The 113,068-nt window shown below is 53.0% G+C and carries 86 protein-coding genes (1 of these 86 running past the window's edge); 40 read left to right on the forward strand and 46 right to left on the reverse strand.

Annotated elements, in window-relative coordinates; translation table 11 throughout:
• On the reverse strand, positions 1-949 hold the 5' portion of the coding sequence (locus FH603_RS13015; protein ID WP_186737958.1) for an AraC family transcriptional regulator. The gene continues 65 nt to the left of window position 1, outside the view; only the first 949 of its 1,014 coding nucleotides appear in the window; its start codon is at positions 947-949; its stop codon lies beyond the left edge, outside the window.
• A 303-nt stretch (positions 950-1,252) separates the two neighbouring features.
• On the opposite strand from FH603_RS13015, the gene FH603_RS13020 reads away from it, so the two are divergent.
• The 3 genes from FH603_RS13020 to FH603_RS13030 all read left to right on the forward strand — a co-directional run bounded on the left by FH603_RS13020 (position 1,253) and on the right by FH603_RS13030 (position 2,927).
• Positions 1,253-1,714, forward strand: a complete 462-nt coding sequence (locus FH603_RS13020; protein ID WP_235985527.1) for a S1/P1 nuclease — start codon at positions 1,253-1,255, stop codon at positions 1,712-1,714.
• Positions 1,715-1,720: 6 nt separating this feature from the next.
• Positions 1,721-1,990 carry a hypothetical protein gene (locus FH603_RS13025; protein ID WP_186737959.1) on the forward strand — a complete coding sequence of 90 codons (270 nt, stop codon included), beginning with the start codon at positions 1,721-1,723 and terminating at the stop codon, positions 1,988-1,990.
• Positions 1,991-2,465: 475 nt separating this feature from the next.
• Complete coding sequence (locus FH603_RS13030; RefSeq protein WP_186737960.1) at positions 2,466-2,927, forward strand: nuclear transport factor 2 family protein; 462 nt, start codon at positions 2,466-2,468, stop codon at positions 2,925-2,927.
• A gap of 187 nt (positions 2,928-3,114) precedes the next feature.
• Here the strand turns inward: FH603_RS13030 and FH603_RS13035 are convergent, their stop codons facing one another.
• Together FH603_RS13035 and FH603_RS13040 are read right to left on the reverse strand one after the other, a co-directional pair.
• A complete protein-coding gene (locus FH603_RS13035; RefSeq protein WP_186737961.1) occupies positions 3,115-4,068 on the reverse strand; it encodes a DUF6624 domain-containing protein in 954 nt (317 codons plus the stop codon).
• A 24-nt stretch (positions 4,069-4,092) separates the two neighbouring features.
• The gene (locus tag FH603_RS13040) at positions 4,093-5,133 is read right to left on the reverse strand and encodes an alpha/beta hydrolase family protein (RefSeq protein WP_186737962.1); all 1,041 of its coding nucleotides are present in this window, start codon (positions 5,131-5,133) and stop codon (positions 4,093-4,095) included.
• 338 nt (positions 5,134-5,471) lie between these two features.
• Between FH603_RS13040 and FH603_RS13045 the strand changes: the two genes are divergently transcribed.
• Positions 5,472-6,443 carry an aldo/keto reductase gene (locus tag FH603_RS13045; protein ID WP_186737963.1) on the forward strand — a complete coding sequence of 324 codons (972 nt, stop codon included), beginning with the start codon at positions 5,472-5,474 and terminating at the stop codon, positions 6,441-6,443.
• On the forward strand, positions 6,444-7,271 hold the full coding sequence (locus FH603_RS13050; RefSeq protein ID WP_186737964.1) for a helix-turn-helix domain-containing protein: 828 nt from the start codon (positions 6,444-6,446) through the stop codon (positions 7,269-7,271).
• A 69-nt stretch (positions 7,272-7,340) separates the two neighbouring features.
• Here FH603_RS13050 and FH603_RS13055 read toward each other — a convergent pair whose 3' ends face one another.
• The 14 genes from FH603_RS13055 to FH603_RS13120 form a co-directional block, all read right to left on the reverse strand.
• A complete protein-coding gene (locus tag FH603_RS13055) occupies positions 7,341-7,853 on the reverse strand; it encodes an RES family NAD+ phosphorylase (RefSeq protein WP_186737965.1) in 513 nt (170 codons plus the stop codon).
• On the reverse strand, positions 7,810-8,223 hold the full coding sequence (locus FH603_RS13060; protein WP_235985526.1) for an antitoxin Xre-like helix-turn-helix domain-containing protein: 414 nt from the start codon (positions 8,221-8,223) through the stop codon (positions 7,810-7,812). The genes FH603_RS13055 and FH603_RS13060 overlap by 44 nt, the downstream gene beginning before the upstream one ends.
• An 847-nt stretch (positions 8,224-9,070) precedes the next feature.
• A complete protein-coding gene (locus FH603_RS13065; RefSeq protein WP_186737966.1) occupies positions 9,071-10,135 on the reverse strand; it encodes a patatin-like phospholipase family protein in 1,065 nt (354 codons plus the stop codon).
• 170 nt (positions 10,136-10,305) lie between these two features.
• Positions 10,306-12,834 (reverse strand): ABC transporter permease, encoded by a 2,529-nt coding sequence (locus FH603_RS13070; RefSeq protein ID WP_186737967.1) that lies wholly within the window; start codon positions 12,832-12,834, stop codon positions 10,306-10,308.
• 304 nt (positions 12,835-13,138) lie between these two features.
• Positions 13,139-16,270 (reverse strand): efflux RND transporter permease subunit, encoded by a 3,132-nt coding sequence (locus FH603_RS13075; protein ID WP_186737968.1) that lies wholly within the window; start codon positions 16,268-16,270, stop codon positions 13,139-13,141.
• Between the two features lie 12 nt (positions 16,271-16,282).
• Positions 16,283-17,338, reverse strand: coding sequence for an efflux RND transporter periplasmic adaptor subunit (locus FH603_RS13080; protein ID WP_186737969.1), 1,056 nt, complete (start codon positions 17,336-17,338; stop codon positions 16,283-16,285).
• Positions 17,339-17,361: 23 nt separating this feature from the next.
• The gene (locus FH603_RS13085; RefSeq protein ID WP_186737970.1) at positions 17,362-18,711 is read right to left on the reverse strand and encodes a TolC family protein; all 1,350 of its coding nucleotides are present in this window, start codon (positions 18,709-18,711) and stop codon (positions 17,362-17,364) included.
• A 55-nt stretch (positions 18,712-18,766) separates the two neighbouring features.
• On the reverse strand, positions 18,767-19,243 hold the full coding sequence (locus FH603_RS13090) for a MarR family winged helix-turn-helix transcriptional regulator (protein WP_235985525.1): 477 nt from the start codon (positions 19,241-19,243) through the stop codon (positions 18,767-18,769).
• A gap of 184 nt (positions 19,244-19,427) precedes the next feature.
• Entirely contained in the window at positions 19,428-21,659 is a 2,232-nt protein-coding gene (locus FH603_RS13095; protein WP_186737971.1) for a xanthine dehydrogenase family protein molybdopterin-binding subunit, read from the reverse strand.
• Positions 21,660-21,745: 86 nt separating this feature from the next.
• Positions 21,746-22,735, reverse strand: a complete 990-nt coding sequence (locus FH603_RS13100) for an FAD binding domain-containing protein (protein ID WP_186737972.1) — start codon at positions 22,733-22,735, stop codon at positions 21,746-21,748.
• On the reverse strand, positions 22,732-23,364 hold the full coding sequence (locus FH603_RS13105; protein WP_186737973.1) for a (2Fe-2S)-binding protein: 633 nt from the start codon (positions 23,362-23,364) through the stop codon (positions 22,732-22,734). The genes FH603_RS13100 and FH603_RS13105 overlap by 4 nt, the downstream gene beginning before the upstream one ends.
• A 118-nt stretch (positions 23,365-23,482) precedes the next feature.
• Positions 23,483-24,478 carry a fasciclin domain-containing protein gene (locus tag FH603_RS13110; protein WP_186737974.1) on the reverse strand — a complete coding sequence of 332 codons (996 nt, stop codon included), beginning with the start codon at positions 24,476-24,478 and terminating at the stop codon, positions 23,483-23,485.
• Positions 24,479-24,555: 77 nt separating this feature from the next.
• A complete protein-coding gene (locus tag FH603_RS13115) occupies positions 24,556-25,242 on the reverse strand; it encodes a DUF421 domain-containing protein (protein WP_186737975.1) in 687 nt (228 codons plus the stop codon).
• An 8-nt stretch (positions 25,243-25,250) separates the two neighbouring features.
• The gene (locus FH603_RS13120; protein WP_186737976.1) at positions 25,251-25,940 is read right to left on the reverse strand and encodes a DUF421 domain-containing protein; all 690 of its coding nucleotides are present in this window, start codon (positions 25,938-25,940) and stop codon (positions 25,251-25,253) included.
• Positions 25,941-26,121: 181 nt separating this feature from the next.
• Here FH603_RS13120 and FH603_RS13125 point away from each other — a divergent pair, with 181 nt between their 5' ends.
• The 6 genes from FH603_RS13125 to FH603_RS13150 all read left to right on the forward strand — a co-directional run bounded on the left by FH603_RS13125 (position 26,122) and on the right by FH603_RS13150 (position 37,890).
• Entirely contained in the window at positions 26,122-27,870 is a 1,749-nt protein-coding gene (locus FH603_RS13125; RefSeq protein ID WP_186737977.1) for an alpha-amylase family protein, read from the forward strand.
• A 149-nt stretch (positions 27,871-28,019) separates the two neighbouring features.
• Entirely contained in the window at positions 28,020-32,057 is a 4,038-nt protein-coding gene (locus FH603_RS13130) for a hybrid sensor histidine kinase/response regulator transcription factor (RefSeq protein WP_186737978.1), read from the forward strand.
• 295 nt (positions 32,058-32,352) lie between these two features.
• A complete protein-coding gene (locus tag FH603_RS13135) occupies positions 32,353-33,522 on the forward strand; it encodes a hypothetical protein (RefSeq protein WP_186737979.1) in 1,170 nt (389 codons plus the stop codon).
• Between the two features lie 356 nt (positions 33,523-33,878).
• Positions 33,879-35,072, forward strand: coding sequence for a serine hydrolase domain-containing protein (locus FH603_RS13140; RefSeq protein WP_317171287.1), 1,194 nt, complete (start codon positions 33,879-33,881; stop codon positions 35,070-35,072).
• Between the two features lie 241 nt (positions 35,073-35,313).
• Positions 35,314-36,534 (forward strand): serine hydrolase domain-containing protein, encoded by a 1,221-nt coding sequence (locus tag FH603_RS13145; protein ID WP_186737981.1) that lies wholly within the window; start codon positions 35,314-35,316, stop codon positions 36,532-36,534.
• Positions 36,535-36,585: 51 nt separating this feature from the next.
• Positions 36,586-37,890, forward strand: a complete 1,305-nt coding sequence (locus tag FH603_RS13150; RefSeq protein ID WP_186737982.1) for a serine hydrolase domain-containing protein — start codon at positions 36,586-36,588, stop codon at positions 37,888-37,890.
• Positions 37,891-37,967: 77 nt separating this feature from the next.
• On the opposite strand, the gene FH603_RS13155 is transcribed toward FH603_RS13150, so the two are convergent.
• The 6 genes from FH603_RS13155 to FH603_RS13180 all read right to left on the reverse strand — a co-directional run bounded on the left by FH603_RS13155 (position 37,968) and on the right by FH603_RS13180 (position 45,739).
• Positions 37,968-40,859, reverse strand: coding sequence for an ATP-binding protein (locus FH603_RS13155; RefSeq protein ID WP_186737983.1), 2,892 nt, complete (start codon positions 40,857-40,859; stop codon positions 37,968-37,970).
• Positions 40,860-41,053: 194 nt separating this feature from the next.
• Entirely contained in the window at positions 41,054-42,136 is a 1,083-nt protein-coding gene (locus FH603_RS13160) for a dipeptidase (protein WP_186737984.1), read from the reverse strand.
• Positions 42,137-42,164: 28 nt separating this feature from the next.
• Complete coding sequence (locus FH603_RS13165) at positions 42,165-43,280, reverse strand: D-TA family PLP-dependent enzyme (RefSeq protein WP_186737985.1); 1,116 nt, start codon at positions 43,278-43,280, stop codon at positions 42,165-42,167.
• Positions 43,280-43,756, reverse strand: a complete 477-nt coding sequence (locus FH603_RS13170; protein WP_186737986.1) for a RidA family protein — start codon at positions 43,754-43,756, stop codon at positions 43,280-43,282. The genes FH603_RS13165 and FH603_RS13170 overlap by 1 nt, the downstream gene beginning before the upstream one ends.
• Positions 43,757-43,772: 16 nt before the next feature.
• Positions 43,773-43,919: a hypothetical protein gene (locus FH603_RS13175; RefSeq protein WP_186737987.1), complete on the reverse strand. Its 147-nt coding sequence runs from the start codon at positions 43,917-43,919 to the stop codon at positions 43,773-43,775.
• A 206-nt stretch (positions 43,920-44,125) separates the two neighbouring features.
• Positions 44,126-45,739, reverse strand: coding sequence for a PAS domain-containing sensor histidine kinase (locus FH603_RS13180; protein WP_186737988.1), 1,614 nt, complete (start codon positions 45,737-45,739; stop codon positions 44,126-44,128).
• Between the two features lie 638 nt (positions 45,740-46,377).
• Here FH603_RS13180 and FH603_RS13185 point away from each other — a divergent pair.
• Positions 46,378-47,484 carry a DmpA family aminopeptidase gene (locus FH603_RS13185; RefSeq protein WP_394366401.1) on the forward strand — a complete coding sequence of 369 codons (1,107 nt, stop codon included), beginning with the start codon at positions 46,378-46,380 and terminating at the stop codon, positions 47,482-47,484.
• A gap of 130 nt (positions 47,485-47,614) precedes the next feature.
• Here FH603_RS13185 and FH603_RS13190 read toward each other — a convergent pair whose 3' ends face one another.
• A complete protein-coding gene (locus tag FH603_RS13190; protein WP_186737990.1) occupies positions 47,615-48,637 on the reverse strand; it encodes an alkaline phosphatase D family protein in 1,023 nt (340 codons plus the stop codon).
• Between the two features lie 220 nt (positions 48,638-48,857).
• Positions 48,858-49,898, reverse strand: coding sequence for a sugar phosphate isomerase/epimerase family protein (locus FH603_RS13195; RefSeq protein WP_186737991.1), 1,041 nt, complete (start codon positions 49,896-49,898; stop codon positions 48,858-48,860).
• Between the two features lie 225 nt (positions 49,899-50,123).
• Between FH603_RS13195 and FH603_RS13200 the strand changes: the two genes are divergently transcribed.
• Positions 50,124-50,723: a Crp/Fnr family transcriptional regulator gene (locus tag FH603_RS13200; protein ID WP_186737992.1), complete on the forward strand. Its 600-nt coding sequence runs from the start codon at positions 50,124-50,126 to the stop codon at positions 50,721-50,723.
• A 171-nt stretch (positions 50,724-50,894) separates the two neighbouring features.
• Positions 50,895-54,134, forward strand: a complete 3,240-nt coding sequence (locus tag FH603_RS13205; RefSeq protein WP_186737993.1) for a TonB-dependent receptor — start codon at positions 50,895-50,897, stop codon at positions 54,132-54,134.
• Positions 54,135-54,244: 110 nt separating this feature from the next.
• On the opposite strand, the gene FH603_RS13210 is transcribed toward FH603_RS13205, so the two are convergent.
• The 5 genes from FH603_RS13210 to FH603_RS13230 form a co-directional block, all read right to left on the reverse strand.
• Entirely contained in the window at positions 54,245-54,826 is a 582-nt protein-coding gene (locus FH603_RS13210) for a chemotaxis protein CheB (protein ID WP_186737994.1), read from the reverse strand.
• Complete coding sequence (locus tag FH603_RS13215; RefSeq protein ID WP_186737995.1) at positions 54,808-55,617, reverse strand: CheR family methyltransferase; 810 nt, start codon at positions 55,615-55,617, stop codon at positions 54,808-54,810. Before FH603_RS13215 ends, FH603_RS13210 begins: the two co-directional genes overlap by 19 nt.
• Positions 55,618-55,627: 10 nt before the next feature.
• Complete coding sequence (locus tag FH603_RS13220; protein ID WP_186737996.1) at positions 55,628-55,993, reverse strand: response regulator; 366 nt, start codon at positions 55,991-55,993, stop codon at positions 55,628-55,630.
• Between the two features lie 108 nt (positions 55,994-56,101).
• Positions 56,102-59,740, reverse strand: coding sequence for a response regulator (locus FH603_RS13225; RefSeq protein ID WP_186737997.1), 3,639 nt, complete (start codon positions 59,738-59,740; stop codon positions 56,102-56,104).
• An 18-nt stretch (positions 59,741-59,758) separates the two neighbouring features.
• Positions 59,759-61,351: a response regulator gene (locus FH603_RS13230; protein WP_186737998.1), complete on the reverse strand. Its 1,593-nt coding sequence runs from the start codon at positions 61,349-61,351 to the stop codon at positions 59,759-59,761.
• A gap of 343 nt (positions 61,352-61,694) precedes the next feature.
• On the opposite strand from FH603_RS13230, the gene FH603_RS13235 reads away from it, so the two are divergent.
• From FH603_RS13235 to FH603_RS13245, 3 genes are all read left to right on the forward strand, one after another.
• Positions 61,695-63,038 (forward strand): Gfo/Idh/MocA family protein, encoded by a 1,344-nt coding sequence (locus FH603_RS13235; RefSeq protein WP_186737999.1) that lies wholly within the window; start codon positions 61,695-61,697, stop codon positions 63,036-63,038.
• A gap of 311 nt (positions 63,039-63,349) precedes the next feature.
• Positions 63,350-64,681, forward strand: coding sequence for a xylose isomerase (gene xylA, locus FH603_RS13240; protein ID WP_186738000.1), 1,332 nt, complete (start codon positions 63,350-63,352; stop codon positions 64,679-64,681).
• Between the two features lie 274 nt (positions 64,682-64,955).
• Positions 64,956-66,359 (forward strand): chloride channel protein, encoded by a 1,404-nt coding sequence (locus tag FH603_RS13245; protein ID WP_186738001.1) that lies wholly within the window; start codon positions 64,956-64,958, stop codon positions 66,357-66,359.
• Positions 66,360-66,386: 27 nt separating this feature from the next.
• Here FH603_RS13245 and FH603_RS13250 read toward each other — a convergent pair whose 3' ends face one another.
• Both FH603_RS13250 and FH603_RS13255 read right to left on the reverse strand, forming a co-directional pair.
• The gene (locus FH603_RS13250; RefSeq protein WP_186738002.1) at positions 66,387-66,626 is read right to left on the reverse strand and encodes a hypothetical protein; all 240 of its coding nucleotides are present in this window, start codon (positions 66,624-66,626) and stop codon (positions 66,387-66,389) included.
• 78 nt (positions 66,627-66,704) lie between these two features.
• Positions 66,705-68,093: a glycoside hydrolase family 140 protein gene (locus FH603_RS13255; protein ID WP_186738003.1), complete on the reverse strand. Its 1,389-nt coding sequence runs from the start codon at positions 68,091-68,093 to the stop codon at positions 66,705-66,707.
• Positions 68,094-68,560: 467 nt separating this feature from the next.
• On the opposite strand from FH603_RS13255, the gene FH603_RS13260 reads away from it, so the two are divergent.
• The 3 genes from FH603_RS13260 to ggt are packed head-to-tail and all read left to right on the forward strand — an operon-like array spanning position 68,561 to position 72,617.
• Entirely contained in the window at positions 68,561-69,100 is a 540-nt protein-coding gene (locus FH603_RS13260; RefSeq protein WP_186738004.1) for a gluconate 2-dehydrogenase subunit 3 family protein, read from the forward strand.
• A gap of 39 nt (positions 69,101-69,139) precedes the next feature.
• Positions 69,140-70,858, forward strand: a complete 1,719-nt coding sequence (locus FH603_RS13265) for a GMC oxidoreductase (protein WP_186738005.1) — start codon at positions 69,140-69,142, stop codon at positions 70,856-70,858.
• A gap of 16 nt (positions 70,859-70,874) precedes the next feature.
• Positions 70,875-72,617 carry a gamma-glutamyltransferase gene (gene ggt, locus FH603_RS13270; RefSeq protein ID WP_186738006.1) on the forward strand — a complete coding sequence of 581 codons (1,743 nt, stop codon included), beginning with the start codon at positions 70,875-70,877 and terminating at the stop codon, positions 72,615-72,617.
• A gap of 255 nt (positions 72,618-72,872) precedes the next feature.
• On the opposite strand, the gene FH603_RS13275 is transcribed toward ggt, so the two are convergent.
• The 6 genes from FH603_RS13275 to FH603_RS13300 form a co-directional block, all read right to left on the reverse strand.
• The gene (locus tag FH603_RS13275; RefSeq protein WP_186738007.1) at positions 72,873-73,388 is read right to left on the reverse strand and encodes a PAS domain-containing protein; all 516 of its coding nucleotides are present in this window, start codon (positions 73,386-73,388) and stop codon (positions 72,873-72,875) included.
• Complete coding sequence (locus FH603_RS29255; protein ID WP_394366399.1) at positions 73,381-73,614, reverse strand: cysteine-rich CWC family protein; 234 nt, start codon at positions 73,612-73,614, stop codon at positions 73,381-73,383. The genes FH603_RS13275 and FH603_RS29255 overlap by 8 nt, the downstream gene beginning before the upstream one ends.
• Before the next feature lie 361 nt (positions 73,615-73,975).
• On the reverse strand, positions 73,976-74,233 hold the full coding sequence (locus tag FH603_RS13285) for a DUF6582 domain-containing protein (RefSeq protein WP_186738009.1): 258 nt from the start codon (positions 74,231-74,233) through the stop codon (positions 73,976-73,978).
• 99 nt (positions 74,234-74,332) lie between these two features.
• Positions 74,333-75,727, reverse strand: coding sequence for a Gfo/Idh/MocA family protein (locus FH603_RS13290; protein ID WP_186738043.1), 1,395 nt, complete (start codon positions 75,725-75,727; stop codon positions 74,333-74,335).
• 189 nt (positions 75,728-75,916) lie between these two features.
• Entirely contained in the window at positions 75,917-76,528 is a 612-nt protein-coding gene (locus FH603_RS13295) for a hypothetical protein (protein ID WP_186738010.1), read from the reverse strand.
• 36 nt (positions 76,529-76,564) lie between these two features.
• A complete protein-coding gene (locus FH603_RS13300; protein ID WP_186738011.1) occupies positions 76,565-77,677 on the reverse strand; it encodes a carboxylate-amine ligase in 1,113 nt (370 codons plus the stop codon).
• Between the two features lie 312 nt (positions 77,678-77,989).
• Here FH603_RS13300 and FH603_RS13305 point away from each other — a divergent pair, with 312 nt between their 5' ends.
• Positions 77,990-78,391 carry an OsmC family protein gene (locus FH603_RS13305; RefSeq protein WP_186738012.1) on the forward strand — a complete coding sequence of 134 codons (402 nt, stop codon included), beginning with the start codon at positions 77,990-77,992 and terminating at the stop codon, positions 78,389-78,391.
• A gap of 30 nt (positions 78,392-78,421) precedes the next feature.
• Here the strand turns inward: FH603_RS13305 and FH603_RS13310 are convergent, their stop codons facing one another.
• A complete protein-coding gene (locus tag FH603_RS13310) occupies positions 78,422-78,793 on the reverse strand; it encodes a VOC family protein (RefSeq protein ID WP_186738013.1) in 372 nt (123 codons plus the stop codon).
• 375 nt (positions 78,794-79,168) lie between these two features.
• Between FH603_RS13310 and FH603_RS13315 the strand changes: the two genes are divergently transcribed.
• Positions 79,169-80,194 carry an N-acetylmuramoyl-L-alanine amidase family protein gene (locus FH603_RS13315; RefSeq protein ID WP_317171288.1) on the forward strand — a complete coding sequence of 342 codons (1,026 nt, stop codon included), beginning with the start codon at positions 79,169-79,171 and terminating at the stop codon, positions 80,192-80,194.
• 34 nt (positions 80,195-80,228) lie between these two features.
• Here the strand turns inward: FH603_RS13315 and FH603_RS13320 are convergent, their stop codons facing one another.
• The gene (locus tag FH603_RS13320) at positions 80,229-80,684 is read right to left on the reverse strand and encodes an RrF2 family transcriptional regulator (RefSeq protein ID WP_186738014.1); all 456 of its coding nucleotides are present in this window, start codon (positions 80,682-80,684) and stop codon (positions 80,229-80,231) included.
• Between the two features lie 369 nt (positions 80,685-81,053).
• On the opposite strand from FH603_RS13320, the gene FH603_RS29110 reads away from it, so the two are divergent.
• The 4 genes from FH603_RS29110 (at position 81,054) to FH603_RS13340 (ending at position 84,268) form a co-directional block, all read left to right on the forward strand.
• Entirely contained in the window at positions 81,054-81,203 is a 150-nt protein-coding gene (locus FH603_RS29110; protein ID WP_186738015.1) for a hypothetical protein, read from the forward strand.
• A gap of 102 nt (positions 81,204-81,305) precedes the next feature.
• A complete protein-coding gene (locus FH603_RS13330) occupies positions 81,306-82,760 on the forward strand; it encodes a phytoene desaturase family protein (protein ID WP_186738016.1) in 1,455 nt (484 codons plus the stop codon).
• Positions 82,761-82,888: 128 nt separating this feature from the next.
• The gene (locus tag FH603_RS13335) at positions 82,889-83,335 is read left to right on the forward strand and encodes a response regulator (RefSeq protein WP_186738017.1); all 447 of its coding nucleotides are present in this window, start codon (positions 82,889-82,891) and stop codon (positions 83,333-83,335) included.
• 465 nt (positions 83,336-83,800) lie between these two features.
• A complete protein-coding gene (locus FH603_RS13340; protein WP_186738018.1) occupies positions 83,801-84,268 on the forward strand; it encodes a hypothetical protein in 468 nt (155 codons plus the stop codon).
• Positions 84,269-84,518: 250 nt separating this feature from the next.
• On the opposite strand, the gene FH603_RS13345 is transcribed toward FH603_RS13340, so the two are convergent.
• Positions 84,519-85,022, reverse strand: a complete 504-nt coding sequence (locus tag FH603_RS13345; RefSeq protein ID WP_186738019.1) for a hypothetical protein — start codon at positions 85,020-85,022, stop codon at positions 84,519-84,521.
• A 512-nt stretch (positions 85,023-85,534) separates the two neighbouring features.
• Here FH603_RS13345 and FH603_RS13350 point away from each other — a divergent pair.
• The 13 genes from FH603_RS13350 to FH603_RS13410 all read left to right on the forward strand — a co-directional run bounded on the left by FH603_RS13350 (position 85,535) and on the right by FH603_RS13410 (position 104,632).
• On the forward strand, positions 85,535-86,332 hold the full coding sequence (locus FH603_RS13350) for a polysaccharide deacetylase family protein (protein WP_186738020.1): 798 nt from the start codon (positions 85,535-85,537) through the stop codon (positions 86,330-86,332).
• Positions 86,292-88,511 (forward strand): glycoside hydrolase family 20 zincin-like fold domain-containing protein, encoded by a 2,220-nt coding sequence (locus FH603_RS13355; protein ID WP_394366400.1) that lies wholly within the window; start codon positions 86,292-86,294, stop codon positions 88,509-88,511. Before FH603_RS13350 ends, FH603_RS13355 begins: the two co-directional genes overlap by 41 nt.
• A 96-nt stretch (positions 88,512-88,607) precedes the next feature.
• Entirely contained in the window at positions 88,608-89,027 is a 420-nt protein-coding gene (locus tag FH603_RS13360; protein ID WP_186738021.1) for a hypothetical protein, read from the forward strand.
• Between the two features lie 351 nt (positions 89,028-89,378).
• Complete coding sequence (locus FH603_RS13365) at positions 89,379-90,056, forward strand: response regulator transcription factor (RefSeq protein WP_186738022.1); 678 nt, start codon at positions 89,379-89,381, stop codon at positions 90,054-90,056.
• A 2-nt stretch (positions 90,057-90,058) separates the two neighbouring features.
• Positions 90,059-91,441, forward strand: a complete 1,383-nt coding sequence (locus FH603_RS13370; RefSeq protein WP_186738023.1) for a sensor histidine kinase — start codon at positions 90,059-90,061, stop codon at positions 91,439-91,441.
• A 75-nt stretch (positions 91,442-91,516) separates the two neighbouring features.
• The gene (locus FH603_RS13375; RefSeq protein ID WP_186738024.1) at positions 91,517-92,467 is read left to right on the forward strand and encodes a hypothetical protein; all 951 of its coding nucleotides are present in this window, start codon (positions 91,517-91,519) and stop codon (positions 92,465-92,467) included.
• Between the two features lie 46 nt (positions 92,468-92,513).
• Positions 92,514-93,683 (forward strand): endonuclease/exonuclease/phosphatase family protein, encoded by a 1,170-nt coding sequence (locus tag FH603_RS13380; RefSeq protein ID WP_186738025.1) that lies wholly within the window; start codon positions 92,514-92,516, stop codon positions 93,681-93,683.
• 459 nt (positions 93,684-94,142) lie between these two features.
• Positions 94,143-96,485 carry a GAF domain-containing protein gene (locus FH603_RS13385; RefSeq protein WP_186738026.1) on the forward strand — a complete coding sequence of 781 codons (2,343 nt, stop codon included), beginning with the start codon at positions 94,143-94,145 and terminating at the stop codon, positions 96,483-96,485.
• Positions 96,482-100,201: a BamA/TamA family outer membrane protein gene (locus FH603_RS13390; protein ID WP_186738027.1), complete on the forward strand. Its 3,720-nt coding sequence runs from the start codon at positions 96,482-96,484 to the stop codon at positions 100,199-100,201. The genes FH603_RS13385 and FH603_RS13390 overlap by 4 nt, the downstream gene beginning before the upstream one ends.
• 16 nt (positions 100,202-100,217) lie before the next feature.
• Complete coding sequence (locus FH603_RS13395; protein ID WP_186738028.1) at positions 100,218-101,447, forward strand: Pycsar system effector family protein; 1,230 nt, start codon at positions 100,218-100,220, stop codon at positions 101,445-101,447.
• A gap of 83 nt (positions 101,448-101,530) precedes the next feature.
• Positions 101,531-102,370 carry a phosphatase PAP2 family protein gene (locus FH603_RS13400; protein ID WP_186738029.1) on the forward strand — a complete coding sequence of 280 codons (840 nt, stop codon included), beginning with the start codon at positions 101,531-101,533 and terminating at the stop codon, positions 102,368-102,370.
• A gap of 201 nt (positions 102,371-102,571) precedes the next feature.
• On the forward strand, positions 102,572-102,961 hold the full coding sequence (locus FH603_RS13405) for a DoxX family protein (protein WP_186738030.1): 390 nt from the start codon (positions 102,572-102,574) through the stop codon (positions 102,959-102,961).
• Between the two features lie 309 nt (positions 102,962-103,270).
• On the forward strand, positions 103,271-104,632 hold the full coding sequence (locus tag FH603_RS13410; RefSeq protein ID WP_186738031.1) for an NAD(P)/FAD-dependent oxidoreductase: 1,362 nt from the start codon (positions 103,271-103,273) through the stop codon (positions 104,630-104,632).
• A 69-nt stretch (positions 104,633-104,701) separates the two neighbouring features.
• On the opposite strand, the gene FH603_RS13415 is transcribed toward FH603_RS13410, so the two are convergent.
• Positions 104,702-108,316 (reverse strand): alpha-L-rhamnosidase, encoded by a 3,615-nt coding sequence (locus FH603_RS13415; RefSeq protein WP_186738032.1) that lies wholly within the window; start codon positions 108,314-108,316, stop codon positions 104,702-104,704.
• Between the two features lie 181 nt (positions 108,317-108,497).
• Here FH603_RS13415 and FH603_RS13420 point away from each other — a divergent pair, with 181 nt between their 5' ends.
• A complete protein-coding gene (locus tag FH603_RS13420) occupies positions 108,498-109,229 on the forward strand; it encodes an NUDIX hydrolase (RefSeq protein WP_186738033.1) in 732 nt (243 codons plus the stop codon).
• 131 nt (positions 109,230-109,360) lie between these two features.
• Here FH603_RS13420 and FH603_RS13425 read toward each other — a convergent pair whose 3' ends face one another.
• The 4 genes from FH603_RS13425 to FH603_RS29115 all read right to left on the reverse strand — a co-directional run bounded on the left by FH603_RS13425 (position 109,361) and on the right by FH603_RS29115 (position 112,917).
• Positions 109,361-110,275 (reverse strand): helix-turn-helix domain-containing protein, encoded by a 915-nt coding sequence (locus tag FH603_RS13425; RefSeq protein WP_186738034.1) that lies wholly within the window; start codon positions 110,273-110,275, stop codon positions 109,361-109,363.
• Between the two features lie 156 nt (positions 110,276-110,431).
• A complete protein-coding gene (locus tag FH603_RS13430) occupies positions 110,432-111,295 on the reverse strand; it encodes an SDR family oxidoreductase (protein ID WP_186738035.1) in 864 nt (287 codons plus the stop codon).
• A gap of 50 nt (positions 111,296-111,345) precedes the next feature.
• Entirely contained in the window at positions 111,346-112,230 is an 885-nt protein-coding gene (locus FH603_RS13435; protein ID WP_186738036.1) for an NmrA family NAD(P)-binding protein, read from the reverse strand.
• Positions 112,231-112,332: 102 nt separating this feature from the next.
• On the reverse strand, positions 112,333-112,917 hold the full coding sequence (locus FH603_RS29115; RefSeq protein ID WP_222439552.1) for a helix-turn-helix domain-containing protein: 585 nt from the start codon (positions 112,915-112,917) through the stop codon (positions 112,333-112,335).
• Between the last annotated feature and the right edge of the window lie 151 nt (positions 112,918-113,068).

Raw genomic sequence — 113,068 nt, forward strand, 5'->3', positions numbered from 1 at the left:
ACACACTCGGCTCGGCGAAACCCAGCAGTAACGCGATGTCTTTGATGCTGAGAATGTCGTCGCGCAGGTGGCGCTCAGCCAGCTCACGGCGTACTTCGTCGAGCAGTTGCTGATAGCTGTGGCCGTCCTGACGCAGTTGCAGCTGGAGGGTGCGGGAGCTGAGACTCAGGGCCTCGGCCACAGCTACCAGGGTGGGTTCGGAATGGACCAACAGGCGCAACAACTCGTGACGTACGCGGTCGGGAAGAGCGGGCAGTTCGTGTAGGCGGTCCAGCAGGGCAGCGGCATGCGGCTCGAGCAGCGCCAGTAGTTGCGGGTCGGCGGTAGGGATGGGTAGCGCTAACACGGTAGCGGGCAGGCGCAGGGCCGAATAGGGGGTGCCAAACTGCACTAGGGCAGGCGCGAAAACACGGAAGTGCTCGCGGGTATCGGCCGGAGCGGGGTAGGCCAGGTGTACCACTTCGGGGGAGAGGGACTGGCCACTAAGCAGCCGTAGCATGTGCAGGTAAATGGATAGCTCGGAGTTGAGCACAAAGTGTGGGTACACGATAGCGGGACTGGTTATTTCGACGACCAGTTCCACGCTTTCTCCCAGGTGGCGCAGGCTGATGCGCGTACCGTTACAAACGATGTCCCCATAGCGGCACAACTTATGGATGGCCTCGCCCAGTGTGGGGCTATGCATGAGTACGTAGGCCAGCACCCCATAGCTGCTGTGGTGGACGTGCTCGGCTATATGCAGGTCGAGGTGCGGATCGGCGGTAACCTGGACTGCCATTGCCCACAGGCGTTGCATTGCCGCCATGGGCACCCGGCCGTCGGGATCTTCCAACTGGGCAATATCCAACGCAGCTGCCTGGATCAAAGGCTGGGCATCGGCCCCGTACTGCGTGACGGCGTAGAGCAGCCCTTTTACTGAAGCGGAAGAAATAGTAGAATCGGTAAACATTCGTAGTAATGAATTTGTCTAAGCCCGTAGAATAGGGTAACCGGTTAGTTAACGTTTAAGCAACAGCTCCTTCCGCGTTTGGCTTAGTTTGCGTTTAAAAAGTCTTCCCGGCTGATTGTCTTTATGATCAACTTTTGCTCCAGGGCGTGCCACTTTAATAGGTTACGTCGCGTTTTCTTTACGCAACTTAACTGATTTATGAGGGTTTTCGTAATAGCCCTGTTAGTTGATCGGTTGCATTGAAAATAGGAGCCCCTTACCTTTCGGCCTTTATCAACGTTACGCTATGAGCCGCCCCAGCACTTGGTTACTCCTTTTTTAACTGTTTCTTACAACCTGCCTGCCAACCCAAACCTACGCCTGGAACCGAGCTACGCATATGGCGACCGGGGCGGCAACCTGTTCAAGATCAAAGTGATGATGAGCAGCCAGACGATCAACCTGCACTCCTTCTGGGATGGAATGCTGCTGGGCTCCGATGATTTTCAGTCGACTCGTAACCTGGCTGTTCAGATCCGACAGGCCGAGTCAAGGGATCAGCTGCCTCAGTTGGGTAAGACGAGCATTACCGACTGGTCGAAAGAGAGTTTTCAACTGGCGCAGGATACCGCCTACCGAAACAATACGCTCCAGTCCGGTACCGATCAGGAGGGTGCGGTGTTACCTGCTGATTACGTGGCCACGGTGAAACCCATTGCTCAGCGGCAGGTGGCACTGGCGGGTTACCGGCTGGCCGATGAACTGATGGCAGATTTAGGCAAGTAAACGTGTATGGTTACTCGTCGACTGTTGCTGGTTTTATTCGTAGTGCTTACTGGTTGGTTGCCCATCGACGCGCAGACCGTTAGAGGACGCTATACCGACAAAGCCAAACGCCCGGCTCCGCGTACGGTGTACGTATCCATCTGCGAGAGCCGCAGCGCGTATGCCTATCACAACGGTATGTGCCGGGGGCTGGCCCGGTGTACGCATGAGGTTAGTCAGGTGTCGGAAGCTCAAGCCCGGAATAGAGGCTACAAACCGTGTAAGATCTGCTATTAAGACAGTGGTTCAACCTGACCAGCGTAGCACAAAAAAAGCCCTGATAGCTGAACTACCAGGGCTTTGCAAGCTTGATGATTAGTAAACGCCTGTTACCTCCCTTTTATTGTGCATACTGAAACAAGATGGGCTCTATTTAGCACTTTATCTTCTAAAGTCTAGCTGCTGAGTTCCTTCTCGGCTCCATCGGTTGACTCGCTCTCTTTTCCTAACATCCCTTTCCCACCCTCTTCAGGTAGTTCTACGGAAAAGTATTGTACGGACACGGTACGCCGTCGTGCCTAGAATTCGCTGTTTGCACCAGCCGTGTACAAAGCAGTCTCAAGCAAAGGAGCGATTTGTGAGATAGGGCAAAGACCGACCGCCTATTCTCAGGATAAATTCCTTGGGTACTTCCTGGCAAAGCCGAAAATTGATGATAAATTTCTTTACCTTACTATTGTAAAACAGCCCTCATTCACTTTATACCAACCCTATGAAAGCAGGCTTACTACTAATACTGTTGGGAAACGCCTTTGTGGGTTCACTTTATGGACAAAATACGGCTGATGAAACGAAAATTAAGCAGGTTATTCAGGGATTTTTTCAGGCATTCTCTGATGAGGATATACCCAAGCTGAGAAGTTACTGTCAAGCTGACTTTACCCTATTAGAGAATGGGGAAATTTGGTCATTAGATACCTTGGAAGCCAAACTGAAACCTAATTTTGGCAAGGGTATGCGTCGTATCAACACGATCTATTTTAGCAGAATCCAAGTAAAGCGGGCAACTGCATGGGTGGCTTATAGCAATCAAGCGGCTATAGCGATGAAGGGAAGAAAGGCAACCATTCACTGGCTAGAAAGTGCGGTATTAGAAAAAAGCAAAGGGGCGTGGAAGCTAAGTATGCTTCATTCAACTAAACTACCCCCTAAAAAGCTAGAGGGGCAGCCCTGATTGGTTTACCAATGCTTGGGATTGGCCGATTCGACACTACGTCAGGAGTCGGTTAGGTTTGCCGTTTCACCCTATAAGCAGGATAGGATAGTACGCACTACGAACGCTCCCTTAGAAAAGCAAACACATCAGAACTTCTTCGTTTCAAGCAAGATCGTTTATGAGAATATCAATTGAAGACTAGTTGCTAGTTGCCGGTAGGCTTGTACTCAAAACCAAACTGTTTGGCGTACTCTTCTAAGGAACCTAATCCGACCTCAGCCCGGCGTTTGTTTACATTTTTCTCATCTTCAATCGGATCAAAGGACTTCTGGCCCGAAGAATCAATATTGACCTGGGTACCGTAGAGTTGTTTCTGCCCTTTATACACTCGAATCCGATCAATTAATAGAGCCATATTTGTTTTTGACATCTCCCCCTGATTAGCGGCTTGTTCAATAAGGGAAAAATATTTCTCCTGAATTGCTACCGGTGAATGCTGAATGATTAACCAAGCAGTATTGGCTAGTTTGGCCCCCACTAGACGCCGTCCAGGATATCCGTATTGCTGGATAATCTGCTCGATCTTAATCAAGTTGATGGAATCTTCCCGGTGGATAGACTGCCAGAGTTGCTGCATTTGGGGGGAGTTCTGCCCGTAGACACGTATGAGGGAATCGATACGTGATCGTGGCTGTTGATCTGTGGTATAAATCGCCTGTAATTGTGCTTTCAAAGACTGATTAATCCCCAACTGGGCATCTTTTTTCACAAATATGTCCTGCACTAAATCCTTCAAAGAGGAAGCACGAAAAGGGTTAAACTCAGGGGCGGACTGATAGTCGATCCAAGTATCCTCGGCAATCGGGTAATCGATGTCAACAGCTTGCTGAATGTAGGTTTTGGCCAACGCGGGCTGCTGACACTGATAGGCACAAAGTGCCGCTCTCATCGTACTAAGGGCACTTTTCTGTGCGATTTTGAAGGCCTTTTGATAGGCATCTAAACATGGCTGACACTGCCCTTTTTCAAGATGGCCTAATGCTTGTTCGACCGCTTGGATATACGCCGTGTCCGCAGTAGCATACCGGGTTTGGCCAAATAGAGTGGTAAGCCCCGACCCATAAAAAGTAGCCGTTACGAGCAGGAAAATTGTTTTCATAAAATGATTAGGTAAGCGATCCGCTTAATGCTCATTTAACCATTGAAAATAATATTTTTCAACGGCTACCCCGTTGTAAACTTTGCTGATGATCTTGCCTTTATCGTCAAAAGTTAACTTATAAAAGGTATGATCGTGATTGGGGTAAGCTTTGATAGCTAAGTTTTTCTTACCCCGCCTTGCAAATTCAAGCGGTAAAGCATCATTTGAGATAGCCCCTATATCTGCCGTACCATAGATAATTAAAATGGGTATCTTCAATGCCAGCAGATAACCTCTAAAGTCAATTGAGAACGAATAATGCGTCCGATTTGGATCCCCTACTTTAGCCGATGTGTTTAACGAGTCAGCACAAATCTGGCTCCACTGCTGTTGTAATCCTTCTACACTTTGTTGCGCCTGCTCCTGGGTATATTCGCCCGTGTAACCTTTCATCCGTTCCTCCCGTATAATGCCTTGTTGGCGACCATCCAGAAAGCCTGAAAAAGCAATCAAATGAGTCACTTTAGGGTTGGAATAAGCGGTCTTAATGGCCACGCCGTACCCTTCCGAACCACCCGCCAACACCACTCGTTTAGCATCGGCCCAAGGTTGCTGAAGCACAAATTTCAGGACTGCGTTCGTCTGACGTACATAGTAGTCCAGATAATTATGAGCCTGATACTTGGGTGGATACATAGCCGGTTTAGGGTTGTTTCGAGTAGTAAATAACGTATCCAAGTAGGCATCATTCTCAATGATTGGAACACCGGGCTTAGCAATCATGATGCTATAGTATTCCGCTTCATGATCGTAGCAACTAATGGGCAACTCCGTAAACGAAGGCCGATTATTTTTGGGATTGATGGTGAATAGGGGAATTGGAAGTGAGCCTTGACGAAACAAAAAAACAGGCTTCTTGACTTTTAGCTCGCCAGGCTTAGTAACGACGGCAAATGTGACCGAATCGCCCTCGAACGGAATGGTAAAGACGGTATAGCCCCCAACCGCTCGTGGCGTATGTTGGGCATACAGGCTGTTAATTGCCGAGAAAATTAGGTAAGCAGAAATCAGGAAGAACTTCACAAGCTCAGACGGTCTCAGTGGTCAGCAAAGGTGGACGGCCAAGCTTTTGCCTCCAAGTTAAGATTTGTTAAATACGGGCAAGTGAGTATTAACTGTCTTACTAAACGCCCCATTTAAGGAGCAGATGCATGATGGTTGTATCGTCTCACTTTGGGGAGGGTTTTGTGAGACGATCGCTAGTAGACATAAGCAATTTTTAGGTCTCAGTAACCTTATTCCTGTGGTTGTATTCCACAACATCATTTTTTACCACGGCTCAACTTTAAATGAGCCGTACAGACAAAATAGTTGAGCCGTAGAGGAAACTAAGGCGTGTGTTGGCGTTCGATCTTTGTAGCATGAAAAACATCACAAAAATTCAGTTGGGTCAAAACGGCCCCTTCGTCTCCAAACTTGGTTTAGGCTGTATGCGTATGTCTTCGATCTGGGGCGGGGCTACGCCTGATGAAACCGAAAGCATCGCTACGATCCATGAAGCTTTGGATAGGGGTATCAATTTTTTGAACACCGGAGACTTTTACGGGGCCGGTCATAATGAAATGCTGGTAGGCAAAGCCATTAAGGGAAGGCGCGACGATGCCTTCATCAGCGTAAAATTCGGGGCTATCTTTCACAACGGTCAGCCCATAGGCATGGATCTGCGTCCCATCGCGATCAAGAATTTTATCAACTACTCGCTGACCCGTTTAGGTATTGAAACAATTGACCTCTACCAGCCTAGCCGAATGGATAACAGCGTGCCGGTGGAGGACATCATTGGAACAGTCGTCGACCTGATTCAAGAAGGTAAAGTGCGTACCATTGGCGTGTCGGAAATTACGGCTGACCAACTTCGTAAAGCCAACGACATTCACCCTATAAGCGCGCTGGAGATCGGTTACTCGCTGGCCGACCGTCAGATAGAAAGCGAACTGCTGCCAACAGCAAAGGAATTAGGCATTGGCATAGTGGCCTTCGCCACTACGGCTGAAGGCTTGTTAACCGGTGAACTGAAAGCGCCACTCGCCGATAACGATTACAGGAACCATTTCTCTCGTTTTCAAGGTAAAAACTTACTGGAAAACCTGGAAAAAGTCGACGTCTTAACGCAAGTAGCCAGCAACAAAGGTTACACCCCAACTCAGGTGGCAATCGCCTGGGTGAACGAGCAAGGCGATCATATTATGCCATTAGTCAGCATGAGTCGTCGGTCGCGCTTACCCGAAAACACGGCAGCGATGACTATTGAATTTACACCGGAAGAGATGAATACCTTGAATACTACGTTTGCAATGGGCGCCATTCTTGGTGGCACTTACTTACAACGTTAAATGACCAGTCCAGCCGAAATTCTTCCGGGAGTGATTTTCTACTCTTACCTCTCCACTGAGCGGAAGGAGAAAGTATGTTTCTGGAACCACCATACCTTGATATTGCAGGTTTCAGGACAGCTTACCTTAGAGACCTCCGGGCAAACCATTTCGATGACTGGAGGAGAAATGCTGCTGATCGGCAAAAACCAGTTGGGTACGCTCACCAAAACACCGCTGCCTGGCGGGAACTATGAAACAATCGTGATATCCCTGCAGGAGGACCTGTTGCGTAAGATTGTATTAGAGGAAAAGCTCGAAGCGGACCGGAAATACATTGGCCCGCCCAATCTCTTGATTCCTGCCAACGAATTTCTGCAGGGCTATTTTCAATCTGTCGTTCCCTACGCCCGAAGTTCAGGAGCGACCATGACCGACGAAATGGGCATTCTGAAAGTGAAGGAAGGCGTTAAATTGCTATTACTGGCCCTACCGGGACTTGGCAACTTCTTATTCAACTTTTCAGCACCTTACAAGATAAACCTGGAAAATTTCATGCTCAGTAACTTTCATTTCAACGTTCCCGTTGAAAAATTCGCGCAGCTTACCGGCCGCAGCTTGGCCGCCTTCAAACGCGATTTCCTGAAAACATTCGGTGTTCCGCCCCGTCATTGGCTACAGGACAAACGGCTGACTGAAGCAAAGCACCTCATCGAAACCAAACATCAAAGACCCTCGGCAATTTACCTTGACCTGGGATTTGAAAGCCTGTCACACTTCTCCCATTCCTTCAAGAAAAAGTTCGGCGTAGCGCCTACTGCACTGAATTATGGTCTTTCTCCAAAGTGATTTACTAGTTTCATAAAACGGCCTTTTTTCAAGTTTGCCTATAGCCACTGACCTATCATTAAAAAGGTGTCACCCAACATGCACAGCTCTATAGGCTAATGCCGCTGTTGGTAAGCGTGGATCAATCGGGTAAGATTGAATCGAGAGGACGCGGCACTCGCTGCGCTGAGCATGTAAGGGATCTATCAATACATTCCGGGAAGGTGACAGGGGAAAAATAGCTGAAGGTAAGGCCAAACAGAAGCACTTGTGGCGCTCGAACTGCTGTTCAGCAAAAAGCGGTAAGCCTACAGGGGTAGCATAGGGATTATCCCAGCCAAGAGGCAGCTCTTCTAGGCGAACAAAGCGTATGGAGTGATCGGATACGGCAATTTCACATAGAATCAGCGGAGGCAGGTCCGCTAAAGGCGTGCCATCCAGATGCACCATGTACTCCAGCAAACATAGCTCGGGGGTAGTGACCGTGTAGACCATAGACCGCCCTTGGGCATTCCACAGCCCACCCCATAACTTAGCTCCTGTACCCTCCAGGATGCTGTCACGGTGCGCGTCGGTTTGGATACGATACAGCGTGATGGCCATTAGCTGAAGACACCGTATTCAATCCGCCCCAAGATATCTCGATTAACTGGACACCGGTGGGACTATCCAGCAGATCTAAGGAGGTACGATCCCCTAACAGACGTAAAGGTCGACGCAGCCAGCGGTTGAACATGCCTTGATTCTGAAAAATGGTTGTTCCACAGCCAGCCAATCGACCCAGTAGCAGAAGCTTTTCGGAGGTAGAGGCATCGAGTCGCGCAGCCTTTGCGTGTCGGTGGAAGGTAGCTGTCGATTGATTAAGCAGCCGAACCATCTCCTTATCGGTAACCCCCAGTAGTCCGGCGATGCGTCCAGCCTCGGTGCCCAACAGCCCTTGGCGGGAGCGGTCAATGAGTTGAAGAGCCGTCATTGGCTGAGAATAGGGTTTATGTTCGCTACTGTAAGCAGTAGCTTGGGTTGCCATATTGTGCCATCAAATAGGGCGTGCAGCCTCATTTGATAGCATTGTAACTATGCTTTTGATACTTCCGGTTCAGGTATGAACTGGAAGTATCAAAAAGCTGGGTAACTGGAGTTTTACGGTGACTACGGCGGAAACCAAACTCAAGCGATGGTATGAACAAGTGAATCCGGTAAACAAACCAGTTGTTTCCATTAATTAAATTGGAACAGTACTAGTCACAACCGCAAAAACAATACATAGTGGCGGCCCCTGGTCTTAACTCATGAGTTGTCACAGCCGTGCCAGTAGGATAGCTGATCGTTAAGGTTTGCCCATCGCCTGAAAGTTTGCCGTTTACGATGATCGGCTGACCGGCGAAACCGGCTCCGGTAAAGGTGAAGTACTCCGCTTTGACGGAAAATTGTTGGTGTCTATCAAGCTTCATTTGGGGCAAAATGATATACTCACAACACATCCCACTCAGACGAAACCCCTGTGAATCGGGCGCTAACTGGATGCAGCCCTGTGACCAGGTATCCAAAGGCAGCGGGTCTTTGGGATTGCAGCTCAGCAGAGATACCCATAGTACAAAGAGTAACGTCGAACTTGATTTAGCGGCCATCGTATAGTAGATCTACGGCGGGCAAGCAAGCCCGGCACTAGCTGGACCCCGATACTCTGGTTCTGGTTGGAAAGCAGTTCAAAAGCGCGAAGCATGGCGTAGTGCTTTTCTCATAGCTTCCTGAATACGAATAAGCACGTGAAGTAGACTGACTTGCCGAGCGCCCATCTTTACAGACTTATTAAACAATCATTAATTAACTTGCGTAGCTATCAAGGTTACTTTTTTATTGGAAATCAGTACATCGACCAGTCGATCCAGCTCGTCATTGCAATCAATTGCTGTCCGTTTACCTACCTCCAGGAGAGCCCGTAAATTCTTGGGTTTTGCATTGTCCATGGCCATATCAGCATCGCCAAGATCGGCAGGCTGAAACCGGATATACTGATTTTCCCTTTTCACGGCTGAGTACATCTTGGTAAGATGGTAATCCGTTACTTCAGCGGCTCCTGACATCATGATATCAATGACGGGTCGTACCCAGGCAATCGACCCCCAATTCCGCGCTTCGTTGTACGAGTATGATTCATTCTCGCTACCAGTACCCAGCGAAACGATTAGCATGTCGGCGGCTTTCAGCTTGGGATTCATATTGCGCACTTCCGAGTAAGCGCACAAGGCTGGATTGTTGGCAAAGACACCTCCATCAATCAATGGATACGTAACTTCATCCAGCGAACAGGTAAGTGCCGTTTCAAAGTAAGTGGGTGCAGCTGACGTTGCCCGGCAAACATCCCGAAGCAGGTAATCATGGGAGTTACCAAATGTCTCTGCATCGACCTGATTGAAGAAGTGAGTCCTTCGTCGGCGAATGTCATAGGAAGTAATCAGGCAGGGTCTCAATAGCTCACTAAGCTTTGTATTGCCCAAATACCGCTTCAAAACTCGTTCAAGTTGTGTAGCATCATGTTTTTCATCCCCCACCCCATCGGCTGAAGCGATCTTTTTCCAGATAGATACGTCAAAAATATCGTCGCCCTGTTCCAGGTAAAGATTTAGTGCGTCCTGCGCTGAGAAACGGGGGCGGCCCGGATTTTTGGAGTCTGGACACAGGTAGAGGGTCGTTAAAATGCCACCCGTTGAGGTCCCGGCAAAAAAGTCAAAGAAATCAGATAGCCTAACCGCATCGGTGTAGTGGGCGGCTAACTCCGGAGTCTGCAAAACCCTGGCGGCTAGTTTAGCTTCCAGGGTTACCATGACCTGACCCGGGATGATTCCCCGGATACCACCACCATCAATAGATAGAATCGTATACATATGCACTGTCAATTAGGTCCGGGAGGAAGTCGTGTTAATTCTATAAATCTATACATGTAGTGGTAATCAGAAGACGGGAAAAACACCCTTTTTAGAGTAAGGTCATGCTTACCTATACTGCCTGAATACGTCAATACCTGTTTTCTCAGAAAAGATAATCAGTAAGCCCCCTACTGACTCTTCAGGACTTGCGCCGGATTACTCTTCGCGGCCTTCATTGTCTGCGACCCGATCATAATGAATGCGATCAGCATTACCGCCAGCACGCCAACCAGCAACTCGGCGACCTGTACGGGTGTGTGATACGGAAAATTGGTGAGCACAACGTTTTCGAAGAAGAGGTACGTTACGGGCAGGGCAATGAGCGCCGATAGCGACAGGAGCGCCAAAAACCCGCGACTCAGCAAGTAGACAAGGCTGCCCGAGCTGGCCCCCATAACCTTTCGGATGCTGATTTCTTTTAACCTTGTCTCCGTTGTGAATACCACCATTCCAAATAATCCCATCGATGCAATAGAAATAGCAAGAAAGGAAAGGAAGCCGATGACCTTGATCATGGTGGAAAATTCGCTGTAAGCTTCTTCTATCTCCTCGTCAAAAAATTTAGCCTCGAAGGGATGAACAGGATCTATCTTTTTCCATTCGGATTCTATGCTGGCCATGGACGCCAGCATGTCGGCGCTTTGTATTTTGGCATTGATAATTGCCCCGTTTTCCGGTGTCCAGGGCATGAAGGCTACCGGCTCGATCAGGTTGTCGACCTTGCCATAGTGAAAGTCTTTTATTACCCCAACAATGGTCATTTTTCGGTTAGCGCCCTGAGCATTACTGAAAGTGATCGTCTCTCCGATTGCTTTTTCGGGATTGCCGTTACCGATGTTAAACCGTTTCAGGACGCGCTGGTTAACGATCACTTCCGTGGCCGCTACGATCGTCGTAGGTCGTGTTTTGAAATTACCCCCGGCAAGGAGCTTGTATTCATGCAGCGCCAGGTAGTTCTCGTCGACGTGGTTAGTCAGGACCAGGGCAGAGTCGCGCGAATCGTTGTAGCGCATGAATCCACCCCACGCGTTCCCAACGCTGGTGACTATCAACGACCGGGACAGGGCGGTTACTTCCGGCATCTCACTCAGTTTTTTCAAAAGCACATCGGGTTTATTACCCTGCATCTTGATATTCAGAATGTTTGCTGTGTTGAATCCCAGATCGAAGGCAAGGATGTTTTTATACTGCACATACCCAACGGCAGTTGCTGTTATAAAAATTAGGGTAACCGTGTATTGGACCACCACCAGAGCGCGTCTAAGTAGTACGTGTTTGAACGCTTTTACCAACCGGTACGCCGGTGAAGCGGCCGGGCCACGCTGGGCATTCCCAGCGGACACATTCCTGAGCGCATGGATCGCGCTGACTTTCGAAAAGTACAGGGCAGGCATGAAGCCGGCAATAACACCAACGGTGACCGAAAAGACGATGAAGGCCAGGACCATAACCGGAGTAAGCTCAAGCTTCACCATGCGTTGCATCTCCGGAGCCAGGTTTATCAACTGCGGCCGCAATCCGAGGAATAAAAAGAACGAAAGCAGAAGGGCCGCCAGCGAGATCATAACTGCCTCCATGAGGAACTGTTGCCATACCTGACTTCTGTCGGCTCCGATCGCTTTGCGAAGGCCTACTTCTTTAAAACGGCGCATAGCACGCGCCATCGAAAGATTGGTATAATTGAAACAGGCAGACAGGATCACAACGAGTGCCAGCCCGCCGAGTATCCAAAGCACACGGGGAGACAGGTGAGGGCCTACCGACCCAGGGCCTCCTTCAGCGCTACGGAACTCTTCTCCAACCACAGTCTCATATAAAGGCAGAAGTTCGAGTTGGATCTTCGTGTTTTCTTCGGCGAGATTCTCCGTGTTTGCAATGGCGTCGAGCTGCAACTGAATCGACGCGATGGTGGCATTTTCCGGTAGCCGCAGGTACACGTAGTTCGCCCATATACTAGTCCATTTCCCGAAATTTCCGTCGTTTTTGTTAAGTTGCTCGGCTGTCGACAGCGATACCAACGCTTCGAAGTGGATATGCGAAAAGAAGGGAACGTCCTTCATGACACCGGTCACCTGGTAGGCGAGTGTATCGAATTTAATCGCCTTGCCGAGCGCAGATTCATTACCGAATAGCTTTCTGGCTGCCGTCTCCGTAAGAACGATCGAGTAAGGATCGTTCAGCGCCGTGGCGGGATTACCTTCCAGCATCGGAAAGGTAAATAGTCTGAACAGCGACGACTCCGCCCAGAAGCCTTTGATGGGAAGCGTTTTGTCGCCAACCTTCGCGTCCTGCGAAAAGTCGTTACGCATGATAACCACTTCCGCGTCGGCAAACCGGTCAATGCTGGACACTTTCTCCCGGATAAGCTTCCCGGTCTTTATCGATGTGGTCGCAAACTTGCTGCCTGCGGCCCGACCGATCGCGGCCCGACCGCCCGCGGCCCGTCCCTGTTCACGATTGTCGGTCAGTACGCTGGTGATGCGATAGATCCTTTCCCCGTTCTGGTGGAACCTGTCGTATGAGTGCAGGTCGAGCACGAACGCGATCAGCAATAACCCGACCGACATACTGATGGCAAGGCCAATAATATTGATGAACGAGAACAGCTTGTTATGCAACAAGTTGCGTGTCGATGTTTTAAGGTAGCTTCCGATCATGACCCAATTGATAAAAGGTTGACAAAATCTGATCTCCGAACCCTATACTGCTGAAAAGAGATAGGGGCACCGTAGATTCGCTTCGCGCAACGCGTCATGATGGATCGAACATACCGCTCAACCTGTTCGCTTCGAACGCACGAGAAATCTGCTGCAAGAATACCGGGCATTTACAAGCAAAATGAACAAATGGGGTGAATCGGTCAAAAAATGGGACGAAAGTCTGAGGACAAAAACGAAATTTCATACAGCAAAAAAGCCCACTCAAGAGCGGGCTTTTTTGATTACCGACTAACCTCGGCGACTAGCTCATGGCTTTTGCCACTTCCAGTTCCTGGGGTTTTTTCGGCGTTACTTTCTTCTTCGTGAACCGGGCTATGAGCCGGTCAACGACCAGGTATGTCGACGGTACTACCAGCAGGGTCAGGACCAGCGACGAGGTCAACCCGCCGATGATCACCCACGCCATGCCGTTCTTGGTTTCGGCACCGGCACCGCTGGCCAGAGCAATGGGAAGCATACCCAGAATCATGGCCAGTGTCGTCATCAGGATAGGACGCAGACGCTCTTTGCCCGCTTCGATCAGGGCTTCGACAACCTCATGCCCCTCCGCTTTCAGCTGGTTGGTAAAGTCGACGATCAGGATGGCGTTCTTGGCCACCAGACCGAGCAGCATGATCATACCCACAATCGAGAACACCGTCAGGCTTTCCATCGTCAATGCCAGGGCCAGCAGCGCACCGACCAGCGCCACCGGAATGGAGAACAGAACGACGAATGGATATACGACACTTTCGTACAGCGCCACCATGATGAAATACACCAGCAGAATGGCGATCATCAACGCCAGTCCCAGGCTACCAAAGGCGTCGGACTGCTGCTGAAGCTGACCCAGATACTGGATGCTTACGCCTTCCGGCAGCTTCTGCTGCGCCATCTTCGTCTGGATATCGGTACCCACCGTTCCCACCGGGCGACCTACGACCTGCGCATTGATGGTGATGGACGACAGCCGGTCGATCCGTTCCAGTACACTCTCCCCTACCTGCTCCTGTACCGTAGCAAACTGGGACAGTTCAAACATTTTTCCCTGGTTGTTCACGAACGACAGGTGGCTTACGTCCTGCGCCTGCGTCCGGTCGAACTGATCCAGACTCACGAGGATATCGTATTCATTCCCGTTTTGCTTGAACTTCGACAGGTCATTTCCCCGGAAGGCGTTCTGAAGGGCAAGCCCCACATCCGACGCGCTGATTCCCAGCTGCGCCATGCGTTCCCGGTTGAGGTTGACGGTTACTTCCGGCTTTGGATCTTTCACCGAATACTTGACGTCCTGCGTACCCGGTACCGACGCGGTCACCTGCCTCACCAGTGCGGCTGCTTTCCGGATGTCGGCGAGTTTTGTACCCTTTACCGCAATCATGATCGGTGCCTGCGAAGCGCCCACGATACCAACCGGGCTAACCGTCACCTTCACCCCCGGAATCTGGCTTACTTCCTGTTTCAGAACCTGACCAAAGGCTTCGGTCGATAATTTACGCTGCTTCTTGTCGATCAGCTTGATGTTGATATCAGCCAGATTACTGTTCGAGGAGGTGGCCAGACCGTTACTGCTGTAGCCGACGTTGGTAAACACGTTCGTTACCTCGGGGTGCTTCATGATGATCTGCTCCGCTCGCTGGGCAATGGTGTTCGTCTGGTAAATGGATGCCGTGGGCGCCAGTTCAACCTGTACGCTCATTTCGCCCTGATCACTCTGCGGCATGAACGCCCCACCAATGAAGCCGGCAGGCACCAACGCAATCGACCCTACCAGCAAGGCAATGACCCCCAAGAATACATAGCGCTTATGCCCCAGTACCCACACCAGAATGGTGCCATAGGCGTTGGTCAGCCGATCCAGGAACCGCTCGAAACCCAGGTTCAGGCCACCCCACAGGGTTTTCGGATTCAGGACTTCGATCTTGCCGAAGCGGGAAGCCAGCAAGGGCGTCAGCGTAAAGGACACCAGCAAACTCATCAGTGTTGAGAATACCACCACCAGCGCAAACTCCCGCAGGATATTTCCGATCAGACCACCCGTCATGGCCAGCGGCACGAATACCACGACGTCGACCAGGGTGATGGCCAGGGCTGTAAACCCGATCTCACTCCGCCCGTCCAGAGCGGCCTGCCGTTTGTCTTTACCCATTTCCAGATGTCGGTTAATATTTTCCAACACCACAATAGAGTCATCGACCAGAATACCGACCACCAGCGAAAGAGCCATCAGCGTCATCAGGTTCAACGAGAAGCCCATGATATACATGAGCGCAAACGTTGGAATCATGGACGATGGAAGCGCCACCAGTACGAACAGCGCCGACCGGAAACTGTGGAGGAACAGCAGCATCACCAGCGACACGATCAGCACGGCCAGACCCATATCTTCAACGACGGCATGGGCCGATGCCAGGGTGTAAATCGACTGGTCGGATGCGATGTTGAACTTCAGCGCGACCTTGCTATACTGCTTTTCGAGCTGGGCGATCTTGATCTGAGCCCCCTGGCTTACCGACACGGCATTGGCATCGGACTGTTTCTGGATCTGAAGGCCAATGGATGGCCGGGCATTGATGTGGTTGATCGCCGTTGGCTTCGTGGTCGCGTCGACCACTTCGGCCACGTCTTTCAGCAGCACCTGACTCCCATCCGTCCGGCGCGCAACGATCAGATCACGCAGGCGGTTGATCGTCTGAACCGACGCATCGAACCGAATCGAATACTGCGACTGACGCGTTTCCAGCTGACCCGCCGGATAGCTGGTATTGGCAGCATTGATGGCCTGCGACACCTGACCAATGGAGATACCGTAACCTCTCAGTTTTTCGGTGTTGACGTTCACTTGAATTTCGCGCTCATTACCGCCAATGATGTTCACCTGACCAACCCCCGACACGTTCGAAAGCTGCGGTTTTATATCATTGTCAATTAGGTCATAGAGTGCCGATGGCGACATTTCGGCCGTAACCCCCATTCGTAGAACCGGAATTTCGTCGGTCGAGAATTTATTGAGGATAGGCCGGTCGGCTTCGTCGGGCAGCAGGTTGATGATCTGCTCGATTTTACGCTGGGCATCCTGCTGGGCCAGTGTGGTATTTACCCCGTTTTTCAACTGGATAATGACACTCGACGCCCCTTCCTGCGAGGTCGACGTCATCCGGTCCAGCCCTTCCAGCGCCGAGAGAGCCTCTTCTATGCGCTTGGTCACGTTCGTTTCGACCTCGTCGGCCGAAGCACCCCGGTAGGTCGTCACCACACTGATGACGTTGGCCTCAAATTTTGGCAGAAGGTTATAGGACAGCTGCTGATAGCTGAGCGCCCCGAACAGGATCAGGACGGTAAAGATGGTTAATATCAGCAACGGCCGTTTGACGGCTATTTCAGATATAGACATAGTTTCTGTTGATTATTTTGTGATTTGTACCGGCTTGCCATCACTCAGGTTCAACTGACCGGTGGTGACCACCTGGTCGCCCGCTTTCAGGCCACCAAGCACTTCGATCGAGTCGCCAAAATCGCGGCCCACCTGAATCGTGCGTCGGGCCGCTACATTGTTGTTCACGACAAATACATATGGATTCTTGATACTTTCGACAAGCGCCGAACGCGGAATCTGGAGCGCTTTCTGCGCTGACTTCTGCGAGAAATCGACGTTGACGAACGTACCCGCCTTCAAGCTGCTGCCATTATCAATGGTGATCTCTACCGGGTAATTGTGCTCTTCGCTGCCATGGGGAGCTATGTAGCTGATACGGCCCCGGAACGTGCGCCCCGGAAACACATCGGCCGACACGTTGACCGGCTGCCCTTCGCGCAACTGATACACGTCGCTTTCGTTGACGGGCACCTGCACTTTCAGCCGGGCCACGTCCAGCACCCGACCCAGCACTTTACCAACGGTGATATACTCGCCGGGTTCGATATCCTTCTGCACGATGCGGCCCCCGATGGGCGCTTTTACATTGGCGTCGGCAATCTGTTTCCTGATCTGCTCCGCCTGATTGACGGCGTTCTCGTAATTGTACTTGGTGTCGTTCACCTGCAATTCTGTCGTGGCGTTACCGGCCAGCAGTGTGTTGTAGCGCGTTACATCTTTCTTCAACCGGTCGATGGAAAGCTGGGTTGCTTCCAGCGACAGTTCCTTAAGCCGATTGTCGAGTTCGACCAGCGTAGCACCCGGCCGGATGGTCGAGCCCAGGTTGAAATTAACCTTCGTGACCTTGCCCGCAGTGGTAGCAATAATTTCGGCCTCTTTAAAGGGAACCAGATTACCCGTTTTGACGAGTTGCTGACTGACGGTTCCTTCTGCCACCGGCACAACGGTTACGGGGATAGCCACATTTGTTTTAACGACGGGCAGTTTCTGCGCATCGATCTTTTCTTTGTTGGCCGCCAGGCGGAAGCCAATCAAACCGGTAATGGCTAGTAAGGCTACGACGACGATTAGCGTTGTCTTTTTCATGATCTATTAGTCGGTTGTATTACTCAGAGTTGGTTGTAAAAAGAAAGCAGTTTACCCTGCGATTGTTCCAGATCCAGACGGGCCTGATACAGGTTTATCAGCGAATTGATGTAGTTGGTTCGGGCTTCGCGGTAGGAGTTGTCGGCGTTGATCACGTCCGACAGCAGCTTGGTCCCCTGTTTGTATTGAAGGGTAGTAATGTTGTAAACCTCCTGCGCCAGCTTCACGTTGCGGTCGTCGTTCTGGACCGTTGTCTGCGCCCGCTGTATCTGCGACTGGGCGTTGTTGAACTGTAGCCGGTAGGCCGACACGTTCAGTTTTTGCTGTTCCTCCTGCGTCAGCAGCGTAAGCCGCTGCTGCCTGATCTGGGCATCCCGTGAGAAACCGTCGAATATGGGGATGCTCAACCGAAGTCCGAAGCTGCCGAAACCGACGAAGTTGGTGAAGATCCGGTCAATCGTCTGGGCACCCAGGTTAACCGTACCGTAATTGGCGGTCAGACTTAGCGTTGGCAGATAACCGGCCTTGATCCGTTGCAGTTGCAGTTCCTGTAAGGCAATATTGGTTTGGGCCTGTTGAAACGAAACCAGACTCCCCGCTTCAAACTGACCCGGCTCCAGGGTAGGCAGCTGCGTCAGCAGGGCTGAATCGGACAGCACCAGATTCTGCTCCTGCGACATCCCCATCTGGTACTTCAACCGGTTCAGCGCCAGGTTAAGGTCGTTCTCGGCCAGCGTCAACTGCGACTGGGTACTATTGTAGCTTACCTCCGTCCGGGTGTAGTCGACGGGCTGGATGACCCCGTTGTCGCGCTGGAGTTTCAGGATGTTGAGTACCTGCTGCGTCCGCTCCAGATTATCGCGTAGCAGACCGATCTGCTGCTGGGACACAAATACCTGGTAGTAGTTACTGGCAATATTATAGATAACATCTTCCTGTGTCTGGCGGGTATTGAGCGCGGCTAACTGCTGATTGGGTTTGTTGGCTTTAATACCGATCAGTAGCGATTTGTCGAAGAGTGTCTGGCTGGCCTGAGCCGTTATGTTGGTCTGGTATTTCTGGCCAATGATGAACACCTGCGGTTCGGGTCCGAACACGCCCGCCGGTATGACACTCTGCTGCAGTTTAATATTGTTAACGCTGGTACCGGTCACGTTTACCTGGGGCAGGTACTGACTCAATGCCAGCCGGGCCTGCTGGTCGGCGTTCTGAAGCTGGTACTGGGCAATTTTGACACTGCCAAAATTTTTCAGACCGTAGTCGATACAGTCCTTCAACCGGAACGTTGCCGGGGCTAGGGCCTGCGCTTGTGACCATCCGCTAAGCGGCAACGCCAGGAAAAAAGCTAAGCCAAGTGCAATTAATCGTTTCATAAATCCAATCGTTGATCCGTCTACTGTAGATATATCAACTAATAAAATAAAAAAATTACTTTTCTAAGAGTATCGCAATCTTGCGGGTTGTCTTCAGGAACGTATCCCGTTCCTCGGCGGTCAGCTGGCTCATCACCTCCTCATCAATTGTTTCCGTGGTTTTAATGGCCTGTTCAATGATCATCTTACCGGCGGGTGTCAACCGGATCAGGTTTTTACGCCGATCTTCGCTATCCGCAACGACCCGTAAGTACCCGTCCCGTTCCAATGTGCGCACAGAGCGCTGTATCCCTGATTTGTCTTTTTGCAGGAAATTGGCAATGTCCTGCTGCGACAGTAGATCATCGCCCGAAAAGTAGACAATGAACAGAACCGGAAACTGCTCGATCTGTAAGGTAAAGCCCAACCGCGCCAGTTCACGATTAGCCTTTCGTGCCATTAAATGGCCAACATGGCTGATCAGGAAGATGGACTGGGTGCCCATCCGCTCGGTAAATCTGGCCTGTATATCCATTTCTTTTAAAACAGTCATGGGGCAAAGGTAAAGTAGGTTGCTATATCAACCAAATTGTCGGGAAAAGGGTTTCTAATTTCAATGTAAATACATTAATCGGTCATTTTTTCTAAGCCATCCTGACGTAAACAGGTAGCACAAAAAAAGCGCAGGCTACTCGCCCGCGCTCAAATTCCTGATTTTCTGTCTGTTTTTGGCCCCGTTACCGGTAGTCCAGCACTTTTTCGAGGGTGATGGGTAAATCACGAATGCGCTTGCCGGTAGCGTGGTAAACAGCATTGGCAATAGCCGAAACAGAGCCAACGACGCCAATCTCGCCGATGCCTTTAACGCCTGCCGGGTTGACGGTCTCATCCTTTTCTTCAATGAAAAAGCCATCGATCTCTTCGATATCGGCATTGACCGGTACGTGGTACTCGGCCAGGTTCGGGTTCATGACCCGACCCGTTCGCGGATCGATCAGGGTGTCTTCGAGCAACGCCATACTCACCCCCCAGATCATCCCGCCCAGTATCTGACTACGGGCTGTTTTTGCGTTCAATATCCGGCCGGCCGCAAACGTGCCGATCATACGGCTAACCCGTATCCGGCCCAGGGCTTCATCGATACGTACCTCGGCAAAAATGGACCCGAACGCATTCAGTGAATAATTATCCTTTTCGTCAGCCGATTTCGACAGCATCTTGGCTTCGAGCGGTTTGGAGCCGTTCCGCTTCAGCAGACTGACGAAGGTTTCACCCTGCCGCGGGTCCGACTTCGTCTGGAGTCGACCGTTCTCAGCTACAATTTCCGCTTCGGCCACATTGAACAGAGGGGACCGCTTGTCTTTATACGCCAGTTGCTTGGCTTGTTTGAGAACGGCCTGAGCCGCCTGTGTCACTGCCGATCCTGTGCTGGCGGTCGTCCGCGAACCGCCCGATGTGGTCGACTCGGGAAATCTCGTATCGCCCGCACTCAGTGTCACATCGTCCGGCGACAACCCCAGCACGTCGGCCGCAACCTGCGTCATGACGGTATACGTGCCGGTACCGATGTCCTGCGTACCCGTTTCTACCTGAACCTTGCCGTCGGGCTTGATGCGCACTAAAGCTGTTGACTCCGCCCGGTTTACGGGGTAAATGCTGGAAGCCATACCCATACCGATGAGTTCGTTTCCTTCCCGCATGCTCCTCGGTTCGGGCGTTCGTTTGGCCCAGCCGAAGCGCTCGGCCCCCTGCTGGTAGCACTCCCGGAGGGATTTACTCGAGAAAGGCAGGTTTTTGTGTGGATCTGTCTCCGCGTAGTTTTTCAGCCGCAAAGCGATGGGGTCCATGTTGATCGCATAAGCCACCTCATCGACCACACTTTCCAGCGCAAACACGCCGGGTGCCTCACCGGGCGCGCGCATGGCCGAAGGCGTACCGATGTTAGCCCGAATAAGGCGGTGCGTGGATTCCATATTGGGGCTGGCATACATCATGCGGGAGATGGTACCGGCGGGTTCGGCGAACTCATCGAAGGCCGATGTCTGGGAAATGGTATCATGACTGAGGGCGGTAAACTCACCGTCTTTTTTAGTGCCGACGACCATTTTCTGGACCGTCGACGACCGCCACCCGACCATCCCGAACATGTGTTCGCGCATAAGCACCAGCTTAACCGGTTTCCCCACCAGTTTGGCCGCCATGGGAGCCAGCATAACATGGGACCAGGTGGCCCCTTTACTACCAAAACCGCCACCCACAAACTGCGCGATCACCCGAACGTTCTCCTTGGGCATACCGAACAGCTCGGAAATCCGTTTCTGCACCCCCGATACGCCCTGCGTTGCATTGTACATCGTTAGTTTCTCCCCCTCCCAATAGGCAATCAGCGCGTGGGGTTCCAGCGCATTATGGGTTTGGGTCGGCGTCGTATACGTTTCAGTAACCTTCGTTGAGGCCCCCGAAAGACCTGCTTTCAGGTTACCCCGTTTCGTATCTACCTGATCGTCGTACCGGGGCAACCGTTCGGGCGTAAAGGTGTTGTTCCTGCCCGCAGGTAAGGGAGGCTTAGGCTTTTGAGACTCATACGTTACCTTGACCCGGGCGGCTCCATCCACGGCATGCTCGAAGGTGTCGGCGATGACCATCGCAATGGGCTGATTATTGTAATGAACCTTGTTATCCTGAAACAGGCTCATCACCCGATCGGTGGCAACTTCAGAGGGTTTGTTTTTATTGATCCCGGCCACTTTAGGGGCATTTCCGTAGGACATGACGGTCAGCACACCCGGCATTTTCAGTGTCTCAGCCGTATCGAACGAACGAATACGACCATTCCCGATGCTGCTCATCACCAGTACCCCATAGACCATATCGGGCCGTTTCATATCGGCCGAGTACCGGGCGCGGCCCGTAACCTTCAGGTCACCGTCGATCCGATCGATCGGGTCGCCAATTAATTTCTTTGCCATGCGTTTTGTCGCGTAAAGGGGGTAAGACCCAGCCTGACAGCATTTGGCTACCTCTTGTTGAAGCGCCATCGATCAGCACTGGTCAGTTAGGAGGTAGCAACGGTTTGTAAGGCGCGCACAATAGCCGATTGGGCCAGCTGAACCTTGAAGGCGTTATGTTCGTGGGGTTTTGCACCGGCAACGAGTTGCTGTGCGGCAGCCCGAAATGTTTCCTCAGTAGCCGCTTTGCCCACCATATTTTTTTCAACCTCAACGATCCGCCAGGGCTTGTGGGCCACTCCACCCAGGGCAATGCGAACATCCTGAATACGCCCGTTTTCGACCGCCAGCCGCGTAGCTACCGACACGACAGCAAAGGCGTAGCTGGCTCTATCGCGTACTTTCAGGTAATATGACTTACCCGGTATAGCTGGTTTAGGGAGGTCGAGGCCGGTTATGAGCTCGTTTGCTTCCAGTACAGTGTCCCGCTCAGGCGTATCACCCGGCAACCGGTGGAAGTCGATAACCGGTATAGCGCGGGTTCCTTTAGGCCCGGTAACCTGCACAATAGCATCTAGAGCACTTAGGGCCACATTCATGTCGCTGGGGTTAGTAGCGATACACTGGGTTTTAGCCGCGCCTTCGCTGGTACCCAGAATGGCATGAATCCGGTTGAACCCACCAATGGCTCCACAACCCGAACCCGGCTCCCGCTTGTTGCAGGGCTGCGTGGCATCGTAAAAATAATAGCACCGGGTACGTTGCATGAGGTTACCGCCCATAGTCGCCATGTTACGCAGCTGGGGCGAGGCCCCGGCCAGCAGGGCTTCGGCCAGCAGCGGAAACTGCCTGGTGATCGCCGGATCGGCGGCCACATCGCTGTTGCGGGCCAGGGCCCCTATCCGGATTCCGGCATCGGTCGTTTCGATACGGTCCAGCGGCAATCGGCTGATGTCGATCAGGCGGTCGGGGCGTTCAATCTCGTACTTCATGAGATCGACCAGGTTGGTACCTCCGGCAATAAACCGGAATTGAGGCTCCATGAGCCGAACAGCGTCAGCGGGTTTGGTAACCGCTACATAATCGAATGATTTCATACCTGCCTCCCTCCTTTCTGCACGGCTTCGATAGCGTCAACAATACCGGAATAAGCGCCACAGCGGCAGATGTTTCCGCTCATCCATTCTTTGATCTGCGCCGTCGACCCGGCATGGCCTTCCCGCAGCACCGCTACGCCGGACATGATCTGACCGGGGGTACAAAATCCGCATTGCAAGCCGTCATGCTCCACAAAAGCAGTTTGTAGCGGGTGTAGCCGGTCGGGTGAGGGGGCTAACCCCTCAATGGTCGTGATGTCCCGGTCCTGTTGCATGACCGCCAGCAGAAGACAGGCGTTGGCCGTGCGCCCATCGATGTGGACGGTACAGGCCCCACACTGGCCGTGGTCGCAGCCTTTTTTACTACCAATCAGGTCCAGTCGTTCGCGTAATACGTCGAGGAGCGTCTCGCGTGGCTCCACCTCAATCCGGTAGGCTTTGCGATTGATGCGGAGTGTAATGGCTCGTTTCATGGGCAAACCGGGGGGAACCGATGAGGCAGGGGCCGTTCCGGCCTGACCGATTAACGGCGGCAGGGCCAGCATACCCACCAGGGCTGACGACTGTTTCAGGAACCAGCGTCTACCTGCTCCATCGATTATATAGTTTTTATGGTTTGTGTACTCCATATTATTCCGGGTCCTTCTCTGGCTATTGTACAGGACTAAACAAAATGAACGTGTGGGCTATCCGCACAAAGCGTCTGGCAGCCCACACGTTCAGCTAATCAATTTACCCAACGGACTGTTAACGAATACTGTTTACGGCATTTTTGGGCATCAAAACAGCGTTCAGCCCGTGAACAATGCCATTCGACTGAATCTTGTCTGAATCCTCGACGGTAGCGCTTTTACCCTGCTCGTCTGTAATAGTTAGCTGCCCTCCCGCCCCCAGCTGGGCCGTTAAGACACCACCCGCAACGGTGGTTAGGGTTGCTTTCCCGTTGCCGGCTTTGATCTGCTGGGTCAACGCCTTCGCATCGAGGGTGCCGGCCACCAGGTGGTAGGACATAAGCTGGGTCAGGGCCTCCCGATTGCGCCCTTCCAGCAACCCAGCCTGCACGGTAGCCGGTAGCTTTTTGAAAGCCGCATTGGTGGGCGCAAACAGGGTATAAGCCGTTCCTGCTTTGAGTTTTTCGTCCAGATCCGTCGACTGCAACGCATTCTGAAGGGTCACGTAGTTGGGCGACGAAGAGATAAAGTCGTGAATGCTGGTTGTACGCTCCGTGCTGCCCGCCACATCGGCCGGGGTTTTTGTCTCAGTCCGGGCACCCGTTACCGCTGCGGCAGTCCCCGTCTTTGTCGCGTCGCTACCCGCGCTGCTGCTACTACTGGTTGTTGCCGACGTTCCCGACGAACCACTCAGGGTAGTGGGCTGGGTTGTCACCGACGGGTTGCTACCGACACCTGTAGCGGCATTGGTGACGTTATTACTGTTGTAATTGGTGGCATTGCTGTTATTGACGGACGTGCCTTGTGCGGCTGAACTCTGCCGGTACTGACCATCCTGCGACGTAGCGCCCGTATTACCGGCATTGGGACGAGCGGTTTTTGACCGGTTCCCCCGGGCAGCCCGTCGCTGAGCGCGCGATGGTTTAACAGTATTGGCAGAATCAACCGTAACGGCTCCTACCGGATAGGTTGTCGAGGTGGCGGCTCCCGTTGGCGTTGTCTGGGCATAACTATCCAGGCCGATCAGGGCAAGTCCAAAAGTTAATAGCGAAAGGGTTTGGTTAATTTTCATAGCTTTTTTCGTTGAGATGCGCACTGTCTTGTTTTAACTGGAATGATCCCGTAAGGTTTTCCGGCCCCCGCGTCATATTAGCGAAGTGCCTCAACCCATTCCTTCCGGTCGCACCGCGTGCAGGACTGGTTCCTGTTCGTTTCTGGTTGTGGATTTCCGCAATGGTAACAAACAAGCTGACCGGGGGCTTTTTCCTGTTCGTTCAGGAAGTCGGCATCCCATTCCGGCAACAGGGAAAGTCCGGGTTTGGGGTCGGGGTCGGTGATCAGAGTAAAGGAACCGTTCGCTTCCATGTACAGGCGCTTCACGTACCCCAAATGAGTCAGGCCATTCGATCGCAGCTGGGCGAAAAGCAGTTGGCGCGTAATACCCGACCCTTTCATCACCGGCAGATGCATCACAGCGTCTTCTACCAGCATAACACTTATATCCTGCGAAATACCCTCAAATGTTTGATTTCTAGACGCCAGATAAGACACCAGCCGCTGGGTACTTACCACGACGATTGCAATCATTACGGCGGGTAACAGCCCCCGGCTGGCATCCAGAATAGGTACCCCGATAGCCGCGGCCATCGACACCATAGCGGCCATTTCGTTCCGGCTTAGCTGGGTAGCCATCCGCCGACCCATCAACCGCATCGAAACCACCAGCAGCAGGTAAACGAAAGCCGCGCGAATAATGATTTCGACGTAAAAACTGGCCGGAACCTCCCCCACGAGAATACGGAGCCAGTCAAATAAATGAATATCTTCCTTTTTCATAACATGTGTTAACAGACGGCTGGCTCCCACTGCCTGTGCGTACAGACGGGGCAATCACCCGGTTCAGGGGATGTAGGCACCGTTTTTCCACAATGGCCACAGGCGAGCGTATGGTCGTCTTTTTTCTGATAGGTAGTCCGGATCGTTTCATCGGCGGGGGGCATTACGGTCAGGCCGGGCTTATCCTGCTTCTCTTCGTAAATACTGAATATGCCGTAAGCCTCCAGATACAGGCGCTTGACCTTCCCCAGATGATACACATTTTCGCTCCGCAAAGCAGCAAAAATCTGCTGCCGGGACAGTCGGTTCCGGGCCATTTCATCCAGTTGGATTATCCCTTCCCTGATCAGGATCGTCTCTGTTCCATGGATCAGCTTTTCTGCTTTTTTACTGACGAAACCCAACAGGTTCGATCCCCGCAGAAAGGCCAGCGCACAGAGCAAACCCAACGTACCCGAGAGTAAACCCCGATCGGGTATTTGCATGGGGGGTGCCATGATAGCCCCCATCGTCAGCATGACCGATAACTCCAGATTTGTAAGCTGGCCGTTCATGCGTTTTCCCAGTAACCGCATCATTATCAGCAGCGTCAGGTAAATGAGCGCGGTACGAACCAGGACTTCAAATAAAAATTCGACGGGCGCATCACCAAACAGAATCCGCTGCCAGTCATCTAGCCGAATCTCATCTTTTTTCATAGGACACTAACTTTTCATGTGCGCGAATTGATTCTCTAACCTGAAAAATCTGGTTACAGTCATATAGTCTATTTGATATGCCCTATAGAATTACCAGACAATCAAGAAAACGGCCTTTCCCTAACAGCCGGGGGTAATTGACGGTTGGTTTAAAGAGACTTCACCAGACGAACGTAATTCGATGAAAAAAATAATCCTGTTTCTTGGCATCTGTTTACTGGCCTCCTGCCGACAAACAACCTCCGAGACCGAAAAGCCTGAAACCACGGTTGCACCGCCAGCTCCCCTGCCTACTGATTTCATCGAAGAACTCTGGTACAAAAACAGTCTGGTTTACAGCGTAGATGTGGAAGTTTTCAAGGACTCCGATAAGGACGGGGTGGGTGACTTCCGGGGTATGTCCCAGCAGCTGGACTACTTAAAAAAACTGGGTGTCGAAACGATCTGGCTGGCTCCCTTTCAGCCTACGCCCAACCTGGACGATGGGTATGACACATCGGATTTTTACGGCATCGACCCCCGCCTGGGCACTCCGCAGGACTTCACCGATTTCATGAATCAGGCCAGCCAGCGCGGCATCCGCGTTATGATGGACCTGGTCACCAACCACACCTCCGACCAGCATCCGTGGTTTCAGCAAGCCCGCAGGCAGAAAGACTCCCCCTATCGCTCGTGGTATGTCTGGTCGAAGGAGCGACCGGAGAAATGGAATACGGGCATGGTGTTTCCCGGCGTACAGAAATCGGTCTGGTCCTACGATTCACTGGCCGGTGAATATTATTACCACCGCTTTTATGAATCACAGCCGGACCTGAATATGCAGAACCCGGCCGTACAGCGCGAAATGCGGAAGGTCATCCGCTACTGGCTCGACAAAGGGGTTGCCGGATTTCGCGTCGATGCCGTTCCGTTCCTGATCGAGGTAGCCACACCCGATTTCGACCCGGATAAACCACAGCATCAGTTCGACATGATCACGCAGCTTCATCAGTACGTTCAGTGGCATAAACGGGATGCTATTCTGTTGGGGGAAGCCAATGTAGACCCCAAAGAACAGGAGCCTTATTTCGGGAAGGAAGGCCAGGGAATGCAGACAATGTTCAACTTCTTCGCCAACCAGCATCTGTTCTATGCGCTGGCTACGACTGAAGTCAGCACCTTGAAAAAGGCTCTGAACGAAACCAAATCGATTCCACCAACGGCCCAATGGGCTACCTTTCTCCGCAATCATGACGAGATCGATCTGGGTCGGTTAAGTGACGAGGAGCGGGGAAAAGTGTATGCTAAATTCGGCCCGGACAGCAGCATGCAGCTTTACGACCGGGGTATCCGCCGACGGTTAGCGCCCATGCTCGGTGATCCCCGGCTGATCAAACTGGCGTACAGCCTGCTGTTCTCGCTGCCCGGTATGCCCGTTATCCGGTACGGGGAAGAGATTGGGATGGGCGACGACCTCAGTCTCGAAGAGCGCCTTTCTGTGAGAACTCCCATGCAGTGGTCGAACAAAATCCATGGCGGCTTTTCTGAAGCAGCCAAAGCCGTTCGGCCGGTTATCAGCGCAGGGCCTTACCGCTACAGCACCGTTAATGTGGCCGCTCAGCAGGCCGATTCGGCCTCATTGCTGAACCACATCACGCGCTTGTCCAGCCTTCGGAAACAGTGTCCTGAAGTTGGTTGGGGTAAGTGGGAAATTATCGACACAAAATCACCGCATGTGCTCGCCATTCGGTACAACTGGCAGGGCCGATCATTGGTCATGATCCACAATTTCAGTCCGCAGCCCCAGCAGAATCAGTTGCACACCGATCCAAAAGCCGGTCTAAAACTCGTTGATCTACTGGCGAAAAGCGAGAAACAGATTGGGGCCGATGGCAATTTTTCGGTCGATCTACCCGCTTACGGGTTCAAGTGGTATCGGGTAAAAAAGTGATAAGCATTGTCATTTTTGAGTCAGGTTTTGATTCTAATATAAAGAGTTAGCTTTGACATGAACTTTCCTCAACCGATAACATAAAAAAGGGCGATGCCTATAAACAACACTTCCGCGTAAACGAAGTGGGCTGAACTCTTCATTCTGGTATGAATACGTACATACCGTCTATTTTTCGCGTTCTAGTCTGTTTGATGAACCTGCTGGCCTCAACAGTCTGCATAAGAGCGCAATCGGTTCATTTCCCTCAGCCCGAACTCATCACTGACCGGCAGGGACTTCCACAGGCCTTTGTACCCGGTATACTTCAGGATAAACAAGGCTTCATCTGGGCAGCTACTCGCGACGGCCTATGTCGGTACGATGGATACCGATTCAAAGTCTTCCAGCCTGACCCCGATGGGCGTCCTTCTCTTTCCTTTGCCGCACTGAACTATATTGAACTGGACCGGCACGGGCGTATCTGGATCGTTTCCGAACGTGGGGAAATTGATGTGTTCGATCCAAGGACCGAAACGTTTACCAACTTTTCCCGACAGAAAGCGTTTCGCCGACTGGTAAAACCAAACACTACCTATGGTTTGTATATCGACCGACAGGACCGCCTGTGGCTGACAGTTATTGGTCATGGCGTCATTTGCTGGGACACCAATAAAAAAAAGGGTAACTGGTTTCGTCATCGACCTCACCAAGTTGCATCCATCAGCACCGATAGCGTGTACAACGTATCGGAAGGAGCCGATGGGAGAATTTGGCTGGCTACGGCAAAGGGACTCGATCAATTTGATGAAGCCACCCGCAGCTTTACGAACTTAGGACACCAGCCAGGCAATCCCCGGTCGCTGCCGGAAGACTTTTTAACCCGAGTATGTCTCCGGCCGACCGGAGAACTCATCCTGTTCTCTCAGCACTACCTAACCCTGTTTCAGCCCAGAACGGGCCAGCTGCGCTCCTATCGGCTGCCGGCCCAGGGTGACGAATGGTTAGGTCATAAAGTAGCTATTGACCGAACGGGTACAGTCTATTTCGACCAGAATAATATTCTGTTTCGGTTTACAGAACAGGGGGGCGTCCAGATCGCTACCCGCTGGAATCAGTCTAACGAAGGTTGCAGTAGTTTGCTCATCGATCGAACCAATGTCTTATGGGTCGGTACCGCTGGGGCTGGTATCCGCACCTACGATCTACAGCCGAACCCCTTTCAGAAGCGCCGGTATCAACGTGGATTTTATCAGGATCTACTCGCCAACGATTCACTATCATTGGATTTGCCGCCGGTTTCACTGGCAGCCCAGGCCACCCTGAGTGGCTTAAGCAGCTACAATTTTCGCTATACCTTCGATGCCACAGGCCGATTCTGGTTTAACGTGGGTACGTTGACTATGTACCGGCTGGACGGTAGTACGAACAAGACGGAGCATTTTCCACTGCCGACAGGAATTGTCAGAAACAGATCTGGTGATGTTCCCTTTCCAATGGCTACTGACCCCAAGGGCCGCATTTGGGCGGTCTACGGCTCAAATGCCTTTTGGTTTGATGAGCAGACGGGCCACTGGAACCGTATCCCGTTCCAGATTCCGTACCAACCCGGAAATGCTGTTATTGAATTAGTGGCCGATAATCAGGCGCTTTGGCTGGCTAGTCAGGCGGGAGGATTATGGCGTATCGATCGTAAAACCGGACAGAGACGGCAGTTTGTCAACCGCCCAAAGGATCATGGCTCGCTGAGCAGCAATATCTTATACTGCCTATCAGCCGACCCAGCCGACTCCAATCGGCTGTGGATTGGTACCTTTGGCAATGGCCTATGTCTGTTCGACAAGCGAACGGGTCGAACCCAGCGGTTTACCCAGGCTACTGGTTTGCCCAATAATGTGGTTTACTCAGCAATACCTGACCAATACGGGTATTTGTGGATAGGCACCAACAAAGGGGTGTGCCGGATGAATCGTCGGACATTTACCACTCAGACTTTCACGCATGATGACGGCATCATGGCAGACGAATTTAACCGGTATCACTACATCAAGTTTCCCAACCGTGGGATCGCTGGTGGGGTAATCCTGATGGGTGGTCTGGAAGGGTTCACCTATTTTTCTCCCCAGCGGATCGTTCAGGATGCATTTGAACCTGTTGTTGAACTGACCGAACTACAAGTCGGCAATCATATCATTCAGCCGGAGATTCCGAATGCTGACGGCACGGACACCACTACGTTTGCTAACCGATCAGTATTGGGCACAATGCCCATTCAGGCCACCAGTCAACTTACCTTACACTACAATCAGAATTATCTGACTGTACGATTTGCTGCTTTGCAATTCAATCGACCGGCCAAAAATCGGTATCGCTACCGATTGGAAGGACTGGAAGAGAGGTGGACAGAAACGGTCCGACCTGAAGCCATTTATACCAACCTGCCACCGGGCGATTATGCGCTGGTAGTGAATGCGTCTAACACATCGGGTCGATGGAGTCGTCATGTGCGCAAACTGGATCTAACCATCCAGCCACCTTTCTGGGCTACCTGGTGGGCTATCATTCTGTATAGCTTAATGGGTTTGGGCATCGGCTGGGGTTTGCTTCAGATTTATCTAAATCGGATCCGGCTAAACCAGACGATTCGGCTCCGCCAGCAGGAAGCCGACCAGCTCCGGGCGGTCGATGCAATTAAAACGAACTTCTTTACCAATATCACTCACGAGTTTCGTACACCCCTAACGCTGATTCTGGCCCCTACCGAACAGATGGCGAATGAGAATCCAGACCCTAAAAACCATAGACGTCTGCAAACGATTGAACAAAATGCCCATCAGTTGCTGGGCTTGATCAATCAGCTGCTGGATTTATCCAAACTGGAAGCCAGCGTCATGCCCATTCACGAGTCCAGAGGGAATCTTGCCGAATTTATCAGTCACTGGCTGAAGCCTTTAACTGACCAGGCAGTAACTCAAGGAATTCGTCTGCTGTTTAAGTCCGAGATAACAGGTGACTATTGGTTCGATGCCGAAAAGCTGGAACGTATTGTCTATAATCTGACGGCCAACGCACTGAAATTTACGAAAGATGGCACGATTACCGTTTCGTTGACGGATGCTTCGGGACGTATACGGCTTACCGTTGCCGACACAGACGTTGGCATTTCGGGTCAACACCTTCCCCATATTTTCGACCGTTTCTATCAAGTTAGTGATACAAATGCGACACAGGGTACGGGTATAGGGTTGGCTTTGGTTCAGGAACTGGTTCAACTACAGGGTGGACAAATTTCCGTTGAGAGCCATCCAGACCAGGGCACTACGTTCGTGGTTGAGTTGCCTTACCGACAGGCTGAAACGTCGGAAGCGTCACTGAACGGAATTGTCCCCTGGAACCGGGAAGCCGGCGCAGATGCCTGGACAGCTACCGATGAGTCCGATGAACCCCGGTTGCTGGTTGTAGAAGATAATGATGAGCTGGCCCATTTTATTGCCGAAAGTCTGCCCCAGAACTATCGCATTTGGCGGGCCGTCAACGGACGAGATGGGCTGGAACAGGCGCTGGAACACGTACCTGATCTGATCATCTCGGACGTGATGATGCCCCTAATGGACGGCTTTACGCTCTGCAGTCAGTTAAAAACAGACCTGCGCACGAGTCATATTCCCGTCATTCTGCTGACGGCTAAATCGTCGGTCGATAATCGGCTGGTGGGGCTCTCGTTGGGAGCGGATGATTACCTGACCAAGCCTTTCCATGTGACCGAGCTGCAGCTGCGAATTCGCAACCAGTTGGAGCACAAACAACGGTTGCGGGACAAGCTGCGGACCGAGTTGACCCAGTTTGCCCAAACGGTTGCTGACACAGCCGCCCCGATCACGACCGATCCGTTTATGAAGCAGTTATACACTGTATTGGACGATCATCTGGACAATTCTGAATTTGTGGTGGATGATTTGCTGAAGCCGCTCGGCATGAGCCGTACGGTACTTTACCGAAAGATCAAGGCTCTGACGGGCATGGCTCCGGCGGATGTGGTTCGGCTCTACCGCCTTAAGCAGGCGGCCCGCTTCCTGCGCCAGGGATTGAGCGTCGCCGAAACGGCTTACCGGATTGGCTATCAAACGCCCGCCCATTTTACCAAGGTCTTTCGCGAACAGTATCAGATGACCCCCACCCAATTTATCCGCCAGGCGGGTACTCCCTGACGTTGGCTTGCTGTGCTGCCTGATTCTTGCCACCCGATCCAGTTGGATCGGGTGTTTTTGTTGACAAAAAGGCCCCATTGGTCAAATTACGATAGTATTTGACCAAACTACGACAGTCTGTCCAGCCCGAAATCCTCACTTTTGTCGAGCTGATTTTTGCTTGTTATATCCCTCTAGGGTACCGGCAAGCGTAGTGCTCTTGACGTAGCGATCAGGTAGTCGATGAGTGGGGTAATCATTCCTTACCCACCTGTCAACATGGAAATCAAGTTTAACCACCTCTTTTAAAATGACCATGAAAACACAAAAAACACCCAACAATCTAAGTCGAAGGACCTGGCTACGGGATGCTGCCATTGCGGCTACCGGTGCCGTTGTAGTACCCTCGTTACTTACCAGTTGTAGTGATCATCGGGTGGAGCCAGGAATAGGTGATCCGGGAAACGACCCATACACAGAGTTTGAGCTTTTTAGCGCGGCAGAAAACTTAAAGAATTTAAGGGATTTCAATAAGGATTTATATCTCTTCATGATTGGATTTGAAGCAGAAGCATGGGCAGATTTACAATCAGGAACAGTGGCTCCCGAGAGCTGGAAAGATTTCATCATCGACATCTTTGTTGACATAGCCGTCGGGATTCTAGACGCAGCCGCAGTGGCAACGGCAGTCGAACTTCCTTTTGCTGGGGCGGCTATAGCAATTGCGGGTGAATCCATTAAGAAATGGACATCTGGGGATAGACCAACCGGTCTAGCTGGTGCAGTTGCAGATTTTGCGACTGGAGTCAACCAAATGCAACTGGCAATTTACGACACGCTGAATACCCTGATTGCGGTAAAGGACAATTACGCAAATTTGCGGAATGCGTTTGCGAAGGGACCTATTGCTGATCCTAATGATCCTACTAAAAAATACACTCTCAGGAATTTGGCCGAGGCACAAATTCCAAATAAAGATCTTGATGGTGGCAATTATACTACGCAATTTAACGCTGCCTATAAAAGATTCAGACAATATTATTGGAATGTAATGCTGGTGAAAACTGCCGAGATGAATTATAAAAATTTTGAGTTATACGATACCATATCGCCTGCTCGACATGCAAGAGATACACATTACCCAGCTAATCCAGCCACTTATATGCGGGGCACATATTATGCCAATGATATATTTTATAACCGGTCCTATTATTTAACTGTCGATGGCCGCGAACTATCACCTGCGCTTGGCCGAAAATTGTTCATAGACGACACTCCGGGTAACATTATAAACAAGGACGCGTTGTTTCCTCGCGATTACGTATTTAAGCAATTTCGCACAGAACGATATGATTTTGGAGGTTATTACGATGTAAGGCGAGATCTTAATTTGTATGGTTATCCCGATTATTCTAAAAATTATGATCCTTCAACAGAAGACTATGTGTTTACAGGAGGAGCTTTCCCCCAGTTAATTAAAAAATAGCCCCAAATTAAGGTGCCGAAGCGCAGGTACGGGCGTAGTGAAGCTACCGGGTCTACGGCCTGGCATTGTATGACTCAAAGGCAAGTAGAGCAGGGTAGATCGACTAAAAGCAACTCATAGTCAGTCCCTTAACTTAATCAGGTTGCCCTTAGAAGAATTCCTCTCAGCTCACTCGTTGAAGCGGATGAGGAGCGGTTTTAGTGTATTCTTTACTAAGTTAATAGGGTCTGGTTTTCCAGTAGTTTCATCGCATTCAACCACTAACTTTCCTTTTACTACCAATCATGTTAAATAATTCATTCATCTCAAAAGTCGCGGTGCGTCTGAGTTTTATTATACTTAGTTGCGTACTCCTGGTGAACTGTTCTTCTCTGCTCAAAGACCATCTTAACCCGCAGCCCAATAGCCAAAGCCAGGTACAGAAAGCGGTTGATAGTGTTCGCGTCGCTCTTCAAGATTCGTTGGGCAATTCAGTTCCGTCGCTGAATTTGTATATCCAGACGCCTACCGAAAAAATCTTTGTCTCTTCAGTGTCGGCAGGCAGTGCGCCCCTGACCGAAACGACCACCTTTCGTTTCGCCAGTAACACCAAAATCTTTACGTCTACTGCTATTCTAAAAATGCATCAGGATAAATGGTTAGACTTTAAAGCGAAAATCTCGGACAATATTCCAGGAACAAACATACCCTACGTACCCAATACACCCGAGTGGAATTTCCCCTATAAAAATCAGATTACCATTGAACAATTGCTGCAACACAGCGCGGGGGTTTATGATGTCGATAATGACTCCGTCCCAGGATATCATGGATTATCCTACACGGCGTTTATTCAAAATGCCGAACCGAATCATCAGTTCTTAACCGAGAACATGGTGCTTCAACTTGCCAAGCACCAGTTAACGTATTTTGCTCCGACCAAGGGTTATCATTACAGCAATACAGGCTATTCTATACTCGGGTATATTATTGCTCATGTCTATTCGCTAAAACGGGGCCACGATATGACGTATAATGATTACGTGCAGGACTACATGGTAGGCCCGAACACGAAGGTTCCGCTGGCTCTTCATTTTCCGGTCTGGGCCAATGACCAGGTCATGCCGAGTCCCTACGCAACGGGTACGGAGCGGCTTCCCGGAAAGACAATTGTATTCGGTGACTACAACATGAGTGCGCAGGTAGCAGAGGGCAATGGCTACGGCACTCCGGTCTCGCTCAATACGTTCGTGCGGACCCTGATGAAAGGCGAAAACGTATTGACACCCGAAACGATACATCTCATGCAAACCGATGTCTCCGCAATAAATCCGAATTATGCGCTGGCGTGCTTCTACACCAAGAATATGGGTTTTGGTCACAATGGAGAGCGCTGCGGGACGCTGTCGCTTGCCATGTATGACCCTGCCACTGACGTGTCGGTCGTGGCGTACATAAATCTGGTTGATAAAGTCAAGGGTGAAGACTCTTTTTTAGCGTGTTTCAAAGCTATATACAGCGCGGCCTGGGGAGGTCGCGCAGCCCTGGGCTATCCGAGCGGGCCATTGTAACTACAGCTTAATAGGGCTACTATCCTGACACGGAAACAAACTCATAACGGGCTGGCTGGTTGGGCTACCGGGACTATTTGTTATCGTGTTCGGACCATTCCTTATCGTTTCCGGGTTGGCTTTTGGAGATAAGAACATCGAGGTGATTTTGACCCAAAAGCAGGCAGGTGTTTAACCGACTCGACTACTTTCTGAAGCAGCCTAAAACTAATTTTCAGCCTTTCTCTTAACTCACGTTACCATGAAACGCATGCCCATGTTTGCCCTGGTTGCCCTCTTTATCGTGGGCAGTTCAACGCTCCAGTCCTGTTTTAAGGATCATATACAACCTGTTCCTGTCCGTGCCCAACTTCAACAGCTGACCGATAGTCTTTATCAGCACTTTAACGGCAAATGGGAAATGGGAAAAAACAAAGGCGGTTTTTTTCTACAGGTCAATAATTCGTCCGGATCGGCTCTGGTTTCCAGCAATATTGAGCCGGGTGTTCAGGGAAATACACATTACCGAATCGCCAGCCTATTCAAAATCTTTACGGCGGCAGCCATTCTGCTCCTGCAGCAGGAGGGTAAGCTGACAATTACCGACTTTATCCCGGCTTACCTGCCTAATACGCCAGCCTACGACATACCGCATAAGAATCAGATCACCATTAAGCAACTGCTCCAGCACCGGGCGGGGGTATTCGATATAACCAATCAGGACATCCCCAATACGGTCAATCAACCCTACGCAGGCAAACGGTACGTTGAGTATATTCGGGAAGACCTCAACCAGGATACCCATACCTTCACGTTCGACGAACTCGTCGGGGTTGTTGCTCAGAACAAGATATCCAACTTTGCGCCGGGCACTACGTTCCAATACTCAAATACAGGCTACAATCTGCTGGGCAAAATTATTGAAAAGGCCTCGGGTGTGTCGTACTCTGATTTTATTCGGACCCGATTTCTGGAACCCCTGCAGTTGACCAATACCTATAATGTGTGGCAGGGAACCGAAACACGGATGAGAGATCCATTTGTCAACTCTTACCTCCTTGTACCCGGCCAAAGTCCGATCAGTACGCCGGAAGATAACATGTCCGCAAATGTTACAGAGGGCGATATTGTGTCATCTCCCGATGATATCACCAGATGGATCGAATTATTGCTAACGGGCAAAGCGGGTTTAACGACCCAGAGCATAGCCATGATGGAACAAATGGAAATAGCCGACGTATCACATGGGGTGTACGGCCTGGGACTTACCTTCAACGACGGACTGGGCTTTGGCCATGACGGTGCCCACCTGAGTTACATATCGACGCTGCGGTACAACCCGGCTACGAAGACAACGGTGCTGATGGTCGCTAATTTTATCAAAACCAACACCACACCGGAGGCAAATTACAACGATTTTCTGGAACTGGCTCTGGGCGTACGGAATACGGCCTTACGAGCCGCTCAGGTTGCGAACAAATAGTAACTGACACCACCAGGCTCCTGCCAACCATTCTTTAAATAGCTTGAAAAGATGATGATACCCCTCTTCTTTACCCGTCTGTATAAGCGCTTGAGCCTGCCACTTACGCCGATCAGCATTGCCCGCTTTTTCCTGATTGGCGGGCTGACCGGATTGCTGTTCGGCTGTAGTTTAGTTAACGTAGAGGATCACCGTTCCCCGTTGAACAGCCAGGTTCAGGAAGCCGTCGACAACGCACGAGCCACACTGGAAAAGGATTTGGGTAATGCCGTACCGTCGCTCAATGTGCTGATTCAGACGCCCACCCAAACCTATTTCGCGTCGTCTATTGCGCCGGGTCAGCAACCCCTCACGCCTGGCACTAATTTTCGCTTCGCCAGCGCCACCAAGAACTTCACTGCCGCAGCCGTAATGAAGATGTATCAGGACGGCTGGCTCAACTACAAGGCGCTCATCACCGATCTGATTCCCGGTACCAATCAGCCCTACGTACCTGCTACGCCCGACTGGAACATTCCCAACAAGCGTACGATCACTATCGAGCAACTGCTCAACCACAGTGCCGGGGTATATGATGTGGACAATGACTCCGTTCCAGGTCTAAATAAGGAGAGTTACGTCAACTACGTGCTCTCCCGGGATTCAACCCATCAGTTCACCGCCGAGGAGATGCTCAAACCGATCATCAGGTACCAACTCAACTACTTTGACCCTACCAAAGGCTATCATTATAGCAACACGGGCTACTTTATCCTGAGTCGGATTATCGAACGGGTGTACTCGCTCAAGGCCGGCCAGGCTAAAACCTGCACTGATTATATGTACGATCATATTACGGGACCAGCCAGCCGGGTGCCGTTACCGATTTGGTTTCCCTACCGGGCCAACGACGTTCAAATGCCCCAGCCCAGCGTAGCCAGTCTGATCCGACGAGCGTCGGGCCGACAGGATGGCTTCGGTCCGGTCAATATGAGTGGCCACGTGGGGGAGGGTAATGGGTACGGCACGATGGCGAGCCTGAACACCTACATACGATCGCTAATGAAGGGCGAGAACGTTCTGCTGCCCCAGACGGTCAAACTGTTGCAAACGGACGTATCGGCGGCCAATCCCACGTATGGGTTGGGAACTTCCTATCGCCAAAACCTGGGGTATGGCCATAACGGGGCCATTGCGGGCTATCTGATGACGATGACATACGACCCGGCCACAGACGTGTCGGTAATAGCGATGCTACCGATGTGGGATCTTACCCAGGGGCCGAATGGTGACACTACGTTTGGAAAATGCTTCAACTCGATGTATGACGCAGCCTATGCAGCCCGAGCGGCTTTAGGCTTCCCGGGTAAGCCCTGAAAAAAGGAACGGACCCATCCGTTTTGAGCTACTCACAGGCCAGACTTTGGCGTTCACCCGTCATCGATCCTGTTCGTTCAACGCATTATCATTTCGTCCAGCCGGGCCTGAATGGCGGGTAAGGCACGATCGATCTGAGCGAGGTAGTCTTGTGTCGAGCGGGTAATTTCGGCTCGGGTGGCTCCGGCGGAAAACTGCGTTTCAATGCGTTGTATCTGCTGTCGGGCTTCGGTCAGACCCAGCAATTGAATGGTCGCTTTCTGTAGATGAACGATGCGGCTCACCGTGGGGAGATCACCGTACCCCAGCGCCTGACGTACCGCCTGAAGTTGCGACGGGGTCTGGTCCAGAAACACCGTCAGCAGGCTAATGACCAGTTTCGTATCTCCCTCGACAGCTTCCATCAACGGCTCTTCAGAAAAAGTCAAAAACGGGGCAGCAGACACCGGTTTCGTCAATAATTCACCAGCCGACTGGAGTAGTACATACTCCTGAATCAGCAACTGTAAATCGTTGGGCAAAAAAGGCTTGGACAGGAAATCGTTCATGCCGGCTTTCAGGCACTTCTCGCGTTCGCTGGCCATAGCGTGGGCCGTCATGGCGATGATGGGTGTTTTTTTCTGAAGAACCGTACGAATCTGATGCGTAGCGGTATAGCCGTCCATGATAGGCATTTGAATGTCCATCAGGATCAGGTCGAAGTCAGCGTTTTTCAGTATATCCAGAGCCTGTGATCCATTTTCAGCTAACTGGGTTGTATAGCCCAGCCGCTTTAGAATGCCGATCGTAAGTTTCTGATTCATGGCGTTGTCTTCAACGACCAGTATGGACAACCGACGGCCGGTTGGCTCCCAACTGGTATCATCCTGGTCCTGCGGCAAATCGGTTTGGGTCTGGGCGATCTGGTAGGTGATCTCCAGCGTAAACTTTGATCCTTTGTCGGGTTCGCTGGAAACCCGAATCCAGCCGCCCTGCAGCTCGACCAGTGATTTTGCAATACTCAGTCCCAGGCCCGTACCACCGTAATGTCGGGTAGTGGAGTCGTTGGCCTGCCTGAACCGGGTAAAGATATGGGGCAGTACGTCTGGCATCATCCCAATGCCAGTATCTTCTACAGTTATCCGTATACGCACCGAATCGGAGGTCTGGCTCCGTTTGTCGATGTGTAGGGCTACGTGGCCGTGCTGTGTAAACTTAATGGCATTGCTCAGCAGGTTGAGCAGAATCTGGGTGAGCCGGGTAGGATCGCCCAGCACGGTATCGGGAATTGTCGGGTCGATAGAAACCGTCAGGGCCAGTTTTTTTTCGGCCGCTGTAGGGAGCAGCATGGTTCGAATGGAGTCCACCAGCGAAGGGATACTGAACGGAATGCGCTCTACCTGAACCATGCCGGATTCAATTTTAGAGATATCCAGAACGTCGTTGACGATCCGCAGCAAGTTCTTGCCGGCCACCTGGATATCCCGAACGTACTCGTGCTGTTCGGGAGTCAGGTCAGCCGTGTCCAGCAGATTGGAAAAACCAACGATGGCGTTCAGGGGCGTTCGTATCTCATGACTCATATTCGCCAGAAACTGCTTCTCGATATGCCGGGCCTCCTTAAACGCAAATACGTACCGGTAGGGTAAAACCAGCGACTTGAGGAAGAAAAAACCGAGATACCCCACAAACAGCAGCGCTTTGGGAGGTGTCAGAAGATCAAAGTACTGGAGTATTATCAGCCCGAACATCACCATCAGCAAACCGGTTGCCAGCAACGAATACCTTGCGCCGGGCCGGCCACGGAGAGCCGCTATCCAGTATACATACGTACAATAGATGATATAAATCACCATCAACATCAGAAACGGGTTCATCAGTTGCGTAAACAGCAGGGGCGGCAATAACAAAACGGTGGCAGCCGCCGAAAAGCATAGTCCCGCCATTATCCGGGTGATGATGGGATTGGTGTCTTGGGGATACAACGATTGCGTATACACGACAAATGTTCCTACGGACAGATACAGGGATATATATTCCAGTCGAATCGTTACCCCCCACGGCAAATCGGGGAAAATCGTATGGAACACGTATAAATCGGTCCCAATAATCCGGTAGCTATAGGTCAGGCAGAATAAACTAAAGTAAAGCATGGGCCATTCGGTACGCCCCATCCCAAACAAGCCCAGAAAAAACAAGCCAGCCATTAACAGGCAGCCCGTAAGCAACAAATCCAGAGAACTATCGGTGGCCAGCACCGCACTCAGCTGCCGGGCATTCCCAATGCGGATGGCCCCTCTCCCTCCGCCTTTAGCGTGCTCAAAATTGGCGATCTGTAAAAGGAGTTGCAGGGTATCGGCAGTGGCGGGCACCTCAATCAACTGGGTAGACCAGTGTGGGATGGTAGCGGCTGCGGTAGTGGCCGGCTGACCATCGCGGGCCGCTTCGGTTCCGTTAATGAACAGGCGGTAGGACGAATACTGATCCGGCACGTTCATCTTGAGCGCCGTTGTCCGGGATGGCAACAGCACAGTGAGCGCATAGGTAGCGAATCCCTGGTTTGACAGGGGCTGCTGATGCCATGTACTGGATGACCAGTGCTGCGGAAATAGGGTGAACTCGTGATACGATTCTGGCTGACCGGGTGAACGCAACTGCTGCCAGTACCATTTCCATTCGCCACGAAGCTCAACATCCTGCCGGGAAAGATCAACGGTTCTAAGGTCTAATATCCCCTGACTGGCCGTTGGCATCGTCGTGGCATAAGCCACCAGGGAACCCACCAGCACCAACAGTAGCGACAAAAACCATTTAAACAGCTTGCCATTACATGCCGACAGCGGTATCATTGACACCTCGGTCACGGCTGGCACGGGACCGTGAAACAACGCATGGCCGTTTTGCTGACCAGGCCCCAATTGGTTTAACCGGATGCCGGGAGACGGCAGTCGGTCGGGTTGCAGATAGGAAGGCGTTACGGAGGTAATCATGGATCAATGGTATCCTGTACCTAAACAATAGCCAATATTATCAATTATCCCGCTCTCATATACATTTTATTTACGTTTAGTCTACTTCATTGCTATTGATACGACTCAATGGAAACCCTGGAGTGGTTAATTTCAACGCAGGGTAAGGGTCTTCTATTCACCCGCTTCCCGGTCGCAGTTACACCAAGTCATTTTCACTCAGACGTGGCCGTCCAGGCTGCGCGCAGGAACCGGAGCCAGTTGCCATGCATAATGCCCTGAACGTCGTCTTCGGTGTAGCCGCGCTGCCGGAGCAGATCGGGAATTTTCTGCAGATCGGCGATGGTTTCCAGGTCATAGGGGCTCTGTTCCTTACCGAACGCGCCGTCCAGATCGGAGCCAATGCCCACGTGCCGGGCATTACCCGCCAGCTGACAGATGTGGTCGAGGTGGTCGATCATTTTAGCCAGATCACAATTCATGCTTTCGGGCGTCGACTGGCCGCGTACCCAGCCCGGCACCATCATCCAGGCATCCAGCGCACCACCAATGACAGCGCCCCGTTCGATGAGTGCGTTGATCTGTTCATCGCTGAACTGGCGGTTATGATTCACCAGCGCCCGGCAGTTGTTATGGCTGGCCCAGACAGGGCCGTTGAAGTGGTCGAGTGCTTCCCAGAAACTATCGTCACACAGGTGGGTCGCATCCAGAATGATGTTGAACCGCTCCATCTCGCGCAGCAGCGCCCGGCCAGCCTCGCCCATAAATCCCGTGGCGTCGGTTCCCTGCGCGTAGCGGCCGGGACCGTAGTGAGCCGGACCAAGCGCGCGCAGGCCATAGTGATAGGCTCGCTCGACATAAGCGGGCGTGATGATGGAGTCGGCCCCTTCCAGACTCAGGATATAGCCAATGGGTTTTTGGTCGTTGGGCGTTCCGTCGTTCCAGCGCGCCAGGTGGCTTTCGAGCCCGGCCAGATCACGGATCTGCACCATCTCCCCCGCTTCTTCCATGACCTTGTACCAGATCTGCTGACCCTGCGTTTGCGCCCAGGCCTGCTCCGGCGAATGCCAGCCCGGCAGCGGATTGTCGGGCGCTACATACCGGCCAATCTGAGTCGCAACGACCAGCCCGATGTTTCCCCGGCGCAGGTCGGGCAACGATACCGTTGCTTTGCCCCGGTCGGGTTTGTCGGTCATACCTTTCTCCCGCTGCCGCAGGTGTTCGACTGGCTGGCGCAGGTCGCGGTTCCATTCCAGCGCGTTCATACTCAGGTCGAGATGCGCGTCAATTGTAAACATAAGGGTTTGATTACCTGCGGGCTGGTTATTAATGATGAATCGTTCGGTCGCGCGCAATGGTGCGCCATTCGCCGGTCACCTGCCCGTTTTCGATGGTGTGGGCGCGCTCATAGAGGGCGCAGGTGGGACAGATGTGGTTGGGCAGTCCATACAGCACATCGCCAATCGCGAAGTGGTGGCCTTCTCTGGCCTCTACAACCAGATGCTCCTCACTCTGCCCGATGGGGCGCAGGTCGGGCGCATTCAGGAACGTGACCCGATGCCCCAGGTCCGACTCGGCCGAAATGGATTTATGGCCCAGGTCCAGACATAACTTCGTGGCATCGGGCAGGGAGATGACCCGCGCCACGACCAGCGCTGCGTGCAGAAATGGCTGTTCTGCCAGTGTGGTCCCGTATCCGTAATCCCAATAAATGAACGTACCGGGGCTGCATTCAACCCCCTGACGGCGCGCATGAATAGGAAACGTGGGGCTCCCTCCCGCCACGATGACAGGCCGGTCGAACCCACGCGCCACCAGCGTTTCGGCCAGTTGCTGAACGGGCGCGAAAGCCGCATCGCAAACCACGGTACGCTCGGCGAGGTCAGGATTTCGGATGTGCCCGTCATACGCATGTAGTCCCACAGGCCGTACCCCTGGCAACTGACTTAATTCGGCATACAGCGTAAGCACGGCGTCGTTGGGCGCGATACCGGTTCGGTTCATGCCGACGTTCAGGTCGACGTAGACCGGAATTTTTATTCCCGCAGCTTCCGCCCGTTCGGACAGTTGTTGGGCAGTGGTCAGGTTATCGACCAGGCAGGCAAAGGTCGTCTGGGGGTAAGTTTCAATCAGCTCGATCAGCCGGTGCTGTTTGGCACCCACGGGCTGATAGGCCAGCAGCACATCGGGGGCATCCACCATCGCCAGCATTTCAGCTTCGGCAATGGTGGCGCACTTAAATTTACGAATGCCAGCGGCCAGCATCAACTGCGTGGCCTCGCGCGACTTGTGCGTTTTCACGTGCGGGCGCAACCGGCCAAGATCATCGATGGCCGTCACCAGCCGTTCGACGTTCTGCCGGACCCGATCGGGAAACACGACCAGCGCCGGACTGTCGAGTTGCTCAATGTTGCGTATCTGATACCAGGGCGTTTCCTGCATCAGTCGGCCAGTTCAAATAACGCTTCGATTTCGACCGGGATATTGTCCGGCAGCGATCCAAACCCCACCGCCGACCGAACGCCGATGCCGTTTTCTTCGCCCCACACCTGCGCAAACAGTTCGCTACAGCCGTTGATGATGTACGGGTGCCGCTCAAAATCAGCCGTGCAGTTGACCATACCGAGTACTTTAATTACGCGCTTTACGCGGTTGAGGCTACCGAGCTTTTCTTTGATCGTGGCCAGAATGGCGAGACCCACCTGACGGGCGGCCAGCTTGCCCTGCTCCATATCCATATCGGCACCAATACGACCGATGATCAGACTTTTGTCGTCCTGAACGGGACCGTGGCCCGACACATATAAATACTTACCGTCGATGAGGCAGGGTTTGTAGACCCCCAGTGGTTTAGGGGCAGGTGGTAAGGAAAGACCTGTTTGCGTGAAGGCTTCGTCGGCCGTTACTGTGGTTTGCATGGTTGTTAACTAGGCTTTAAACAAAATTATTGAGGAGTAATGCCCCGGCCAGTTCAATGATCGATAAACCATCAGGTTCGGGTATACGGGCCGCATCTTCATAAGTCCACATAACCAGTTTCATACTTCTACCGAGGGCCAGGGTAGCCCCGGAGATAAGCATGACCTGGCGGGTTCGCTGATGAACGTGTTCAGCCCGCTGAGCGCCGGGCTCGTATGGAACACCTACCGAAGCACCATCGTCAATCGACTACCTCGTTACCGAGCTACCCGTCGACTCACCCCTGTTGTCTCCTTACCGGACAAGTACTATCCAATTTATTTAACCCAACAGGTTTAAAACGGTCGAAAATCGGTCCAGGCCGGTCGTTATGACTCGTTTTCCGAACCGCTCGTTGGCAGGTAGATCGTAAACGTGGCCCCCTGATCGGGCTGGCTCTCGGCCAGAATATAGCCGCCATGGTTTTCAACCACTTTTTTAACGATAGCCAGACCAATACCCGTCCCCGGATACTCGCCCCGCCCATGCAACCGCTGAAAAGCGCCAAAAATCCGGTCGGCCTGCGTTTGTTCGAATCCAATACCATCGTCGGCCACGTGGATGGCACAAAACTGGTTCTGACCCGCTTTTGGCTGAAACCCGGAGGGCAGGTCGTCGAAACCAATGGACTGGCTGCTGATCCTGATATGCGGAACCTGATCAGGTCTGGAAAACTTCAGGGCATTCGTCAGCAGGTTCTGAAAGGCCTGGGTCAGCTGCGTAGCGTCACCGGCAATGGTACCCAGGAGTTTGACATCGATTACCGCTTTTTTCTCGGACACGACCAGTTCCAGCGCCGACAGGGCTGAGGTGACCAGTTCATTCAGATCCTGTTGGTGGTAGGCCCTCGGCTGTTTACTCAGCCGCGAGTAATCGAGCAGGTCCCGGATGAGCACCGACATCCGGATGGATGCCTGTTGCATGCGGTGAACCAGATCGTTCCCCGAACTTCCCAGTACAGGGCCGTAGTGCTCCTCGAGAACCGTACCAAATTGCTGAATCTTACGCAACGGCTCCTGCAAATCATGACTTGCCACATACGAAAACTCCAGCAGGTTCTCATTGGAGCGTGTTAATTCCTCATTCAACGCCTGTAGCTCCTGCGATTGATACTGTTGTACGGATTCTGCTTCTTTCCGCGCACTCACATCATCAATAACAAACATAATTCCATTTTCCGTGCGGCTGCCCGATATGGAAAGCCACTTGCCCAGGTGCGGAAAAAAGCGTTCCAACTGCACGCACTTGCCTGCGTCGATCAGAGAACGGATCAGCGATGACAACTCCGTATAGGTTTCCTGACCCAGGCGTTGTGAGAGGGTTTGCTCTTTTATTCTTTCTGCCGACTCTCCAACCAGTTTCAGGTAAGCCTCATTGAAAAAGACAGGTTGTAGATCCAGAATTTCACCTACCCCAGATGCCTGACCCCGCGCTGGATCTGAAACCGGACCACAAATAAATTCATATACGATGATGCCATTGGGGGAAGTTTTTAATATACCGTTGAGAAGCTGCGCCTGACGCTGTTGGTCCCGCTGAAGCTGAACCTGTTGTGTCACATCCCGAGCGGTAGTCACCACTGCCCCTTTAGTTTGAGTGATTGACACATAGTACCAATGCGGCTCACCGTCAACGACATATAAAAAGTCAACGTTCCGATAAGGTACACCCGTGTGAAATACGGCCAGCAGAATCCCGAATAGAAACGGCCCTTCAACTTCCGAAAACAACTGCCCACAGGATTTTGTCTTCGTAAAGCGTTGTGACCAGGCCTGACCGAACAGGGTACCGGCCACCGGATTGGCATAGGATAGGTTGAAATCGACCAGGTGGCCCGTGGTATCGGTCACAGGCTGGCACACGAAAATACCCGTTTGAGACGTGTCCAGCAAATGAGCAGACAGGTCGGGATAGGGGATCGGCAACTTAGGCAGAGGAGTCATAAACGGGTAATAATTCGGCAAACAACCAGGCATCGCTGGTCTTATAAAATATGTAAACGTAAGTCGGTAGCTTTTTCAGCCCTTTATCATCTGAGCCGTATCGCGTCGTATCTATCCCATAGTTCAACCAGGTAAATAAGTTGGCGTCAGGTTCATCTAAAATCAGTGTCAGCCTGAAGGTATAACTAAAAACGCGGCCATTCTTCCCGCACGCCGGGGCTTATACGTACATTATTCTATAGCTAATATATAGGAATAGATATTAAATATAGTAACAGGTATTTATTTTTATACAAGGTGGTACCTACGTCCCTATCTCATCTAGCTTCCCCTACCGTTTGCTCGTATGAAATCCCCGTTTCTGGTCTGGAAAACGCTGGCCGGAACATGTCGATATGCCCCTGATCCACTAAAATCCTTAGTCCACTACCTTCACGATCCCTGCGGCACACGCTCCAACCGCTACCATAACCGGCGCCCTGCCCGAAATAACTTCCAGCTAAGGCCGGTACAGGTAACACCTATACGCTTAATTTGAAGCCATGGCTACCCGGAGTGGATGGTATTGGATTCGATCGTGTAAATTGCTTCCATCCGCTCACCAAATTTATCAATAGATGGCCTCGTTTTTCCGTTTGATGCTCCTGTCGGGCATAGGGTACCTTGTCAGCACCGGGCTGTTGGCTCAACCCGTCAAGCGCCCCCGTGCGTACGGCATCCACCTGGGCGTACTCCCGCCTGGGCCACTCAACGCCATCACCGACGTACCCGGTGTTCGGGTTGGTCAGGTCACCATTCAGGAAGGGAAAGCTATTCGTACGGGGGTGACGGCCATCATTCCGCACGCAAAAAATCAGTTTCAGCAAAAGAGCCCGGCCGCTATCTACATCGGAAACGGCTTTGGCAAACTAATGGGTTACAGCCAGGTCGAAGAGCTTGGCACGCTTGAGACGCCTATCGTCCTGACCAACACGCTGAGCGTTCCAACGGTAGCCGATGCCCTCATCGACTATACCCTCAGGCAGCCCGGCAACGAGCAGGTACGGTCGGTAAATGCACTCGTTGGTGAAACGAACGACGGTTTCCTGAATGATATTCGCGGGCGGCACGTAACGAAGCAACACGTGCTGGATGCGCTGGAACAGGCTCAGTCGGGCCCTGTTCGGGAGGGCAACGTGGGTGCCGGAACGGGAACCGTCTGTTTTGGATTCAAAGGGGGCATCGGCACCTCGTCCCGCAAGCTGCCTGCTTCGCTGGGGGGCTACACCGTTGGCGTGCTGGTCCAGACCAACTTTGGGGGTGTCCTGCAAATTGCTGGTGTACCGATCGGGGAGAAGTTGGGGCAGTATGCTTATAGAGACAAACTCGATGGTTCCTGTATGATGGTCGTTCTGACCGATGCCCCACTGGATGCGCGCAACCTGAAACGGCTGGCCAAACGGGCTTTTATGGGGTTAGCCAAAACGGGCGGCATCGCGTCGAATGGCAGTGGTGACTATGTCGTTGCCGTTTCGACCGCTTACCAGCTCCCACACGAAACCCGCAGTTCGTTCGATGAAAACAAGGTATTGCGTAATGATGATGTGTCCTCGTTGTTCATGGCGGCTATCGAAGCAACCGAAGAGGCCATTGTCAACTCCCTGTTCGCGGCCGACACCATGACCGGCGATCAGGGCCATACCGTGGAGAAACTACCCGTCGATAAGGTACTTAACTGGCTTAAACAGGCTGGGCAGATTAGGTAAACCACCAGTTTATATCAATAGAAACGCATCGGCTACCTCTTTACCACCCGGCCGACGGTATTTCAAAAACCGGAACGTTCTGGTCTCTGAAATACCGTGAGCTATGGATAGGGTAGGCGCGCGTCGGGCGTTAGAACTTTATTTCCTGCGTCAGGTAGGTAGCCTGATTGTCGCCATTGATGCGGACAGTTGCCGTTATCGGTTTGGCGTTCCAGTCGATGGAGATCAATCCATAATTCAATTGCGCGACCATCTCACCCACCCGGTGCTGATTTGCTTCTTCATGGGCTTTGGAAACATGGGTAAGTCCGCTGCTGGTGATGTCGAACAGGTCATAGTCCAGGCCCGGCACCGTTATTTTGGACACCTCGGCAATGTGGCGATCACCACTGATGAGCATCGCTCCTTTCGGTTTCGTTTTCCCCAGCAGATCGAGAAACCGCTTGCGGGCGGTGGGGAAATTTGCCCATTTTTCGTAAGTATGCTCTTCGGGTAAAAACTGAATACCACACCCGATCACATGCACATCGGCGTCGGACCCGGTCAGCTGGGCTTCCAGCCATTTCCACTGGGTCTCGCCCAGCATATCGCCCGATGGGTCGGGAACGTTGTCTTTCCCGTTCTTTTTGAGTGCATCCCGGAAATAACGTCCGTCGAGCAGGATCACCTTTACGCGCTTGCCCTTGGGGCCGTAGGTATGCACCGAATAAGCGCCTTCCTGGGTACGCAGCGGACTCGCGGCCGGCACGTCCAGAAAATCCAGCATCAGCTGCTGGCTCTGTTTGCGAAACGGATACTCCTTGCCGCCATCGTTTACGCCGTAATCATGATCGTCCCAAACGCCAATGATCGATGTCGACTGCCGTAGTTGCTGGTAGACCGGGTTATTTTTCTGCCGGTCATACTTGGCTTTCAGCGTATCCATATTCTCCGAATCGCCATATATGTTATCGCCCAGCCAGACCCAGACCTGCGCTTTCTGCGCCAGGATGTCGTCCCATAAAGGTTGTGGCCGTTTCTGGTCGCTGCATGATCCAAAGGCGATGGACGTTATGGGGTTTTCAGAGGAAGCGTTGGTTGCTACGGGCCTGGGTGATCGGCATCCCACCAGTATGGTACAGGCCAGAAAGCTTAGTTTGACGAGGTTTTTCATTGAAGATGATTTGTTTCAGTAACCCCGCAAAAGTATAACAGCGACGTTACCGGTTGGGCAATGTCGAAATTTGATAATATTGCCCGACGTTCGTTCACAGCCACATTTCGCCCTGGATGGCGGCACCCGTTCGTCGATTTGCCAGCCTTTCCCTGCTGTCAATGCCCGCCAACCCGCCTGGGCTGGTTGCCTCAGGCAGGCGTTTACGGCGGATAACGGCTTAACTCAGCGCAGTCCGGCAGTAGGCTACACATTTTTTCACTTCGGCCACCGCGTTTGAGCCGGCCGGAATTTGATATTCCAGTTCGACCGTAGCCGGGAACGTATACTTCTGATCACGCATCAGTTGCAACACCTGCTTCAACGGCGTATCGCCCTGGCCCCAAGGCAGATTACCCTTGCCGTGGTCGGACGTCTGGCGATCTTTGATGTGCATACTGACAAGGCGATCGTGCTTCTGCCTGAGAAACACCAGCGGATCGAGATTGCCCGCAGCTATATAATGCCCCAGGTCGAAGTTAATCGCATTTCCCGGCGACTGGGCCAAGGCTGTATCCCAGAACGTTGGGGTCTGTTGTTCATGGCCATGGTAGCCTACCCGCATCCCTTGCTTTTCGGCCATTTTACCCAGCCTGAGCGTATGGGCATCGTTAGAAGGGTGTTCGAGCGTGACCTGATTGGCACCCATCAGTTTGGCCGCCTTAAGGCCGTATTCGATCTCGGCGTCTGTGCTTTGCAGGCCAAAGGTATCCGGCTTGAAACCGTAGATTTTCACCCCCGCCTGATTGTACAGTTTACGCACCTGCTCGAACTTGTTCATGGGTGCCGACAGCCGCCATTTGGTCATCTCTGCCCGGTAGGCTTTCATGGCCACATCCAGGTCGGCGAGTTGTTTCTTCTCATCGTCGGTCAGTTCTTTTTTCTCGAAACGTTTCCTCATCAGCGGAAATACCGATTTCATATCGACCGGATTTTTAGGTGCCCCGACGAATGATTCGGCGGGACCTCCCATCAGTTCAATAGCGCTGATCCCCGAATCCAGCACGTATTGCAGGGTAGCTTCGGCACTTTGGTCGGGCATATCCCGAAACGAGTAGGTGATAACGCCAATCTGTACCCCATCGATCAGCGAATTTGGTTTCTCCCCCAGACTACGAATCAGGGCGGGTGCGCCGAACAGCTTATGGCTACCCAGTACGGTTCCGGAGATGAGGGCGGCCGTGGTTCCCAAAAACTGCCGACGTGATGGTTGATTTTTCATGTGCCTGTATGCCTGATGGCGGGTTTATTGGAATTTCCTTTTTCGGTTAGTGTTATTCCCTGAGCCAGTGTCCACTCAATACGGTACAAAGCAGCACCATCGACAGATATACCAGGTCGGGCAATACATCCGAATCGACCAGCGACCTTTTTCGGCCAGGTACCTTTCCTTATTTTTGACGTGCTTTCTCTCAAGGGTAAGTAGACCAATCTATACCCCGCCCCTATGCCTTCCCTCTCGCTGCCCGACTACTTACTGCCCCATTTAAATCAGCACAGTACCCAGCCTATCATATCGCAGCGGTTTGGCAAGGGCGACTACCTGTACAAGCCGGGCGACGAGGCTCCCTTTATTTACCTGATCGAAACAGGCATCGTCAAGATTGGCAGTTTTGGGGCTTCCGGGGAGCGTATTATCTATGACATTCTGCAACCCGGCGAAACCTTTGGCAACCTGCATTACCTCGACGAGGACGGGGTCGAGTTTTTTGAGTTTGCGCAGGCCGCCACGAGCGTCGACCTGTTCGCCATCGACTATTCGTTCTTTCGCCATCAGATCGAGAACGACCCCGTCATTGCCCGCTGGTTCCATAAGGTAGTCATCCGCCGGTGGTGCAAAGCCGAAACCCGGCTCCTCCAGCGGGCAGGTGAATCGGTTGAGGATCGGCTCCGGCAGCTCCAACAGGCATACAGCAGCCCCGTCAGCGACGCCGACCGAAAGCAACACCAGATCCTGAATTTGCTATCACACCAGGAAATTGCCGACCTGATCGGCACGACCCGCCAAACTGCCTCCAAGAAGCTGAAAGGTCGGCCCCTCCCCTAGCCGATATGGCCCGAATGTTTCGAAATTATTACCAACGCCCCCCATTTTCTGTCTGTTCGTGAACAGGCCGTGAACATATCGTTAAGACTGGTCTGGGTGTTAAATTTTAACATGTCTCTCGTAGCCGGATAGTGGAGTTTTGCTTCGTTACCCAATCTATAGATCGCTATTATGAGACAAATCTCCTCATGTAAGTACCTGACACAAGGACTTTTCTATGTTTTATTGCTTGCCGCTACCAGCCTGTCTTCCTACGGTCAGGCAACCGACGCTACCCTTGCGGGCCTGGTGAAAGATGGAGCGGGCGGCCCGCTGCCCGGCGCTACGATCAGCGTCAGAAATGAGTCGACGGGGTTCCAGACGGGTACGCAGACCGGGTCTGACGGCCGGTTCGCGATCAAGCAGCTTCCGCTGGGTGGCCCCTACTCCATCACGGTTTCTTTTATTGGTTTCACCAGCCAGGTACGCACCGGCTACCAGCTGAACCAGGCCGATCTGGTCACTGTCAATGTCGACCTTGCCGAGGCCGACCGCGCCTTACAGGAAGTAGTTGTAAAGGAAACGGCGCTTAAAAGCCGCGTCGACCGGCTGGGGGCATCGCTGGGTATAACCGCAGGAAACATTGCCAAACTCCCGATCAACAACCGCAGTTTCACCAATCTCCTGGCCTTATCGCCCCTGAGCAACGGAGGTAGTATTGGCGGGCAGCTGCCGTCATCGACCAACTACCTGATCGACGGAGCCAGCGCCCGGAATAACCTTACAAGTGGCGCCCTGGGAAACGGCCCCTTTTCGCTTTCCCTCGAAGCCATCCGTGAATTTGAGATCGTCGCCAACGAGTATGACGTAACGAAAGGACGCCAGGGGGGCGGCTCGGTGAGCGTCGTTACCAAGTCCGGCACCAACACCCTGACCGGAACGGCCTTCACCTATTACAACGCCGATGGATTATCCAGTCCGCGCGACATGCGGGGCAACACCCGCGTCGTTGATTTTACCCGGTTTCAGTATGGTTTCAGCCTCGGCGGAGCCATCGTTAAAGACAAGCTCCATTATTTCGTAGCCCTCGACCGGCAGACCGAGTCATCGCCTTTTTACATCGCCGATATCCGCCAGGACGCCGATGCCAACGCACTCGGCATCAGCAAGGCGGTTCTGGACAGCGTCATCACCATTGGTCGTCAGAAATATGGGTTGAGCAACACCCAGCAGGTGGGCGAGTTCAAACGGGAAACCGTGGCCAACACCTTATTCACCCGCCTGGACTGGCAGATCAACCCCCGCAATACGCTGACCATCCGGAACAACTTCAGCAACTGGAACAACCCGAATAGCAACAACGACAACTCGGCCATCAATCTGTACGAGGTATATGGCGACTTCAAATCGGTGGAGAACAGCACCCTGGCATCGCTTCGCTCGACCCTGAAGTCAACCCTTATCAATGAGCTGAAGGTGCAGTACCAGCATGCCAGCCGGAATTACGAAGCCAACAGCCTGCTTCCGTCAGCCAATATTCCCCGGGCTATCGTGACCGTGAACTCACTGCTGCCCAATGGCCGGAACAGCAACACGTCGGTACAGCTGGGTGGCCAGCGTTTTACGCCCGAGCGCAACCTCGAAAACCAGTTCCAACTGGCCAACACCCTCTACTGGAACAAAGGACGCTATAACATCACACTCGGTACCGATAACACGCTGACGTATCTGGACACCTACATTTCCAACGAGCAGAACGGACGCTTTATCTTTAACAGCCTGAAAGAGTTCAACGACCTGAACCCCTCCCGTTATGCCCGTGAAGTACCAACGAACGGGGTACCATCGGTACAGCAATACGTGCTGAACGCGTCATTGTTCGGGCAGGTGCAGTTCAACCCCCATCCCGACGTTGCCCTACAGGCGGGTGTTCGGTGGGACCTGACCAGTTACCTCACCAAAGGCGACTACAACCCGGTTGTTGAACGGGAGCTGGGACTACGCACGGATGCCAACCCCACCGACTGGAACAATATACAGCCCCGTTTCCAGCTGACCTGGAACGCAGGCGGTAAAAGCCGAGATATCTTCCGTGTTGGCGGGGGTGTATTCTCGGCCTATGTCATCAACTACGCCCAGGTCAACAATATCCAGAATACGGGCACCAAAGTAGCAGCCATCGACGTGACGCGGCCGGCCAACGCGAGCCAGCCCAACCTGGTACCCCGGCCGGATTTTGTAGCCTACCGCAACGATCCGAGCACGGCACCCGGCGTACCCGCCGGCGCGGCTCCGGTCTCGACGATCAACCTCAACGACCCCAATTTTCAGGTACCTACGATCTACAAGGCCAACATTACCTACAGCCACTTTTTCAGCGATAATTTCCGGCTGGGGGCTAACCTGCTGTATGCCAAAACGGTCAACAATTACGTGTACCTCGATCAGAACCTGGTCGACCAGCCTTACTTCACGCTCGCTAACGAAGCCAACCGGGGCGTGTTCGTACCAGCCAATACCATTGCCACCGGTAGTGGCCAGACCAATAACGTGCTGGGCCGGAAGACGCAGGCTGTGGGCCGCACGCTGATGCTGACCAACGGGGCTAAACTGCAAACACTGACGCTGGTCGTGGATGGCGAAGTCCAACTACCCCGCAACGGGTCGCTGGCGTTCAGTTACACCTGGAACGATGCAAAGGATAACACCTCTTACAACGGTAACGTAGCTAATACCTCGACATTCCGACCAATCAAGAGTGATCCCCGCAGCCTGGACGAGATCAATTATTCAGACAACCAGTTCCGGCATAAACTCGTGGCTTACGGCTCTACTCCATCGGTGGGTGGTGTGGTCCTGAGCGTCCGGTTTACAGGCATCGGCGGAACCCGCTACTCACTGCTCGTCGACGGCGATATCAACGGTGACTTTGTTGGCGGCCCCGGCAACGATAATGACCTGGCTTATGTGTTCAACCCCAACAGTCCGGAGGTAGCCCAGAGCGTTCGTACGTCCATGGAAAAGGTTTTAAACAACCCCGATAACCGGGCGGCTGACTTTATCCGCAACAGTTTGGGTACCATCTCGGATCGGAACGGGGGTGAGAATCCCTTCTCCGGCACGTTTGACGTACGGCTTTCCAAAATTTTCAAGACCTATAAAACGCAGCGGCTGGAAGTGAGTGTCGACGTATTCAACTTTGCCAACCTGCTTGGTCAGACCCTGGACGGCGTCGTCACAAAAGGAACCGAGGCCACCTCGATGCGGAACTGGGGCGGCAATTTCAACCTTAACAACCAGACACTTCTTGTACCAAACGGGTTTAATCCAACCAGCCGCCAGTATAGCTACCGGGTGAACGAAAACGTGGGAACAACCCAGAAAAACGGAACACCGTACTCGGTACAGTTAGGTGCCCGTTACTCGTTTTAGGGCATAACCAATGGCTAAGAAGCTGTTTGAGTTAGCTCTACAGCCCCTAACGGGGCTGTAGAGCTAACTCAAACAGCTTCTTAGCCATTCCCCGACGGGGAATTGCCCGTTCAGATCCCGGTGGTCAGCAAGGCGATCAGGCCGGGAACATCGAGAATATAATCTGGTTGGGAACGTAGAATGGCCTGTTGCGGCATAAACGCTACCTGGGCCGTTTCTGGTTGTTGAACAACCACCTGCCCACCTGCCTGTTTGATAGCTATAAGTCCGTTTGTGCCGTCGGCGTTGGCCCCGGAGAGCAGGACACCTATGAGCGCCGGGCCGAACACATCGGCCGCCGACTCGAAGGCCACGTCGATCGAGGGGCGGCTATAGTTGACTTTTTCCGAGTCATCCAGCGAAAAAGAACCATCCAGTTCGATCAGTAAATGGTAGTCGGCAGGGGCCAGATAAATATGGCCCGGCTGCAATATATCCTTATCGTCGACCTCCTTGACCGGAATAGCCGTTTTGAGGGACAACAAATTTGCCAGTGTCGAGTCAGCGGTGTTTTTACGGTGCAAGACAATGACCACCGAAAACGCCAGTGGTGACTGTAATGCCGGTAGAAGTTGCAGCAACACCTCGATGCTGCCCGTTGAGCCCCCAATGATGACAACTTTATTGGGCACGATTACCCCACTTTCCGCCATAACTTTTCGCTGCCTATTTGTTTATATTTCGCTTGAATGGATGAGAACTTAATGGTTTCCTTAGCACCCAACGCCAGGAAGCTGAGCGGCCCCAGGCTTTCGTCGAACAGGGTGAACACGCGCTCCTGCAGGGCTTTGTCGAAATAGATCAAAACATTGCGGCAAAGGATCAGATCGAATTCGTTGAACGAACGATCCGACACCAGATTATGGGTAGAAAAAACCATTTTTCTGGTCAGTTCTTCATCGAATTTAACGTACCCGTACTGCGCCGTGTAGTAGATTGAAAAATCATGTATGCCGCCCGACAGTATGTAGTTTTCGGAGTATTGTTTCATGGGCCCCATCGCAAAAATACCGTTGCGCGCAGCTTCCAGCACTTCCGGATTCAGGTCTGTTGCATACAGCAGCGATTTGTGCAGCAAGTTGGCTTCTTTCAGCAGAATGGCCATCGAAAAAACCTCTTCTCCCGTTGAGCAGCCCGCGTGCCAGACCCGGATAAATGGTTTCGCGGCCAGGGCCGTCAGCACCTCGGTACGCAGCGCTTTATAGAATAGCGGATCGCGGAACATTTCGGTCACGTTGACCGTCAGCTCTTCCACAAATCGCTTTAGATAGTCGCTGTCTGACCGGACCCGGTAGCGCAGCTCAGCGAAACTTGGAAACCGGTCCAGCGACCACAGTCGATTGATCCGACGCTTCAGCGACGCCCGGGCATAATGCGTAAAGTCATAGCCATATAAATCCACTAAATCGTTCAGCAACAAATCAACCTCTTCCTCCTCAATCATAAACGCTCAATTAGATTTCCGACAATAGCTGTAGTAACCGGTCCACGTTTATTGGCTTGGCTACGTAGTCGGTTGCGCCAGCCCGAAGGCACTTTTCGCGGTCACCGACCATTGCCTGTGCCGTGACCGAGATGATCGGTGTACTGCTCCGGTTCTTCAGTTCTTTTATGCGCGGGATCGCTTCATACCCGTCCATATCCGGCATCATCATATCGATGAGAATGACATCGACGACAGCATCTGTCTCCAGAATAGCCAGCGCTTCCTGCGCACTTAGGCAGGAGAGACACTCGTATGACTTCGAACGCAGGGTCGCCGTCAGGGCAAAAATATTCCTGGAATCATCATCGATTATCAGGACTCGCTTTTTAAGCATTTTGTTGGTCAGCTAGGAGGAAGTTTTTAATGTACTGGCTGGTGGCGGGTTATGGTGGCCAGCCGGTAAAGCCCGGGGCAACGACATACACCGCTACCAGCCCATCCGCTACGACCGGTCGTAGAGCCAGACGCGTAGCAACGAAATAAGCTGATCGATGTCTACGGGTTTGGTAATGTAGTCTGACGCCCCGGCCTGAATACACTTTTCCCGGTCGCCAGTCATGGCTTTGGCGGTTACGGCAATAACCGGCAGGTTTCGCCATATAAGGCGTTCCCGGATTTTGCGGGCCGTTTCGTACCCATCCATCTTCGGCATCATCATATCGAGCAGGACAACATCGATGGCCGGATTTTCGTCCAGCTTTTGCATGGCTTCCTTACCATCCAGCGCCGTAATAACCGTCATGTTGTACTGTTCCAGCGCCTTCGACAGTGAGAATATGTTTCGCACGTCATCATCGGCCACCAGCACCGTTTTATCCTTCAGCACCTGATTCAGCGCTCCCAGTTTCTTCGTGCCGCCATCGCTGCCACTGGCCGACTTTTTATCTTCCACCAGGTGCAGAAAGAGGGACACTTCGTCGAGCATGCGCTGGTACGAGTGGGCCGTCTTGACGATGATCGAGTCGGCGTATTTCTTGATTTTCAGCTCCTCCGACATAGACAGGCTCTTACCCGTGAAGATGATGATCGGCAGGTTTTCCAGACCGGGATTTTTCTTGGCTTCCTCCAGGGTTTGATAGGCGTTGTCGTCGGGAATTCCCATGTCCAGAATCACGCAGTCTACCTCCCGGCGTTTCAGCGCATCCACTCCTTCGGCGATGTTGCTTGTCAGCTCAGAGCTGATGTTGTACGTCTCCAGGAAGTAAGCCAGTGCTTTGGCATGTTTGGGGTTGTCTTCTACGATCAGGACTTTTTTGGGATCGCGGTTGAGCACATATTCGATCTTTTTGAAGATTTCCTGCATCTGTTCGAAGGCCATGGGCTTGTCGACAAAATCGATGGCTCCTTTCAGCAGGCTTTCGTTTTTCATCTTATGCGACGACATGATATGTACCGGGATAGGGCGGGTGCGCGGATCGGCTTTCAGGGCGTCCATCACGTCCCAGCCGCTCATTACCGGTAGCTGGATATCCAGCAGAATTCCGATTGGCTTGTAGATAGAGGCCAGTTTCAGCCCTTCATCGCCCCGAACGGCGACAATGCCTTTATACCCTTTCTTTCGCGTATAGTCCAGCAGCGATTTGGCAAAGTTGATGTCGTCCTCAACGATCAGGATAGTTTTGTCGCCGTCCGTAATCGCATTCCGATCGTCGGGAATGGCTTCGGGAATCGTGGTGCTGATATACTGGTTTGCGGCCACTTTTGGCAGCTGGACCACGGCTTTGACCGGCGTTGGCGCTACGTTGGCCCGCGGTTGGTCGGCCGGCGTATCGCGGAGCAGCGTCACCTGCGAATGGACCAGCGGTATAAGAATCGTAAACTCACTGCCTTCGTTTACGCGGCTCTCCAGGGTGATCTCACCGCCCAGTAGCTTGGCCAGTTCACGGCTGATGGACAGCCCCAGACCCGTTCCTCCGTACTTGCGTTTCGTTGAGCCATCGGCCTGCTGGAAGGCTTCGAAGATAAGGGGTTGCTTTTCGAGGGGTATGCCAATACCGGTATCCTTGACCACAAACGCCAGACTGTCGACCGGATCGCTTCCTGTTCTGCTCTGCTGCCGGTCGATGGTGAGCGAAACACCACCAGTGGCCGTAAACTTAAGGGCATTCGAAAGCAGGTTCTTGAGAATCTGGCCCAGCCGCATTTTGTCGGTTTCTATCACCGAAGGAACGCCGGACTCAACCCGAATGGCGAAGTCAAGGCCTTTCTCCTTAGCCAGCAGCCCAAACAGGGCCTGCAGCTCTTCGGTTATTTCGTTAATCAAGACCGGCTGGTAGTCCAGTTTCATCTGCCCGGCTTCAATCTTCGACAGGTCGAGAATTTCATCGATCAGGCCAAGCAGGCCATTCCCCGACGACTGGATCACACGGGCATACTCGACCTGATCGCCATTCAGGTTCTCGTCCGTGTTTTCGGCCAGTAACCGGCTCAGGAGCAGAATGGAGTTGAGTGGTGTTCGCAGCTCGTGCGACATGTTGGCCAGAAACTCCGATTTATACCGGGTGGTCAGTTCCAGTTCATCGGCTTTCTTCTGGATTTCATCGTTCTTTTCTTCCATCAACAGCCCCCGCTCTTCCAGCTCGGTGTTGGTTTGCTGTAATTCCTCCTGCTGAACGCGCAACTCTTCTTCGGAGGCCTGTAGCTTCTGGGCCTGCATTTCCAGCTCGGCGTTCAGGTTTTCCATCTCATTATGCTGCGCCTGTAGTTCCTCCGACTGCGCCTGGGTTTCTTCGAGGTAATCCTGCAACCGGATAAAATCAAGCGCGGCATTGATACCGATCGCGATCGACTCCCGATTCTGTTCAATGAAGTCAAGTTCCTGCTGACTGGGTTTATGGAGCAGGCCCAGTTCTATCACCCCCAGACATTCAGTACCATAAACCAGGGGCGTAATGATCAGGGCGGTGGGCCGGGTGTCGCCCAGCGACGACGTTACCCGGCTGTAGTCGGCGGGGAGGTCCTCGATAACGATTGTCTTCTTGCGCTCAATAGCCTCTCCCATCAGGCCCTGACCGCTGGTAATGTGGTCAGGCACATGGGTAGCGGCATAACTACCGGCCAGTTTATAGCTCAGTTCACTATCGATCAGGTATACCGTACCCATCGGCACGTTCAGGTAGTCGGCAAAGGCATCGATCAGGCGGCCGGCCAGTCGTTTCAGGTCTTTCTCCCCCCGCATGGCATCACCCAGCCGAACGGCCCCGGTCTGGAGCCACTCCCGGTTGTTGAGATCGGTAAATGTCTTTTCGAGTGCTCCGGCCATCTGGTTCAGGGCACTGGCAATCCGGCCTAAGTCATCGGTTGCGGTGTCGTCGCTCCGGGCCGAATAATCTCCGCCCGCAATTTCCTGGGTTGTATCTTCCAATGCCGCAATACGCCCGGCGGTTTCAATGTATTTTGTTTCAGCCAGTTGCTGTTCGGCCAGCCGGCTGTCCATGTCTTTTTTGATTCGCAGGTAGGTGAAGGCCGTAATCAACATGGATATGAGCGCTGCCACAACAAGCAGAAAGGGCGTAAACTGGATATAAAGCTGCTGCTGCTGCATACGGCTTTCGAGCAAGCTGTTCTCGGCCATTTTCAGCCTGTCGATCATCAGCCGAAGATCGTCCATCACCTGTTTACCCCGCAGCATTTCGGTATGCCGGGCCAGGGTGTCCCGGCTGAACGCCTTGTAACGTCGCGTCAGGTCGATAACCCGCTGCATTTGGGTAAACTTGGCTTTGTAAAGGGCTTTGATCTGAGCCAGACTTCTCTGCTGAACTGTATTGTCGGTGGTCAGTTCAAGGAGTCGATTATAACTGGCATCCACTTTTTCCGAACTGCCCGTGTAAGGCTGCAGAAAGAGCGGGTCCTGGGTAACCAGAAAGCCCCGCTGACCTGTTTCCGCGTCTTTCACGTAGGATATAATGTTTTCCGACTCAATCAGCACCTGGTTGGTATGATTCACCAGCTCCGAATTACTGATGAGTTTTTGTATGCTGATAAAAGAAGCCGTCAAACTGATCAGCAACAGCAGCGTCGACAGGGTGAAGACGATCTGAAGTTGCCGGATAACGGAGTTGGACATTGTTGATTGTGGCATGAGGGAAAAGTAAACAGCTTAGGAGGGGTCGGATTCGCGTAACCGGCTCGCCTGACTGACGGGTAAAACGAGGATAAAGCTGGCACCTTCGTTGAGGCAGCTCCGGGCCGAAATCAAACCGTGGTGTTTATCGATGTTCTTTTTGGCAATGGCCAGCCCGATACCGGTACCTTCGTAGCTGGTCCGGTTGTGCAGGCGCTGGAAAATAATGAAAATGCGGCTAAGGAATTTCTCGTCAAATCCAATCCCATTGTCCTGCACGACGATCCGGCAAAACGGACCCGCAGGCGACGGAAGGCCGTCGATGGCCTTCGTCGCAATCAGTTCGCCATAGATCCGAACAACGGGCGGCTCATCGACCCTGGCAAATTTGAGGGCATTGCTGATCAGGTTCTGGAACACCTGCCGTATGCGGGTAGGTATCGTATCGACAGGCGGCAGTTTATCGATGGTGATGACGGCACCTGTCCGGGTGATGGTATCATCGAAATCCAGCAGCAACTCGCCCAGCAGTGCATTTAGATCGGTAAGCTGGAAGTCTTCGGGCACCGACAGCTGCGAATAGGCAAGCAGATCGTTGATCAGCGCCGACATCCGGGCCGACGACCGGATAGACCGGTCGAGGTACGATACTGCCTCCGGATTGTCTTTCAGGAATTTTTCCTTGATGGTGTCGTTCAGCAACTGTATTTTACGGATAGGCTCCTTCAGATCGTGCGAAACGACCCAGGTAAACTGCTGAAGTTCGTGGTTGGTCCGTTCGAGTTCGGTATTCTTGAGCAGGAGTTCATTGGTCCGTAATTCAACCTGTTGCTCCAGTAGTTCAGCCGTCTTCTTTTGGGCATGAATGTCGGTAAACGTGCCAATCCACCGATTGACCACTTCCTGTTGTTTGATGGGAGTTATGCGCAGCAGGTGATAGCGAAAATCGCCGGAGGCCAGTTCGTTGAGCCGGACTTCCTGCGTAAATTCCGTTCCGCTGGCCAGCGCGGCTGCCCAACTGGCGCAGATATCATCTTCCGGATGGATCGAAGGGAAGTTACGGGAATCGGGAGCATACCGATACCAGTGTTCGTTCACGTATTCGAGCTGGCCGTTGGACGCAATGGTGAACGCCATCTGTGGCAGCGATGACAGGACCCGTTGCAGCTCCTGCATCCGCTCGGTCAGCGCGTCCTGCGCCTGTTTGCGTACTTCGATCTCTTTCCGCAGCGAATCCTGGGTAGCGCGCAGCTCCTGCTGCTGCTCGTACAGCTTTTCGAGGGTTTTTACTTTCAGAACCAGAATGTCCGGATCGACGGGCTTGGTCAGGTAATCGATCGCTCCGGCCGTATACCCTTTTGTAATGAATCGCTTTTCGGTGTTTACCGCCGACAGAAAAATGATGGACGTGTCTTTGGCCTTGCTGAAACCCGCAATGGCATTGGCGACCTCGAACCCGTCCATGCCGGGCATCTGCACGTCGAGGATAATAACCGAGTAGGTTGTGTTAAGCACTTTTCGTAACGCTTCCTCCCCGGACCCGGCCGTATCGACCGCGAACCGATGCAGTTCGAGAATCTTTTTTAACGGTAGAATATTCTCTGGCCTATCATCAACTAAAAGGATCATGTACGTTAAATTGTTAAATCGGAATGCGTGGAGGCTCTGGTGGTTGTCTCGAACATGGATGCTTAACTAACAGAATTACAGACGAATACTTTCCTGTACTTGCGCCTTCAATCCAGTATAAGCCGGGTGAATATAGACCAGCTTGGCTACTGCTTCCAAATCAACGGTTTTGTGGTTGCCCCGCTGTCAGTAGAAACGATTCCATTATCGTCTTACTATACACCTGAATTGGCCCGCTGCTTCCCTGGTTGAGACTGACCAATCAACGATCGATCCGCAGGCAATAGGTCGTATAGGGCCAACAGGTCACGACAGGCATTCATCCCTTTATTTCGTATAGCGCGTGGAGAATTCAAGACGAACCTTTATCAAACAGGCGGCCCTGACAACCGCCGGACTTACAGTTGGTGGATTGGCCAACGGCATGTCGGCCAAGAGCTACGCCAAAATTATTGGTGCCAACGAGCGGCTCAACCTGGCCATTATTGGCCTGGGCAGGCGGCTGGGTGCCTACTACGACCCGATCTCACGCAAAGACAGCAATGTCGAGCTGGTATACCTGTGCGACGTGATGAAAAAACAGCGGGAAGCGGGAGCCAAGAAGTTTTCGAAGTACATCACCTATCAACCCAAGCTGGAAAACGACATCCGTAGAGTTATCGCCGACAAGCAGGTCGATGCTATTTTCAACGCCACCCCCGACCACTGGCACGCGCCGGGCACCTGGCTGGCTGTTCAGGGCGGGAAGCACGTATATGTTGAAAAGCCGTGTAGCCACAACCCCCGCGAAGGTGAAATCCTGGGCGAATGCCAGAAAAAGTACGGCAAAATTATTCAGATGGGCAACCAGCAGCGTTCAGCACCGGAATCGATCGATATCATCAATCAGATTCATAACGGGGCCATTGGAAAAGCCTACAAAGCCGTCGCTTTTTATGCCGCCAGTCGGGGCGAGGTGCCCATTCCGAAGAAAGCGCCCGTCCCCGACGGCCTGGACTGGGTGTTGTTTCAGGGGCCCGCTCCCCGTGTGCCGTATACCCACGATACCTGGGATTACAACTGGCACTGGTATGGGTGGCAGTATGGCACTGCCGAAAGCGGCAACAACGCTACCCACGAACTGGACGTAGCCCGGTGGGCGCTACAGGTCGAGTTTCCAGAGTTTGTATCGGCAGAGGCCGCCAAACGGTCTTTTCCTGAGGATGGATGGGCGGTTTACGACACGATGGAAGCCACCTTCCGGTTTCCCGGCAACAAAATCATTCAGTGGGATGGCAAGAGCCGCAATGGACATAAAACCTACGGCAGCGACCGGGGCACGATCATCTATGGCAGTACCGGTACGGTCTACGTCGACCGGGATGGCTACAAGCTCTATAACCGGGAAGGCAGGGTTGTCAAAGAAAGCAAGGCCGCAGGCTCCGAAGCGGGTACGGCCCTGGGCGGTGGCGGAGATATGACAACCCTGCATATCGTTAACTTCTTCGATGCCATTCGGGGAAAAGCCAAACAGGCATCGCCCATCGAGGAAGGGGCTAAAAGTACGCTGCTCTGTCACCTGGCGAATATCTCCTACCGTACCAACAAATCATTCGAGGTGGACACCAAAAATGGTCATATCCGCGATAAGGAGGCCATGAAATTGTGGAGCCGCGAGTATGAGAAAGGCTGGGAGCCGAACATTTGATGGGTTGGCCGGGGCAGGTGGAGTCAGACTAGCTCCGCCTGCCCCGGCCAATACAATCTTTGTGATTCTCTTTTTTAAAGATTTCTTCATTCTGCCGGATCGCACCAGCCCGGGCCGTCTGTTTTCGGGTGCCGCCATTCGTTGCCCGTTGCCAGGTTATTTGAAATTAGTATGGGTGTCGCATTGACATTTAATTTTTAAGTGTCAACTTTACACTCATTACGAATCCTGATCGGTTCAGGCCGTATGCCGGTGGCTGACGTGTCACGCAAAGCGGCAAACTCTAATCAACAAGTAGAAAACCAGATAGCATGAAAAACATCACATTGGGCGACCAGGAATACTTTACCGGAATAGGCCCTATTGCTTACGAAGGCATTCAGTCGAAAAACCCCTTAGCGTTTAAATGGTACAATCCTGAACTCATCATCAATGGTAAATCGCTACGCGACCATATGCGGTTTGCCATTAGCTACTGGCACTCGTTCACCGGCACGGGGGGCGACCCATTTGGACCCGGCACCCGTGTGTTCCCCTGGGATTCGAGCAGCGATGCCAACGTACGGGCGAAGGAAAAAATGGACGCAGCCTTTGAGTTCATCACCAAAATTGACGCTCCCTATTACTGTTTCCACGATATCGACCTGGTCGACGAAGGGGACTCGGCCAGTGAGTACGAGAAACGCCTGCAAACCATTGTCGAGTACGCCAAGCAGAAACAGCAGGCCAGCGGGGTAAAATTACTGTGGGGCACCGCCAATGCCTTCTCCAACCCGCGCTACATGAATGGCGCATCGACCAATCCCGACTTTTCGGTGTTGGCCTATGCCGGCACACAGGTGAAAAACGCACTCGATGCAACCATTGCGCTGGGTGGCGAAAACTACGTGTTCTGGGGCGGTCGTGAAGGCTACATGTCGCTGCTGAATACCAACATGAAGCGTGAAGTGGAGCACCTGGCTCAGTTCCTGACCATTGCGCGCGATTATGCCCGCAAGCAGGGATTCACCGGCACGTTCTTCATCGAGCCCAAGCCGATGGAGCCAACGAAACACCAGTACGACTACGATGCGGCCACCGTTATCGGCTTCCTCCGCCAGTATGGCCTCGACAAAGATTTCCAATTGAACATCGAAGTCAACCACGCGACACTGGCCGGACATACCTTCGATCATGAATTGCAGGTAGCGGCCGATGCGGGTATGCTGGGCAGTATTGACGCCAACCGGGGCGACAACCAGAATGGCTGGGACACCGACCAGTTCCCCATCAATCTCTATGAACTCACCGAGGCCATGCTGGTCATTCAGCAGGCGGGGGGAATCAAGCCGGGGGGAATCAATTTCGACGCCAAGGTGCGCCGGAACTCAACCGATTTCGACGATCTGTTCATTGCCCATATCAGCGGTATGGATGCCTTTGCCCGGTCGTTCATCGTGGCCGACAGGATCCTGAAAGAGTCGGATTACCTGAAGTTCCGAAACGAGCGCTATGCCTCGTTCGACCAGGGTGCGGGGAAAGACTTTGAACAGGGTAAACTAACCCTGGAAGACCTGCGCGCCTACACCATGCAAAACGGGGAGCCCCAAATGCGTAGTGGGAAGCAGGAATGGCTGGAAAGCATCATCAATCAGTACATGTAGGTTTCCTGCCCGGTAATCTACGAAGAGGCCTGTCCGGCATACCGGATGGGCCTTCTCTTTTTTATGCCCCACCAGTGCGTTCTGGTTAATACGGAATAGTGGCGAACGGTGAATTAACCGGCTGGCAGCGGCCTGCCGATCCGTGCCGATGGTCAAGGGTCGCAGCAACCGGAAAACCGGGATTCAGTCAAAACTTATAATGTGATTAGAATCCGACGCTTCCTGTAACAGATGAACTGGACGGACGTTGTTTGTGGAAATAGGCTGACCATGAATGACTAACAGACCATCCCGCTACGCACGAGTCCTCGCCTGGCTTGACCAGCACCTGATCCGAAAACTCTACACCGAGCGTGTCCGCCGGACAATCCTGCAAAGTCTCCCGTTCTGGGTAGCCTCTATACTCACCGGCCTGATGGCGGTAAGTTACGAAGCGTTGTTTGCCTGGGCAGAAAAGACCAGTTTTGCCTGGTTACAGGCGCAGCCGTTGCTGGCCTTTGGAGTGGTACCGATCGGTTTTTTAGCGTCCTGGCTACTGGTATACAAACTGGCCCCGGCAGCCAGAGGTAGCGGTATTCCGCAGGTAATGGCAGGCATCGAACTATCGAACCCGACACAACACGGAAAAACAGCTTACCTGCTGAGTTTGCGGGTGGCTTTTGTCAAGGTATTGAGTAGTGCCCTGCTGCTTGTCAGCGGGGGCGTCATCGGTCGGGAGGGGCCAACCATTCAGATTTCGGCGGCCATCTTCCGGGCTGTCAACCGCCTTCAGCCCGCAGGCTGGCCGCAACTATCCCGCCAGATTGCCCTTATTACCGGTGGAGCCGCAGGGCTGGCTGCGGCCTTCAACACCCCCCTGGGCGGTATCGTATTTGTCGTGGAAGAACTGACCCAAACCCACATCACTCATTTTCGGACAGCCGTTTTTACAGCTGTCATCATTGCGGGCATGACCGCTCAGGCAATTTTGGGTCCCTACCTGTACCTGGGATACCCCGTCATTAAGGCCTCCTCGGGCTGGTTTTTGGGCGTTGTGGTCCTGATGGCGCTGGTTTGCGGACTGGCCGGAGCCCTGTTTGCCAGAACCCTCCTCTGGCTCAACGCCTACCGCCGACGGTTCACCACGGTAGCTACACAGGCGGGCTGGGTGGCGGGTTGCGGAATCGCTATGGCCGCGCTGGCCTATTGGGTCGGAACCGATGCGGTAGGAACGGGCAAACCCATCATTAACCGGCTCCTGTTTCAGCCCGACGAGCTGGCCCCCTGGTACCTGTTTCCCGTTCGCTACGCGGGCATGGCGCTCAGCTACAGCAGTGGCGGGGCGGGGGGCGTGTTTGCCACCTCGCTCAGTGCCGGCGCTATCCTCGGCGACGGGCTGGCGCGGCTGACAAACGTAGCCCAGGCCGATCATAATCTCGTGATCATGGTCAGTATGGTTAGTTTTCTGACGGGTGTGGTACGCTCCCCGTTTACGGCGGCTATTCTGGTGCTGGAAATGACGGATCGGCATTCGGCTATTTTCCAGCTGCTGCTGGGTGGTCTGGTAGCGCAGGGAGCCGCATCGCTGGTAGACCCGGTCTCTTTTTATGAGCACCTGAAGGCGGGGTTCATGGCCGAAGCCCTGGGCCAGCCCGGCAGCCCGGCTAAAACCCTCCCCAACCTGTCCACCAGGGAGTGAACAAACCCAATTGTTCAGGGCGCGCTGCTATTCGGCAGACGTAACCGGATTGAAGTAGTCGACCCGGGTAAGCGACGCGAAGAGGGCTTTCTTGGAAGGCTGGTCGCCCGAATCGAAGATCCGGAAAGCCGCCCAGTTTACGTAGGCCATGTTCGTGCCAACTTCCAGATAACCCGCATCGGAAACATGGTCGAGTTTTGGCAAATAGAGCACGGTGAGGGTAATACTGGGTTGGCCTTTGGGGTAAAATGTCCAGGTGAGCTTCATATCGAACAGAAAAGTACCACAAGGTACAAAACCCAATTGGTTAGCGTTTGTCAAACCCGAAATCGATACCGGTGCCGATCAGGGCATGGGGTACTTTTTGGCCGCGTCGTCCAGCACCAGTACCCAGTCATGGCCATACCCGCTGTCGGGTGGGGTAAATTGCCGGGGCTGCTGGTTGTCGAAGGTCCCGGCCGCCTTCGTTTTACCCGTTCTCGGATCGAACCAGTTGGCCACCAGTGACTTACCCGCCACTTTGCCGGGATTTACCGTAAAGGGCCGTCCCGATGACGTATAGACGAATGCATAATCACGGCCCCGCGTCGCCTGAATCCGGTCGGCCGGGTTGAGGTTATTTTCAACGATCATCGTTTGATCCGGCACCCGGTCGAGCAGGGGACGCGCGGTCATCAGGCGTTTGACGAACATCATTTGATTGGCCCCCGGCAGTTCGATCGCTTCCGGCCAGAACAGATGTGGCCCGTTCACGGCGGGGCGGCTGCTACTGTACATCTGCCAGATGTCATGGCAGCCGTAGGTATGCCCGAAAGCGCCGGCAAACAGGTCCAGGTACGCATACTGACGAACATCGAACGCATTAGACGTGCCAAGATCCTTAACATTAAAGCAAACCGGATGGTCTTCGTAAATGGGCTCGGCGTCCATCGTCGGTTTTGTGGGCTGCCGGTTGTAGGCCGCAGCAATGTTGTCATACACGGGCGTAAACCGGCAATGGCCATTCTGGTGCATGTTGAAATCGAACCAGCTATCGTCATGGAACCACTTCGACGCGCCCCCATCGGTGCCATTCGGCTGGGGATGGAACGACATCAGCGCTTTGTCAGGACCGCCCACGCCTTCCTGTACGCCTTCGGCCATAGCCCGCCAGATCGCCAGATCGGTCGAGCCCTCGCGGGGGTTTCGGTCACCGCCCATGATCCAGATCAGGTTCTGACGGGTTTTGTACCGGTTGCCCAGGTAACGGCCGTAGGTTCGGGCATTGGCCGGTGTGAAAATTTCCGGGCCGTTACCCCAGGTGCTTTTAAATATTTTGTCTCCCCAGGTGGGCAACAGCGCTATCTGTATCCCGTATTGAGCCGCTTTGTCGATGATATAATCGACATGGGCAAAGTAGGCTTCGTTGGGTTTCGCGGGATCGTTGTTCAGCAGGGGCGTTTCGCCATAGGGGTTGGGCTCTTTCAGGCCGTCGAACTCAGCCAGTACTACTGCCTGCACCACCGTGAATCCCTGCTCGGCCCGGCGCTTGAGGTATTTGTCGGCCTCTTCCCGGTTGAGTCGATGGAAAAGCTCCCAGGCGGTATCCCCCAGCCAGAAAAACGGAGTTCCGTCCTGATGGACCAGATACCGTTTGTTTTCTGACACCTTCACGGGGCCATGTGTTGCCGGAGATTGCGCCTGTGCCAGCAGACACAGGGCCATGAGGGCTCCCAGTAGGACTATTTTTTTCATGTGGTGGCTAAACGGGCTTATGTTGGTTCCCGGCTTTCGTTCGTCCCCGGACCAGGTTGCCAGTAATGCCTAAAGAAAACAGGACACCCCCGTTTACTGATCGTCCAGGCAACACGGGGTCGATACCGTTCTTCTGGAAGCGTTGTCAGAGCGCTTATCGATCGATGTTGGCCCGGAATACCTGTCTACAATACGATGTTCCTGTCATTCGTTATTAATCAGGCCGCGCCAAACAAATGACCTGTATAGTATCCGCTTCAGCAAACAATGCAGTTCTATCTCTACCGATTTATTTGGGTATCTACTACCTTTGATGGTAGATCGGCCGACCCATTTTTTGCCTGACGCACCGCCTGCCCCCGGATTTCGCGCTTACATGACAGCCGGTTCGGGATCTGATCATCCGTCAAAACACTCAACCGGAAACGGCTTTTACCTTCCGACCCTTATTATCGTTTGACCTTATTATGCAAAGACGTTCCCTACTAAAAAACCTGGCCCTGACCGTGGGTGGCCTGGTGAGCCTGCCTGCCTGGGCTACTGGCTGGTCGCCCGATTCGCTGGGGGCGGTGTCGACCTTAGCGCCTGACGACGAAACGCTATTGGGCGAAATCGTAGAAACATTTATTCCCGAAACGACCACGCCGGGGGCGAAATCGCTTAAAATCCATCAATTCGCCATGCGGATGATCCGGGATTGCTACGACCAGACCGCCCAGGCAACCCTGCAACAGGGACTCGCCCTGACGGAAGCAACCGCCGGGCAAACCATCAACAAGTCGTTTGGCAGTGGTAACGCGGCAGAACGGATGGCTATCCTGACCAGCCTGAGCGCATCGGCCGATTCGGCGGGTAAAGCGTTTGTCGACCTGATCAAACGACTGACCATCCAGGGGTACATGAACTCCGAATTTTACCTGGTCAATGTCGAGAAGTTCAATATGGCTCCCGGTTTTTATCACGGCTGCGTGCCGGTAGCCAAGCTGGCCGTAACGGGCGGCAAATAGTGTAGTTCGTTGTTTTTCCTTTCCCTTATTGATGTACTCATGTCTTTTCTCAATATAGATTCTGTTAAAGAGCGCACCTACGACGCTATCGTTGTTGGTTCCGGTATCAGTGGCGGCTGGGCCGCCAAGGAGTTGACGGGCAAGGGCTTACGAACCCTCGTGCTGGAGCGTGGCCGGGATGTAAAGCATATCACCGATTACCCGACCACGATGATGCAGCCCTGGGAGTTTGCCCACCTAGGCCAGCTTTCCAAAGAGTACCGGGATGCCAACCCCGTTGCCAGCCGGTGCTACGCCAATCGGGAAGACGCCACGCATTTTTTTATCAAGGACGCCGAGCATCCCTACGTACAGGAAAAACCCTTCGACTGGATTCGGGGCTATCAGGTAGGGGGCAAATCGTTGATGTGGGCCCGGGGCACGCAGCGGTGGTCGGAGTATGACTTCGACGGTCCCGCCCGCGACGGGTTTGCCGTAGACTGGCCCATCCGGTATGCCGATCTGGCACCCTGGTACAGTTACGTCGAGAAATTTGCGGGAATATCGGGCAACAAAGACGGCATCGCCACGCTACCCGATGGCGAATTTCTGCCCCCACACGAGCAATCCTGCGTGGAGAAACACTTCACCGACACTATGGCGAAGCAGTATAACGGCACCCGGCCGGTCATCATCGGGCGTTGTGCGCACCTGACCAAGCCACAACCTATTCACTACCAGCAGGGCCGTGCACAGTGCCAGAACCGGTCCATCTGTCAGCGGGGATGCCCCTACGGTGGCTATTTCAGCAGCAACGCATCAACCCTGCCCTGGGCTGCCAAAACGGGCAAGATGTCCCTCCGACCCGACTCGGTGGTGCATTCCATTATTTTCGACGAGAAGCTGGGGAAGGCTACCGGCGTTCGGGTTGTCGATGCCCATACAAAGGAAATGACGGAGTATTACGCCAAGATCATCTTCGTCAATGCCGCCTGCCTCAACACCAACCTGATTCTGCTGAATTCCAAATCGAACCGGTTTCAGAACGGACTTGGCAATGACAATGGCCTGCTGGGTAAATATGTTGCTTTTCACAACTTCCGCACCACTATTTCGGCTGAGCACGAAGGATTTCAGGATACGACCACCGAAGGCATCCGCCCAAACGGCAGTTACATCCCACGATTCAGAAACGTTGTCAAACAGGAAACCGACTTTCTGCGCGGCTACGCTGCAGGTTTCGGGTCCAGCCGCGCAACCAGCGTCGATACGTCGGCAATGGGCGAGGATTTGAAATCGAGCCTGATGCAGCCCAAATACGGCAACTGGCGCGTGAGTTCGCACATGATGGGCGAAACTATTCCCAAAGAAAGCAATTACGTGGCCCTGGATTCGGCCCTGACCGATGCCTGGGGTATCCCACAGCTTAAAATTTCGGTGGCTTATGACGATAACGACGAGAAGATGATTGTCGACTTCCACGAGCAGATGAGCGAAATGCTTACTGTGGCGGGCTTTAAAAACATTCAGACCCACGATAAGCCCGACAAAGCACCGGGCCTCGACATTCACGAAATGGGTGGTGTCCGGATGGGTAAAGACCCGAAGACGTCGTTGCTCAACAAGTGGAACCAGCTTCATGCCTGCAAGAACGTGTTCGTTACCGATGGTGCCTGTATGACCTCGACCTCCACCCAGAACCCGTCGCTGACGTTTATGGCCATCACCGCCCGGGCGGCCGATCATGCCGTGAAAGAACTGCGGAAAGGGCTTCTGTAGGCAAATCGATGGAGCTATGAACGGTTACCATACCGGTTACCTGATTACCTGGTTTAGCCTGTTGACGACACTCGTCTTCGGTCAGCAAACGGGCAAAGGCGACCGCATTCAGGGCGCTGACTTCGTTGGCCGCAGCCCCGTTCTGGGTCGGCACGGCATGGTGGCTACCAGCCATCCGCTGGCCACCCAGATTGGGTTGGATGTGCTGAAAAAAGGCGGCAGCGCGGTCGATGCGGCCATTGCCGCCAATGCCGCCCTGGGTGTTGTCGAACCAAACAACGGGGGGATCGGTGGCGATCTGTTCGCCATCATCTGGTCGGCCAAAGACCATAAGCTGTATGGCCTCAACGCCAGCGGCCGTTCGCCGAAAGGGCTGACGTACGAAGCCCTGAAAACCGTATTGGGGAATCGGGCGCAACTGCCATTATACGGTCCCCTATCGGTCTCGGTACCGGGTGCCGTGGATGGCTGGTTTCAGCTACACCAGCGTTTTGGTAAACTGCCGATGCGTACGCTGCTGGCTCCCAGCATCCAGTATGCCCGGGAAGGCGTGCCGGTACCGCCAGTCATTGCTTTCTCCTGGCAGGTTGCCGCACGTCGGCTGGCAGCCAGCCAGAGCGACATCTCCGAGTTTGCCAATTTTCGCCGGACGTTTCTCATCGACGATAAACCACCCACCGAGGGACAGCTGTTCCGCAACCCCGACTTAGCCAACACGTACGAGAAGCTGGCCGTGGGTGGACGGGATGCGTTTTATAAGGGCGCGCTGGCCGATGCGATGGATGCCTATGCCCGCCGGGCGGGTCTGTACCTGCGAAAGACCGATCTGGCTACTCATCAAAGCACGTGGATCGAGCCCGTTTCGGTCAACTATCGGGGGTACGACGTTTATGAACTTCCGCCCAACGGTCAGGGCATAGCCGTACTACAGATGCTCAACATCCTGGAAGGGTTTGACCTGAAAAAGCTGGGGCATAACAGCGTTGACTACCTTCACTTGCTGGTAGAAGCCAAAAAGCTGGCGTTCGAAGACCGCGCCCGTTACTACGCTGATCCCGACTTTGCCAAAGAGCCGGTAACCTGGCTGCTCAGCAAGCAATACGCGACCGATCGCCGTAAACTGATCGATTCGAACAGAGCATCGGAGCGGCTGGATGCGGGTGCCCCCGCCCTGCGCGCTGGCGATACGGTCTACCTGACCGTAGCCGACGAAGCGGGCAACATGGTCTCGCTCATCCAGAGCAACATGCTGGAGTTTGGCAGCGGCATGGTACCCGATGGGCTGGGATTCGTGTTCCATAACCGGGGCACAAGCTTTACCATGCAGCCCGGCCATGCCAATCGGTACGCTCCCGGCAAACGACCGTTCAATACCATCATCCCCGGCTTTGTTACTCGAGATGGTCAGCCCTTCCTGAGCTTTGGGGTGATGGGCGGTGCCATGCAACCTCAGGGACATGTACAGGTGCTCTGTAACCTGATCGATTTTGGGATGAATGTTCAGGAAGCGGGCGATGCCGCCCGTTTCAGCCATTCCGGCAGTAGCGAACCGGTGGGCACGCTTATGACAGATGGTGGCCGACTGGCGCTGGAAGGTGGCATTGCGCCATCTGTTCGAACCGAGCTGGAACGGCGGGGACACCACCTGGCCGAAACCGACTTTTTTGGTGGCTATCAGGCCATTCAGTGGGACCCCGTCAACCGGATCTACTGGGGTGCCAGTGAGATGCGGAAAGACGGTCAGGCTGCGGGCTATTAAGGATCGACACCGCTGGCGGGACCGGTCGGCAGCATACCGAAGCACCCGACATTCCTTTCGAAGAAATACGTCTCCCCGATACGGTTGCTGTGCATTGACGTCAATCAGGATCATATCGAAATGAAACGGAGCTTGCTATTAGCATCCCGGCTATCGTGGGGATGCTAATAGCACGCTCCGTTTCTACAAAAGCGGTTTTATGAGGACGCATCAGGGACACGTATCGGCTGCTTCAGGAGCTTACTTCGCTTTACATCAGTTGGCAACTTCCCATTCAAAGGCCATATAATGCGTAATTTCCTGTAACGGATTACGAAGGGGCAGAATCTCTACATGGCACCAGTAGGTTTCGCCGTTCTTGCGATAATTCAGCAGATCGCCTTCGAACAGACTACTATTTATCAGGTCAGTCTTGATTCGTTGCCGGGTTTCGGGCGAGGTTTCTGTACCCTGCAAAAAAGACGGCGACCGGCCCAACGCTTCTTCGGGCGCATAGCCGGTCATGGTACTAAAGCCATGACTTACAAACTGAATCCGTTGCTGGGCATCGGTCAGCAAGAGCACATGCTCCGGTTTGCGAAGGAAAGACTGGATCCGTTGGCGGTCAAACTGCCATTCGTTCTCCCGGGCCAGCCGCATCACATGCCGCAGATCAACCTGGCTCGCCAGCGGTAGCTGGGCGGGGCGAGGCATAAATTCAAAACTAGTAAGGACCATAGGTCGTACCGACAGAAATGTGTCGCACCAGGTAGCCGGTGAAAGATCAAACATCCCGAATTGTAGTTAAAAAGTGGGCGTGGGACTGTGCCTTCAACGCAGTAAGACATGTCACGCAAAAGCAGCCGTCATTGTACTCCAGCCTGGCCAAATCGCGAATATACTGCAATTCATCGGGGGTGAGTTCAATCTGCTGGCAATCGCAGGAGCGGATCGAGTTCACCTTACAGACGAAAAGGGTCTGGCAACGTGGACAACTTTCAGATGCATGTTTGTTCATTAGCGCTTTAACGACTGATAACCAATACTGTAATACGGCATCTTCCCGAACAGTTCCGTTCGCCAGAAACAGCAACCGGATTTTTGTTCGGCTCGGCACCAAACATGCTGACTTCTGGAATGATGGTCAATTTGTACCGGCGAGAAGTTCACGTTTCAGACCAGCATCGTTCGTCAACGTACAGTGGGTATCATTTTCGGAACAGCGCGTTTATTCACATTGTTTGCAAACCCTATACATCCGCTTCCTGTACTGACCCCACCGTAGTTTCGCCGGGCGAATTTACAGACCCGTAAAAACGGGAGAGCCAATGGCGAATTCTATCCCATTGGCTTTCCCGGCCCCGTCGAGGCTTACCTCATCAATCGGCGTCGATGGCGACGCCCTGTTTCTCAGCTGCCTTTTTTATGCGCTCTTTGATAATCTTCACCTCGCTGTCGTCGTACTTATCGGCGTTTCGTTCCTGGTTGATGTAAGACCAGGCCGTGCGGACATGTTCCGGCGTATCGATGGGATACTTTTTGTTGGTTGGGTCGGCAAATTCTACATCACCGTATTTATGCTCCCCTTCCGTTGGACGAACATCGTCGCGTTCCTGAATTTTTGGGTCTTTTTTCATGGCGTTTGAGACTGGTTATGTGTGTAACAGAACGTGTTTCCAGGCTGGAAACTCCGTTTTCTGCTATAACAACACAGCAAATCTCATTGGGGAGGGAGGTCACTGCAATTGAGGCTCCGGCCCACGAAAGGCATCTTTTTTGTCGATACGGGGCAATTTGACCGGTTTTCCTTCACGGGCCGACTGGTAGATGGCTTCCATGATCCGTTGATCCTGTAGCCCCTCTTCGCCGGTGGAATAGGGCGCAATGTCGTCCAGAATGCAGGTCGAAAAATAATCGATCTCGGCTGTGAACTGGTTCTTTGGCGCAATGCTCACATTTTCCTGCCGGACAATAGGGCCGTCGGCATGGGATGTTGTCAGCTTTTGACCCGTGTAGGCATAGGCATTTTCCAGCTCATACCAACCCCGCTCGGTCATGACCCGGTACTGACGGGAATCATGTACGTTGTAATGGGTGGCGCAGTTGGCAATCAGACCGCTGGGAAACTTCATCTGCCACGAACACACTTCCTCAACTTCCTTAAAAAGTGGATTATCCGGGTCGCTGTGGGTGTAGGCAAACACCTCGGTTGGCTCCTCTCCCAGAATGAAGCGGGTGGTGTTCAAACAGTACAGACCAATATCCGGCAGTGCCCCGCCCCCGGCCAGGGCCTTGATATGCCGCCAGTGTTTGGGATTTGCCGACGACTGGCAATTGAAGGCATCGACGAACTTGGGTTTACCATATTCATTTTTCTGTAGCTGTTCGCGCACGTACCGGTTGTAGGGCTCGTATTGAATCCGGTAGGCGACCATCAACTTCCGATTGGCTTTTTTACAGGCATCGATCATGGCCTGGCATTCGGCGGATGAGTTGGCCATAGGTTTCTCACACAGAATATGCTTGCCCGCCTGGGCACCCCGGATGGTGAATTCGGCGTGCATGGAGTTGGGCAACACGATGTAGATCACCTGTACCTCCGGATTGTCTTTTAACTTGTCGTAGTCGGCGTAACTGTAGCAGCTGGCCGGTTTGATGCCGTACTGCCTGGCCACCTTGTGCAGCTTTTCCGGACTACCACTGACGAGCGCTACCGGTTTTGATTTTTTGCAGTTTCCGAATGCGGGCAGAAGTTCCTCTAGTGTCAGGTGCCCTAATCCAACCAGGGCATAACCCACACGCTCCTCATCGGGCAGGGGGGATGGCACCGGGGCCGATTTACGATCGGCGTCGGACTTCCAGGCTTCGAGTTCGATGGGTTTGTCGGCGGCATCAGGCACGTTGGCAGGCGGAGAATAAGGCGGAGACGTTGGTATCTGCTGACCACCTGCTCCATTGTAGGTGCTGCTGGTAGGAACCGGGTAGGACGGCGTTTGTCCGCCCGACTGACATGAAGCCACGATTCCGCCCGCGACGCCCACCGCTACAACCCGGCTGGCTGCCTGCAAAAACCCTTTGCGGCTCATTACGTCCGCCGACGATCCAGGTTGTGCTGGCCGATCGTCCTCCATTTCGTTGAGTGAAAACATCCGTTTGCTGATTGATACCTCTGCTTAACTGCTTTTTAACCTTTGTTTCCTGAGCAGCGGGTCAGTATCGCTAAAAATCCAGCCAGTGACCCATTGACGCGTTGGTCCAAACAGCCCCGTCCTGTCGGGCAGATCCCGTATTTCGCTTATTTTCATGGGAAAGCGCGTCTGTTACCGCTTCCATTGTAAACCGCTCGTGCTGAACTCGATTGACCGGGTGGGCTGCCCGGCAAACTGAATCTGAACCTGCAGGCTGCGGGCCGTTTTCAGCTGCCGGATTAATCGCCCGGCACCATCGATAAAGATGATATTGGCCCGCCCGTTCGCAGCCGCCGAGAGCGTGTAGGTGACCGGCGGGTTGGCGTCGGCCTGAATACGGGCCTTCCCTTCCTGAAAACTTCGGTTGAATTGACCTTTCGTTACGTCGATATAAACCTGAGGCTCGCCTGTCCCCTGCCGAATGGTCAGCGTGGCCGTTGAGCCACCCGCATACGGATAGTCGAACTGAAGCAGATTAGTCCCATTTATAGACGCTTTGAAGACAGGAGCCCCGGCCTTATCCTTCGTTTTTTCATACCGCCAGCCCTTCACCCCGGTTGTTCGGCTCATATCATTCGAGCCGGTACCGGTTCCCTCAGGTATCCCGACCGGGGGCTCAAGCGCTTGCGCCAGGGCCGTATCTACTGAAGCGGGGCGGGTAGTCTTTTTCTTTTCGCTGCAACGGACAAACAGGAATGAGCCTGATGTCAGTAACAGGGACAGCACAACCAATCGGGTACGCATAATGTTGCTCAGGGCTGGGGTGATGCAGGCAGGTGTTCAGTTACTTTTGGCCGTTTCGGCGACCAGCAAATCGACAACGTCCTCCAGACTTTCCTGTTTGGCAAAGGCCTCCCGTTGGCGGGCGGCTCCGGTGCCGTTCTTCAGTACGGCCTTGACCAGCCCGGAAATCTCGTACCATTCACCAAACTCTTCCAGCGCTGGCCGAACGAAGGTCAGTAGTTTATTGATCAGGGTCCCCGCCGGAACCGCCCGGCCTTCTGTTGTATCGATCAGTTGCCCGTCAAGTCCGAAACGGGACGCCTGCCAGTGAGCAGCACGCAGTACTTCGGATCGGATGGGAGCAACAGGGACAAACTGCTCCGCCTGCATGGCACATGTTTTTGCCAGCGCCCGAATCAATCCGGCTACTAGTACGGCTTCGTCTACTGTCAGGCAAACGTCCGTCACCCGGTATTCGAGCGTATTATAATGGGTCGACGGACGCATGTCCCAATACAGTTTGGAGGCATCGTCGATAATCCCGGTGGCCACCAGCTGATTGACAACGTCCTCGTATTCCGCCAGGGAACCGAACACCTGGGGAACCCCCGCAGTGGGCCAGCGCCCCCATACCTGCGTACGGTAGCTGGCATACCCCGTGTCGACACCCAGCCAGAAGGGCGAGTTTGCCGAGAGCGCCAGCAGCGACGCGAGCCATGGCCTCGACCGGTTCATGACCTGTATGGCCAGTTCCCGGTTAGCGATACCAACATGCACGTGGCATCCGAAGATAAGCTGCTCACGGGCCAGCTGCTGATAGCTCGTTGCAATATCGGCATAGCGCTTTCTGACGGTCAGCTTCTGTTCGTTCCAATGCGAAAACGGGTGGGTACCGCTCGCTGCAATACGGCTGCCCTCTTTTTCGGCGGCAAGGATCACCTCACGACGCAAGTGTACCAACTGCTCGCGTACCTGGGTAATGGTCTGGCAGATCGATGTGCCGATTTCAATTTGGGACCGGTACAGTTCGGGCGTAACCTGATCGCCGAGAACAGCTTTTGCCTGGGGCAGGATGGCCTGCACCCGAGAGCGCAACTCCCGCGTATCGGGGTGAATGATCTGGTATTCTTCTTCTACCCCAATTGTAAAATCGTCGCCGTTCGTAGACATGCGCTTTATGTGTCGGTTATTGGTAAAAAGTAGGCCCCACAGGTGTTGATCGGGCAAAAAACAGTCCCGGCGGCTGAGACTATGTAGGATAAACTCGTTCGGCTCCGGTTGTTCTAGGGAGGAATAAAAAAAGTAATGCCTGTTCCTGTTCCGGTTTACGCCCTGAGCTAAACGTCAGCGGGAATGGGATGCATTCCAGTCGCTCACATATCCTTGTCGATTCTGGCAAAGAGTGGTAGTTTTATAAGCCCCTTGTTCGCTACCCAACTCCCAGATAAATGTCAACATACACCATCAAAACCCCTGACTGGCATGGACATATCGGCTACCGTCAAAAACAGGTTTGAAAATCACGAGGTCGTTGTAGAAACCGACGGCGACATCAAAGTAGTCCAGCTTTCGGCCAAACCCACGGGCTACGGATCGGCCGTAAATGGCGCAGAAGTCCTGCTGCTTTCCGTTGCTACCTGCTTCTGCAACGATATTTACCGGGAAGCCGCCCTGCGAAACATTGCCGTTTCGGAAGTTAAAGTAGTGTGTACCGGCGAATTTGGCGTGGTGGGCGAAGCGGGTACGAATTTTCAGTACAAAGCCACCGTAGTTTCCGATGCCCCGCCCGATGCCATCGACGCGTTGATCCGCTATACCGATACCGTTGCCGAGGTGCACAATACACTCAGAAAAGGCGTCCGCATTACGCTGATCAATGCCTGATCTGACGGTAAGCCGGTCAACTGGCCAAAATCAGACCGGCGTTTTAGCCTCATCGTATTGCAGAAATTCGATTCGGTTACCAAATGGGTCACGGATAAAGAACCGCTGTCGCCCGTCTATATCCGATGAAAAGGTGATAGCGACACCAAGCTCCGTCAAGCGCTGACGGGCCTGGTCGAGGTCGGCGACTTCAAACGCAGGATGCCGGGCCGACAGATTCCCGCCCGCTTCTTCGCGGAGGTGCAACTGAATATCGGCGATCTGAAACCAGATAGCCCCACCCGGATGGTAGCCTGCAATTTCGCTCAAACCGAGCACCTGGCTGTAAAAAGCCCGGGCCTCGGCGGTTTGCCCCTCAGGAATTGACATCAGGATGTGGTCTAACCGTTTGAAATGAATCATGGTGCTAAATAAACCCCTGGTCGGCTAAAAGCAGCCGATGTCGGCGGCTTTTATTCCTGCGGGATAAACCGGTAAACCAACATTGTGGCCCCGCCCCTGCGCGCTTTTCGGGACACGATCGGGTTGTACGCTCATATTCCTGGAAATTCGGCGGAGTCGTGTACCGTTTCCACGATCTTTGGGCGTTAGTGCCTAACCAGACGACGGCACGCTACGCTGACCAGAGTCGGTTTTGCCCTATAATTTCCAATGAGTTCGGGCAGTCGCTGGACGGATGCAGCAAGGAAATATATTGAACTGGAAACGATGGTCCTGGCTGACCCCGGCCCCTGTTGCCCGTCGTACAGTGAATCGAATAACCCGTAAATCAATAAAGTGCAGTTAGTCTTTCTTTTCGTTTTTCTCACCAGCCTGTTTACCACCATCGCTGGTTTCCCCACCGTTGAGCCATCCTCCCTGCTCAGTCAGTCAAAGCAACAAGCCCGCGTTTCGGCCAAAAAGAAGGCGCAGGCAAGGTCTCGTGTCGTTCGCAGGCGACCCGTCGTTCGTCGGCAAGCAATTGGCCGAAAACCCGTCAGTCGTCGGGCCAAAGCAGCACCCAAACGAACCGTTGTCAGGAAAAGCCGTACCAGTCCGCGCCTTCCGCTCGGCAGCGGGAGGGCAATGGTCAGGAACGAGCCCCTGCTGGGTAGCCGCTATGCCCGCGTGGCCGTGCTGGATAAGCAGTTGAGCGGGGCCGTTTTCTACCTGGCATCGGGTCATGGCGGGCCCGACCCGGGGGCTATTGGTCGCTTTGGGGTTCACCGGCTACCCGAAGATGAGTATGCCTATGACGTTACAGTACGTCTGGCCCGGACGTTACTACAGCACGGAGCCACCGTGTACATGATCGTTCAGGACCGCAATGACGGCATCCGGGACGGGGCCGTGCTGCCCATCGATTATGATGAAGTGGCTTATCCGAAACAAGCCATTCCCCGCAACCAGACCGCCCGCCTGCGCCAGACCACCAACGCCGTGAACCAGCTGTTTGCCCGCAACAAAGGCCGGTATCAGCGCTTTATCACGATTCATGTCGACAGCCGGAGCAAAGGCGAAACGATCGATGTTTTCTTTTACCACCACCCGGCAAGCGCGGCTGGTCAACGGCTGGCCCGGCATATTCACCGTGGATTTTTAGCCAATTACAGACGCCACCGGCCCTCGCGGCCCTACCTGGGGCGGGTGAGCAGCCGGGGCAGTTTGTTCGTTATCCGAAACAGTCAGGCACCAACGGTATTTATCGAGTTGGGTAATATTCAGAACAAGATGGACCAGCGCCGGTTTCTGCTGGCCCAAAACCGGCAGGCCCTTGCTACCTGGCTCTGTCAGGGTATGGTGGCCGATCATAAGCGTCAATAGGCCATCGCATTCGTGTTCATGCCCCGTTGCGTGCTCACGAAGAAACAGGACCGTCCAGGATGGCCTGGCGCGTCAGATCACTGCTGGCAAAGTCCTGTAAACTTATGTTTTCGTAGACGGCCAGGTTCGCATCCCGTACCCGTACCATGATCGGACGGATAAGACAGGTCTCTTCATCGTCGCAGTCGTCGCAGCGAACATAAAAGTTTTTGGATACGCAGGGGGTCGGGGCAATGGGGCCGTCGATTACCCGCAGAATCTGGGCCAGATTTATCCGTTCCGGATCGACCCGCAACAGGTATCCTCCTCCTTTCCCCTTCTGGCTCTGCAAAATGCCATGGTTACGCAAATCCAGCAATATGGATTCGAGGAATTTCTTTGGAATACGCTCCTCATCCGAGAGCGTAGCAATCATCACGGGCCCTTTCCCATAATAGTGCGCCAACCGTCGCAGGGCCTTGAAGGCATACTTCGCTTTTTTAGAGATCATTGCCGCTTTTGGTTTATCTATAAGTGAATGGACATTTTGGCCTGGTTTGACCTGAGTAGGCTTATCCAGAATCTTTTAAGAAAATCGGGTGAATCACCCCCTATTTGCCCCGAAAATTTGGAAGCGAATGCAAATATGCACTTTATTTGCAAAACCTACTTAATCAATAGACTATAACTACTTATAGTCTATCTACACGCAGGAGTATACGGACTAATCGAATCAAGCAGAAAATCTACCGTACCATCCAATTAACCAGTAATCAACATCGGCGCTGAAGACGATAAGATTGCCCCCGTTGCCCGTTCGGCCCGCCGAACCAAAGGTATTGACTCGGAGACAAAGCGGGAAGACGGCAAACGAGGCCGGATGAAGCTGCGCTATACGGCCCATAACGGGGGCAACCGAGTCGTATTACGGGGCATCAACGAAAAGAACGATTCGATTTACGTTGTGCTCGACCGCATCAACCGCCACTACGCCCTGTCGGAAAGCACACTACAGGCGGGCACCTATTAGCCGCTTTTTTGTAGCTTGCCCCGGTTGGGACGCAGGTAGCTCAACCGGGCAAACAACTCAATGGAGGTTTGCACTTTTGCGCTTCGCAGGAAGCTGAATTTTATGACAAAACCAGATTATGATGCCGTTGTGGTAGGTTCAGGGCCCAATGGACTGAGTGCCGCCATCGTCCTGCAGCACGCCGGTTTGTCGGTGCTGGTGCTGGAAGCAAAGCCCACTATTGGCGGAGGCACCCGTTCGGCGGAGCTGACCTTACCCGGTTTTGTGCATGATATCGGTTCGGCCATTCACCCGCTGGCGGCCGGCTCTCCCTTCTTTCAGAGCCTGCCGCTCGACCAACACGGGCTGCACTTTATTTACCCACCCACCGCAGCAGCGCACCCCTTCGACAATGGTACGGCGGCAGTTCTACGGGGCTCCGTAGCCGACACTGCCCAGGGACTGGGTGTCGACGGCCAGGCCTATCGGGATCTGTTCGACGCTACAGTCAGGCACTGGCCCACGATGGCAGCCGACATTCTGGGGCCACTCCGATTCCCGGATCACCCGGTCGACATGGGCCGTTTCGGCCTGGACGCGTTGCTGCCGGTGACTCAACTGGCGAAGCGGTTCAAAACCACCGAAGCGCGGGGACTGCTGGCTGGTATGGCGGCTCATGCCATTCAACCCCTGACCAACCTCACGACCGCTGCCGTTGCGCTGGTACTCATGACTGCGGGGCACCTGCGGGGGTGGCCGATGCCGAGGGGAGGATCGCAGGCAGTAGCCGACGCCCTCGCTTCTTATTTCAGCTCCCTGGGCGGTCAGATCGAAACCAGTCATCTTGTGGAATCTATGGCCGATATACCATCCAGCAAGGTTGTGCTGTTCGATCTAAGTCCCAAACAGCTGCTCTCGATTGTTGGTAACCGGTTTCCTGCCCTGTATCGAAAACAGCTCGCGCATTACCGATATGGCATGGGCGTCTTTAAAATCGACTGGGCGCTGGACGGGCCAATTCCGTTTACGGCAGCGGAGTGCCATGCGGCCGGCACCATTCACCTCGGCGGCACCCTTGAGCAGATCACGGCCGCTGAGCAGGCTACCGCCAACGGTCAACACCCCGACCGCCCCTATGTACTCTTAGCCCAGCAGAGCCTGTTCGACCCCAGCCGTGCCCCGGCGGGCAAGCACACCGCCTGGGCTTATTGCCACGTTCCGAATGGATCGACGGTGGACCGGACAGACGCCATCGAGCAGCAGGTAGAACGGGTTGCGCCGGGCTTCCGCGACCGGATCATTGGCCGCCATACGATGAATACGGCTCAGGTAGAAGCCTGGAACCCTAATTACATTGGTGGCGACATCAATGGCGGCATCATCGACATCGGTCAGCTTTTTACCCGACCCACCTTACGTCTTACCCCCTACCGCACCGGTGCATCCGGCATTTATATCTGCTCGTCATCTACCCCGCCCGGCGGAGGTGTACACGGTATGTGCGGGTATCATGCCGCCCTTATTGCCTTACGGGATGGTTTCGGACTGAACCCAACGATTCAACTGGCAAACGGGTAGCCCCGTCGTTCAGAGCAAAAGCCAGACAGTTTGAGCATTAGGCACCGATTCGGGTGTCGTATGCTCAAATTTTACAGAAGAGTAGCTTAATCACCAACTGAAAACCCATCCTGGTCGTTACTACGTATATGGCTAGTCAATTTCCCATTCTCCTCGTCGACGACGACATTGCAATTTCGGACATACTCACCAGAGCCGCCGAGCGGGCCTTTCCGGAAGCGCATTTCATTCACGTTTCGAGTTTCAGTCAGGCAGCGGCTTACCTTGAAGGCCTGGAGGGCAAAGGTCCCCGTCTGGTTTTGCTGGATATTGACCTGCAAACCGGCTTGAGCGGCTTTGATTTTTTGTCGCTTCTGCGGCAGCATCCCCAGGGTAAGCTGGTGCCGGTTATTGTGCTTTCGTCAAGCCAGGAAGATAGTAAAGCGAAAGAAGCTTACCAGCGCGGGGCAAATGCCTACACACCCAAACCTTTTTCGTACCTGGATTGGAAATCGTATGTTCAGCAATTGCGTGCCTACTGGTTTGGCACCGTCACCATTCCTACCTTCTGGTTCGAGAACGACACTACCGAGTAACCGGGAAAGACCGAATATTCTCCTTATAAAAAATTCTACAAACATTCGATCGCTACGCGACCTATAGGCATCTCAAGGAGCTATACAACCAAGCCCTCCGTTAGTATCATAAACGCTTGTGCCATCAGGTATATACAACTGACAGCACAAGCGTTATTTTTCAGGAAAAGGGGTTTTCCGAAAAAAGAACATGAATAATGGGTTGGAATGACAAAATCACGTCAGTGGTAAAACCATATGTAATTCTGACATTATTCCTTATTCACGGTAGAATAGCTAAAAATGAACGCCATTTACCAATTGCCTGTTGCTTCATAAGTTATTCTGCATAAACCGATAGTTATACTTGAAATTTTGGTCAGCTTGTTACAGGAATACACACTTGTATAGCTGACATTTTTATTTCTGAATAAGGTGGATGGAGGGTCTTGAACTAATTTAATTTCTATTTTTAACACACGTCTGATGAAAGAAAAATCAATTCGTTTCTTTTCTCTACAGGAGAATCTGGTTGAAAAAACCACGAAACCCAGCGCCAAAACCCGCAAACTGGAGGGTTTTATTTCATCCACCGGTAAACTGGTTTTCCCCGCAAAAACCATTGATCAATTAGAACTGGAAGCCGACTCTGTGCGCTTCCGTATTGGAACGCCGGCCGGTAAGCGAAAAATCACATCGCTTTATTTGCTTCCTACCCACGATCCAGCCGTAGAGGCCTTCCCGCTGAAAAAAGCGGCCAAGAGTTATACCATTGGACTGAGACTGATCTTACAAAACGGCGAGGTCGATTACAGCCTCACCAAATACAAGTTCACCATAGAGCCGGTCGATTTTGAGGAAGGCGTTGTTGGTTATGAACTGAAGCTGCAAGACGAGGCTCCTAAACCAGCCTACACGGGTAAACCGCGGGGACGTAAACCCAAAGCGGCCTAGGCATCCCGAATTGAATGAGTGGCTGGTCAGGCATTGCTACGCCTGACCAGCCTTTCGCCCTGTTTCAGTTCTTCTCCGCCGATAAAATATGTACCCTTATTTACTGATCGTTGTCTGCTGCCTTTTTCGAAACGGCAGAAAAAATCCATCCCCGTTTGTCGTTCAATGGCCATCAGGCTATTGATCGTTTCCACCCGGCTCAATCCAATTGACGCCCGTCGCTGGTTGACGTTTACCCACTCAGGTTCCGTTAATGTCTCATCCAGAAACCAACCTGTTTTTCGGTTCGGCCACTTTTTACCGCTACATACCAATCATCCACCAGGGCAAATTCGTAGGGCGACATCTGCCCCATCTGAACGGCATTTACTAAGCGCGGGCGGGTAAATGGGTAGAGCGTGTCGGCTAACGCGTAGCGCTGGCTGATTGAATTATGGTGACTCAGCATTACAGCGGCCCACATGCTGTTACCAATCAGTTTTTCGCCGGCAAATCCATGTGCGTCGCTAATAGCGATCCGTTTTTTCAGCTGCTTTTCGCTGTGGGGGACAAATCTTTTTTCGGCATACCGATCCTGCGCTTTGGAACCGAACGTAAATAAGGCACCAAGCGCTTTTCGTTGATCCTTTCCGAACATATGCCGGACTTTCGTACGGACATCGACATTAATTCGTTGCTGGCCAATTTTTCGAACTGAATCATATTGGCCGACAACTTCTTTCCCGTCAGCATGCCGGATAAGGTTGGCAGGCAATATGTTTTTTTGAATGCTTTTTTTAGTCCATCCCCCCACTATTGTTTTTTTTAAATAGACAATAGCTTCTTTATATCTCCCCAGATAGAAGGCCAGTTGAGTGACCACTTTGTACTCGCGCACGAATATAAAATCGTATTCTTCGAATAGCTGTTTGTACAGCACCAGCGCATCCTCGTACTGCTACCTGGCTATCAGATCGTGCGTTTTTAAACTAATCTGGTGGTAATTAAGGTAATCGTTTCGGTGGGGACCCGGCAGGGAGCCCGGCCGTTCTTTGCCGGGGACTGACTGTGACATGCACTGAACGGAGAAGAGGATAAATAGGACTACTACATAAGGTTTCATAGCAGGGCCGGAGTTGGTTGGCTTTTAGATACCAGTACAAAAAAATTCGTTGTAAGCCGGTAAGGTCTTTTAACACACGTGAAAGCCGGCCGCTCGCAACCGGGTAAGTGCACCACTACCCCTGCTTTTGGGTAGACCAGTTTTATTGGGCTATTTAACCATTTATGAAACGAATCATCTTAGTAGGCTGGCTGATGCTGGCGCACGTGCTGACTTATGCTCAGGAACAATCGGTGTGGAACGGAAAAAAATGTGCGGTAGCACTCACCTACGACGATGCGTTGCCGGTACACCTGGATCATGTCGTTCCGGTACTGGACTCGCTGGGGCTGAAAGCCACGTTCTACTTGTCGGGTTACTTTCCCGGCTTCGCCAATAACATCACCCGCTGGAAGTCGGTGGCTGCCAACGGGCACGAGTTGGCCAATCACACTCTTTTCCACCCCTGCGCGGGCGACCGTCCGGGTCGGGAATGGGTCAAGCCTGCCAATGATTTGAGTACATATACCGTTCAGCGGATGACGGATGAGATGAAAATGACCAACATCCTCCTAAAAACCCTCGATGGAAAAACCGCCCGCACGTTTGCTTACCCGTGCGGGGATACCAAAATTGGGGACGTCGATTACTACAAAACCATTGCCGGTGATTTTGTGGCGGCCCGGGGGACAAAAAGCGAGATGCACACAATTAACCGGATCGACTTCGCCGAAATCGGTTCCTATGCCATCAACGGCGAATCGGGAGAGCAACTTATCGACCTGGTGAAGAAGGCACAGGCATCGAATTCGGTCCTTGTCTTTCTCTTTCACGGCGTTGGTGGCGGACACTCGCTCAATGTAGCCCTGGCCGAACACAACAAACTCGTGCGTTACCTCAACCAGCATACGGCCGACATATGGGTGGCCCCTTTCATCGACATTGCCCAGTACGCCAAAGCTCATCAATCGAAATCGAAGTAAAGGCAAGCGATACAAACACCTGATCCTCCTGTTGCTGATCGGCGTTAGCTTTTCCGGTACTGCCCAGCGCGTGTTCATCCAGCAAGGGGACCCTTCCCGACAACGGGCGTATGCGGCCGCCCAGCTAGCCAAAGCCCTGACTGCCCGCGGGTATACCCTCACCACCGATGCCAAACAGGCCGGGTATACCATTCAACTGGCACCCATCAACCAGCAGCTGGGTGCCGAAGCGTACCGCATCGAGCGGCAGGGTAACCGGCTGACAGTTACGGGGGGCGATCCCGGCGGGTTGATCTACGGGAGCCTGTCTATTGTTGAAGAACTCCAGAACGGCACCCCCCTGCCCAAACTGACCGCCCGACAGGAAAAGCCACATTTGCCGTTGCGGGCCATCAAATTCGATCTGCCCTGGGACACCTATCGGCACAGCGCTGCCCTGGATCTGCACTATGAAACGTGCCGGGATACCCTCTACTGGCAAGCGTTTCTGGATATGATGGTTACCAATCGGTTCAACGCGCTGAGCTTATGGAACCTGCACCCGTATACGTTCATGATCAGGCCGACGAATTTCCCGAAGGCGACGCCATTCGATGACCGGCAGCTGAACGAATGGCAAACGCTGTTCCGGACTATTTTTCGGATGGCCAGAGACCGGGGAATCGACACCTACCTTGTCCCGTTCAATATCTTCACCAGCCCCGAATTTTCAAAAGCCTATAATGTTAACCCGGCGCTGAACAACCTGGACCATCACCACTTTATCGATGGCGACACATCGGCCATTGTCAGGCGATACACGCGGGAGTGCGTCACGCAGGTGCTGCAGGAATACCCCGACCTGACCGGCTTTGGGCTGACGCTGGGGGAGGCCATGGGCGGCATGAGCCCCCGGAAGCGCGAAGACTGGATGAAAGCAACCATTATTGATGGCATGCGGCTTGCCGGGCGAAAAACCAAGCTTATTCATCGTATCCCGTTTTCCAGTACAACGGGTTCGCTGGGCATTACCAGCATAGATACCGAGAAGCTAACCCGTCAGTCGATCGAAAGCGAAGGGGCGCTGGCGTTCATCGAGGGGCCCATCTGGGCCGATCTGAAATACAACTGGTCGCATGCCCACTCAACGCCTACGCTGGTCAAAGTACATGGCGGCAAGTTGTTCGATACGTATTTTAAACCGGAGCCAACCGCCTATAAAATTACCTGGACGGTACGCAACGAAGATTTCTTCTGTCTGCGGTGGGGCGTTCCCGATTTTGTCCGGGCCCATATCGCGGCTAACAATCAGGGGTATGTAGGGGGTTATTTTCTAGGCTCGGAAACGTACATTCCAGCCCGGGATTACTTTACCAAACCTGACGGCCCGGTCAGCTGGACGTATGCGTTCGAACGGCAATGGCTATTTTATAAACTCTGGGGCCGGTTACTGTACAACCCGACAACACCAGACACGGTGTTCAGGGCCGAATTTGTGCGTCGGTACGGGCCCTCGGCCGGGCCCCTGCTGGAAGCGTATGCCCTGGCCTCTTCAACGCCATTACGACTGGCTTCTGCCTTCGATTTCACCTGGGACTTTTCGTTATACAGCGAAGGGATGATGGCGTTCGACGCCAACAAAAACGTTTCCTACATCTCCGTCAACCAGCATATTACCCAGCCAACCCTGGACCCAGCCTACGTTTCGGTCAGTGACTATGTTGAGGTAACGACAGCCGGCGGCACGTTTCAGGCGGGAAAAGTCACACCGCCTATCCTGGCGAAAATGCTGGAAACCGATTGCCGGAAGGCTCTACAACTCGTGCGCCCGATTACGACATCGGCCAGTCGGTCCCTGCTTTATGAAGTCGCCGACGTGCAGGTATGGGCTAACCTGGGCCTGCATCTGGCCGAAAAGCTCAAAGGTGCCGTAGCCCTCCAGACCTACCGCCATACGGGTCGGAAAGACCAGAAACAGGCAGCTATCCAACATCTGAAAGCGGCACTGCGCTATTGGGATGCTGTTGTGGCCATTACCCGGCCTTTGTACAGGGATATGCCGCTGGTACATCTGACCGAGCAGAAAGGAAACACCTGGGCAGAAAACAACAAACTTTTGTTTCACTGGGAAAAACTGCGGCCCGCCGTAGCCGCCGATGTAGAACTGGCCGAAAAAGCAGAACCTGGTACAGGAAAGTAGCGGTCTGGGCCGGCGTGGCAAACTAAAAATAGCTGCTCTTCCAACCAAACGGCCATTGAGGGAGTCATGCAGAGGAAATCATTCAATCAATACACAATGAAGACTACCTTTTTCAGTATTGCCCTACTCCTCGTTTTAAACGCCTGTAATCAGGCAGAAACCGTTAATCCCGCATCGACCAGTGAGGTAACATTGGCCTACCAGAAAAGCGTTCGCCTAGCGGGAACGGCGCTGGATATGAAAGTAGCTCAGGTTGCCGACAGCCGGTGCCCCATCAATGCGCGGTGCATCACGGCCGGTGCCGTAACGGTTAGCTTCGAAGCCAGCAACGATGGCAAAACAGAACTCGTTACGGTCGAATTACCCGCTTATCCGGAAAAATCTACCCAGAAATCGTTTTCGGTCGCTGGACAGGCCTACCAACTGACGCTGCGTGAGGTTCTCCCCTATCCCGAAGTGGGCAAGACGATTGAGCTGAACGACTACACGGTTGAGTTTTCTGTGTCGAAGCAATAAGCCATCCATCTGTTTTATTCCAGCGTATCGGATAAGGAACCGATATGGTACGAAGCCCGGTGATGAATCCGGGCTTCGTCGTTTTATATACCCCTGTTAACCCCAGCGTTCATCCCGGCAATCAGGGGTTTTCCCGTAACCTCCCTCCTACTGCTCCGTGACTCCGGCCAGTCCTCCGGTTGAGTTCAGGAACTGCCCGTTTGCGGCTTGTCGACAGGGTCTTCATGACCTGGGCAAACCAGCAGCCGGGCAATCAGCGCACCCGCTGGCGTTGCCCTGGTAGCTGGCCCTGACCGAATAATCTGCCTATTCCATTACCTTTATATATTCAACTAAAGAAATTACCGTAACATGAAGATACTGCTAGTTGAAGATGAGGTAAAAACGGTTCAGAGTATTAAACAGGGCCTTGAGGAGCACCAGTGGGAAGTCGATGTAGCCTATGACGGGGTAATGGGATTTCAACTGGCTTCCCGCACGACCTATGCGCTGATTATATCCGACATAATCCTGCCGGGAATGAATGGCCTTGATTTCTGCCGGAAGCTGCGGGCAACGAACGTAACGACGCCTATTTTGATGCTGACGGCGCTGGGAACGACAGACGACAAAATTGTGGGGCTCGACTCCGGCGCCGACGACTATTTGGGGAAACCCTTTGAGTTTCGTGAACTTATGGCCCGGGTCAGGGCGCTGACCCGGCGGAGTAACGGCACCGCCCAAACGGCCAACCTGCTTAAAATTGCCGATCTGGAATTGGACCCGGATACGAAGAAGGTGGTACGGGCCGGGAAGGAGATTTTGCTGACCGCCAAGGAATTTCAACTGCTCGAATATTTCCTTCGGCATCAGGGACGGGTAATTTCTAAAGTGGAACTGGCCGAAAAACTGTGGGACCTGACCTTCGATACAGGCACTAACATCATTGAAGTTTACATAAACTTCCTCCGGAAAAAGATAGATAAAGATTTCGACCCCAAGTTGCTCCATACCCAGATCGGCATGGGCTATGTTGTTAAGTTAGTGTAGTAATGACGAATATACGGACCCGGCTCACCTACCAATTTGTCTTTCTGGTCACGCTAATCCTGCTCTTATTCGCGCTCGGCGTTTATTTCTTCAGCAAGCTTTACCTCGAAAAACGATTCAACAAACGCCTGCAGGACCGGGCCATTACCACAACGACGCTTCTTTTCGACCTAAAACAAACCGACAGTACCGTATTGCGGCTCATCGACGCCGATAACAAAGAACCGGTGCTCAACGAAAATATCTCTGTTTACAACGAACGGGATAAAACGGTGCTTTTTTCTACCAATCCGGCCAACACCCAGTTTCACGAACAGTTTGTTCCGCTGCTCGATTCGGCATCCCAGACATTGTTCCTATCCCGGGACGAGTACCAGATCGTAGCCATTCACCTCACCCGGGGCAAGAGCAGTAACTGGGTGATCGTTAGTGGTATTGATAAGGCGGGGGAAGAAGCGCTCAGCGACCTCAAGAAAATTCTGACGGTCATGATCCTGGCGGCCCTGCTTTTACTCGGTATTTCGGGCTGGTTTTTCGCAAACCGGGCCCTGGCCCCCATGTCGGGCATCATCCAGCAGGTCAATGCTATTTTTCCTTCGAATATGCAGGAGCGGGTGGAGCATCCGAATCGGTCGGATGAAATTGGCCTGCTGGTGGCCACCTTCAACCAGCTGCTCGACCGGATCGAGCAGGCCCTGAAGACGCAGAAGATGTTTATCGCCAACGTTTCCCACGAGTTGAAGAACCCCCTCACCAAAATAAACGCGCAGATCGATGTGGCGCTGATTCAAAAGCGTAACCCGGAGGTGTACGAACAAACCCTTCGATCATTACAGGAGGATACCCATTCGCTCATCCAGCTGACCAACGCGCTCCTGGAGCTGGCCAACACCTCGATTCAGGGCAACACCATGGCATTTGAGGAAGTCCGGGTCGACGAGCTTATCTGGGAAACAAAAACCAAGCTGCAGGCCTGGCATGAGGACTACACCGTCGAGCTCACCTTCACCGACTTTCCCGACGATGAGGAAGACCTGATTACGCCGGGGCACCGGGCATCCCTGCAGGTGCTGTTGATGAACCTGATCGATAACGCCTGCAAATTTTCGCCCTCGAAGACGGCGAAAGTCAACTTCCAGTCGCGGGGGGGCCGCATCACGATCTCCGTTTTCAATGAAGGAACTCAGATCCCGGCCGCCGATCTGCCGTTTATTTTTCAGCCTTTCTTCCGGGGCAATGCCACCGCCCAGTCGATAAACGGCCATGGTGTGGGGCTGGCCATTGCCGCCCAGATCATTCAGATTCACCAGGGTGACATCTCGGTGCGTTCGACACCCGGCGGCACCACCTTTTTGTTGACCTTACCCAGTGCCGCTCCATTTTAAGGTGAAATTAAGGTCAGCTTAAGTCGTGCTTAAGGTGGGTGTCGTTCCTTTGTCCACTACCTACAGAACTGGATCATGGATATTGACGTCACCAATGAGAAGCAAGGCGCGGTGAACATGACGATTGGGGCCTTAATGGGAATTCTGGCGCTGCTGGCGTATTTATTCATTGGCTCCCGGAATGAAAACCTGGAAGTTCAGAAACTACTGACCTCTAAAGTAGAGCAATTTGCCACCACCAAGGTCAAGCTCGATTCTATCTCCGACGTGCTGGACCGCAAAATCGTCGAAGTACGTATGCTGGGAGGCAGTGTCACCGAGCTGGAGCGGATCCGGCGGCAACTGGAGACCGACAAGAAGGTACTGAAATCCGATCTTGCCTTTTCTGTTCAGAAGTACAGCCTGAAAATCAGCGACTACAGGAACTTCCTAACGGTAAATGAAGCCGACATTCGCAAACTGAAAGCGGAAAACGGTTCATTGCTGAGCCAGGCCCGGGTGCTGGAAGAGGAAAAGCAAAGCATCCTCAGCGAGAACGAAGGGCTTAAATATGAAAAGGCGGCACTGGCCCAGACGCTCGTTAAATACTCCCTCCAAAATGCCGACCTGCAGGACAAGGTGGCGCTGGGTGCTACCGTGAAAGCCGTTAATGTGGAGGTGATGGCCGTGGCCACCAACGGAAAAGAACGCCGGGGCGGCTCCTACAAAGCGGGACGCATCGATCGGTTAAAGATAAGCTTCATCCTGCCGTCCAACCCACTGGCCCTACAAAACAGCAAAGACATCTACGTTCGTCTGCTGGATGCCAACGGCGCTGTTGTCAGCGAAAACGGAATTGGCGGGGTGGTAATGTTCGACGGGAACGAAATCGGGTACAGCACCCGGCAAACAATACCGTACGAGAACAGGGACCAGCGGGTCGACATCCTGTTCCGACGCGATGCCGCCTACAAACCAGGCACTTACACTGTGGAATTGTATGCAGAAGGCTTCAAGATTGGCGATGCCCGTTTCGACGTGAAATAGCGCCCCGCTTGCGGAGCTTCTGCCTGTTCATTATACCCATCAACTTATGGCGAATTTTCTCAACTATAAACCTTACGTCCTGGCGGGTCTTTCCATCACCTGGAAAACGATCCGGACCACCGGCAGGCTGTTTTACGATAAATACCGCCAGTTTCCTCTCCCCTACACCACGCTTAGCGTTCTGTTCTTTACCATGGCCTTTTGCTACTATCCCGTAGATGGCCACTGGCTAACCGGTTTTGTCATGATGAGTTTACCACTGGTGATCCCCTGCGGGTTAATTGCCAGTGTTTACCTGTTTTTCAAGCAACAGAAAATGATAGCTACGGCTGGTTTGATCTGGGTGTTGTTCTCCTTTGTCGTCGTTAAACGACTGGTGGGAATCAGCGGCAGCAGCCGCTCCCCCGTAGGTATGAACCAGACGGCCACACTGAAGGTATTGAGCTTTAACAGTGAAACCTTCCCCGTTAGTACTGATGCGAAGTTCGATGCTTCTTTGCTGGAAGCTGACATTGCCTGTTTTCAGGAGTATTCGCCCAACGCGCAGATTCAGAACCAGTACGAAGCCAGGATCGAAAAGCTGACCTGTTTCGATAAGGACCGGCAGGTGGGTCTGGCGTTGTTTTCCAAGTACCCGATTGTCAACCAGTACGGCCATATCTGGAATAGAGCCGAGGGCCCGAACATCAACGGGTTTGTATGTGCCGACATCGCTTACGGACCCGATACCATCCGGGTTGTCAATGTGCATCTATGGTCGATGGGCGTTCGCAGCGACCAGGCGGTGGATGCGTTACAGGCAGGCAATGTGGGCCTCTTCTTTTATGAACTCTTCGACACATTCGACCGCTTGAAAGAAGGGTTCGAAAAACGCAACGACCAGCTGAAGGAAGTAGAGTCGTATGTGGTAGGCAGCCGTTATCCGGTCATTATTTGTGGCGATTTCAACGAAACACCCCTGGGTTACTCCTACGGGAAGTTGACTCAAAACTTCAGAAATGCCTTCGAAGAAGCGGGGGTCGGGATGGGCTTTACCCTCAATCGGTATCCGTATTGTGTACGGATAGACCAGCAATTCGTAAGTAGCGACTGGCATATTGAAGCATGCCAGACCTTATCCGGCATCTCTTTTTCTGACCATTTCCCGGTTCTGGCTCAGTACGTGCTGAAAACGTCGTCAGCCACCCCGACCGAACGGCTGGCACTCCGGAAATAATCCAGCCTTAAAAAGTCAGGAGCACCCAAGTATGGCTAGCTCCATTGCTACAATCAGCCACCCGACTTTCAGTTACAGTGAACCCCAACGCAGGATCGGCTTATAGCCTGGCTCCAGCCCTGCCGCCCCTGCCCCTTAGTACTTCGCTATCAGTCGTTTATTATTTTTTCAATTGGACATTTTTGATGGGTGGCTCAGTCTGTAAGGGTTATTGCCCACACGCCAGAGCAAACCTGAATACCCTGCTTTTTCATAGTAATGAGTGAGTCAAACTGGACGTAGTACGCTCTTTATAAGTACTGTATGTTGACACGGAAAGGAAAATGGATAAAAATTTAATCGAACGTTTAAATCATTTGATTAAAAGTTTGGTTTCCTGTCTACAAGCTACCTAGTTAAGCTATCAGGCTTATAGCCCGATGAGACTAATAGCGTAGCTGACTATCTTTTCCCGTGGATATGGATACAATTTATACCCTTCCTCAACTCGGTGAATCAACCATTGAGTATCGCTTATCATTTCGTCCGTTTATTGCTTTTCTGAAAGCGCAGCAACGCACCTACCAGACAACCAGTGGGTTGTTTGAGTTATACAACTACCTGATCGATCAATTCAGCACCGCTCAGGACCAGGAAGACGGGCATGGTCAGCCGGTCGATGCGTTGGAACTGAAGAAACTTTTCCAACTGGCAACCGTGGTCGTGCTTCCGCTCGACCCGACAAAGCGTACGATTCCGTATGCGTTTGGCACATCGGTACCGCTAAAAATGTTTCACGTCTCAGACGCTTTTGAGCAGTTAGTTACGCAGACGGCTAATTTTCTGGTCGACCTGCCAAATCAAATCAGCGTTCAGCAACGGCAACGCTTCATCTATCAGCTTATCCTTGAGAAATGCTACGGTATTCGAACCAGTGAAGCTGCCGCTCCCTCCTTCCATTTTCAGCATAAACAGAAGGGACTGGTTAAGTATTACCGCCTGGACATCAATGCCTCGTTTACCGAACCCCGGCTCGACGGATCTTTACCGCCCCTGGAGTCTGCCTGGATCGACTTCGCCAGGGACGCGACTCCCTTGCCCGACGATGTGGAGCCCTTACCCGTTGACGCATTCCTGTTCGAAGGTTTTTCATTCTTTCAATTGGAAGACATAACCGAAGCAGAGACTATCCAGCAATTGCAGGATGTGTTTGCCCATCTGCATTCCGATACCGAACCCATCATCTATCACCGGTTCGAGTCGGCATTGCGGAATCTGTGCGGGCAACCCAATCTCCAGATCGGTATCGTACCGCTGCCCCAGGTAAACGGCAAATTCGTTGCCCATCCCGCCAGCAAAACCCGGAGCATTTTTTTGCGCCATGCCGAAGCTGATCCGGATTTCTTTACCGACGACAGAGCCCAGCAGATGATCACGCACCTGTTCGGCAATCCATCACCCCACATTTTCCCGGACCTACAGGGACTTTCGCCCGAAAAGCAGCAGATGCTGAACGATCAGGGATACCGCAGTTTTCTGATGTATCCTATCTCATCCGGCGGGGAGGTTTTGGGCATACTGGAAATGGGCAGCCCGCGAGCCGACACCTTTAACGAGAACGTACTCGCTAAAATCGAACAGATCATACCGCTCATTCAGGAATTACTGCGGTACCAGCTCAATCAATTCCAATCAAACCTCGAACAGCTTATACGGAAAAAATTTACGTCGTTACAACCCTCGGTGGAGTGGAAATTTTATGAAACCGCCTGGCAGTATCTGCGTCGGGGCCAGAGTGAGTCGGCGGGGAGCGACACGATTCCCGTGCGGTTCCAGCAGGTGTACCCGCTCTATGGAGCGGTCGACATCCGGAACTCATCGGTAGAACGGCATAAAGCCACCCAGCTTGATCTGGCCAATCAGCTGACCGCTGTTGAAAATCTGTTTGCCGATCCCAACTTCCCATCGAGCTCAGAAAGGCCCGAACAACTTCGGGTGGCTAGTTTCCAGTGTCAGCATAAGCTCCTGGCAGGGCCCTTACCCGAAGAGGAACAGGAGATAACCCTGTTTCTCGAACGGGAGATAAATTCATATTTCAGAATACTGGAAGCCAATCACCCCCTGTTACAGTCCACTATTCAGGCCTATTTCAGGCGGGTAGACCCGGATACGGGCTTATTCAACCAGGCCGTGAAGCGGTACGAACGGAGTATGGACTGGCTAAACGTGACCGTAAACGAATACATCGACAACGAAGAGAAAAAGCTGCAACGGATTCACCCCCACTACTTTGAACGCTACCGTACGGACGGTACAGAGTATACGATGTATGTGGGCCAGTCCATTGCGCCCCACCTGTCGTTTGAGCCAGCACTTGTTCAGCAGTTGTGTCAGTGGCAATTGACCTCCATGGTGCAGATGGCCCAGCTAACCCACCAGCTGTTGCCCAGCCTGCCCCTGCCCCTACAGACAACGCAGCTCATTCTGGCCCATAATCACCCCGTCGACATTAGCTTCCGCCACGATGAGCGTCGGCTGGACGTCGAGGGTTCGTATAGTATTCGGTATGAGGTGCTGAAAAAACGGATCGATAAAGCGGTCGTCGACGGCCGTCAGGAACGACTGACCCAGCCAGATACCATTGCGCTGGTATATAGCCACACGTCTGAACTGGCGGTGTATCTTCCTTATATTGCCCAGCTCCAGGCCGATGGTCAACTTGCTGACCGGCTGGATTATCTGAATCTGGAACCCATGCAGGGTATCGTTCACCTCAAGGCACTACGGTTGCATATCCTCTATCCTGAACCTGCCCACGCATGAAAATAGCCCTGACTACCAGTTATTGGCTGGTATGGCTGGTAAGCAGTTTAGGCGGGATGCGCGCCGTGTCGGCCCAGTCGGTACCGGCTGACTCGATCAGGCACCGGCTTATTTTGATTGGCGATGCCGGGCGGCTGCGTCAGGGCAAAAATCCGGTTGTCGATGCGGTCCGTATGCGCTATGATTTCAGCAATTCACGGACAACATTGCTCTATCTGGGCGATAACGTATATCCCCATGGTTTGTCGGACGAAACCAGCCCCGATTACGATTCGCTGGCCGCTATCCTCAATTATCAGGTCCCGCCTGGATTGGCCCGGCCTGGATTGGTCCGGCCGGACCAATCCAGGCCGGGTGGAAACTCGCAGCCGTCGCAGGTACTGTTCATTCCCGGAAATCACGATTGGGACAAGGGCGGACCCGATGGCTGGGCGCGCATAAAGCAACAGGGTCGATGGCTCGACAGCCTGAAGGTGCCTTCCATTCGGCTGCTACCCGCCGGCGGTTGCCCCGGTCCGGAGGAGATTCACCTGAGCGACAAGCTGGTACTGGTTATCATTGACACCCAATGGTGGCTGCATCCGTATGAGAAACCCGGCCGGTCGACCGCTGCCGGAAGCAATTCGGACTGCGCCTGTCAAACCGAAGACGAACTGATCACCCGGCTGACCGACATTGCGTATCGTAACAAAGGAAAGGGCATTGTTCTGGCTACCCACCACCCCTTCCGCAGCTACGGCATCCATGGTGGTTATTATACACTGAAACAGCATATTTTCCCGTTGACGGAGTTTTCGTCAAAGCTGTATGTGCCCCTGCCGGTCATTGGCTCACTCTATCCGCTGATCCGGGGGGTGTTCGGCAACATTCAGGATCTACCAAACCCGACCTACAAACACATGGTCAAGGTTATGGAAGCCGCCGTGGCGTTAGCGCCCAACGTGGTATTCGTATCGGGTCATGACCACGCGCTGCAACATATCGTGGATGGCCCGCGCAACTACATCGTTAGTGGGTCGGGGATAAACCGGGAGCGGGTGAAAAACGGAAAACTGGCCCGGTTTGTAAGTGGAGAGTGGGGTTATGTCGTGCTGGACGAGATGCGGGATGGCACAGTCAAGGCTACGTATTTTACCGTTGATGAACGGGCTGAACCCACCGAAGTGTACACGACTCCGCTATTTACCCTACCCCCTGCCGACGATCGGAAACAGAGCCGTAGCGGGCCGCCCGCCTGGCCCGATCACGTCCGTATACCCATTGCGTCGGGCTATGATAGCGTGGGGCGGGTGCAGCGGGTACTGCTGGGTACTAACTACCGCACCGAATGGGCTACGCCGGTTACGCTGCCCGTCTTCGACCTGACCCGCACCCAGGGCGGGTTCACCATTCTCCAGCGGGGCGGAGGGCAACAAACGAAATCGTTGCGACTCGCCGACACCAGCGGTCGGGAGTGGGTGTTACGAAGTGTACAAAAAGATCCGGCCAACGCCCTCCCGGAAGCCCTGCGCGAAACCATCGCCAAAGATGTGTTGCAGGATCAAATCTCGGCGGGTTATCCCTTTGCCCCCCTGGCGGTGCCCGTACTGGCAGCTGCCCTGGGCATACCACACGCCAACCCCCGGCTCGTATTTGTTCCCAACGATCCGGCCCTGGGCATCTACCAGGCCGATTTCGGAAATACCGTCTGCCTGTTCGAGGAGCGTAGTCCGGGCGAGGGCAAGTCGATCAGCACCGACAAAGTCATCGACGCGCTGGAAAAAGATAACGACAACCGTATTGACCAGCGGGCTTTTCTGCGCGCTCGTATGCTCGACCTGTTGATCGGCGACTGGGACCGGCACGAAGATCAGTGGCGGTGGGGAAACCGTAAAACGGCAACGGGTAAAGAGTTTTATGCCATACCCCGCGATCGTGATCAGGTATTTTTTCGGACCAATGGCCTCTTACCCGCCATTGCCTCCTTACCCTGGCTGCAACCTAAATTTCAGGGGTTTACCAATAAACTCGCCAACGTCAATGGCTTTATGTTCAATGGCCGCTACGTGGATCGGCTGTTCCTGAACGGCCTGACTGTACAGGACTGGATGGCCGAAATCACCGCCCTGCGCGATTCCGTGACCGATGATGTGCTGGAACAGGCTATTCGTCAACTGCCGGACACCCTGCGGCCGCAATCCGGGAAAAAGCTGCTTCAAACGCTTAAAATCCGTCGGGGCTGGCTGCTGGATAAGGGGCTGGAATACTACCGGTTCATCAGCCGATCGGTTGACATACCCGGCTCTGACAAGACCGAACTATTCCGAATCGAGCACCTCGACGATGATCATCTGGCCATATCGGTTTTCAAGGTAGCTAAAAATGGGTCGGTGGCGCAGCGGCTGTACAGACGTGTGTTCGATGCATCGGTGACCCACGAAGTTCGGCTGTACGGGCAGAAAGGCGACGACCGGTTTGAGGTCAGTGGCCGCAGCAGCGCCATCACCGTTCGGCTCATTGGTGGCAAAGGGGCCGATGTGTTCAGCGTAGACGGTAGCCCCCGAAAACCGATTATCTACGATCTGAGCACAGAAGCCAACATATTACCCGGCCCGCACCAGGCGCAGCTGCGTCTGTCGGCCGACAAGGCCGTGAACCAGTATGACCCCCACGCCTTCAGGTACAACCGGGTAGCGCCCCTGGCCACCGCCGGGTACAATCTGGATGACGGCATCCTGCTCGGAGCCGGCGTACAGTGGACGAAACAGGGATTTCGAAAGCAGCCCTATGCCGCCATGAACCGCCTGCTCATCAGTCGGGCACTGGCTACCGAAGCGATGTCGATCAAATACGATGGTATTTTCACCGACCTGATTGGCAAGAATGATCTATGGATCAACGCCCTGTCCAAAGCGCCCGATAACGTAACCAACTTCTTCGGGGCCGGCAACGAGAGCGTTTACGACCGCAATCGACGGATTCGTTATTACCGCACCCGTTACAACCTGATAACCCTGTCGACGATGCTGAAGCGGTCGCTGGGTGCCCATATGGAAGGGTCGATCGGGCCGGTTTTTCAGCACTTTGTCCTGCACGAGGAAGAAAATAACGGTCGATTCATCAACGACTACCTGCGCCAACTTGACAACCCGGCCGACTTTAAACAACGGGAAAACTATGGAGGACTGCAGGCCGGACTTGTAATCGACAATAGAAATCGCCCGGTGCAACCCTCGCGGGGTTTTTACTGGAACACGACGCTGCTGGGGCTTCAGGGCTTCAGTGAGCAAAGCAACCAGTTTACCCAGCTACGATCGGAACTGGCTATCTACACCAGTTTCAGTCAGGCCGCCCGCTTCGTGCTGGTCAACCGCCTTGGTGGCGGGATAACCTACGGCAATCCAGCCTTCTATCAACTCCTGTACCTGGGTGGGCAGGATAACCTCCGTGGCTTTCGCACCTACCGGTTTGCCGGTAATCACCTGATCTATTACAACCTGGAAGCGCGAATTAAACTGTTTGATTTTCAGTCGTTCCTGTTTCCGGGCAGTGTCGGGCTACTGGCTTTTAACGATTTGGGGCGGGTATGGCTACGGGGCGAAAACTCCCGAACGTGGCACGATGGGTATGGCGCAGGCCTGTATGTAACTCCTGCCAGCCTGCTCGTCCTGACAGCCACAGCCGGATTTTCGACCGAAGGCGTATTGCCGTATGTATCGCTGGGTTTTCGATTTTGACTTACTTACATCCTTTATGACTACCTCCCTTTTACACCAGGTCGAAGCCCACGTTCGCCACTATTTCGACCAACATGCCCGGCCTGACCTACACTTTCATAACCTAACTCATACGGAAGAGGTAGTGCGGGCTACAGATCAGTTTGCCCGGCATTATCAACTCTCCGAAACCGACTATCTGGCGGTTATGGCCGCAGCCTGGTTTCATGATACCGGGTATCTGGTGGGGTCGCCCGAGGAGCACGAAAAACGCAGTGCCGACCTGGCCGCGACCTTTCTGAAATCGCTCGATCAACCGGCAGCGCTGGTCAAACAGGTGAAACATTGCATCCGCGCAACCCGAATGCCGCAATCGCCTACTAATCTGCTTGAAGAAATTCTGTGTGATGCCGACCTGTTCCATTTGGGCAGCACGGACTACAACAGTAAACAGAAACAGTTACGCAGCGAACAGGAAACGTTGACGGGCACCCACATTTCGGGGCGCGACTGGCGGCAGCAGAACATCGATCTGCTTAAATCCCACCCGTATTACACTGACTTTGCGCAAACACTTCTCAGCCAGGGACAGGCCAACAACCTCAATCGGCTGCTGGAGAAAAGGGCGGAGAAAGAAGCCGTGGCCAGTCCTGATGCAGAAGCCTCCTATAAAACCGTTGAACCGGCAGCGGCTCCGGAGTTCGCGGCTGGCGACGGACGAAAAGGAAAAGACACTAAAACGGAGCGGGGCGTTGAAACCATGTTCCGGACAACTTCTACCAATCACCTGCGGCTCAGCGAAATTGCCGACAGTAAGGCCAACATCATGATTTCGGTGAATTCGATCATGGTGTCGGTACTCGTGTCGATCCTACCGCGACGCATTGAGGAGAACCCCGCGTTGATGCTGCCAACCGCCCTGTTCCTGACCACGTCGATGCTGACCATCATCTTCGCCATCCTGGCCACGCGGCCCAACATAACCCAGGGGACATTCAGCCACGAAGACATCCAGCAGAAGAAAGGAAATCTGCTGTTCTTTGGCAATTTTCACCAAATGAGCCTGGGCGAATTTGAGTGGGGCATTCAGGAGCTTATGAAAGATAACAGCTATCTGTATGGCAGCATGACGCGCGACATTTATTATCTCGGGTTGGTCCTGGCCAAGAAATACAAGCTACTGCGCATAACCTACAATGTGTTCATGTTTGGCTTTGTTACGTCGGTGCTGGCGTTTCTGGTCGTGTTCGTGACCTCCGAAAAATAGCTTTAATCCGGGCGTGCAAGCGCCCTATACCAATTCGAATACACGTCTCAATGCGTTTACAGAAACACGTTAAACAAGTCTTTATGTCTGCGAACTACGTCGCCGTAGTGGCCCTGCTGATTCAGTCATCTACCGTTCTTTTCGCTCAGGATTCTACCATTACTGACAAGCCCCCGGTCGTTCGGACCAGCCTGCTGAGGGGGATTGCGCGGGACGGCCTGAACACGGGCGAGACGATACTCCTGACCTATGTCCAGCCGGTACACTGGCAGAAAAGGGACTTCCTGCGGCTCGGCGGGGCGCTGGCTATTTCGGCCTCAGCGTTGCTGGTCGAAGAAAGGTTATCGACTTATCTTCAGCAGAACCATACCAGGGGTCTGGATAAACTGGAACGGGTAGGTTATTTTCTGGGGAAGCCAACAACGAACTACCCGGTTATGATGGCGCTTTGGGCCAGTGGCGTCGTGACTAAAAACGAATGGCTCCGGGATACGGGCCTGATGGTCATTGCGTCGGTTACTACCTCGGGGCTGGTTCAAACGGCAGCCAAAGAGATCGTGGGCCGGGCTCGTCCCGGTAGCCAGCTCGGCCATCTTGCCTTCGATCCGTTTTCCAACGATGCCGGTTTCCACTCCTTCCCCTCCGGTCATACCATGCTCTCTGTAGCGACATCCTGGGTCCTGGCCAGACAGGTGAAGTCGGTGCCACTGAAAGTCGTGTTTTTTGCCCTGCCCGTCATTACAGGAGGTTCACGTGTGTACGTCGGTGCCCACTGGTTGTCCGACGTGTTGCTGGGTTCAGCCCTGGGCATTGCCTGCGCGGAGAGTGTATTGCGGCTCTATCCCGCCATAAAGGCCAACCGCGCTTACTCGGTCAGTGTAGTGCCAACGGGGACCGGAGCAAGCATCGTCGTTAAGCTCTAGCCCGGTCCGGAAAGCGGACCTGAACCAAGGGCCCGACAACTACCAAACTAACCCGATCAGGCGGGGAGAAAAGGTATCATGTGTATCGGTCGAAACCCTAAGCACACAAACCCGCTTCTATATAGAAATCGAGCGGGCTGGCCTCACCCGGCCGCTGATCCGGCCAGAAATGGACCTGTATTCACTATACTCAAACGCATCATGAACGAGAAGACAGTTAAGAAAATGGCCCGGCTCATGCTGGGCGGCACCCTGGTTTTTGCGGGCATTAGCCACCTTACCGTTGGCCGGAAAGACTTCCGGGCCCAGGTTCCCGACTGGGTTCCGCTACCCATCGATGATACAGTGGTGTACTCGGGTCTGGCCGAAATTGCCCTGGGTAGCAGCCTGATCCTGGCCAGCGACCGGCATGAGCAGACCGTGGGAAAGGTAGCAGCCAGTTTTTTCACGGCTGTATTCCCCGGCAACATTTCTCAGTTTGTCAACAAACGTAGTGCCTTTGGTCTGGACACCGACCGGAAACGATTCACGCGTCTGTTTTTTCAGCCAGTGCTTATCTATTGGGCGCTGGCCAGCACCAACAACACCTAGACGGGTTTTCAACCAGCAACGTGTCCCAAATGTGGTCTGCCGGAAAAGGCAGACCTTTTTTATGTTCATCCCGGCGAGTCCTACCGACGCTGCGCTGTTTGGGCCCTAACGGGCCAAAAGAGGCTGCTTAAGCCCGAATTCAAATTACCAGTTACTAAATGATAGTACCCTTCGCTAAGCTGCCGGAACCAGTCGAAGCAAGAACCGCTAGCTTTAGCAGGCACTGACTTTGTTTGATACTACCCCGGTATCCGGGTATTTACTATCTCTTCGCGCAATCCAACCCTTAACGACTCTTCGTATTCACTCATGAATAACAGCGACAAAAAGGATCAGGCTATCGTCATTGGAAGTAGTATGGCAGGCCTCATTACCGCCCGGGTTCTCTCCGGGCACTTTAACCGGGTTATCCTTATAGAGAAAGACCAGCTGGTCGATACCCCAAAACCCCGCAAAGGTGTCCCCCAGGGCTATCACCTCCACGGCTTACTCGCTCAGGGACGAACTACCCTGGAAGCCTATTACCCCGGCATTAGTGAGGAACTCGTTGCCGACGGAGCCTTGGCTGGCGATATGGGGGAAACCATGCGCTGGTATCATTTTGGCGGGTACAAAAAGAAATTTACCAGCGGACTGAATGGCCTTTTGATGAGCCGCCCTTTGCTGGAGACGCACGTACGTCGGCGTACCCTGCAGCTGCCTGCTGTTACGTTGCGGGCGGGCTGTTTGGTGCGGGGGCTGATAAGCGACGCGTCAGGCCGTTGTATTACGGGCGTTGACCTGGAGACCGGAACGCAGGATGGTCAGCGGGAACAGCTCATGGCCGACCTTATCGTTGATGCCAGCGGACGGGGTTCCGCATCCCTGCGCTGGCTAACGACCTTAGGGTATGCTAAACCCCCGGAAGAAGAAGTAAAGATCGACCTCAGCTATGCCACCCGCCTGTATCAACGAAAGCCCGCTCCGGCTAACGAGACGGAGATCATCATGATCGCCCCCCAACCACCGCACGACAGGCGGGCGGGCGCGATGTTCCCCATCGAAGACGACCGCTGGATCGTTACCTTATCAGGTTTGCTAAAAGATACGTGTCCCACCGATGAAGCCGGGTTCATCGAATTTTCAAAAAGCCTGTGCGCCCCCGACATTTTTAATATGATTGATCAGTGCGAGCCGGTATCTGATATTGTTCCCTACAAATTTGCCGCCAGCCAGCGCCGGCACTTTGAACGGCTTAGGGCCTTTCCTGCCAACTACCTGGTGGTGGGCGATGCGGTCTGTAGCTTCAATCCTATTTTCGGACAGGGTATGACTTCGGCTGTTCTGCAGGCCCAGGCCATGGATGAGTGCTTGCAAAAAGCCGACACACTGGATAACTTATGGAAACCCTATTTCAACCGCATAGCCGACGTAGTGGCCATTCCCTGGCAGGCCGCAACCGGGGAAGACTTTCGGTATCCAGGGGTTCAGGGGAAAAGACCCCCCGGTATCGGTCTGGTGAACCGGTACGTGAAAGCCGTACACCGCACGACACATCGGGACACCGTAGTTTACCGCGCTTTTTTAGACGTGATGAACCTGATACGTGGCCCTCAGTCTCTGATGAGGCCGGCCATTGTGTGGCGGGTGATCAGGGATGTCATGAAACACCAGTTATCCCCACAGCGGTAGACCAGTATCCCTGACCTCGTCGCGGAACCTGTTTCAGCCAAAAACCTGGTCGCCCACCAACGCCAGCGATCAATTGCGAATGGTAAACGAGTAGGTGCCCGAACCCAGCGAAATCATAACCTGACCGTTTGCCTGACGAACGCCTTTCCATTGCGCAATCGGCTTGCCGTTCTCATTGATCTGCGACAGACGTTGAGCGGGCAAATACAGGGTGGCGGTCGTGTTGGGCGGCAGGCTTGTTTTATAGTTCCAGCCGGTACCCTCCCATTTCCACTCGCTGTTGATTCGGCCATACACCGACTCATAGTACCCTTTGGCAAAGGTCATTTTTTTTGTTGGGTCGGGGGTTGGCTTCAGAACGATTTCCTTGAACGCAGCCGTTTCCGGATGCCGCTGTATCCCCAGCGAATAGTTATACATCCAGGCAGCAACGGCTCCAAACGAATAGTGATTGAAGGAGTTCATACTGTTGTTACCTCCAAATCCATTCTCGACCGTATACGAGTTCAGGCGTTCCCAGATGGACGTTGCCCCGTTCACGACCGAGTACAGCCAGGATGGGTAGTCCTGCTGTTGCAGGAGCCGGTAAGCTGTAGCCGGATTACCGTTTTCAGACAGCGCTTCGGTGATGGACGCTGTTCCGATAAAGCCGGTCATCAGCGAATAATCGGGTTGCTCCACGCCCTGATCATCGGTGTTTTTTCGCGTAATCGTTTCGTTTAGGTACCGGACGGCAAAGGGTTTATTATCATCGCTGAACAGACCCAGTGCCAGCGGAATCGCATACGATGCCTGCGTATCGATCACCTGGCCTTTGTCGGATTTCTGGTCCTGCTGCTGCTGGTTCGGCGGCCCCATAAAGCCGGTCTTTACACCCGATTTTATCGTTTTGTGCGTGGCCTTGTCTACGTAGATAGTGTTCCACGCAGCTTTGATCTCGTTCTGTCGTTTTACGAACTGAGCTGCATCCTCAGGTTTACCCAGCAACGTAGCGACCTTGTTCATCAACTCAAGGTCATAAGCGTAATAGGCCATCCAGAATAAGGTATTATCGTTTTTGTTGCCCTCGGGACTCAGCCAGTCGCCCAGCGGGCCTTCGTTAAGTATGCCCGTTTCCTTGTCGACCTTTGTTTCCAGGAACTGAACGTACCGCTTCATGGCGTCATAATGCTCACGTAACAGCGCCACGTCGCCGTACTGCCGGTACGTTTCCCAGGCAACCACGATACCGGCACTTCCCCAAAGGGTACCGCCAAACCCACCCCCCATCGGAGCCACATCGGTAAATCGACCGCTCTCGGCCTGCACGTCGCGCATGGCCAGCAGGTGCCGGCGCAGGAACAGGTCGGCGTTGGTGAGGTAGGTAGCACTTCTCGAAAACACCGATATATCTCCGCTCCAGCCCATGCGTTCGTTGCGGGCGGGAGTGTCGGTAGGGATGGAGAGGAAGTTGCTGCGCAGCGACCAGGTAATGTTTTGCCATAGTTTGTTGACCAGCGCATTCGACGTTTCGTACTGCGACGAAAGGGCCGTTATGGAACTGATCACCAGCCCGTCGACATCGGCAATTGGAATAGCCTGGTCCAGGCCGGTCAGTTCCAGATACCGGTAGCCGTGAAAAGTAAAGCGGGGCTGTATGGTTTCCTGGCCCCCTTTCAGGATATAGGTGTCCTGCGTGAGGGCTGCCCGGATATTTTCCATCATGACCATACCCGTATTCTCCTTGTATTCGGGCAGGTCAGGGTATTTAACTTCGGCATAACGCATGGTAATGACCTGCCCTTTTTTGCCGTTTTTGATCAATATACGCGGGAAACCTACCATGTTCTGCCCCATATCATACACGAACACCCCGGGACGAACTTCAGCCACGGCGAGCGCAGGCATTGTTTTTACCAGAGTAGCGTTGTCGCCCATCTGTCCAACAAGCTTGAAATTGCTATACTCCATTGATGATTTTCTGCCCATAAAATCGGTGAAGGTCCCCTGATAGGCAGTGCCTTCGAGGGGTACGTCCACGGCAGATTTCCAGGCGGCATCGGCATAGGCGGGCGTCGACCAGTTCCTGACCAGCTCGTCTTTGGTCGCGTCGTATACTTCCCCCTGAAAGAAGGAGCCGTACCGAACCGGGCCATCGGCAAAGAATTTCCAGGTGTCAGGTTGGGAAGTGACGACCTGCTCGGTTCCGTCGGCATAGGTAATCACCAGCTTGCTCAACAGCGATTGCCGGTCGCCGAAGTAATTCCAGCTTTCGCCACTGTAGGTGATATTACCGCTCCACCAGCCTTCGCTCAACCAGGCCCCCAGCGCATTTTTCTGGCCCGTTTTTACTGCACCCGTAATGTCGTATGTCTGGTACATGTGGTGCTTGTTGTACTGCGTCAGGCCCGGATTGAAATAGTCGGTACCTACCCGGCTTCCGTTCAGATAAAGCTCATATATGCCCCGCGCCGTCACATACAGCCGGGCTTTGGCAATGGGCTTGGCCTGGGTAGTGAAGGTATTGCGGAGCATGGGAGCCGCATTCCGACTCGGGTTAGCCACAACCAGCGGCCCGCCCTTAACCGTATACCGACCATCGCCAACGGTCAGGTTGGCCGCCTTAAAAATGCCTGCATAAGGCTGCCTGCTCAGGTTTTCGGTAAACAACGGGTTGGACGGATAACGAAAATTACGAATTTCCACCCCGGAGAAATGCGCCTGCTGGTTCTGGGGCACTCTGAAACCGATATCGGCCACCATCGGAAAACTGATGAAGTTATTTCCGCTACCCACGGGATTGAGGTTAACACCACGGGCAGCAAAGGGAGACGATGGACCGGCGGCTTTATCGGTGAGTTTGTTGGCCTCCTCCCGCCCATCGACGAAGAATTCAAACAGGCCAAAATTGCAATCGGCAAAAATGGTATGCTTGTCGTATTTGTTGGTGTTGTTAATCAGATTCTTCGGAATGTCGAGAGTTTTAAACGGTACATCGGGTTTGTCGGTTTTCGAGTAACCAACCCGGTACATAGTGAGTTTGGCCAGCCCGGTCGGTGAGTCGGTCACCGCCGAAATATCAAGTTCAACGGCTATGTAGCTTTGATCCAGTTTATTTTCTACCCCCATGATATTCCCGTTTCTATCCATGAGCCGACGGTCGTTGGCACCGAATACAAACGCAGCCCTGGTCGAGCGGGTCGCCTGATCCAGCTGAATGCCGAACTGGAGCTTAAAAACCGATACGTAATGGGAATAGAAAACCAGATCGTCGGTACCCCCGCCAATCCAGCGGGCACCCGACCAGGCAGCGATATCCGGATTCATCAAGCCCGTTTCGAACCAGGATGCGTTGGTTGCCAACTGGCCCCTGTTATCCCAGACCGTTACTTTCCACTGATAGCGTGTTGTTGGCTGAAGTGCCTTGCCGGCATATTCGATCCCGTTCGAATTACCGGAGTCCACTTTTTTTGAATCCCAGACAACCTGATTTTTTGCATCTGTTACGATGAGTTGGTAAGCTTGCTGCGCATATCCCCGCTTACTGTCCAGGGCTTTCATCTGCCACGAGAAATGGGGCGTTGGCTGGTCGATGCCTAGCGGGGTTGACTGATAATCGACACGCAGCACGTCGACAGAAACAGCCGCGAAGCCTGAACTCACAACGGAAAGCAGCAGCAGGAACGGGAGAAAAAAGGTTTTCATTCTTGGTCTATCAAAGGGTTCAGTAGAGAAAATAAGCGCGGATGGCTCATTATATCGTTCTGATACAATGATAGTGCAAGAATATGAGTCCTCAAATTTATTATTATATCATTTTGATATGAAGCGAAAAAGGTGGCTTATTCGTTGTAACTAGATCGCTCCGTTATCAAATTTACCAATCATGCTTCGTCAGAACGATCCCAGAGAAATTAGTCCGCATGGAGAAGGTTTAGTCAAAGGAGTTGCGGTAGATCCGGTGATCTTTGGTTTTCACGAGGGCCGGTTGAAAGTGCTGATCATTGAACATACCAATACAGGCCTTTATGCGCTGCCCGGTGGTTATATTCAGGAAAAAGAAGATCTGGATGAAGCTGCTAAACGCATCCTGACCATGCGCACGGGTTTATCGGCGGTCTACCTCGAACAATTTCATGTCTTCGGCAAGTATGATCGCAATGATGCCGGGGTTGTCAGGCAGATCCTGATTGGCCAGGGATTCAGTCCGGCGGAAGAACACTGGAGCCTGCAGCGTTTTATCTCGGTTGGTTATTATGCGCTGGTCGATTATACCCGGATCGAACTCACGCCCGACCCAACGACAGGCCGTTGTGAATGGTTTGAGTTCGATCAGATACCTCCGCTGATTCTCGATCACCGGCTCATAATCGATAAAGCGTTGGCCACACTGCGAATCAATCTCGATCAGTTGCTGATTGGCTTTAATCTCCTGCCAGAACTCTTTACGATGGGGGACTTGCACACGCTGTATGAGACGATCCTGGACAAAAAGCTTTTGAGCACAAACTTCCAGCGTAAAATGCTGAGCCTGGGCATTCTGGAGCGAATCGAAAAAAAGAAGACCGGAAAAGCACACAAAGCACCCTACCTGTACCGCTTCAAGTCGACCACATAAGTTTCGGTTATAAACCGGTCAATAGCGGGCCAGGATGGGTTTATTACCAGCCACGATCAGCGTCCGCAGGCCCATCGTAAACGCAGCATCGGCATTGAACCGTTTCGGTCGGCTTTACCTTCGGGTACCCATTAGTTGAACGAAATCCGAAATTCTAACGGGGAGACGTTGGTTTTACTCTTGAATAACTTACTGAACGACTGCGAATGCTCAAACCCCAGGGCATAGGCAATTTCATTCACGGTCAGATCGGTCGTGGACAGTTTTTCTTTCGCCTTCTCGATCACTTTATCGTGAATATGCTGCTGGGTGCTTTGACCCGTCAGCATCTTTAACAGGGAGCTTAAATAGTTAGGCGATACGTTCAGGGCATTGGCAATGTACTGGACCGTCGGCAAGCCTTTTTCGGCTACGGCATCGCTGCTGAAATAGTCTGCCAGCAGATCCTCCAACCGATTGAGGAGTTTGTGGTTGGTGATTTTCCGGGTAATGAACTGACGGTGGTAAAACCGGTCAGCATATGTCAGCAGTAACTCTAGCTGCGCAATCAGTACGTCCTGACTGAAGGTGTCGATGTTAGCGCGGTATTCCTGATCCAGGTTCTGGATAATGTCCGTAATAATCGTTTCCTCTCTTTCTGACAGATGCAGGGCTTCATGGACGGCATAACTGAAGTACTCGTATTGCTTTATCTTTTTGGCTACCGGCGTATTCCACAGAAAATCGGGATGGATCAGCAACAGCCACCCCGTATGGGTCAATTCATTATCAGCTTCGATGGTAAAAACCTGACCGGGCGAAATGAAGATCAGCAGGCCTTCGTCGAAGTCATATGCCTGCTGACCATATTTCATCTTGCCATTGAAATTGCGCTTAAGCGCAATGGTATAAAAATCCTGAATGATACTGGTCGACTTATCACAGGAAAGTCGTTTAATCGATTCAAAACGCACAACGCTGATCAGCGGATGCTCCGGCTTTGGCAGGTTCCTGAGTTGATGGTACTCCGTGATGGTTTTAATCCGAAGCGGCTGGAGATTTTTCATTGGCGAATGAACAAACGTCGTTTAGTAGCCTGGACGGCCACGTCCGGGTAAGCAGATAACCCTTTTACGCCCGGACGTGGCCGTCCAGGCTACGGCTGGTAATTTCAAATAGGTTCGTTGTCTAGAGAACGGCCGCCGACGCATTACGCAGCAATCTCACCCAAGATTATAAAGTCCTTTTAACCCTTCCCTGAGCGATGCAGGCTTTCGCCCGAGCAGATTTTCCAGATCAGGGTACACGTCATCTTCCTGACCATTTTTTATGTCGGTCAAAAACCTGATCACCCGCTGAACAATCACGTCGGGCACACCACGTCCTGCCAGTTGCGTTTCAAAGACCGATGGTTCTGCCGGTGTATATTTTACGCGTTTGCCGGATAAGTCGGTCAATACAGCCGCCACATCGGCAAACGAATACCCCTCGCTCCCGGTGAAGTTGTAGATCGCACTGCCGCTACTGTCGGCTGCCAGTACATTCGCCATAGCTTCGCCCATTTCGTCTCTCAGGGCAAAGGGCACTTTCCCCTCACCGGCTGGCAGATGAATACCCGTCTCGAAAACGCTGGCCCCCACAAACTGCGGAATAACGTCCATATACAGCACGTTCCGAAACAGGGCATACGTCAGCCCACTCGCTATGATGTAGTCTTCCGTCTGGAAATGGCCTTCCATTAACAGGTTGGCCATTGTGCTTCTATCTTTCAGCGTGCGACTGGTATACGCAATAAACGGAACGCCCGCTTTTTTGGCGGCATCTACTACGTTTTTATGTTGCTGAACACGGTTTTCTTCATCGGTCCCGGCGATTAGCAAGACCTTTTCTACGCCCTGCATCGCCCGGTCGAGCGAGGCCGTATCATCGTAATGACCTACCCGGATAGTGACTCCGCGTTCGGTCAGAGCAGCCGCTTTATCCGCATCACGGACAAGAGCAGCCACCTGGGAAGCGGGCATTTTTTTCAGCAGAAAATGTATGGTGGCAGCGCCGAGATGGCCCGTTGCACCGGTGACAAGAATCATAGTTGTTGTGTTTAACGTGGACATTTAGGAAGCCGGTTGGCTCAGGATAATCAGCCTTTATAAACTGATGCAAACTCCTTCGCAAAATCGTCCAGCTTCACGCTACCCAGCGCCGTTGGCGGGTGCCGGTAATAATTCCGCGACAGGTCACCGTTCCGAACGCTGGCAAACATGTCCACAAAATCAGCAGCCAGTTGTGGCGGTACACCATTTGCTTCCATACCACGTTGCATCTGCTCGTCCGGAATAACGGTCCACGTTAAGTCCGGTTTACCAATGGCTTCGCCTAGAACGCGGGCAATGTCGGTCCCCGTTCGTTCATCACTGGCAATGTAGCGCACGGTATGGCCCGTCGTTTCTATTGTCAGTTCTTCGGCAGCCACGGCGGCAATATCGGCGGGAGCAACCATAACCAGTTTGTCAGTCCCCCCATAGTTGGCTGCAATCAGGCCCGCTCCTTTTATCATATCGACAAAGGCATACAGGTTGTAATAAAAGTAGGTGGGGCGCAGGTAGGTAATGGCCACGTCGGCCAGCACGCTCAGGATGCCTTCCACGTCCTGCGCACCGAGGATGAGCCCAATACCGGTATCCAGATCGGCACCGTAGCTGCTGAGGTAAACCACACGCCGGATGCCCGCCTGCTGGATAGCCTGGGCATAGTTGCGGCCAACTCGTGCGTAGTAGGCTCGTATACTGGCTTCGGCAAAGTTGGGGGGTACCATCGTATACACGGCGTCGGCCCCGGTAAAGGTAGCCGTCAGGAAATCGACGTCTTCCAGCGAGCCGATAGCTGCTATCGCGCCGATGGCTTCAATGTCTTTTTGTTTTTCGGGCTTGCTACTGATCACCGTAACGGCATGTCCTTTTTGCACTAACTCAATGGCCAGTGGCTGGCTGATGTGTCCTAACGAACCGGTTACTACAATATTCATCGTTCTGTTTTTTTACAAAGGTCCGCAGCCACCCGGAACCCAATGTAATCGAATCTATGGTTGTTGTAGTCAAAACCTGAATTTGCGCATCGACCGGCCTTTTTAATGCAGGCGGCTGTACTGTTTCGGCTTGGTCCCGATATGGTCGTAGAAGACTCTCGAAAAATGACTTAGGTTCGTAAAGCCCAGTTGGTTACCCACTTCTGAAACCGTCAACGTGCCCGCTGTCAATAAACGGGCGGCTTCTTTCATCCTGAATGCCTGATAATAGCTGAAAATGCTGTTGCCAAAGATTTGCCGGAACAGCCGTTTCAGTTTGGATGGACTCATATTGGCTGTAACGGCTAGTTCGTTGATCACTGGCGGCATGTCCAGATGGTCGAGCATTTGTTCTTTTACTTTGTAAATGATGTCAATATCCTGACGATTTAAGGAGTATAGCTGTTTTTCATCCCGCCTTTCCAATGCCATCAATAATCGGCAAATCAGTTCTTCTGCCTTTACCCTCAAAAAGAATAGTTTGAAGGGTGCATCTACTGACTCCGTCATAAGTTGATCCACGATGTCCTGTAAAGACGGAAACATCTGTTCTTCGAAAAGCAAGGGCTGCGTATTGTCGAATAGACTTTGCAAAACCGGCGATTTTCCCGACAGGTCAACCAATTCCTTTAGGTAATTCGCATCCACTTCTACATTGAGAATCGCCCTATTAGTATGAATTGGAATAAGAGTATGTTTGGGACTATTATTTGGCCAGCCTATTGAGCAGGATTGAAATAAAGCCAATTCGTAGCATAGCCTCCGAACTTTCTATGGTTTTGTCTACGTCTCGGAATAA

It is taken from the genome of Spirosoma utsteinense, from assembly GCF_014282275.1.
Lineage (GTDB): Bacteria > Bacteroidota > Bacteroidia > Cytophagales > Spirosomataceae > Spirosoma > Spirosoma utsteinense.

What these genes read in the sequence shown, in the direction of transcription:
- FH603_RS13290 (WP_186738043.1), bottom strand. Translation starts at nt 75,727, where the DNA reads ATGGAGGACGATCGGCCAGCACAACCTGGATCGTCGGCGGACGTAATG.
- FH603_RS13145 (WP_186737981.1), top strand. Translation starts at nt 35,314, where the DNA reads ATGAAACGCATGCCCATGTTTGCCCTGGTTGCCCTCTTTATCGTGGGC.
- FH603_RS13225 (WP_186737997.1), bottom strand. Translation starts at nt 59,740, where the DNA reads ATGCCACAATCAACAATGTCCAACTCCGTTATCCGGCAACTTCAGATC.
- FH603_RS13050 (WP_186737964.1), top strand. Translation starts at nt 6,444, where the DNA reads ATGACCAGTCCAGCCGAAATTCTTCCGGGAGTGATTTTCTACTCTTAC.
- FH603_RS13410 (WP_186738031.1), top strand. Translation starts at nt 103,271, where the DNA reads ATGAATAACAGCGACAAAAAGGATCAGGCTATCGTCATTGGAAGTAGT.
- FH603_RS13030 (WP_186737960.1), top strand. Translation starts at nt 2,466, where the DNA reads ATGAAAGCAGGCTTACTACTAATACTGTTGGGAAACGCCTTTGTGGGT.
- FH603_RS13415 (WP_186738032.1), bottom strand. Translation starts at nt 108,316, where the DNA reads ATGAAAACCTTTTTTCTCCCGTTCCTGCTGCTGCTTTCCGTTGTGAGT.
- FH603_RS13215 (WP_186737995.1), bottom strand. Translation starts at nt 55,617, where the DNA reads ATGATTGAGGAGGAAGAGGTTGATTTGTTGCTGAACGATTTAGTGGAT.
- FH603_RS13220 (WP_186737996.1), bottom strand. Translation starts at nt 55,993, where the DNA reads ATGCTTAAAAAGCGAGTCCTGATAATCGATGATGATTCCAGGAATATT.
- FH603_RS13365 (WP_186738022.1), top strand. Translation starts at nt 89,379, where the DNA reads ATGAAGATACTGCTAGTTGAAGATGAGGTAAAAACGGTTCAGAGTATT.
- FH603_RS13055 (WP_186737965.1), bottom strand. Translation starts at nt 7,853, where the DNA reads ATGGCCATCACGCTGTATCGTATCCAAACCGACGCGCACCGTGACAGC.
- FH603_RS13180 (WP_186737988.1), bottom strand. Translation starts at nt 45,739, where the DNA reads ATGACTCCTCTGCCTAAGTTGCCGATCCCCTATCCCGACCTGTCTGCT.
- FH603_RS13360 (WP_186738021.1), top strand. Translation starts at nt 88,608, where the DNA reads ATGAAGACTACCTTTTTCAGTATTGCCCTACTCCTCGTTTTAAACGCC.
- FH603_RS13390 (WP_186738027.1), top strand. Translation starts at nt 96,482, where the DNA reads ATGAAAATAGCCCTGACTACCAGTTATTGGCTGGTATGGCTGGTAAGC.
- FH603_RS13330 (WP_186738016.1), top strand. Translation starts at nt 81,306, where the DNA reads ATGACAAAACCAGATTATGATGCCGTTGTGGTAGGTTCAGGGCCCAAT.
- FH603_RS13185 (WP_394366401.1), top strand. Translation starts at nt 46,378, where the DNA reads ATGCTCCTGTCGGGCATAGGGTACCTTGTCAGCACCGGGCTGTTGGCT.
- FH603_RS13300 (WP_186738011.1), bottom strand. Translation starts at nt 77,677, where the DNA reads ATGTCTACGAACGGCGACGATTTTACAATTGGGGTAGAAGAAGAATAC.
- FH603_RS13085 (WP_186737970.1), bottom strand. Translation starts at nt 18,711, where the DNA reads ATGAAACGATTAATTGCACTTGGCTTAGCTTTTTTCCTGGCGTTGCCG.
- FH603_RS13265 (WP_186738005.1), top strand. Translation starts at nt 69,140, where the DNA reads ATGTCTTTTCTCAATATAGATTCTGTTAAAGAGCGCACCTACGACGCT.
- FH603_RS13110 (WP_186737974.1), bottom strand. Translation starts at nt 24,478, where the DNA reads ATGAAAATTAACCAAACCCTTTCGCTATTAACTTTTGGACTTGCCCTG.
- FH603_RS13060 (WP_235985526.1), bottom strand. Translation starts at nt 8,223, where the DNA reads ATGACGGCTCTTCAACTCATTGACCGCTCCCGCCAAGGGCTGTTGGGC.
- FH603_RS29255 (WP_394366399.1), bottom strand. Translation starts at nt 73,614, where the DNA reads ATGAACAAACATGCATCTGAAAGTTGTCCACGTTGCCAGACCCTTTTC.
- FH603_RS13245 (WP_186738001.1), top strand. Translation starts at nt 64,956, where the DNA reads ATGACTAACAGACCATCCCGCTACGCACGAGTCCTCGCCTGGCTTGAC.
- FH603_RS13425 (WP_186738034.1), bottom strand. Translation starts at nt 110,275, where the DNA reads ATGAAAAATCTCCAGCCGCTTCGGATTAAAACCATCACGGAGTACCAT.
- FH603_RS13310 (WP_186738013.1), bottom strand. Translation starts at nt 78,793, where the DNA reads ATGATTCATTTCAAACGGTTAGACCACATCCTGATGTCAATTCCTGAG.
- FH603_RS13100 (WP_186737972.1), bottom strand. Translation starts at nt 22,735, where the DNA reads ATGAAATCATTCGATTATGTAGCGGTTACCAAACCCGCTGACGCTGTT.
- FH603_RS13210 (WP_186737994.1), bottom strand. Translation starts at nt 54,826, where the DNA reads ATGGCGGAAAGTGGGGTAATCGTGCCCAATAAAGTTGTCATCATTGGG.
- FH603_RS13260 (WP_186738004.1), top strand. Translation starts at nt 68,561, where the DNA reads ATGCAAAGACGTTCCCTACTAAAAAACCTGGCCCTGACCGTGGGTGGC.
- FH603_RS13135 (WP_186737979.1), top strand. Translation starts at nt 32,353, where the DNA reads ATGAAAACACAAAAAACACCCAACAATCTAAGTCGAAGGACCTGGCTA.
- FH603_RS13035 (WP_186737961.1), bottom strand. Translation starts at nt 4,068, where the DNA reads ATGAAAACAATTTTCCTGCTCGTAACGGCTACTTTTTATGGGTCGGGG.
- FH603_RS29110 (WP_186738015.1), top strand. Translation starts at nt 81,054, where the DNA reads ATGAAGCTGCGCTATACGGCCCATAACGGGGGCAACCGAGTCGTATTA.
- FH603_RS13045 (WP_186737963.1), top strand. Translation starts at nt 5,472, where the DNA reads ATGAAAAACATCACAAAAATTCAGTTGGGTCAAAACGGCCCCTTCGTC.
- FH603_RS13080 (WP_186737969.1), bottom strand. Translation starts at nt 17,338, where the DNA reads ATGAAAAAGACAACGCTAATCGTCGTCGTAGCCTTACTAGCCATTACC.
- xylA (WP_186738000.1), top strand. Translation starts at nt 63,350, where the DNA reads ATGAAAAACATCACATTGGGCGACCAGGAATACTTTACCGGAATAGGC.
- FH603_RS13125 (WP_186737977.1), top strand. Translation starts at nt 26,122, where the DNA reads ATGAAAAAAATAATCCTGTTTCTTGGCATCTGTTTACTGGCCTCCTGC.
- FH603_RS13115 (WP_186737975.1), bottom strand. Translation starts at nt 25,242, where the DNA reads ATGAAAAAGGAAGATATTCATTTATTTGACTGGCTCCGTATTCTCGTG.
- FH603_RS13350 (WP_186738020.1), top strand. Translation starts at nt 85,535, where the DNA reads ATGAAACGAATCATCTTAGTAGGCTGGCTGATGCTGGCGCACGTGCTG.
- FH603_RS13400 (WP_186738029.1), top strand. Translation starts at nt 101,531, where the DNA reads ATGTCTGCGAACTACGTCGCCGTAGTGGCCCTGCTGATTCAGTCATCT.
- FH603_RS13090 (WP_235985525.1), bottom strand. Translation starts at nt 19,243, where the DNA reads ATGACTGTTTTAAAAGAAATGGATATACAGGCCAGATTTACCGAGCGG.
- FH603_RS13385 (WP_186738026.1), top strand. Translation starts at nt 94,143, where the DNA reads ATGGATACAATTTATACCCTTCCTCAACTCGGTGAATCAACCATTGAG.
- FH603_RS13160 (WP_186737984.1), bottom strand. Translation starts at nt 42,136, where the DNA reads ATGTTTACAATTGACGCGCATCTCGACCTGAGTATGAACGCGCTGGAA.
- FH603_RS13340 (WP_186738018.1), top strand. Translation starts at nt 83,801, where the DNA reads ATGAAAGAAAAATCAATTCGTTTCTTTTCTCTACAGGAGAATCTGGTT.
- FH603_RS13105 (WP_186737973.1), bottom strand. Translation starts at nt 23,364, where the DNA reads ATGGAGTACACAAACCATAAAAACTATATAATCGATGGAGCAGGTAGA.
- FH603_RS13255 (WP_186738003.1), bottom strand. Translation starts at nt 68,093, where the DNA reads ATGAAAAAAATAGTCCTACTGGGAGCCCTCATGGCCCTGTGTCTGCTG.
- FH603_RS13170 (WP_186737986.1), bottom strand. Translation starts at nt 43,756, where the DNA reads ATGCAAACCACAGTAACGGCCGACGAAGCCTTCACGCAAACAGGTCTT.
- FH603_RS13380 (WP_186738025.1), top strand. Translation starts at nt 92,514, where the DNA reads ATGGCGAATTTTCTCAACTATAAACCTTACGTCCTGGCGGGTCTTTCC.
- FH603_RS13430 (WP_186738035.1), bottom strand. Translation starts at nt 111,295, where the DNA reads ATGATTCTTGTCACCGGTGCAACGGGCCATCTCGGCGCTGCCACCATA.
- FH603_RS13395 (WP_186738028.1), top strand. Translation starts at nt 100,218, where the DNA reads ATGACTACCTCCCTTTTACACCAGGTCGAAGCCCACGTTCGCCACTAT.
- FH603_RS13130 (WP_186737978.1), top strand. Translation starts at nt 28,020, where the DNA reads ATGAATACGTACATACCGTCTATTTTTCGCGTTCTAGTCTGTTTGATG.
- FH603_RS13205 (WP_186737993.1), top strand. Translation starts at nt 50,895, where the DNA reads ATGAGACAAATCTCCTCATGTAAGTACCTGACACAAGGACTTTTCTAT.
- FH603_RS13305 (WP_186738012.1), top strand. Translation starts at nt 77,990, where the DNA reads ATGGACATATCGGCTACCGTCAAAAACAGGTTTGAAAATCACGAGGTC.
- FH603_RS13320 (WP_186738014.1), bottom strand. Translation starts at nt 80,684, where the DNA reads ATGATCTCTAAAAAAGCGAAGTATGCCTTCAAGGCCCTGCGACGGTTG.
- ggt (WP_186738006.1), top strand. Translation starts at nt 70,875, where the DNA reads ATGAACGGTTACCATACCGGTTACCTGATTACCTGGTTTAGCCTGTTG.
- FH603_RS13025 (WP_186737959.1), top strand. Translation starts at nt 1,721, where the DNA reads ATGGTTACTCGTCGACTGTTGCTGGTTTTATTCGTAGTGCTTACTGGT.
- FH603_RS13120 (WP_186737976.1), bottom strand. Translation starts at nt 25,940, where the DNA reads ATGAAAAAAGATGAGATTCGGCTAGATGACTGGCAGCGGATTCTGTTT.
- FH603_RS13165 (WP_186737985.1), bottom strand. Translation starts at nt 43,280, where the DNA reads ATGCAGGAAACGCCCTGGTATCAGATACGCAACATTGAGCAACTCGAC.
- FH603_RS13295 (WP_186738010.1), bottom strand. Translation starts at nt 76,528, where the DNA reads ATGCGTACCCGATTGGTTGTGCTGTCCCTGTTACTGACATCAGGCTCA.
- FH603_RS13375 (WP_186738024.1), top strand. Translation starts at nt 91,517, where the DNA reads ATGGATATTGACGTCACCAATGAGAAGCAAGGCGCGGTGAACATGACG.
- FH603_RS13250 (WP_186738002.1), bottom strand. Translation starts at nt 66,626, where the DNA reads ATGAAGCTCACCTGGACATTTTACCCCAAAGGCCAACCCAGTATTACC.
- FH603_RS13070 (WP_186737967.1), bottom strand. Translation starts at nt 12,834, where the DNA reads ATGATCGGAAGCTACCTTAAAACATCGACACGCAACTTGTTGCATAAC.
- FH603_RS13150 (WP_186737982.1), top strand. Translation starts at nt 36,586, where the DNA reads ATGATGATACCCCTCTTCTTTACCCGTCTGTATAAGCGCTTGAGCCTG.
- FH603_RS13200 (WP_186737992.1), top strand. Translation starts at nt 50,124, where the DNA reads ATGCCTTCCCTCTCGCTGCCCGACTACTTACTGCCCCATTTAAATCAG.
- FH603_RS13195 (WP_186737991.1), bottom strand. Translation starts at nt 49,898, where the DNA reads ATGAAAAATCAACCATCACGTCGGCAGTTTTTGGGAACCACGGCCGCC.
- FH603_RS13175 (WP_186737987.1), bottom strand. Translation starts at nt 43,919, where the DNA reads ATGCTTATCTCCGGGGCTACCCTGGCCCTCGGTAGAAGTATGAAACTG.
- FH603_RS13370 (WP_186738023.1), top strand. Translation starts at nt 90,059, where the DNA reads ATGACGAATATACGGACCCGGCTCACCTACCAATTTGTCTTTCTGGTC.
- FH603_RS13275 (WP_186738007.1), bottom strand. Translation starts at nt 73,388, where the DNA reads ATGTTTGATCTTTCACCGGCTACCTGGTGCGACACATTTCTGTCGGTA.
- FH603_RS13230 (WP_186737998.1), bottom strand. Translation starts at nt 61,351, where the DNA reads ATGATCCTTTTAGTTGATGATAGGCCAGAGAATATTCTACCGTTAAAA.
- FH603_RS13405 (WP_186738030.1), top strand. Translation starts at nt 102,572, where the DNA reads ATGAACGAGAAGACAGTTAAGAAAATGGCCCGGCTCATGCTGGGCGGC.
- FH603_RS13190 (WP_186737990.1), bottom strand. Translation starts at nt 48,637, where the DNA reads ATGAAAAACCTCGTCAAACTAAGCTTTCTGGCCTGTACCATACTGGTG.
- FH603_RS13285 (WP_186738009.1), bottom strand. Translation starts at nt 74,233, where the DNA reads ATGAAAAAAGACCCAAAAATTCAGGAACGCGACGATGTTCGTCCAACG.
- FH603_RS13095 (WP_186737971.1), bottom strand. Translation starts at nt 21,659, where the DNA reads ATGGCAAAGAAATTAATTGGCGACCCGATCGATCGGATCGACGGTGAC.
- FH603_RS13335 (WP_186738017.1), top strand. Translation starts at nt 82,889, where the DNA reads ATGGCTAGTCAATTTCCCATTCTCCTCGTCGACGACGACATTGCAATT.
- FH603_RS13075 (WP_186737968.1), bottom strand. Translation starts at nt 16,270, where the DNA reads ATGTCTATATCTGAAATAGCCGTCAAACGGCCGTTGCTGATATTAACC.
- FH603_RS13420 (WP_186738033.1), top strand. Translation starts at nt 108,498, where the DNA reads ATGCTTCGTCAGAACGATCCCAGAGAAATTAGTCCGCATGGAGAAGGT.
- FH603_RS13155 (WP_186737983.1), bottom strand. Translation starts at nt 40,859, where the DNA reads ATGATTACCTCCGTAACGCCTTCCTATCTGCAACCCGACCGACTGCCG.
- FH603_RS13435 (WP_186738036.1), bottom strand. Translation starts at nt 112,230, where the DNA reads ATGAATATTGTAGTAACCGGTTCGTTAGGACACATCAGCCAGCCACTG.
- FH603_RS13065 (WP_186737966.1), bottom strand. Translation starts at nt 10,135, where the DNA reads ATGTATACGATTCTATCTATTGATGGTGGTGGTATCCGGGGAATCATC.